Source organism: Acidimicrobiales bacterium, assembly GCA_040219515.1.
Classification (GTDB): Bacteria; Actinomycetota; Acidimicrobiia; order Acidimicrobiales; family Aldehydirespiratoraceae; genus JAJRXC01.
In genome coordinates this window covers 112875-227545 of sequence record JAVJSI010000018.1, presented here as the reverse complement: position 1 = coordinate 227545, position 114671 = coordinate 112875, and the positions used below count along the sequence as shown (strand labels likewise).

The following is a 114671-nucleotide window of genomic DNA, read 5'->3' as shown; positions in this document are numbered from 1 at the left end:
ACCGGCGCCGTGGCAGCCGGCGCACTGGGCGTAGATCTCCTCGCCTTCGAAGGCCAGACCGCCTTCGACCGGCGGACGTTCGAGATAGCCGACGTAGTAGATGGCCCAGATCGGCAGGAAGAGCAGGACGGGCATGACCCACACGGGGATGGTCTTGCGGGCCTTCGCCGCGGCGACCCACTCGGTGTCGGGGATCGGCTCGGGTTCGGGCTCGGGCTCGGCGGGCACGGCGCTGGCCGCAACAGCGGGGGCCGTGGATGCCGGTGCCGCGTCGGTGGCCGGCGCGTCGGACGCGGACGCGTCGTCGCCACCCTCGCCGGTGAGGCGGGCACGGGCTTCTGCGGCCTTCTTGAGCAGGTGCTCGGGTATTTCGGTCACCGTGGTCTCCGGTGCGGGTGAGGACTGTGCGGGTTTCAGGGGTCAGTACGGGTACAGACCGTGTGGAGGATAGATGCAGTGTCGCACGTTCAAGCAACTTGGGCCGGGAATCGCTCCGGGATCAGATTTCTCTGGCGCCGGATTGGGTCCGGCCGACTTTTCCCGTGGTAAACCTTCGGCCAACCCGAGTGGTGCGTCCTCTCGGGTCTACACTTGTGCGTGAATTCACGAACTTCATGGATTCACGACTCCACTAGGAGCCGCTCGTGGTTGCTTTCACCCTGTCTGTCATCATCACCGCCATCATCGTCGGCGGTATCGTCGCGTACTCGAAGCGGCGCCCTGTCGGTCAACCCCACACCTGGGGTGAGGCGATGCTCGGCGCGTTCGTGGTCTTCTTCCTCATGTTCTGGGTCTACGGCGTCGTGCCCCATCAGTGGCTCGTGTGGGCCGAGAACGAGCTCAACTGGCGGACCGACAAGTTCCTCATCGGTTGGGGCGGCTTCCTCAAGCCCCAACCCCAGGGCGGATGGAACCCCATCACCCTCAACTACCAGGTCATCGAGCACCTCATCGCCGTGGGCATCTACGGCGTGATGCTGGGGGGAAACATCTGGCTGTGGGGAGTCTGGCAGAATCGTGGAAAGGGCCAGGAGGAAAAGGCTCCGGCCCGTTCGACCTTCGGCCGCCCACTCGTGAAGGAGGGCTCGGCGACATGACCACCACAGATGCCAACCCACCCATGCCGGTGTTTCGCGACGACTACGTCCTCCAGGAGGTCGACGCGGCCTGGCTCAGCCAGGCGGTCAAGCCCAAGCAGTTCATCCACATCGACCAGGCCGAGTGCATCATGTGCGAGGGCTGTGTCGACATCTGCCCGTGGAAGTGCATCTTCATGGTGCGCCCCGATGCCATCGACGAGGCCATCGGCACCGAACTTCCCGGCACCGACCCCAACGACCACGTGATCTTCACGATCGACGACGACGTCTGCACCCGCTGCGCGCTGTGCGTCGATCGCTGCCCCACCGGTGTGATCATCCTCGGCAAGATCGGCGACCCCGCCGCGGCCGGCGACTCCCACCAACGAACCAACTCACACGGCTACGGATACGGAATGCGCCTCGGCTGAGCCGGGCGACGCAGGAGAAAGACGCATCATGGCGAACGACACCGACGACGAGATCCAAAAGCCGCTCCCGCAGCGGATGCAGGACTCCATGTCGCAGCTCGGCGACGACATCGTCTCGAGCCAGGCGTGGAACTCGATCTTCCGGCCCGGATCGATCTTCCGGAAGGGCTACACCGACAGCCCGCGAAACCGGTCCTACGTCATCATGAACTCGGTGATGTACCACCTCCACCCCGTGAAGGTGAAGCGTCACGCCGTCAAGGTCAGCTACACCCTCTGCCTCGGTGGGCTGAGCTTCTTCCTCTTCATCCTGCTCACCGTCACGGGCATCTTCTTGATGTTCTTCTACCGGCCCACCGCCGCGGCCGCCTGGGACGACATCTACACGCTCCAGACCTCGGTCACCTTCGGCCTGCTGGTGCGCAACATGCACAGATGGGGTGCGCACCTGATGGTGCTCACCGTGTTCCTCCACATGGCGCGCGTCTTCTATCACGGCGCCTACAAGCCGCCGCGCGAGTTCAACTGGGTGATCGGCGTCATCTTGTTGATGCTCACCCTCCTGCTCTCGTTCACCGGCTACCTACTGCCGTGGGATCAGCTCGCGCTCTGGGCGGTGACCGTGGGCACGAACATGATGGGCTACACGCCCGTCTTCGGTGACCAGGTGAGGTTCGTGCTGCTCGGCGGCGTCGAGATCGGCACCGACACCCTGCTTCGTTGGTATGTGTTGCATGTCCTCATGCTCCCGTTCGTGATCGTCATCTTCATGGCGATCCACTTCTGGCGGGTGCGCAAGGACGGCGGCATCTCGGGTCCGCTGTAGGCCAGGGCTGGACGAGAAGGAGGATCGATGACCGAAGTACCAGAGCATCTCCGCAAGCGAGCCGAAGAGGCCCGGGCCAAAGCCGCGGCCGCCAAGGCCGGCGCCGACGATTCTGCCGGCGGCGAGACCGAACTCACGGCCGAGCAACAGGAAGCCGCGTCCAAGATCCCGGCCCACCTTCTCGAACGCTCAAAGGCCGCCAAGTCCAAGGCCGACGGTGGCGACTCCGGCGGTGCCGTGGCCACGGCCACCGCGTCGGCCGCGCCGGCTGCCGCTGCGGCGGCGCCCCTGGCCACCGGGCCCGGCGGCCACACCCAGCGTCTGCTCACCGTGGTCAAGTCCGGTTCGATCCAGGACGTCAAGGCGGTGCCGCAGGACAAGGTCCACGTCTGGCCCCACCTGCTGGTCATCGAGTTCGCCGCCGCGCTGTTCATCACGGCCTTCACGCTGATCTTCTCGATCTTCGTGAACGCACCGCTCCTCGAGCTGGCCAACTTCAACGAGACACCGAACCCGTCGAAGGCCCCCTGGTACTTCCTCGGTCTGCAGGAACTGCTCACGATGTTCCACCCGATGGTGGCCGGTGTGACCATCCCGGGTATGGGTCTGTTCGTGCTGATCCTGGCGCCCTACATCGACAAGAACCCGTCCAACAAGCCCGAAGACCGCAAGTTCGCGGTGTCGCTCATGACGATCCACCTGATGTTCTGGGCGGTTCTCACCATGATCGGTTCGTTCTTCCGCGGTCCCGGCTTCAACTTCGTCTTCCCCTGGGAAGCCGGACTGTTCTTCGAACTCTGACAGGAGGCTCATCATGCTGGTAGCCGGAATCATCCTCATCGCCGTCCTGGCCGTGGTCGCGGTCGTCGCGGCCATGCGCTCGCGCCAGACCGACCAGGCGGTCGGCATGCTCTCGCGAGAGACGCAGAAGCGCGACGCGTCCACGAGCGCGCTCGGCTCGGAGTCCGAGCTCACCGGCAAGCAGGTCGAGCGGGCTGCGGTCATCGAACGCAAGACCGCGTCCAAGGAACTCGTCCGCGCCGGCGCCGGCGCGCCGCCCGCGCCCTATGTCCCGCCGGACCCGGAGATGATCGGCGTCACCCGTCGTCAGTTCTTCAACCGGTCGATCGTGTTGATGTTCACCCTCGGTCTGTCCAGCTTCGGCGCCGCCTGCATCGCCTTCCTCTGGCCGCAGCTCGGCGGTGGCTTCGGTTCGGCCATCAAGGTCGGCCTGGTGAGCGACCTGCTCGGCCAGATCCGCGGCGCCAACGGCTTCCTCTACCGCGCCGAGGGCCGCATGTGGCTCACCGAATACCCCAACAGCGCCGTCGAGAAGGCCAACGCCGTCTACTCGGCCAACGAGCTCAGCGGCATGACGGCCGGCCTCCAGCTCGGGCTCGACGGCGGCATCGTCGCTCTCTACCAGAAGTGTCCCCACCTCGGTTGTCGTGTTCCCGAGTGCGGCACGTCACAGTGGTTCGAGTGCCCCTGCCATGGTTCGCAGTACAACCAGGTCGGCGAGAAGCGTGGTGGACCCGCCCCTCGCGGCATGGATCGTTTCGCCATGACCATCGGCTCCGACGGCTCACTGACCGTCGACACCGGCACCATCATCCAGGGTCCCGCCATCGGGACGAACACAACCGGGCAGGAAGCCGAAGGGCCCAACTGCATCGGTCAGTCCTCGCACTAGTAACCTCCGTCCGTTCCCGTACCGTCTATCTCGAGAACCTTTTCCACGCGCATGCTGCTTGCCGCATCTACTCAACGAACCATCGGCTTCGCCATCCTGGCGATCGTCTTCATCGGTGGCATCGTCTATCTCTTCTTCAACATCCGCTCGGCCAAGCCCGAGGTGGGCTCGGAGCTCGAGCTGGCGGCCAACCGCAGCCCGGCGCTGCTCGACGAGGACCTCGAGGGCCGTCGCCTCGATCTCGCCCTGCTCGGCAATCTCGCGATGCTCACGATCATCGCCATCGCCCTGCCCTTCTACTGGCTGGGCGAGCCCGGACGTGAGGACGGCCGCAACGTCGACACCGATCGCATCTTCACCAACCGCGGCGAGAACATCTACGTCGAGGGCGCGCAGTGCGTGAACTGCCACGGCGCGGCCGGCGCCGGCGGCTCCGTCACCACGTCGATCACCGACGACGACGGCGGCTTCGTCGCTCAGGTCGTCTGGCAGGCCCCGGCGCTCAACACCGTGCTGTCGCGCCATTCCGAGGACGAGATCCTCCACACCCTCAACTTCGGGCGAAACGGCGTCATGCCGGCCTGGGGTGGCGCCGGTGGTGGTCCGCTGACCGACCAGCAACTCGAAGAGGTCGTGTTCTACATGCGATCGATCCAGATCGACGAGGAGCAGATCCGCAGCGAGGTCGCCGGCGGCGTGATGCAGCGAGTCCAGGAGTGGATCGTCGACGACACCGAGGAGTGGGACGCCCCGTACCTCACCGCCATCCGAGACGCCCAAGCGGCGCAGCTCTCCGCCACGATCGCCGTCGAGACCCCCGACATCGATTGCACGGACTTCCCCGAGGCCGCGTCCGAGGCCTCGCCGGAATCAGCGATCCTCGACGTCGAGCAGTTCCTGGCAGCGGCATCCGACGAAGAGATCGAGGGCTTCGAGCTCTGCGACACCCTCAAGGTGAGCAACGACGCCCTGACCCTGGCCACGACCGAGGGCGCCGACCAGCTCGAAGCCGACGCGATCGAATGGCTGGCCAACGCCGAGGGCGTGGCCGAGACCGCCCGCGAAATGGCGTTGGCCGACGACCCGTCGCTCGATGACCCGGCGAACGTCGGGGCCGACGGCCAGAACCTCCCGCTGCGTTGGGCGGCCCTCGACCTCCTGACCGCCGAGGATTCCGACGTGCCCAACGTCGAGGACTACATCCGCTACGGCGAGTTCATCTTCACGAACCCTGCGGTCCAGGGCACCTACAGCTGCGCCCGTTGCCACACCTTCGGGTTCAGCTACGACGCGGCCGAGCGCTTCACCGTGCGGGCCAACGGCACCACCGAATCGATCCTGCCCGATGGCTACGACCAGGGCGGCGGCTACTTCGGCCCGCCGCTGACCGCTGACTCCACCCGCAACCAGTTCGAGACGGCCCGTACCCACGCCCAGTTCATCGAGACCGGTCAGACCATCGGTCAGCCGTACGGACGCGGTGGCTCGGGCGGCAACGGGCAGATGCCCGGTTTCGCCGCCCGGACAGAGTCCGACGCCGTGGGCCCGACCGTGGGCGCCGACGACGAGTTCGACTATCCGGCCCTGCTCACCTCTGATCAGATCGATGCCGTCGTGGCGTTCGAGAGGAACCTCTGATGCAGATGATCCATCTCATCGCCGGTCTCGCCTGGGACCCCGAGATCCGTGGCTTCATGGCCGTGCTCGTCGGCGTCGTCGTCCTCATGGGCTCGGTGTGGCTGATCCTGTCGACCAACAGCGGCACCCGTCTCGGCTCGCTGCTGGCCGGCGCCGGATTCTTCGGCTGGATGGCCATCATGGGATCCGTCTGGTGGATCTACGGCATCGGCTATGCGGGTGACAGCCCGGTCTTCGAGCAGCTCGAGATCGTCGACGCCGACGAGGCCGGGCATCTCGATCTCGCGGCCAACGACACGGCCGAGACCCTGCGGTCCGAGAACCTGCCCGACGCCTATGAGCTGGTGATCGCGGCCCACGATGCCGCCGTCGACCAGTACGGTGAGGACGTCTTCGGCGACAACTGGGAGTCGCTCGTGCCAGCGAGCGATCGTGCCCGGATCGCCGAGGTCCGCACCGCCTGGTTCGACTACGGGCGCGTCACTCCCGACGAGCTCACGGCCGACCAGGTCGAGGGCCTGACCGACGCCGAGATCGAGGCGCTGGCCATCGAGGAAGACGCGAGGAACCAGGACACGACGCTGTCCGAGCTGGCCGCGGTGGCACCTGATCTGGTGCCCGATCCACTGCCCGAGCTGGGCGACTGGCGACTCCTCTCCACCGCCGAGATGGGCGAGGCGCAGGCGTCGGCCATCGCCTTCCTGCTCGAGAGCGGCGAGTACAGCTTCGACTCCCAGGCCGAGTTCAAGATCCTCAACGGCTACGCCTCCGGCGGCAAGGAGGGCCTGCCCGACGACCCGAGCCGCTGGGATCGCATCTACACCCAGTTCAAGTCGGCGCTCACGCTCGGCCACCCCACCGGCTACGCCCTGATCCAGGTCCAGGCGGTCACGGCCGAGTCCCTCGACAACCTGCCCGGCACCGCCCCGCAGCGACCGATCGTCGACACCGACGAACCCGTGGTCTCGGTCATCATGATCCGCAACCTCGGCAACCTCCGCCAGCTGCCGGCCATGGTCACCATCGGCTCGCTGCTGCTGTTCCTCGCCTTCTGCTACATGCTCCACGAACGCGACAAGGTCTCGATGGCACGCCAGGCGGCCGTCGGCGGGGCTTCGTAGTCCGATGCTCGGCCAGTACCTGCCTCTGCTGGCGCTCTTCGTCGTCGCTGCTGCGTTCGCCGCGGGAAGCTTTCTGGCGTCCGGTCTGTTCGCGCCGCGAGACCCGTCGGCCGCGAAGAGGGCGCCCTACGAGTGCGGCATCGTGCCCACGCGAGAGACGCCGGAGCGGTTCCCGGTGCGCTTCTTCCTCGTGGCGATGATCTTCATCGTCTTCGACATCGAGATCATCTTCTTCTACCCGTGGGCCGTTGCCCAGGGCGGACTCGGCATCTTCGGCCTCGTACTCATCATGGTGTTCTCGCTCGCCGTGTTCGAGTCCTTCGTCTATCTCATCGGCAACGGCGCCCTCGAATGGGGCCCCCTCAAGCACTCGGCCGCCACGTCGGAGATGACCTCGCCCGAGCGCACCCTCGAGTCGACGATTCGTCGGGTGGGTCTCGAAGACCGCGATCCTCCGGTCGCCGATGCGAACGAGGCGGCCTGATGTACCTCCCCAAGATCGGCGACACCACCGACATCGCCAACGACGGGCTCGGCGGGCTCGAGCACAACTTCATCACCGGCAATGTCGAGAACCTGATCAACTGGGCCCGCAAGCGATCCACCTGGCCCGCCACGTTCGGTCTCGCCTGCTGCGCCCTCGAGATGATGGCCACCGGCGCCGCGCACTACGACCTCGCCCGCTACGGCATGGAGACCTTCCGGGCTTCGCCCCGTCAGGCCGACCTGATGATCGTCGCCGGTCGGGTGAGCCAGAAGATGGCTCCCGTCCTGCGCCAGGTCTACGACCAGATGATGGAACCCAAGTGGGTCATCTCCATGGGTGTGTGCGCATCGAGTGGCGGCATGTTCAACAACTACGCCATCGTGCAGGGTGTCGATCAGGTCGTCCCCGTGGATGTCTATGCCCCCGGCTGCCCGCCCGGTCCCGAGACGCTGATGCACGCGATCTTCACGCTGCACGAGCAGATCGAGAACCAGGAGATCCTCAAGCGTCGCGACGAGAACGGCGGCGGCGCCGGCATCGTGATCGAGCAGCGCGACGGCCAGAGCGCCGGCCTCACCATCGGGGGCTGACGGTGAGCGACGACGAGCAGACACCGGCGGACGACGCCGACAACGCCGATGTGGCCCGGCCGGAAGCCGAACTTCGTTACCACGCCGTCGTGACCGACTCGCTCGGCGATGTGGTGCTGCACCCCACCGCCGCGGGCTACCTCGAGACCATGACCGCGGCCCGTGACGACGGTTTCGATCAGCTGATCGACCTCACCGCCGTGGATTATCTCGCGTTCTCGGCGCCGCGCGGCCTGCCCACCGGCATCGACCCCGAACGATTCGAGGTCGTCGCCCAGCTCATCAACCACGGGAGTGGCGAGCGCCTGCGTGTGCGGGTGCAGGTGCCGGGTGACGAGGCCGTCGTGTCCTCGCTCTTCGATCTCTGGCCCGGCAGCGAGGCACTCGAACGCGAGGCCTTCGACATGTTCGGCATCGAGTTCGCCGATCATCCCGACATGAGCCGCATCCTCATGCCCGAGGAGTGGGTCGGTCATCCGCTCCGCAAGGACTACGCCGTCGGCGCGATCCCTGTGCAGTTCAAGGCCGCGAGCAATATCCGATGACCGCGGAACGCGTGCTCCGTCGCGGGGATGATTCCGCCGTGCTCCGTCTCTCCGAGGCGGCGGCCGCGGAGATCGGCAACGATCCGACCACCGCGGCCGACGACCAACGGGTGCTGCTCAACATGGGCCCGTCGCATCCGTCGACCCACGGCGTGCTGCGGCTGATGCTCGAGATGGAGGGCGAGACCGTCCTGCGGTCCAAGCCGGTCGTGGGCTACCTCCACACCGGCATGGAGAAGCAGGCCGAGCAGCTCACCTATCTCCAGGGCGCGACGAACGTCACCCGCATGGACTACGCAGCGCCGCTGTTCAGCGAGCTCGCGTTCTCGCTCACCACCGAGAAGCTGTTGGGCATCGAGGTGCCCGAGCGGGCCGTGTGGATCCGCATGCTCATGTGCGAGCTCAACCGCATGTCCTCACACCTGCTCTTCATGGCCACCAACGGGATGGACCTCGGCGCGGTCGGCATGATGATCTACGGCTGGCGTGAACGCGAGGAAGTCCTGCGCTTCTTCGAGATGGTCACCGGGCTGCGCATGAACCACAACTACATCCGCCCCGGCGGTGTGGCCGCCGACCTGCCCGACGGCTGGGAGGAACAGGTCGAGCGCATCCTCGACATCACCGCTCCCCGCCTCGACGAGTACGACATCCTCATGACCGGCCAGCCGATCTGGCGTGAGCGCCTCCAGGGCGTGGGCGTGCTCAACACCGACGAGGCCCTCGCCCTCTCCGCCACCGGCCCGCTGCTGCGGTCCACCGGCTTCGCGTGGGACCTGCGCCGCAGCGAGCCCTACCTGGCCTACGACCAGGTCGACTTCGACGTGCTCGTGGGCAGCTACGGCGACTGCTACGACCGATTCGCGATTCGTCTCAACGAGATCCGCGAGTCGATGCGGATCGTCCGCCAGATCCTCGAGAAGATGCCGAGTGGTGACTATCGCATCCAGGACAAGAAGGTCACGCCGCCGCCCCGCGTGCGGATCGACCAGTCGATGGAAGCGCTCATCCATCACTTCAAGATCTTCACCGAGGGCTTCAAGGTGCCGGTGGGCGAGGCCTATTGCGCCGTCGAATCGCCCCGCGGCGAGCTGGGCGTCTACATCGTGAGCGATGGCAGCGCCACGCCCTACCGCATGCACGTGCGGGGACCGAGCTTCATCAACCTCCAGACCATGCCGCACCTGATGAAGGACGGACTGATCGCCGACGGTGTCGCGATCATCTCCTCCGTCGACCCGATCATGGGCGAGGTGGATCGCTGATGGCCCGTTTCTCCGACACCAACCTGTCGATCGCCCACGACATCATCTCGCGCTACCCGCGCCCGAAGTCGGCCCTGATCCCGTTGTTGCACCTGGCCCAGGAGCAGGACGGTTGGGTCACCGACGACGCCATGCGCCACATCGCCGAGCTCACCGGCACCACGCCGGCCGAGGTCAAGGGCACCGGCTCGTTCTACGAGATGTTCAAGTTCCATCCCGTGGGCAAGTACATGGTCAACGTGTGTACGAACCTGTCGTGTCAACTGCTCGGTGGCGAGGAACTCCTCGACCACGCCGAACAGACCCTCGGCGTGAAGGCCGGCGGTACGACCGCCGACGGCATGTTCACCCTCGAGGACGTCGAGTGCATCGCCGCCTGCACCGAGGCGCCCTGCCTGCAGGTCAACTATCGCTACAAGCTGCGCATCTCCCATGGCGAGTTCGACGCGATGATCGCCGATCTGCGCAGCGGCAAGTCCACCGACATTCCCGAGCACGGCACCCTCGCCCAGACCCGCCAGGCGATTCCCGCCGATCGAGGCGCCGGCATCGTGGCGCCCGAGCTGGCTCGCGACGCGCCGGTGTGGCTCGCCCGCAACGACGTCGCCGACGGCGGCGACAGCAAGGCAGATGCCTGATGCCGACCCACGCCTACGTTCCCCACGCTCCCGGCTACGTCGACAACGACGGCCCCAAGATCGTCACCTCGCGTTTCCCCCACGAGGACTCGTTCACGCTGGCGCGCGCCGAGGCCACCGGGGCCTACGACGGACTGCGGGCCGCGCTCGACAAGAAGCCCGCCGACGTCCACGGCGAGGTGCGCGAAGCGACAGTGCTCGGTCGTGGCGGTGCCGGGTTCCCGGCCGGCGTGAAGTGGGGCTTCATGCCCCCCGGCAAGTTCCCGTACTACCTCGTGGTCAACGGCGACGAGTCCGAGCCGGGCACCTACAAGGACCGTCTCCTCATGGAGCGCGACCCGCATCAGCTCATCGAGGGCTGTCTCATCGCGTGCTACGCGCTCGGTCTGGCCCAGTGCTTCCTCTACGTCCGCGGCGAGATGGCCCTGGCCCAGGAGCGCATCGCCCAGGCCCTCAACGACGCCTACGCCAAGGGCTACGTCGGCAAGAACATCATGGGCACCGAGTTCAGCGTCGACATCACCCTCACCTGGGGCGCGGGCGCCTACATCGTCGGTGAGGAGACCGCCCTCATCGAGTCGCTCGAGGGCAACCGGGGCATGCCCCGGCTGAAGCCGCCCTACTTCCCGGCGGCGATCGGCCTCTACGGCCAGCCCACGATCGTCAACAACGTCGAGACACTGGCCAACCTGCCGTGGCTCATGCTCAACGGCGCGGCGCAATACAAGACCTACGGCTCCGAGGCGTCGCCCGGCACCCGCCTCGTTGCGGTGTCGGGTCACGTGCAGCGGCCCGGCGTCTACGAGATCGAGCAGGGGGTCACCACCTTCCGCGACCTCTTCTACGGCGACAACTTCTGCCAGGGCATCCGCGAGGGCCACGAACTCAAGATGTTCGTGCCCGGTGGCGGTTCGGCGCCGTGGTTCTTTCCCGAGCAGGTCGACCTGCCCCTCGAGGCGAAAGACGTGGGCGCAGCCGGCTCGATGCTCGGCTCCGGCGCCATCATCGTGATGGACGAGACCACCGATGCGGTCAAGGCCGCCCTGCGGCTGGTGCGGTTCTACGCCCGCGAATCGTGTGGCAAGTGCACGCCGTGTCGTGAAGGCACGACCTGGGAAGAGCGTGTGCTCCAGCGCATCCTCGACGGTGAGGGCCGTCCGAGCGACATCGACATGCTCCTCGACATCGCCGACAACATCTCACCCGGTCCGTATCCCAACGCGGCCGATCCGGCCCAGGGGCTCGACGCCGTGCCGTTCCCACCGAAGCAGACCACGATCTGTCCGCTCGGCCCCTCCTCCGTTGCGCCCATCACCTCGACCATCCGCCGCTTCCGACACGAATACGAGGCGAAGATCACCAAGCGCGACAGCATTCCCGTGAGCGCCGCCCCGGTGATGGCCCGAGCGATGGAGGGTGAGTCATGACGGCGACGGATCCGGAAGTCAGCACGGTCTCGGTCACCATCGACGGGGTCGAGATCCAGGCCAACCCCGGCGAGCTGCTCATCGACGCAGCCGAGCGCCACGGCACGTACATCCCTCGGTTCTGTCACCACTCGCGCATGAACCCGGTGGGCATGTGCCGGATGTGTCTCGTCGAGGTCGACACCGGCCGCGGTCCGGCCCTCCAGCCGAGTTGCATGGCCCCGGTGGCCGACGGCATGACGGTCCACACCGAGACCGACACGGTCAAGAAGGCCCAGGACGGCGTTCTCGAGTTCCTGCTCATCAACCATCCGCTCGACTGCCCGGTCTGCGACAAGGGCGGCGAGTGCCCCTTGCAGGACCAGACGATGGCCTACGGCCCCGGCGAGTCGCGCATGATCGAGGAGAAGCGCCACTTCGAGAAGCCGATCGCCATCAGCGACACCGTCTATCTCGACCGTGAGCGCTGCATCCTGTGCGATCGCTGCACCCGTTTCGCCGACGAGGTGGCCGGCGACACGCTGATCCACTTCATGGATCGCGGCAACAACACCCAGGTCAACACGTTCCCCGACGAACCGTTCGCCTCCTACTTCTCGGGCAACACCGTGCAGATCTGCCCGGTCGGCGCCCTCACCGCCAAGCCCTACCGCTTCAAGGCCCGTCCGTGGGACCTCGAGGAGACGATCTCCACGGCCTGGATCGATTCCGTGGGTTCGCGTATCTCTGTGCAGTCCTCGCGCAACCAGGTCCTGCGCCTGCTCGGGGTCGATGCAGATGCCGTGAACTGGGGCTGGCTGTCCGACAAGGAGCGCTTCGCCTTCGAGGCGATCAACTCCGAGGCCCGCTTCGAGACGCCCATGGAGCGCCATGGCGTCACCGGCGATCTCGCGCCGACGGGGTGGGCCGGTGCGCTCGGCAACGTGATCGACGCGCTCCAGGGAGCCGATCCCGCCCGCGTCGCCGTGCTCGGCGGCGCCCGCATGACCAACGAGGCCCAGTACGCCTGGGCCAAGCTGATGAAGGGCGTGATCGGTACCGACCACGTCGATGCGCAGCTCGCCGACGGTCTCCCGCCCGAGGTCGTGCTCGGCCTTCCCCGCGCCACGATCGACGAGGCCTGCCGGGCCGGCGGCACCATCATCCTGGTCGGCCCCGACCCCAAGGAAGAGCTCGGCGCGCTCTACCTCCGTCTCCGCCACGCCGTCGTCGAAGACGGCGCCACGCTGATCGAGCTCATCCCCCACCGGGGTGGGCTGAGCGGTATCGCCGCCCACTCGCTGCACCCCCGCCCCGGCGAGGTCGGCGACGTCGCCGCCGCGCTCGTGGCCGCCACATCCGGTTCCGCCGCTGCCGCGGGCGGCATCGACGCCGACGCCATCGCCGCAGCCGCCGCCTCGATCGAAGGACCTGTCACGGTCGTCCTCGGCCGGGCCTGCCTGGCCGAGTCGTCGGCCGGCACCGTGGCCGCGGCGAATGCGCTCGCCGCGCTTCCCGGCGTGTCGTTCCTCTCGGCGCTGCGTCGTGGCAACGTGCACGGCGCGCTCGACAACGGTCTCGCCCCCGGCCTGCTGCCCGGACGAACCACCCTCGGTGCCGGCGCCGCCCGTTTCGCCGATGCCTGGCCGTCGGTGCCCGCGTCGGCGGGTCTCGACGCGATCGGCATTCTCGAAGCCGCTCGCGACGGCAAGATCGACGTGCTCGTCCTGTTGGGCTGTGACCCACTCAACGACCTCCCGGATCGCGACCTCGCCAAGGCGGGCCTCGAAGGCGCCGGCTACGTCGTCGCGGTCGACATGCTGCCCAACGACTCGACCGACAGCTACGCGAACACGGTGCTCGCGGCCGCGGGCCCCACCGAGTCCAGCGGCACGTTCACCAACCTCGAGGGCCGCGTGAGCGTCTGTGAGCAGAAGGTCACCCCGGCCGGCACGGCGCGTGCCGACTGGATGATCGCGGCCGAGATCGCTCTGCGCCTCGGCGCCGACCTCGGTGTCGATTCGCCGGAGACGATCCGGGCCGAGTTGGCCGCCGTCTCCGCGGTGCACAGCGACCTCACCGAGGCCGCGCTCGACGACGGCCGCGTCGAGGGCGTGTTGATCACCGGCAACGGCGACATCGCGGCGCCGACCGCGTCCGGCACCGCCAGTCCCGCCAACGACGCCTACTCACTGCGCCTCGTCGCCACCCGCAAGATGTACGACGACGGTGTGTTCCTGCGTCACAGCCCGGCCAGCGCCGGGCTCGCCCGCTCGATCCAGGTGCGCCTGAACCCGATCGACTTCGACAAGCTCGGTATCGACCAGGGCACCGTCGTCAAGCTCGAGTCGTCACGCGGTCACCTGCTCGCGCCGGTGGCCGTCGACCCCGGTGTGCCCGCCGGTTCCGCCGCCATTCCCTTCTCCGTCGACGGCTGGGCCGCCAACGCGCTCATCGACAGCGGCGCCGCGGTCACCGACGTCAGGGTGGAGCGGCCATGATCCTCGGTCTCGATCCGCTCTTCACCGACGGTGTCGATCTCGGCGACTTCGGGTTCGTCCTGCTCAAGGTCGTCGTCGCGTTCGCGTTCCTGCTCGTGGCCGTGATGCTCAACATCTGGTTCCTGCGCAAGGTCATCGCCGACTTCCAGAACCGCATCGGCCCGAACATGGCCGGTCCGTGGGGCATCCTCCAGAGTCTGGCCGACGGCATCAAGCTCTTCATGAAGGAAGACCTGATCCCCGACAAGGCCGATCGGTTCGTCTTCAAGCTGGCCCCCTACCTCTCGCTCGTCCCCGCGTTCCTCGTCTTCGCCATCGTGCCATTGGGCGGCAACTTCAACGAGAGCAAGGTGCTCGACGACGGCACCGTCGTGACCGGCGCCTTCGGCTGGGGCGACAATGTCACCTTCCTCCAGGTAGCCGACCCGCCCGTCGGCATCCTGTTCTTCCTCGCCATGTCCTCGCTCGCCATCTACGGCGTCATGCTCGCCGGCTGGTCGTCCGGCTCGAAGTACCCGCTGCTCGGGTCGGTACGGGCGTCGGCCCAGATGGTCTCCTACGAGGCCGCCCTCGGACTCGCCATCGCCGCCGTCGTGCTGATGAGCGGCTCCCTCTCCACCAACGAGATCGTGGCCCAGCAGGCCGGCGAGGGCTATTGGGGTTTCGTGCCCAACTGGAACCTGATCGTCACCGGCTTCGTGCCGTTCGTGATCTTCCTCATCGCCGGCACCGCTGAACTCAACCATCCGCCCTTCGATCTCGTCGAGGCCGAGCAGGAACTCGTCGGTGGCTTCCACACCGAGTACTCGTCGATCCGCTTCGCGCTCTTCTTCCTGGCTGAGTTCATGAACCAGATCACCATGTCGGCGATCGCGGTCACCCTCTTCCTCGGCGGACCGGCCGGCCCAGTGCTGTTCGGTCCCGACTGGATCTGGGGCATGGTCTGGTTCTTCGCCAAGACCATGGTGTTCCTCTGGGCCCTCGTCTGGGTCCGGGCCACGCTGCCCCGCTTCCGCTACGACCAGCTGATGGACCTGGGCTGGAAGCTGCTGATCCCGCTGGCCCTCGCGTGGTTCCTGCTCCTCGCCGGTATCAGGGTCGGCAACGAGAACGACTGGAGCGACGCCCAGACCACGGCGTTCGTACTCGGCTTCATGGCCGTGTGCCTGGTGATGGCGGGCTTGCTGACGGCGGCGATCCGCACTGCTCGTCAAGAACGTCTCGAACGAGAAGGAGTCGATCATGGCTGACATCGCCGACTACTTCCGCGGCTTCGCCGTCACCTTCAAGAAGGCGCTCTTCAAGGGATCCGACACGGGCAAGACCGTCACCGTCGACTATCGCGGCGGCAAGAAGGAGGGCGACAAGCACGACGAGAAGCGGGTCAAGACCGAGCGTCTCCACGGCCGCCACGTGCTCAACCGCTACGAAGACGGCATGGAGAAGTGCATCGGCTGCGAGCTGTGCGCGGGTGTCTGCCCGGCCAAGTGCATCTATGTGCGCGGCGCCGACAACGATCCCGAAGCGCCCACCTCACCCGGCGAACGCTTCGGCTACGTCTACGAGATCAACTACCTGCGCTGCATCCACTGCGACCTGTGTGTCGAGGCGTGTCCCACCGAGGCCATCACCGAATCGAAGCTCTTCGAGTTCTCCTTCACCAACCGCACCGACGCGATCTACACCAAGGACGAACTCGTCGTCGCCGACGACGGCATGCCCCAGAAGATGCCGTGGGAGGACTGGCGCGACGGCGACGACAAGATGACCTCGGGTTGGCTGCGGGCCACGTCGCCGTCGGGCGACCATCGCTACGAAGGCGTCGTGCACTGGGCCGGCGAGCTGGGCTACGGCGTGCGAGACCCCGAGATCGGGCAGTCCGCAGCCGCTGATCGGTCGGAGGGGAGCGACACATGACGGCCGAGACCATCACATTCGTCGTCGGCGCGCTCATCGTGCTCACCGGTGGCATCGGTGTCGTGGCATCGAAGAACCCGGTCCACTCCGCCCTGTTCCTCGTACAGACGCTCATGGGCGTCGCCCTGCTGTTCGTCGTGCAGGAGGCCCACTTCCTCGCGGCCGTGCAGATCATCGTCTACGCGGGCGCCATCGTCATCCTCTTCCTCTTCGTGATCATGCTGCTCGGCGTCGACAAGACCGAGGAATGGCAGCTCAAGGAACCCATCGCCGGCCAACAACCGCTGGCCGCGGTCATCGGTGCGGCCCTGCTGGGCCTCGGCGTCGTGGTCACGATCATCGCCACCGACGGCCTCAGCGGCAAGGTCCGCGGGGTGGGCGACAAGGCCCTCACCAGCGAGTACACCGACGTCGAACGCATCGGCCGCGTGCTCTTCAGCGACTACGCCCTCTCCTTCGAGATCACCGCCGGACTGTTGACCATCGCCGTCATCGCCGCAGTGGTGCTCACCCGCAGCGTGCGACGAGAGGACGAACTCGAGGATCTCGAACCCGCCTCGATGGCCCTGCCCCCCGCCGCCCCCTTCGGCGCCAACGACAGCGACCACCACGAGTTGGGACACCCGGGGTCAGACCCCCGTCCCAACTCGGATGATGTCGAGGCCGCCGACGATGGAGGTGGCGACTGATGGAAGTCACCTCCGAGTGGTACCTGGTGCTGTCGGCCGTCCTGTTCGCCATCGGCGCGGTCGGGCTGCTGATCCGGCGCAACCCGCTGGTCATGTTCATGTGCGTCGAGCTGATGCTCAACGCCGTCAACGTCACGTTCGTGGCGATCGGCACCGAACTCAACGACGTGGGCGGCCAGATCGCCGTGTTCTTCGTGCTCGTGGTCGCTGCGGTCGAAGTGGTCGTGGGTCTCGCCCTCGTGGTGGCCATCAACCGCCGCCGCGAAGGCGCAACCGCCGACGACATCTCGGTGTTGAGGGGCTAGGGCGATGGTCGAAGCAGTCTGGTTGATTCCTGCCTTCCCGCTCGCCGGGTTCCTCTTCCTGCTCCTCGCGGGCCCGAAGCTCGGCGAGCCGCGGGCCGGATGGGTCGCAACGCTCGCGATGGGCGGCTCGTTCGTCTCGGCCGTCGTCGTCTTCTTCGGTCTCGTCGGCAAGGAGGAGGAAGAACGCCAGTTCGTCCAGACGCTCTTCGAGTGGGTGCCGGCCGGCGACTTCCAGGTCGACGTCGGCTTCCTCGTCGACCCGCTGTCGGTCACGATGACGTTGTTCATCACCGGCGTCGGTGCGCTCATCCACCTGTACTCGATCGGGTACATGCACGGTGACCCGAAGTTCTCGAAGTTCTTCCTCTACCTGAACCTGTTCGCCTTCTCGATGCTGATGTTGGTGCTGGGCGACAACATGCTCCTCACCTTCCTCGGGTGGGAGGGCGTGGGGGCGTGCTCGTACTTCCTCATCTCGTTCTGGTTCACCGACGAGGCCAACGCCTCGGCCGGCAAGAAGGCGTTCGTCACCAACCGCATCGGTGACTGGGGCTTCATGGTCGCCATGTTCCTCACGTTCACGACGATCGGTTCGATCCAGTACGTCGACATCTTCGCGGCCGACGCCGGACTCACCGAGACCACCGCGACGGCGATCACCCTGCTGCTCCTCGTCGGCGCCGCCGGCAAGTCGGCCCAGATTCCACTGTTCGTGTGGCTGCCCGACGCCATGGCCGGCCCGACCCCCGTGTCGGCACTCATTCACGCGGCCACCATGGTCACCTCGGGCGTCTACCTGCTCACCCGCATGAACGGCGTGATCGACGTTTCGGCCGCCTGGGCGCCCACCACCATCGCGTGGGTCGGCGCCGCGACGGCATTGTTCGCCGCCACCATCGCCGTCGCCCAGAACGACATCAAGAAGGTGCTGGCCTACTCGACGGTCAGTCAGCTCGGCTACATGTTCCTCGCCATCGGCACGGGTGCCTATGTGGCCGCCATCTTCCACATGATCACCCACGCCTTCTTCAAGGCACTCCTGTTCCTCGGCTCCGGCTCGGTCATCCACGGGATGGACAACGACCAGGACATGCGGCACTACGGCGGGCTCCGCAAGCTGATGCCGATCACCTCGGTCACCTTCATCATCGGCTGGCTGGCCATCGCCGGCGTGCCGCCCTTTGCCGGCTTCTGGTCGAAGGACGAGATCCTCGCCTTTGCGTGGGAAGACAACGTGGCGTTGTGGGCCGTCGGCTTCATCACCGCCATCCTCACCGCGTTCTACATGAGCCGTCAGGTGTTCATGACCTTCTTCGGCCGCTACCGCTTCGCCGATGTGCGAGGCGAAGAGCTCGAGGCCATGGCGGCGATGAAGGTGGAGGCGGCCGAGGCCGCCGCAACCGAGGCCGAAGCAAGCATCGGCGAGGCCGAGGACGCCGTGGTCAAGGCCCAGGAGAAGCTCGACAAGGCCCAAGAGAAGCTGGTCACCCGCGAGACGGAGATGGCCGAGGCCGATCCGACCGACGAGAAGGCGGTCGACAAGGCGACGAAGAACCTCGACAAGGCGAAGGACGGCGTCGAGAAGGCCACCCTCGCGCTCGAGGAAGCGACCACCGCCGTCGAGGCCGCGCGCGACGCCGTGCGCACCGCCCAGGCGCAGGTGGCCACGGTCGCCGCCTCGTCGATGGGCAGCGGCTCGATCGACTTCGATCTGTTCCGTGCGCCCGACGTCGGCAACCTGACCGACGACGAGCTACCCAACGCCGTGCGAGCGCGCCGTGAGTACCACCCCCACGAGTCGCCCTGGCAGATGACCCTGCCGCTCGTCGTGCTGGCCGGCGCGGCGATCGTCGCCGGCGTGATGAACCTGCCGTTCACCAGCGACCTGCACTTCCTCGATCATTGGCTCGAGCCGACGCTCGTGCATCCGGCCCATCTCGAGAGCTCGGCCAGCGTCAAGTGGATCCTCGCGATCGTCGCCGTCATGGGCGGTCTGGTGGGTATCGGCGCGGCGGTGGCCATCTATCTGAGGGGCCGCTTCCCGGCCGCCAAGGTCGAGCTGCCGATCCTGGCCCGAGGCTGGCGCTACGACGAGTCGATCACCAGCTTCATGGGCGGCCCGGGTCGCAAGAGCTTCGATCTGGTCGCCTGGTTCGACGCCACCTTCGTCGACGGCGCGGTCAACGGCGTCGGCCGCGTCGTTCGTGACGGCGGCGGCCAGCTCCGGCGACTCCAGTCCGGTCTCGTCCGGTCCTATGCCGCCATGGTCGCGATCGGGGCGATCGCCCTGCTCGTCTGGTTCCTCTCGAGGGCGAACTTCTGATGTCTGCCGTACTGCTCGCCACCGAAGCGACCGAGGCCGTCGCCGCCGCCTCGTTCCCCGTGCTGTCCGCGCTGGTGCTCCTTCCCGTCATCGGGGCGGTGTTCCTCCTGCTGTTGCCCAACAGTCGTCCCGAACACTTCAAGCAGGTCGCCTTCCTCGTCTCCGCCGCCACCGGTGCGTTGGCGCTCTGGGTGCTCACCGACTTCCAGACCTCCCAGGCGGCCGAGTTCCAGCTCGTCGACACCCACACCTGGATCGAGAGTCTGGGCATCTCGTGGACGCTCGGCGTCGACGGCATCTCCCTCTGGCTCGTCGTGCTCACCGGGTTCATCTTCCCGATCGCCATCGTGGCCATCGACGCCGAACACGACCCCAAGGCCTACTTCGGCTGGCTGCTCGTGCTCGAGGCCGGGTGTATGGGCGTGTTCCTGGCGCTCGATCTGTTCGCCTTCTTCGTGTTCTTCGAGATCGTGCTCGTGCCGATGTACTTCCTCATCGGCAAGTGGGGCCACGGCGAACGGGCCTACGCGGCGACGAAGTTCTTCATCTACACGATGTTCGGCTCGGCCCTCATGCTGGTCGGCATCCTCTCGCTGGCCTTCCTCAACGAGGCCGAGACCGGCGTGCTCACCTTCAACCTGGTCGAGTTGGCCGAGTCACAGGCGATCGCCACCACCACCGCCCGCTGGATCTTCCTCTCGTTCGCGCTGGCGTTCGCGGTGAAGGTGCCGCTCTTCCCGGTCCACACCTGGCTACCCGACGCCCACACCAACGCGCCCACCGCCGGCTCGGTCATCCTCGCGGCGGTCATGCTCAAGCTGGGCACCTACGGATTCCTGCGCTTCGGCATCTATCTGTTCCCCGAAGCCGCCGTCCACTTCGCACCGATGCTGGTCACGCTCGGCACGATCGGGATCATCTACGGCGCCATCGCGGCCACGATGCAACGCGACCTCAAACGTCTCGTCGCCTACTCGTCCGTCGCTCACCTCGGCTTCATCGTGATCGGCATCTTCTCGATCAACACCGAAGGCCTCGAGGGTGGCATCCTCCAGATGGTCAATCACGGACTCTCCACCGGCGCGCTGTTCCTCCTCGTCGGCTGGATCTACGACCGTCGTCACACCCGTCAGATCAGCGAACTCGGCGGTCTCCAGAAGCCGGCCCCGATCTTCGCCGGCGTGTTCATGGTGGTCATGCTCTCCTCGATCGGCCTGCCCGGTCTCAACGGCTTCGTCGGCGAGTTCCTTACGCTCCTCGGCGCATTTGCGGCCCATCGCTGGTGGGCCGTCGTTGCGGCCTCCGGGGTCATCATCGCCGCCCTCTATCTGTTGTGGGCCTACCAGCGTGTCTTCCACGGACCGGCCGAGGGCGAGAACGCCACCATGAAGGACCTCACCTTCCGGGAAGGCCTCATCATGACGCCGTTCCTCGTGGGCATCGTCTTCATGGGCATCTACCCGAAGCCGGTGATCGATCGTATGGAGCCGGCTGTCGATGCGCTCATCGAGCACGTCGAGCGGCACACCGACTTCGTGGAGCCGACCGCCGACATCATCGCGCCGGTGCCCGAGGAGCACGAGGATCACGGCGGCGAGTCCGGCGATGACGAATCCGAGGAGGGGGATCAGTGAGGCTGTTCCAGATCGCTGACCCCGTCGAGACCCCCGAGGTCATCTGGGCCGGCCTCGCCCCGGTGATCGCGCTGGCCGTCGGTGCGGTTCTACTCATCATGTTCCGCTCGATCGTGAAGCGGATGCCGGCCGATTTCGATGTGGCCGCCACTACGGCGATCGGTCCGGTGACGGTGCTCGCCATGTGGATCGTCGGTGGACTCGTGGGCAACGACGTGCCCCTCGCCGGCGTGCGCGACGACATCGGGGAGCCGCTGTTCTACCTGGGCCTGATCGCCGTCCTCGTGCTGTCGTCCGCCTTCGTGCGGTCACTCGACATCGGTTTCGACGCCGCCTTCACCGTCGGCGTCGCGCTCGTGTCGTTCGTGTCGTCGGTCGAGCTGTGGACCGACTCGTTCCGGGTCGCCGGTCAGCCCATCGCGGCGTTCGGTGCCCAGTACGGGGTCGACGGATTCGCGCTCGTCGTCGGTGGCGTGATCGCGTTGTCCGTGGCGCTCACTGCGCTGCTTCTCGACAACTATCTGCGTCGAGAGGGCATCGACGGCGTGGAGATGTACGTCCTGTTGATGTTGTCGGCCGCCGGTGGTCTGCTCATGGCCGGTGCCAACGACCTGATCGTGCTGTTCCTCGGTCTGGAGACCCTGTCGATCGCCGTCTACGTGATGGCCGCCATGCACAGTCGCCGGTCAGAGTCGCTGGAGGCCGGTCTCAAGTACTTCGTCCTCGGCGCCTTCTCTTCGGCCTTCCTGCTCTACGGCATCGCGCTCGTCTACGGTGCAACCGGCTCGCTGAACCTCGTGGAGATCCGCAGCTATCTCGACGCGGTGGTCATCACCAACAACGCGATGCTGCTGGCCGGCTTCGCGCTGATGCTCGTCGGGTTCGGGTTCAAGGTGGCGGCGGTGCCGTTCCACGCGTGGACGCCCGACGTCTACCAGGGCGCGCCCACGCCGGTGGTCGCGTTCATGGCCTCGGCCGTGAAGGCTGCCGGTTTCGCCGCCCTCCTGCGTGTCTTCTACCTCACATTCCTCGACTATCGCGCCGACTGGCAGCCGGCCATCTACGCGCTCGCCGTCGCCACGCTGGTCGTCGGCTCGGTGCTCGCCGTGGTCCAGCGCGACGCGAAGCGCATGCTCGCGTACTCGTCGATCTCCCACGCCGGCTTCATCCTCGTCGGCGTGCAGGCCGCCACCGATCGTGGTGTCGCCGCGGTCGTCTTCTACGCGGCGGCCTACGCGTTCATGGCCATCGGTTCGTTCGGCGTGCTGTCGATCGTGTCCGGCCGCGGCGATCGCGGTACGAGCCTCGACGATCTCAACGGTCTCGGTCGCAGCAACCCGATGCTCGCGTTCGCGCTCACGCTCTTCCTGCTCGGTCAGGCCGGCGTGCCGCTCACGACCGGGTTCGTCGCCAAGTTCGAGGTGATCGGCGCGGCCGTGGACGCTCGTTCCTTCTGGCTGGCGGTGGTGGCCATGATCACCGCGGTCATCTCGGCCTTCCTCTACCTGCGGATCGTGCTGTCGATGTATCTCGGCGCCGATGCCGACGACGATCGGGAGCCGATCGTCGTGCATCCGACCGCCGCATTCGCGGTGGGCGTGGCGCTGGCCCTCACGATCGGTTTCGGTCTCGTTCCCGGGCCCATCGACACGCTCGCGAACGACGCGATCCTCGCGTTGGCCGGCTGAGCGATGTCGCCCGCCGGGCCCGACGACCTCGGATCCGGCCCCGTGGCGTGGGACGAGGCGCGTGAGTTGGTCGCCCTCGTCCTCTCCCTCGCGGCATTGCTCGTCACCGTTGCGCCGATCCTCGGTCGGGTGATCGACGGTCAGCTCGATCGCGCCGGACTCGGGAGCGCGCTGACCGGCGCCACACCGACCACCGGACTCTTCGTGTTGGGGGCGGCCGTGCTCGTGGCGACCACCCCGGCGGTCGATGTCACGCCGCGCCTCCGGTCCACCGTGGTCGGAGTGAGCACGATCGTCTGCCTCGTCGCCCTCTTGGCCGCGCTCGACATCCTGTTCTCGGACTCGAGCGGGGGAGTGCGCCACTTCTTCACCCGCTTTCCGACGATCCTGCGCTTCTCCGGGCCGGCGGCCCTCCTGAGTGGCACCGCGGCCTGGGTGGCCCGTCGCGTCGTCCCGTTCGCCGGCCCCTGACCCCGCGCACTCCGGGTGCGTTACCGTTGCCGTCGTTCGACAGGAAGGTCAACCCATGAGTCACCTGCCGTTGTCGCTGACGGAGCTGTCCCCGACGTTCGTCGCCGAGCGCCTGGCCGCGTCGGGTCACGACGTCGACGTCGCCGGGGTGGCGGTGCGTCCACTCGCCGGTTTCACCGGGCTCATGGGCGAGGTGGCCATCATCGATGTGACCTACGCGTCGGTCACCGACCTGCCGACACAGTTCATCGGCAAGTGCCCGCTCGACGACGACATGGCTCGGATGTACAACGCGGTGATGAACGCCTACCAGCGTGAGAGCGGGTTCTACCGCGACCTCGCCGATCAGGTGCCGATGCGGGTGCCGCGCGCCTACGTCAACGAGTACGACGAGGCGACGGGTCGGAGCGTCCTGCTCATCGAGAAGCTCGACGGTACTCCCGGCGACATCCTGGTGGGTCCCGACATCGAGATGTTCGCCACCCTCGTCGCCCAGCTCGGCACCATGCACGGTCAGTTCTGGGAGAGTTCGAGCTACGGCGACCTCGACTGGGCCATCGACTGGACCCTGCCCTCGTTGCGGCTCGGCATCCCGATCATCCAGGAGCACTGGGCCGCCATTCGCCAGGCCCGCCCCGACCTCGCGCCCGTCGAGATCCTCGACTTCTTCGAACGCACGTGGGTCAACGACACCGAGACGTGGCTCGAGCGAGTGGCCGAGCGTCCGTGGACCTTCATCCATGGTGACTACGAGTTCGACAACATCTATTTCAGCCCGGACGGCCCGGTGGTCTTCGACTGGCAGACGCCGATGATGAGCTTCCCGGGCGGCGACCTCGCCTGGTTCCTGGGCCTGGGCGCGACCGAGGAATCGGTGGCGGAGGAAGGTGCACTGCTCGACACCTACCGGGCTGCGCTCGCGGCGGCCGGTGGACCCGAGTGGTCACGCGACGAGTTGCTCGACGACGCTGCGGCGAGTCTGCAGTTCCACTGCACCTCGGCGGCATCCACGCTCAACGGGGTGATCACCGCCGGCGCGCCCCCCGAGGACCGCTCCCGTCGCCGCTTCGAGAAGATGACCGCGGGCATGTTCGCCTGCGCCTCCCGCTGGAACGTCCTCGACCGAGTCCCCGAATAGCGTCGCATTCGGGCGTTGCATTTGGACGCGGAGGGCAGGAGGCGAAACACTGCCCGCCGACATGACCTCGACCGCCCCCGCCCCGATCGTTGCCCTCGGCTATCGCGACTACCGGATCTTCTGGCTCGCCAGCATCGTGTCGAACGTGGGCTCGCTTGCGTCGCTCACCGCGCTGGGGTGGGTCGTCAAGGAAACGACCGACAGCGCGTGGCGGGTGACGCTCGTTGCCGTCGCCGGCCTGCTTCCCCTGGCGGTCGCCGGTCCGATCGGTGGAGGACTCGCCGATCGCATGCGCCGCCGCGATCTGCTGGCGATGTCGTTGGCCCTCCAAGCGGTGTTCGCGGTGCTCGTGGCCGTCGTGGTGTGGCGGCTCGACGACCCGTACTGGTTGTTGTTCGCCCTCTCCCTCCTCGGCGGCTTCGTGGCGTCGCTGGGCTCACCCGTGCAACAGGCCATCGTCACCGAGCTCGTGCCGCCGCAGCATCTGCGCAACGCGATCTCGCTGAACTCCAGCCAGTGGAACACGTCACGAGCCATCGGACCGCTGTTGGCCGGCGCACTCATCGCCGCGGTAGGAGCAGTCTGGGTGTTCTGGATCAATGCCATCAGCTTCCTTGTGATGGTCGGGGCGCTCTTTCTGATCCCGGCCCGCCCGGTGGCCTCCGGGACCGGCGAGAGCTTCGTGCAGATCATCAGGTCCGGCATGCGCTACGCCTTCAGGTCGCCGGGGATCCGCGCCTGTCTGCTCGCCGGCGGCATCGTCGGCTTGCTGCTGGCGCCGCTGACCTGGCTGATCGCCGTCATCGCCACCGACGGCTTCGACACCGGTGAGGGTGAGTTCGGCGTTCTCGCGTCGTCGTTCGGCTTCGGTGCGTTGATCGGCGCGGTGGTGCTCGTGTTCATCGAACAGCACTTCCCTCATCGCCAGGTCGTCATCACGGCGCTGTTCGTCATGTCGGCGTTCGTCACGCTGCTCGGGATGGTGCCCGCACTCTGGATGGGTGTGGTGGTGCTGTTCCTGACCGGTGTGGCGTTCACTCCTGCCGTCTCGACGGTGGTCGCCGCCATGCAGGCCCACGCCGAGGACGCGTATCGCGGCCGGGTGATGTCGCTCTGGTTGATGTGGTTCGGCATGGTCTCGCCGGTGGCGGTCATCGTGCAGGGCGTCGTCGCCGAGGTCGCCTCTATCGAGATCGCCCTCATGGCGACGGGGGTGATCGCTGCGGCGGTGACGCTCGTCTTCGTTCTGGGCGGTGGCCACCGGGCCATCGACCCGCCCGCCCCTGTGATCGCACACTGATCCCAACCGCAACGGGGGTCTGACCCCAGATGCAACGGTTGGACCGGGGGAGGGGGGAACGGCCAGACTGCGGGCATGCCTCTCAGCCCCGGTGACGACTTCCTCATCCATCAGTTTCCCGAGCCGATCGACACGGTTTTCACGAGCGATCGTCACTTCTACGATCGCTACTACTTCAACATGCACGGGTCGGACGACTCGCTGTTCATGGTGTTCGGCATGGGGCAGTACCCCAACATGGGCGTGACCGACGCGTTCGTCACGGTGTCGCACGGCGACCATCAGGTGACCGTGCGAGCCTCGCGCGAACTCGGTTCGGATCGGATGGACACGAGCGTCGGTCCCTTGAAGATCGAGGTGATCGAAGGGCTGCGTCAGCTGCGGCTGACCTGCGACGAGAACGAGTGGGGCCTCTCGCTCGACGTCACGTTCACCGCGATGACCGAGGCGCTGGCCGAGCCGAAATCGATCACCCATGTCGGGCAACGCCAGACCCAGGACACCTTCCGTCTCGCCCACGTGGGCTCCTACGAGGGCTGGCTCGAGATCGATGGCACTCGCTACGACATCACGCCCGACCGTTGGATGGGAGCCCGCGACCACAGCTGGGGCGTCCGTCACGGCATCGGCGAGCCGGAGCCCAAGGGGATCGGTGCCAAGATCCATCCCGACATGTCGATGGGGTTCTTCCACAACTGGTTGCCCATCCAGTTCGACGACCACATGGTCAAGATCACGATCGACAACGACCATGCCGGCCGGCGACTCCTCGAAGAGGCGGTGAAGCTCTACAACCTCGGCGACGAGCGCGAGCCCGAGCATCTCGGCCGCCCCGAGATCGACATCACCTACTTCCCGGGCACGCGTGAGGTCGAGAAGGCCGAGGTCTGGTTCAGCGGCGACGGCGCCTCTGACCTGCGGATCACGACGACACCACTGCGCACCGTCTATCTCAAGGCCGGGTCGGGCTACATGTACGACGGGTACTGGGGTCACGGGGTCTGGCAGGGAGCCGACCTCAAGGTCGAAGGCGTCGACACGCCGATCGGCGCACCCACCGAACGGCTCGACATCGCCCTGCTCAACGAGACGCTCTGTCGCCACGAGACCAACGACGGCAGGATCGGCTACGGCATGCACGAGAACCTGGCCGCCGGCCTCTACATCCCGTTCGGCTGGACGTCCCCCACCGCCGTCGCCGACTGAGTTGGGACACCGGGGTCAGACCCCCGTCCCAACTCAGGGCGACCGTGGCCGGCACGTTTCGCCGCTGCCAACGAGCTGCCAACCGGCGATGCGAATCTCGCTCGACGCGCGATCGAATACCGAAAATGTCCCGTACCGGGCCCCGATGTCACATCTCACCAACAAGACGGGGAGGAGTGGATCGATGCAGGTTGGCGATCAGTTGGTGGGAGACGGCCGAGGTCCCGGCGTGCGGGTGCTCGGCCCGGCCACGATCGGCGCGCAGTCCGCAACGCAGCGACAGCGAGCGCTGATCGCGGCTCTGGCGCTGGCCGGTCAGCGGGGGGCCGACATCGACGAGTTGGCCGACGGCGTCTGGGGCGGGCGCCCACCGAACAGCGCCCGGTCCTCGCTGCAGAACCAGATGACGCGCCTGCGTCGATTGCACGGTGACGACCTGATCGTGTGTGAGCACGCCCGGTACCTCCTCGGTCGGCCCACTGATGTCGCGCAGTTCGAAGGCACACTGGTCCGGGTCCGGTCGGCGCCGCTGACGCGGGCCTCCGTCGACTCGTTGGCCGGCGCCCTCGATCTCTGGCGGGGGACGCCCTACGTCGACCTCACCGACAGTCACACGGCGGAGATCGAGCGGGCCCGGCTCGCGCAGGAACGAGCACGGGCGGCCGACCTTCTGGCCACCGGACGCATCCAGTTGCGCGACTACGAGCAGTGCATCACCGAACTGCGCGCCGAGGTCGAGGACGACCCGTATCGCGACCGGGCGTGGGAGTTGCTGTTCGTCGCCCTCCAACGGGCCGGACGACCGAGCGAAGCGCTCGCCGCCCATCGAGAGTACGTGGATCGGCTCCGCGGGCAGTTCGGCGTGGAGCCGAGCGCGTCCATGATCGACGTGGGCCGGGCGTTGAAGCTCGGCACACCGATCGACGTCACGGCCGACGGGGGTGTGCCTCGTCTCGTCGCGGCTCCGGCGACGGCCACACCGTCGCGGGGCCGATGCCTCCACGATCCAGTTGTTCGACACTGTCGGGTGCGGGGTCGTCGTCGACGCCGTCGAGTCGATCCCTGACGAGTCAGTCGATCCAGATCACCCGGCGATCGGCCGGCGGGTCGTAGCGGCAGCGGTGCCCCGTGCGCACGGTCGTGTGCAGATGACGGCCCAGCAGCGGGTGGTCGTCCTCGAGCCGTGAGATGGTGCGGGCGATCAGCTTGCCGACCCGCGACCGCACCGATTCGTCGAAGAGCCGATCTCTGATCTCGGCGACGCTCGCGTCGTCGCCGATCGTCTCTCGTCCGAGCGACTCGTCCGGTTCGCCCCCGCGGGCCAATCGGTCGAGTTCGGCGGCGGGAACCGGTTGCCCGGGATGGCTGACGAGGTGACGGATCGATCCGAGGCCCTTCGACGCGCGCAGCGTCACATCACCCATGACCCCGAACCCCACCTGCCACGTCGGGCCCGGCCGGAGGCGCCCGACCATCGGGGCTCCGAGGGGCACGGTGACGCCGCCGTCGGGATGCGTCAGGTCGGCGGTGCGGGCCAGAAGAGCCCGGTAACCGCCTGCTCGAAAGAACAGGCCGGCCGCCGTGATGAGCTGGTCGACGGTTTGACCCGCGCCGGTCGGCGCAGGGTCGCCGACGACCTCGGCGCACAGCATGACCCGCGCGAGTTCCGCCCGGGCCAGCGCGCCCCACAGGGGAGCGCGGGCGTCGCCGGCGACGACCGCTTCGCGCAGGACGTCGGCAGCTGCGTGGAGATCGCCCGTCGAGGCGAGGAGCGGTCCGGTCGCGAGCGCTCGGGGGCCGAGCGGGACGTCACCCTCGACGAGGAACGACGGTTGTGCGCGGAGCGCCTCCAGCAGCGCTTCGGCCATGGGCCGCGACCCGATGCGGGACACGGACCAGGCCGCAGCCGTGAGTTCTTGACCGGTGCAGGCGGTGAGATCCGCCGCCTCGAGCAGCGACGTGGCCGATGCCTCGTCGCCGGCGAGGACACAGGCCCGAGCGCGGACCATCGATTCGCCCTCTTCGATCCACGATGCGTGGCGGCCGGCGAGAAAGTCGACCTCCGCCGCGACCACCGGCCCGAGGCGGGCCGAATCGGTGAGGTCGGGTATGCCGCGCTCGATCAGGTCATGCTCGGCGCTCATCGACGCGAGCGTACGGTCGGCGATGGCCCTACGACGAGTCGCCCGTGCTATTCACTAGGTGTGATGACCGGTGACGTCGGCCGCCCGCCCGGTTCACCCAGGACAACAATGCGCAGTGAGGATGGATGACGCCGGACCGGCTTCCCTGGGAGATCGTCGAGACGCTGCCGTCGGCCGACCGGGCGATGATCGACCGAGCGACTCGTCGAGTGGCATCGGCCAAGGGTGCGGGGGAGCGCGTCGCCGCTCTCGTCGGTCGGGCGCTCGCCCGGTACTGGGCCCCTGCGCTCGGCGAGACGGACGACTCGTGGGCGGTGTCGGCCCGGCATCGCCAGGACGACATCGCCCACGCAATCGAGGTCGCACGCGAGTCCGCGGACGCAGACCTGATCGCCACCGCGGCATTGGGCGGCCTGTACGCGAACTGGGGCCCGCCGGACCCGACCGAGCGGGGGCTGGTCCTCGAGGAGCTGAACGCCGTGCGTCCCTCGGTTCGGGATCAGGAGCTGCGCGTTCGCATCGTCGAATGGCAAGTGCTGGCGTCGTTCGACGCCGGTGACCTCGCCGGTGTGCGACGGGGCATCGATGATTTCCTCGTCGAATCAGCGGGGCTCGACTCGAAGCTGTTCCGTCGTCGAGAGGTGCTGTGGCGTGCGAACCTCGAGATGCTCGAGGGCAATCTCGACGAGGCGGTGCGGCTCAACGAGGACGCGATCGCATCGACCGCCGACCTCGCCGGTTCGCCCTTCTCCTTCCAGAACGTGGCGGTCACGATGGCGATCGCCATGTACCTCCGGCGGAGCCTGGCCGACGTGGTCGATGCCATTCGTTCCATCCGGGCCTCGTCGCCCAGGGTGGAGGCGAACTGGGATGTGGGCCTCGCCTTCGTTCTGTCGGAGATCGGCGAGCTGGACGAGGCCCGCCGGATCTTCGAGACCCTGGCTCGTGACCGGTTCGCACCCGTCCCGCGCGACCTCAACTGGCTCGTGTCCATGCATCTGCTCGGGCTCATTGCGGTGAACCTGGACGATCACGAGCGTGCCGCAGAACTGCTCGAGCAGCTGCGCCCCTACGCGTCGCTCGACAGCACACACGGCTCCGGTTACGCGTCCTACGGGCCGGTGGGCCGGGTGGCCGGCCTCCTCGCCGCGGTGACCGGCGACCTCGACGAGGCCGAGGTGTGGTTCGACTTCGTCCTCTCCACACGCGGGCCGGGGCCCTGGACGGTGCTGGCCCGCCTCGACCGTGCGACCTGCCGTGAACGAGTCGACCCCGTCGGTGCGCTGGCCGACGCGGAGCAGGCCGAACCGGCGCTTCGACGCTTCGGCTTCGGAGTCCGTGCGGACGAGGCCCGGTCGCTGGCCGATCGCGTTCGCCTCGACGGTCACGGCGGACCGGTCGCCCGGCTCGAGGGCGGTGTGTGGACGCTGACGCACTCCAGCGGCCGAACGGACGTGCGCGACGGTGTGGGCATTCGCCACCTCTGCCGGTTGCTGCGCCATCCCGGTGAATCGATCGACGTCCTCGACCTCGACGAGCGAGTCGATCCGGCCCTCCCGCGGGCCTCGGTGGTCGAGTCGGCGATCGACGCCGAAGCGCGAACGGTCTACCGCCGGCGTCTCGATCAGCTCGACGCGATGTCGTCTCGGACCCGTCGGCTCGACGAGGAGCGCGAGTTTCTCCTGAAGGAGTTGGCCGGGGCGACCCACGCCGCATCGACGTCGAGAGAGATCGAGAAGGCGCGGGTGCGCGTGACGACGGCGATTCGCCGTGCAGTCTCGACGATCAGTGAGCAGTCGCCGGGCCTTGGGGCCCACCTCACCGCGAGTCTCGAGACCGGACGCCGGTGCTCGTACCAGCCCGTCGACGGGGTGGCCTGGCGAACCGACGCCTGACGAGCTCCGCGGAAAAGAACTCGCCGTTGTTGTTCCGTTGTTGGTGATTCGTTGGCGCGAGTTCGCTAGTGACAGCCCGTACGCACACGAGCAACTCGAGGATGACGATGAGCAAGCTTCTCGGCCGCGGCTTCGCAGCTGCGGTGGCCATGACGATGGCGGCGACCGCCCTCGCGACGTCACCTGCCGGCGCGGCGGAACCGACACCCGGTTGGACCGCCTCCGTCGGCAGCGGTGGTTCGGTCCGCTACTTCGACTCGGCCACCGGGCCCGACGGTTCGGTCGTCCTGGCCGGCTGGAACCAGTCGGGCAGCGAGACCGATGGTGTCGTGCGCAAGCTCGACGCCAGCGGCAACGAAGTGTGGAAGACCCTCGTCGGCGACGAAGGAGCGGCGGACTACATCAGTGCAGTCGACGTGGCCCCCGACGGCAGCGTCGTCGTGGCCGGACGAACCCGCGGTGACATCGGTGGCCGCACCGGTGGCACCGACTTCGACGCATTCGTGGCCAAGCTCTCCTCGACCGGCGCAGTCCTGTGGGCCGAGCAGATCGGACAGAACGGCACGAACAACGACGACGCCGGCCTCGGCGTGGCGGCGGCCACCGACGGGTCCGTCTTCCTCGGCGCCTTCGTCAGCTTCTCGGACCAACCGGCGCTGTTGCGGTTCGACAGCGCCGGCAACGAACAGTGGCGCTATGCGTACGGCGCGCCGGGGGACATCATCGAGGACATGGCGTACTCCCAGGAGTACGGCGCCGCCTACTTCACGGCGGTCGGACCGACCGGCGGTCTGCTCTCGAGCGCCTCGCTCGCCGGCACGATGAGCTCGGAAACCAGGGTTCCCGGCGTGACCTCGCTGTCAGTGGCGATCGCGCCGACGTCCGGTGACGTGGTCGCGGGCGGTGACGCATACCTGGGCCGGTTCAGCTTCCTCGGCATCAACATGTGGGCCAACACCTCGGTGCCGCTCGACATCGGCGACATCGATGTCGAGAACGACGGCAGCATCGTGGCCTTCACAACCGCGACCAGCGGGGCGAGCCCCGCACTGCGCGGCTTCACGAGCACCGGCTCCCTCGAGAGCTGGTCCAAGCCGTTGGCGTCCGCGGTGGAAGGTCACGTCAGTGCGACCAGCGACGGCGGCGTCGTCACGTCGTCGACCGACAGCGGCTACAACACGGTCAGTCTGGCGCGATTCAACGGTTCGAGCACGGGCGGCGGATCCGGCGGCGGGAGTGGCACGGCGGGCTTCACCGACGTGCCCCCCGGCGCCTTCTACAGCGAGGGCGTCGCGTTCTTGAAGGCCGAGGGCATCACCACGGGAACGTCGCCGACGACCTATTCACCGGACGACGTGGTGACCCGTGGTCAGATGGCGGCGTTCCTGCATCGCCTGGCCGGCACCCCCGGCGGCAGTCCGGCCCATGGCTTCAGCGACGTGCCCGGCGGCACCTTCTACGCCGATGCGGTGGCGTGGCTGAAGGCCGAAGGCATCACCACCGGCACCACCGCCAGCACCTACTCGCCGAACGACGTGGTGACCCGTGGTCAGATGGCGGCGTTCCTGCATCGCCTGGCCGGTTCGCCGGACGACAACCCCGGCCATGGCTTCAGCGACGTGCCCGCGAACGCGTTCTACCGCGATGCGGTGGCATGGCTCAAGGACCAGGGCATCACCACCGGCACCTCGGCGAGTACCTATTCGCCGAACGACGTGGTGACCCGTGGCCAGATGGCGGCGTTCCTCTACCGCATGGCCACCGACTCGGACTGGACCTACCCGGGCTGAGCGTCGGGCCCGAAGATCCGGTCCAGATGGCCACGCTCGATCTCCGCGATCGTGCGGGTCGTCGTGGTCCAGTCGGTGGGGTCGTAGCTGACCGGCCAGTCCGGTTGTCCCTCGGGAACGAAATCCCAGAGCGCATAGAAGTCCTTGCGGGTGGCGGCCGCGCTCAGCGGCCGCTGCTGGGGAGCGTTCCCCCGCATGGGTCCGGCGAACAACTGACCGACACCCACTCCGGTTCCGGCGCCGAGCAGGCCCGGCGGGGGTCGGTCGAAGTTGCGGGCCCACCACTGCTCGGAGAAGAAGAGCGCACAGAAGTCGAGCCGGAGGTATTCGTCGATGAACACCCACCCGCGCGACGTCAGACACGGCCAGAGGTGCAGCACGCAGTCGTGGAGCGAGTCCTGGTAGTCCACGTCGAGGTATGCGAACACGACGGGTTCGCGATGGTGGGGGAGTGTGTCGCTGAACCAGCCCTTGCGGAACTCGCAGACGTCGATCTCACCGTGGGTCTCGATGTTGTCCCGGACCTCTTCGAGCGCGCCGTGGAATGCACCGGTGCCGAGCGCCCCCGCCCATCGGTCGCCCTCGGCCGGTTCCGGCAGTCCCTCGAACGAGTCGTAGACGACGAGCTTGCGGTCGACGATGTGGGCGATGAGCGAGAGGTTCGTGCTGGTGCCGCCCTTCCACGCGCCGCACTCGACCAGGCAACCCTCCACGCGGGGCGGAGTCGCGAGGATCTTCGACGCCATCGCCACGTGGGCCCGGAAGCTGGTGCCGGTCTCGATCCGGCCGGTGTTGCGGTACATCCGCACGACCAGGCGGAACCGTTTCCGCCAGCTCAGCGGGTAGTGGCCTCCGGTGGCGCGGTCGTGCAGGAGAGCGTAGGTGAGCTGGGGAATCGCCAGGAGGTCGTTGACCCGATGGAACCAGCGGATCGAGCGCGCACCCGGCTTCTTGTGCCGGGTCAGACGATTTCGGAGTCGCGCGAACATCGCATGAACCTACTCCGGGTCGAACCGCCGCAGCATTTCCCTGCGGTCCGGCCGATGCATCCGAATCGACTTCGGCCCGATCCCGACGAGGTCCCCCGTTTGACGGTAGGTTCTGGCCGCCGGGAACGGATCTTTCCCCGGCTTTGTTCTGCCCGAAACACGATCGCTAGGCTTTCCCTTCGTGTCGGATTTTCTCCGTAGTTATCTCACTGTCGGGATCTTTGGTCTCGTAGGCGTTGCGCTGGTTGGGGTGTTCCTCGGCCTCGGCGCTGTTCTGCGACCCTCGAATCCCACTGAGCAGAAGCTCGAGACCTACGAGTCGGGTGTCGACCCGACCGGCGACATGTGGTCGCAGTCCAACATCCGCTACTACATCTTCGCCCTGCTCTTCGTCATGTTCGACGTCGAAGCGGTGTTCATCTTCCCGTGGGCCACTCGCCTCGAGGCCTACGGGCTGTTCGGCCTCATCGAAATGGCGATCTTCGTCTACATCTTGCTGCTCGGGCTGGTCTACGCCTGGCGCAAGGGAATGCTCAGGTGGGTCTGATGGGTCTCGTTGAATCCGGCAAGGTCCCGAAGAGCCTCACGACGCTGCTCAACATGAGCCGCAAGTACAGCCTGTGGGTCTACCAGTGGGGCCTGGCCTGCTGCGCCATCGAGATGGGTGCGGCCTTCGCATCGCCCCGCTACGACGTGATGCGCCTCGGGGTGATCCCACTGCCGGCCAGCCCCCGCCAGGCCGACCTGGTGGTCATCTCGGGCACGGTCACCGACAAGATGGCGCCGGCGATCAAGCGTCTCTACGAACAGATGCCCGAACCGAAGTACGTCATCTCGATGGGTTCGTGCGCCAACTGCGGTGGCCCCTACTGGGACTCCTACTCGGTCACCAAGGGCGTCGATCAGATCATTCCCGTCGATGTCTATGTGCCGGGCTGCCCGCCCCGTCCCGAAGCCCTGCTCGAAGGCATCGTGCTGCTCCAGGAGCGCATCCAGAACGAGGACATGGCCGCGCGTTGGAAGGGTGAGGCAATTGTCGTCGACTGACACCCCCACCGAGGAAGCGGTCGAAGAGGTCCCGGCGCCCGACACGACTCGCGAGGCGATGCTCGAGCAGCTCACCGGCGAGCTCGGCGGTGCCCTCGTCGGTAGCCATCTCGAGCCCGGCATCGACCTCACCATCCGGGTGACGGCCGACGCGTGGGCCACCACCGCTGCGTTCCTGAAGACCGGCATGGGCTTCGGCTACTTCAACTTCCTCAGCGCCATCGACTGGAAGCCCTCGCCCTTCGGGCGTGACATGGACTCCCAGGTGGACATTGCTCTCGACGGTACTGAGCCGAAAGAGCCCGAGGAGATGACCTGGGGGCTCGCGGGCGGCGAGACCCGCTTCCAGGTGTTCGCTCGCGTCAACGACGTCGTGAAGCACCGGGGCATCACCATCAAGGCCGACGTGCCCGACGACTCGCTCACCGTGCCAACGTGGGTCGGCACCTACGCCGGCGCCAACTGGCACGAGCGTGAGGCCTGGGAGATGTTCGGCATCACCTTCGCCGAACACCCCGGACTGCGCCACATCTACCTGCCCGGTGAGTTCGAGGGCAATCCGATGCGCAAGGACTATCCGCTGCTCGCCCGCCGCGTGAAGCCCTGGCCCGGCATCGTCGACGTCGAGGCCATGCCCGGCGACGACGACGATGAAGACGACGGCGAAAGCAGCGACTCATGACCGACGTCACCGATCGTCAGCAGCTGAACTACATCGCGGCGCAGGCCGCCGACGCACGTGTCAATCTCGAACTCGAGACCGAGGGGATGACCCTCAACATCGGCCCGCAGCACCCGGCCACCCACGGCACGCTCCGCATCGTCGCCAAGCTCGACGGCGAGCAGGTCATCGCGGCCGATCCGGTCATGGGCTACATGCACCGTGGCTACGAGAAGCTCACGGAGGTGCGCACCTATCCGCAGGTGACCACGCTCATCAACCGCATCGACTGGCTGGGCAGCTTCGCCAACGAAGTGCCGTTCATCCTCGCGGCCGAGCAGTTGATGGAGGTCGAGGCGCCGCCCCGGGCCCAGTGGATCCGCACGATCCTCTTCGAGATGAGCCGCATCGCCAATGTGGTGCTGTTCCTCGGTGATGTCGCGGTGCAGGTCGGTGCCGTCACTCCCGCCTTCTTCGCTTTCCGCGACCGCGAGCACATCCTCAACCAGATCGAGGCCGTCACCGGCGGCCGGTTCCACCCGAACTTCGACCGCATCGGTGGTCTCAAGGACGACCTGCCGGCCGGCTGGGTCGCCGAGACCAAGCTGGTCATGAAGAAGATGCGGCGCTTCTGCGACGAGATCGAGACGCTGGTCTTCGGCAACGAGATCTTCGAGGCCCGCACCCGTGGCATCGGGGTCATCCCGGCCGACATCGGGCTGCAATACGGCCTTTCGGGCGCCAACATCCGGGGTTCGGGCGTCGACTGGGACGTCCGGCGCGACCAGCCCTGCGGCCTCGTCTACGACCAGGTCGACTGGAAGGTCTGGACCCACCCCGACGGCGACTCGTTCAGCCGCTGCTGGGTGCGCCTCCAGGAGACGCGCGAGGCCACCAAGATCGTCGATCAACTCCTCGACACGATTCCGGCGGGTCCGGTCATGGCCAAGGTGCCGCGCATCATCAAGGTGCCCGCCGGCGAGGCCTTCGTCGAGACCGAGAACCCGCTCGGCGTGATGGGCTACTACGTCATCTCCAAGGGCGACCTCGTCCCGTATCGGGTCAAGATCCGCTCGGCGTCGTTCAACAACATGTCGATCACCCCGTGGTTGCTCAAGGGCGTCTACGTGCCCGACATCATCACGATCCTCGCGTCGCTCTACTTCATTCTCGGAGACATCGACCGGTGAGCCTGCTCGCAGAACTGTCCTACTGGCAGCAGACCAGCCTGCGCGTCGTCGGCGGCCTCGCCGGGGTCCTGCTCGTGGCCGGCACGCTCGTGTACCTGCACCTGTTCAAGATGGTGTCGTTCATGCAGAGCCGCCTCGGCCCGATGGAAGCGGGCCCGTTCGGTTCGCTCCAGCTGCTCGCCGAGGTCGGCAAGCACCTCCAGAAGGAAGACATCTTCCCGCGCAAGGCCGACAAGTTCGTCTTCGCGGCCGCGCCGTTCGTCATCCTCTCCAGCACGTTCCTCCTGGTCGTCGTGGTGCCCGCCGGCCCCGACGCCTGGTTCATCTCCAACGACCTCGGCATCTACCTCGCGATGGCCGTCTCGTCGGTGTCGGTCATCGGCATCCTCATGGCCGGTTGGGGTTCGGCCAACAAGTACTCGCTCATGGGTGGCCTACGGGCGACCGGTCAGCTCATCGCCTACGAACTCCCGCTGATCCTCGCCGTGGTCGGCGTGGTCATCCAGGCGGGCACGATGAACATGCAGGGCATCGTCGCCGCCCAGGCCGAGGGTGAGATCTTCGGGTGGGGCGGCATCGGCAACCCCTACATCCTCACCCAGGGCGTCGCCTTCCTGATCTTCATGATCGCCATGCAGGCCGAGCTCACACAGGCGCCGTTCGACATGCCGATCGCCGAGTCCGAGCTCGTATCGGGCTACATGACCGAGTACTCGGGCATGCGCTTCCTGCTCTTCTTCATCGGCGAATTCGCCACCGCCGGCGTCTTCGCCGCAGTTGCTGCAGTGTTGTTCCTCGGCGGCTGGTGGGCCCCCATTCCGGGACTCGAGTTCGACGACAACGTCTGGAACCTGCTGGGCCCGCTGCTGCTCATCGGCAAGATCGTCGTCCTCACGTTCATCGTCTTCTGGGTGCGCTTCACCTTCCCCCGCTTCCGCGAGGATCAGTTGCAGCGCCTCGCCTGGAAGTTCCTCATTCCGCTCGCTCTCGCCAACATCGTGGTGACGGCCATCCTCAAGGTCTGGATCTGACATGGGCCTCGTACCTGGACTCATCAAGGGCCTCGGTGTCACCGGCGGCACCATCCTCCGCACCGTCTTCCCCGACGGGTTGAAGAAGCCGATTCCGGCGCCCTCTCGAGGTGCGGAAACGGTGCAGTACCCGCATGAGAAGGAGCTGCCGCCCACCCGGGCCCGTGGCGTCATCGCGCTTCACGAGGAGAACTGCACCTCGTGCATGCTGTGCGCGCGTGAGTGCCCCGACTGGTGCATCTACATCGAGGGCCACAAGGAGAAGGCGCCGCCGCGTCGCGCCGGCGGCAAGCCTCGTCAGAAGAACAAGCTCGACCGGTTCGACATCGACTTCGCGCTGTGCATGTACTGCGGCATCTGTGTCGAGGTCTGCCCGTTCGAGGCATTGTTCTGGACCCCCGAGTACGAGTACTCCGAGCCCCGCATCGCCGACCTGCTCCACGACAAGTCGCGTCTCTCGGAGTGGATGGAGACCGTCCCGGAGTTCGAGGACTACGAGGCCGGGTCGGAGGCAAAGAAACTCAAGGTGCCGCCGACATGACCGCACTCCTCGCTGCGATCTCCAGCGACACCGACCTCATGGTCGCCCAGAACATCTTCTTCGCGATCATCGCGGTGTCGATGATCGTCGCGGCGCTCAAGGTGGTCACCACCCACAACATCGTCCACGCGGCCCTGTGGCTCGTGATCGTGCTGGCCGGCGTCGCCGCCCAGTTCATCCTGCTCGGCGCCGAGTTCGTCGCCGTCACCCAGGTGCTCGTCTACATCGGCGCCGTCGTCGTGCTGTTCCTCTTCGGTGTGATGCTCACCCGCGCCTCGCTCGGCGAGGACGAGAGCGTGGCCCGCGAGAAGCGCTCGATGGCCGCGTTCGTGGGCGTCCTGCTCTTCTCGGTCATGGCCATCGCCCTCATCGACACGTGGAGCGACGACCGCATCGTGATCGACGAACCCCAGCGCGTCGCCGAGGTCAGCGACTCGATCTTCTCGCAGTACATCGTCCCGTTCGAAGCCATCTCGGTGCTGCTCCTCGCCGCCCTGATCGGCGCCATCGTCGTGGCCCGGAAAGACTGAGAGGGGACCTGATCTCATGCTGCTGAACCAGTTCCTGCTCCTCGCCGCCGCCCTGTTCTGCATCGGTGTCTATGGCGTGCTCGTTCGCAAGAACGGCATGCTCGTGCTCATGTCGATCGAGCTGATCCTCAACTCGGTCAACATCAACCTGGTCGCCTTCGGGGCGCTCACCGACGACGTCGGTGGCGAAGTCTTCGCCCTCTTCACCATCGCCGTGGCCGCCGCCGAGGTCGGTGTCGGTCTCGCCATCGTCTTGCTCATGTACCGCAACCGCCGAAGCATCGACCTCTCCGAGGCCGATCTCATGAAGGGCTGAGGGGAAGCTGATGAGTTCACTCCTTGCCACCGCCCTGCCGCTCTTCATCGAGGGTCCGTCCGAGGTCTCGAGCGTCACCAACGACGCCAACTGGTTCCTCGAGCACGCGTGGATCATTCCGCTGCTGCCAGCCGTCTCGTTCGTCCTGATCCTGTTCTTCGGCAAGCGCATGCCGAAGAAGGGCGCCGAGTTCGGCATCGCCGCCGTGGGCCTGGCCTTCGTGCTCGCCATCCTCACCGGTGTCAGCTGGATCGATCATCGCGACAACTTCGATGGCCCGCTGGCCGAGTCGCCCTCCACCCACGCCGACGACGGCCACCATGACGAGGGCCATCATGACGACGCCGAGCACTCCGACGAGGAGGCGCTGGGGGTCGCAGTGATCGGACCGGACGGCAGTTCGTCGTCCGACGATCTCGTGCTGACCGTCGACGCCGAGGGTGAGGAAGGCGGCGAACACGCCTACGTCGCCGTGCAGAAGTCGACCCAATGGTTCCAGTCCGGCGGCATCGAGTTCAACGCCGGCATCCTCGTCGACGGCCTGTCGGTGATGATGCTCTTCGTCGTCACCCTCATCTCGCTGCTGGTCCACATCTACTCCACCGACTATGTCGGTGGCGACCGGCGCTACACCCACTACTTCGCGTTCCTGTCGTTGTTCACCGCGTCGATGCTCTTCTTCGTGCTCAGCGACAACATCCTGCAGATGATCGTGGGCTGGGAGCTCGTGGGTGTCTGTTCATTCGCGCTGATCGGCCACTGGTGGGAAGAGAAGCCCAACAGCGACGCGGCGCTGAAGGCGTTCCTCACCAACCGTGTGGGCGATGTCGGCCTGCTCGTCGGCATGATCACGCTCTTCTTCGCCGCCGGTGGTGGCCAGACCTTCGACACACTGGCGATCAACAACGCCATCAACCAGGGTGTCGTCAGCCACACCGCACTCGTCGTGGCGGCCGCCGCGCTGATGGCCGCGGTCATGTCGAAGTCGGGTCAGTTCGTGCTCCACACCTGGCTGCCCGACGCCATGGCCGGTCCCACGCCCGTCTCTGCGCTGATCCACGCCGCGACCATGGTCGTCGCCGGCATCTTCATGGTCGCTCGCCTCTACCCGGTCTTCTTCGAGGGCATGTCGATCGGCGGATCGAGCATCAACCTGCTCTCCACCGTGGGCGCCGTCACCCTGGTCTTCGCGGGGCTGCTCGCGTTCGTGCAGACCGACATCAAGAAGGTGCTCGCCTACTCGACGGTCTCCCAGCTCGGTTACATGGCGATGGCGCTCGGGGTCGGCGCCTGGACCGCGGCCGTCTTCCACCTCTTCACCCACGCGTTCTTCAAGGCCAACCTGTTCCTCGGGTCGGGATCGGTGGCCCACGCGGTCCACAGCTTCGACATGAAGAAGTCGATGGGCGGCATGAAGAAGTTCATGCCGCGCACCTATGTGACCTTCATCATCGGCTCGATCGCCCTGGCCGGTCTGCCGCCGCTCGCCGGTTTCTGGTCGAAAGACGAGATCCTCGTGGGCACCGGTGGCTGGGGTCTGTTCGGCGGCACCGGTGGCAATGGCGCCTACACCTTCCATCTGCTGATGGGCATGGTCGGCGCCGCCCTGACGGCGGCCTACATGACCCGCTGCGTCTACCTCACCTTCCACGGCGAATACCGGGGCAACGACCACGCCCACGACGACGCCCACGACCCGCATTCGGTCGCGGATCCGGCGCATGCCGGCGACAGCCATGACCCGCACGAGTCGGGGCCCCGCATCCTCTGGCCGCTCTACATCCTGTCGGGCTTCGCGATCCTCGTGGGATTCCTCAACCTTCCCAAGGGGTTCCAGCTGGTTCCGGAGTCGCTGCAGCTGCGCTTCGAGCACTTCATCGAACCGGCCGGGGCGTCCTACTTCCCGGCCATCGCCCACGGCACGCCCAGCTGGTCGCTCGCCGTCGTGTCCACCGCCATCGCCGTTCTCGGCATCGGTGGCGCCTACTGGTACTACTTCGTGAAGGTCGACGGCCTCGCCAAGGCGACCGGACAGCACCTCACCGAGCTGCCCAACGGTCTCGTCACCACCAACAAGCTGGCCCGCACCGCCCACAAGGTGCTCGTCGAGAAGTACTACCTCGATCACCTCTACACGGGCGTCATCGCCGGCTTCACCAAGGGCCCACTGGCTCGCGCCACCTACTGGGTCAACCAGAACATCATCGACGGCACGGTCGACACCGTCGGCGAGACGTCGGTCAAGATCGGCCGTGGCCTCTACGACAAGGTCGATCAGGGCGTGATCGACGGGTTCGTCAACGGCTCGGGCAAGGTCTCCGACGCCACGGGCCAGGAACTACGCCACATCAACACCGGTCGCGTGCAGAACTACGCGGCGCTCCTCTTCGCCGGCGCAGCGGTACTCGCCGGCGCCTTCATCGTCCTTCTCGCCCTCTAGGAATCCCGGAACAATGGACACACTAGACACCAACAACTGGCTCCTCACCGCTCTGGTCTTCGCTCCGCTCGCCGGCGCGTTGCTCATGGTCCTCATCCCCGAAAAGGAAGAGGACGCACAGAAGCAGTGGGCGATCCTCACCTCGTTCATCACGTTGGGCCTCGGCATCTACCTGCTGATCGACTTCGACTACGACCAGGCCGGTGCGCTCCAGTACTTCGCCGACAAGGACTGGATCGAGGTCATCGGGGCCGGCTACACGATCGGCGTCGACGGGATGTCGCTGCCGCTCATCGCCCTCACGGTGCTGGTGATGCCGCTGGTCTTCATCTACTCGTGGAACCACATTCCGAGCCCGGGGAACCCCAAGGCGTTCCTCATGCTCATGCTCATCCTCGAGACGGGCATGATCGGCACCTTCGTGGCCCAGGACCTGATCCTCTTCTTCGTCTTCTTCGAGGTCGTCCTGCTCCCGATGTTCTTCATGATCGCGGTGTGGGGTGGCGAGGATCGCCGCTACGCCTCGCTGAAGTTCTTCCTCTTCACCCTCTTCGGTTCGGCGCTCATGCTGCTGTCGTTCCTGGCGCTCTTCTTCCTCACCACCGATCCGGCCACGGGCGAGCACACCTTCAACATGCTGGTCCTGTCGGAGAGCGCGGGTGACGGCATCGTCCGCTCGACCCAGCTGATCATCTTCGGCGGTCTGTTCATGGGCTTCGGTGTGAAGGTGCCGATGTTCCCCTTCCACACCTGGCTGCCCGACGCCCACACGCAGGCGCCCACCCAGGGCTCGGTCATCCTGGCCGCCGTCCTGCTCAAGCTCGGCACCTACGGCTTCATCCGCATCGCCATCCCGATGCTGCCCGAGGCCGCCGAGGCGTGGGCCCCGTGGATCGGCCTCCTCGCCGTCATCGGCATCATCTACGGCGCGCTGGGCTGTCTCGCCCAGACCGACATGAAGCGGCTGATCGCCTTCTCATCGGTGGCCCACATGGGCTTCGTGATGCTCGGCATCGCCACGCTGACCGACTTCGGCATCAACGCCGCCATCTTCGGCATGGTCGCCCACGGTCTCATCACCGGCATGCTCTTCTTCGTGGCCGGCTCGGTGAAGGACCGTTACCACACCCTCGAGATCAGCCGGCTCGGCGGCATGCTCGTACAGGCCCCGAAGCTCGGCTGGATCCTCGGCTTCACCGCCATGGCCTCGCTCGGACTGCCCGGTCTCGCCGGTTTCTGGGGCGAGTTCCCGGCCATCCTGTCGGCCTACAACCCGGCCGCCGGACTGTCCGAGGCGACGTTCCGGGCCTACATGGTCGTGGCCGCCGTCGGCACGGTGCTCGCCGCCGGCTACCTCCTGTGGCTGCTCCAGCGCACCGCGATGGGCGAGCCGTCCGAGGAGTTCGCCGACGATCCCGAGATCACCGACGTCTCCACCATCGAGTGGATCTCGTGGACGCCCTTCCTCATCCTGATCGTCGTCTTCGGCGTGGCGCCCGGTCTGATCTTCGAGGTCACCGACCCGGCCGTCGTCGAGTCGCTCAAGGGATGCCTCGAGACCGGTTGTGAAGCCGCTCGCATCGCCGCTGAGGCAGCCGGAGGCTGACCATGCTGGCCCTCCTCGCCCAGGCCGAGTTCGTTCGGCCACCGATCGATTGGCATGCCGCCGCGCCCGAGCTCACGCTGCTCACCGTGGGTGCACTGCTGACGATGATGGACATCGGCTGGCTCGAACGCGGTCGCAAGGCGGCGGCACCGCTGGCATCCCTCGGCCTGCTCGCCACGATGATCCCGATCATCACCCTGGCCGCCGACGGCAACGATCGTTCGATGTTCAACGGCGCGTTCGTGGTCGACAACTACTCCCTGATCATGAAGGCGATGTTCGTCCTCGTGGGCTACGTCGTCGTCCTGCTGTCAGCCAACTACATCGCCGAGGGCGACTACTGGGAGAACGAGTACTACGGCCTCCTGTTGAGCTCGATCCTCGGCATGGTGCTGATGGCCTCGGCTCGCGACCTCATCACCATCTTCGTGGCGCTCGAACTGCTCTCGATTCCGGCCTACATGCTCGCCACCTGGCGGAAGCGCGATCTGAAGAGCAACGAAGCGGGCATGAAGTACTACCTCATGGGTGTCTTCGCGTCGGCCGTGATGCTCTACGGCATGTCGCTGCTCTACGGCAGCACCGGCTCCACGCTGCTGACCGAGATCAACCTGGCCGTGGGCTTCGACGACGCGCCGTCCGCGGTCGTCGTGCTCGGCATCGTCTTCGTGGCCGTCGGCTTCGCCTTCAAGGTGTCCGCGTTCCCGTTCCACACATGGGCGCCCGACACCTACGAGGGTGCACCCACCCCGGTCACCGCGTTCCTGTCGGTGGCGTCGAAGGCCGCCGGCTTCGTGGCCCTGCTCAACATCGTGTTCGTGGGCCTGCTGGGTCGTGACGACGTGGTCGAGCCCCTCATGTGGGTGCTCGCCGCCGCGTCGATGACAGTGGGCAACCTGGTGGCGCTGCGCCAGACCAACATCGTGCGCATGCTCGCCTACTCCGGTGTCGCACAGGCCGGCTACATGCTCGCGCCGCTGGCCGTGATCGGCGAGGTGCCCGACACCGCCCTCGGCGCTGTCGTCACCTATCTCGTGATCTACGCGGCGATGAACCTGGGCGCCTTCGCCGTCGTCATCGCCGTCGCCCGCAAGACCCGATCAGCCGAGATCGACAGCTTCCGGGGCTTGTTCCACTACGCCCCGGGCCTCACCGTCGCCATGACGATGTTCCTGTTCTCGCTCGCCGGTATCCCGCCGCTCGGTGGATGGTTCGCCAAGTTCCGGGTCATCGAGGCGCTGATCGATGCCAACAACGCCTCCGGCGTCATCCTCGGCGTCGTCGTCGCCGTGAACTCGGTGATCGCGCTGTATTACTACGCCCGCATCGGACTCGGCATGTGGGCCGAAGAGGCGCCCGACGGCGACCTCAGCCGGGTCGACGTGCCGGTCACCCTCGTGGCCGCGATCGGCATCACCGCCATCGTCACCGTGCTCTTCGGTCTCGGCCTGGGCGTCGGCGACTTCACCGACGTCAGCCTGCTCGCCGCCGGCAGCTGACGCGGCGGCGTCGGTGTCTCGCGGCCCGGTCGCTGCTCGTCTGGCGGAACTCATCGCGACCGAGGGGCCGATCCCGGTGTCGACGTTCGTCGATCACTCGCTCTACGGGCCCGGCGGCTTCTACATGGACGGCGGTCGGGCCGGTCGTCGCGGCGACTTCCTCACCGCGCCCGAAGTCGGCCCGCTCTTCGGTGCGGTGCTCGCCCGGGCCATCGACGGGTGGTGGGCAGACCTGGGTCGGCCCGAGGTCTACACCGTGCTCGAATGGGGAGCCGGACCGGGCACCCTCGCTCGGGCCGTGCTCGCGGCCGAGCCCGAGGTACTCGCGACGGGCGCCCTGCGCTGGGTCATGGTGGAGCGATCGGAAGCCCAGCGCGAGTGGCATCCTGTCCACGACGCCGTCCGGTCCGCCGGGCCCGGTGACGTCTCGGCGGTCGACGCCGGCCTCGTTCTGGCCAACGAACTGCTCGACAATCTCGCCTTCGACATCGTCGAGCGCACCGTGGACGGATGGGCCGAGATCCGCATCGGGGATGTCGACGGCGCCTTCGTCGAGATTTGGCAACCGGCGTCGGTGCCGGTGGAACTCCCCGCCGATGACATCGCCGTCGGTGTGCGACTGCCGTGGCAGCGAACGGCTCGTGAGTGGCTCGCCGAGGCGCGGGCGCTGGTCGCCCGGGGCCGAGTGGTCGTGTTCGACTATGGCGCGACCACGCGGGAACTGGCCGAACGCAACGGCGGCTGGCTCCGCACCCACGCGGGCCACGAGGGTGGTGCCGATTGGTTGCGCGAGCCCGGCACGTGCGACATCACGAGCGACGTCGACTTCGACCAGCTCCAGGCGGACCATCGGGCCGACGTACACGAGGAGCAGGCGGTCTGGCTCGCTCGTCACGGCATCGACCAGCTGGTCGAGGAGGGCCGCGCCATCTGGGAACGCTCGGCCGGCGTCGGCGATCTCGCCGCACTGACGGCCCGCAGCCGCATTCGGGAGGCCGACGCACTCACCGACGCCGATGGGATGGGTGCCTTCCACGTTCTCGAGTGGCGCATCGACAAATGAGTCGGCTGCCTCAGGCCGATCGCCCGCCGGTGCGATTGCCTGGATGTTCGTGGCCCTCACCGACACCTCCGACACCGTCGCCGACAGTCACTCGCTGCAGGTCGACCACTTCGGCCTGAGTATCGGCCCGCTGTCGGTGGGGCTCCCGCCCGCCCGCACCGCCGACGATCTCTATCGGCGCTACCTCGATCTCGTCGATCTGCTCCGGCGCGGTTCCGTGCCGATGGTGCGCCCGGCGGAGGAAGATGCCGCGGTGCTGGCCATCGCCACGGGCACGGATGTCGCCTTCGTCCTACGGCGGCTTCGCGCCCTCGGTGCCGGATAGTCGCCCTTTCGCGGCTCCCGGTCCGCGCCCCTAGACTCGACGGTCGTGACCTTCACCGACCGCCAACCCCTCAATCGCCGACGCGTGGCGGACGCGGCCCTCGAGGTCATCGACGAGTACGGCCTCGACGGCTTGAGCATGCGAAAGCTGGGGGCCGAGCTCGGCGTCGAGGCGATGTCGCTCTACAACCACGTCACCAACAAGACGGATCTGCTCGACGCGGTGGGCGAGCGCCTCTTCCACGATGTGCTGTCCGCCTACGGCCGGCCGTCGGGTGACTGGAAGGTCCATGCCCGGGCGTTGTGCCATGCCTACGTCGACGTCGCGGCGGCCCACCCCCACGCGGTCACGCTGCTGATCAGCCCACCCACCCGGTCCGCGTCGGCCCAGGCGTTCGACCACCAGATCGTCGCCGCAACCCGGTTGATGAGCGACGACGACCGCATCGGTGCGTTGGCCTTCGCGACCGTGTCCAACTGGGTGATCGGCACCATCGTGCAACGCCACGGCCTCATGCCCATGGCGACGACCGCCGCGAACGAGGACGAGTCCGATGACGAGGGCGTGCGCAAGTTCCAGCACGCATCCGAGTTGCTCACCGACGACGAGCGTTTCGACGAGGGCCTCGAGACGGTCCTGGCCGGGCTCGAGGCGCGCTACTCCACCTGAGTGCCGACCGGTGCCTGGTCCAGCGACCGGCCCCGGGCCCGCGGCCCCCACACGACCCTTCGTCCCAGCCACAGTGCCAGGAGGATGACCGGCACGAAGGGAAGGAGGGCGCCGACCACGATCATCAGGATGCCGACCACTGTCAGCATCGCGCCCCACCCCTTCGAGAAGGCGTCGGCGAAGCCGGGCAGCGGATCGTCGACGTCGGCCGAGATGAAGACGGTGTCGGTCGCGTCGAGCTCGACGGTTTCCGACGTCGCCGGCGTGGCTGTGACGTCGACGCGGAGGTCGACGCCACCGCTCACGTCGACTCGGTTGATGGCACCGTCCTCGGCGTCGAGTTCGACGGTGAGCAACAACTCTTCGCCGGCGGGGATCCGGTCGAGCGACGCGGTGCCGTCCTGCACCACACCGTCCTGCGCGAGGAAATCGTCGACGCGGAGCCGCAGCGTGGGCAGCTGCACGTCGACGGCGGTCAGGTCGTCCTCGCCGGTGTTGCTGATGTTGAGGCAGAGCACCGCGGTGTCGTCGGCCCCGATCGAGAGGTTCGACGCACCGGGGCAGGCATCGTCGGTGTCGTCGCCCAGCCAGGCAATCACATCCATCGCCGGTTCGAGGCGGTCCGGATCGAGTTCGAGAATGGTGAGCGTGATGGTCGAGAGCGCGACCTGGTCGCCGATCGTCTTTCGCTGGCCGAGCAGGCGCTCGAGGTCGGCCTGGCGGGCGGCCAGCTCCTCCTCCAGCTGGAAGATCGTGTTGAGGTCGCTCGCCGCGTCCAACAGCACCTGGACCCGGGCGACACTCGACTGGGCGGCCGTGATGCGAGCATCGAGGTCCACGACGACCTCGGTCACGTCGTCACTCGTCGTGCGTTCGCTGACGAGACCGACACCCGGCACATCGGTGATGGCGCTCAGCAGTCGGTCGAAGTCGGCGGGCGGCACGCGAATGGTGAGCACCGCGCTGGGCGCAGGTTCGGACTCGGTCTCCTGACCCCAGATCGCCCCGCCGTTGTCGAAGACGACGTCGACGAGTTCGTCGGTCGTCGCCGCGACATCGGCTGCCTCGACCACCACCTCACCGGTCTTGATGATCTGACGTCCGACGAACAGTGCCGTCACCTCCGCCGGCATCCGCTCCCCGGGCTCGTCCGCGCTGTCCTGGGTCGGGGCGAACCCGGCGCCGGTGTCGTCACCCTCCCCGGCTTCGCCGTCGGAGCCACTGTCGGCCATGTCCTCGGCCATGGCATTGTCGTCCGTGTCGCTGACGTCGGGCGTCGGCGCCTCGACGTCCGCGGCGCCGCTGGACTCGTCCCCGCCGCTGTCATCGTCCGCGCCCGTGTCGGTGTCGCCGGTGGCGGTGTCGGCGTCACCGTCGCTGCAGCCGGCGAGCAACAGGACGGCGATGGCGAACAGGGCGAGAATTCGTCGAGACATGGATCCCCCAGGAAGTGTGTCGCCGGTTCGGACGGCCACCGACGGCGCCGGGTTCCCGGTCTCGGGGAATGTGATCACTTCGTCACGTCGCCGTAATGTGGTCCATGGCCGACGACACCAGCACTGATCGCCGCATCCACATCCGCACCTGCCATCTCTGCGAGGCGATGTGTGGTCTCGAACTGCACGTTGCCGAGGACGACGAGGGCCACGAGAAGGTCGCCCTGATCCGACCCAACCGTGACGACGTGTGGTCGAAGGGCTACATCTGTCCGAAGGGCACCACGCTCGGTCATCTGCACGAGGACCCCGACCGGCTGCGCGTCCCCATGGTCAAGGATGAGCACGGTGTGCATCGCGAGGCGACCTGGGACGAGGCCTTCGCCCGGGCCGAGGAGCTGATGTCGGCCGTGATCGCCGAGCACGGCAAGGAAGCCGTCACCGTCTACATCGGCAATCCGGCCGCGCACAACTATTCGATCAGCCGCTACACCGGCCTGATGATGGGTCTGGCCGGCCTGCCGGGGCCGATCTACTCAGCCGGCACCGTGGATCAGTGGCCCAAGAACCTCACGTGCTGGACGATGTACGGCAACCAGTGGCGCATCCCCGCCCCGGACCTGCGCAACACCGACTTCATGGTGGTGATGGGCGCCAACCCCCATGCCAGCCAGGGCTCGCTGCTGGCCTGTCCGGACATGCTCGGCGAACTCGACCGCATTCGTGAGCGCGGCAAGGTGGTCGTCATCGACCCGCGGCGCACCGGCACCGTCGACCATGCCGACCAATGGCTGCCCATCATCCCGGGCACCGATGCCGCCCTGATGCTGGCCGTCGCCCACGTGCTCTTCGCCGAGGGCCTGGTCGACCTTGGCCACCTCGGCGACCGGCTGAAGAACGTGGCCGAGGTCGAGCGGGTCGCCGCCGAGTTCCCGCCCGAGCGGGTGGCTGCCACGTGTGGGATCGACGCCGACGACATCCGCACGCTGGCCCGTGAGTTCGCGGCCGCCGACAAGGCGGTGTGGTACGCCCGCATCGGCACCTGCAACCAGGAGTTCGGCACCCTGGCGTCGTGGCTGCCCGACGTGCTCAACGCCCTCACGGCCAACCTGGACACCGAGGGCGGTCTGATGTGGGGCAAGCCCATCGCCTGGTCGGCCACGCTGGCCGACCGCGGCCGGCCGATCGAGTTCGGCCAGTTCCACAGTCGGGTGCGTGGCGCGCCGGAGGTGATGGGCCAGTTCCCCGTGTCGTGCATGGCCGAGGAGATCGCCACGCCCGGTGAGGGCCAGCTGAAGGCGCTCGTCACGGTGGCCGGCAACCCCGTCATCTCCGCGCCCGAGGCCGATCGACTCGACGCGGCCCTGCCGATGCTCGACTGCATGATCTCGATCGACAACGCGCTCAACGAGACGACGCGACACGCCGACGTGATCTTCCCCGGCCTCTCGCCGCTCGAGCAGCCCCACTACGACGAACTCCTGTGGTCCTGGGCGGTGCGATCGGCGGGCAAGTTCTCGCCGGCCCTGTTCCCCCCGACCGACGGCCGCCCCGAGGAGTGGGAGATCCTCCTGCGCCTGGGAGCGATGATGGGTGGCATTCCCCAGGAGCAGGTCGACGTGAAGGCGATCGACGACGGCTACTTCTCGGCGTTCGCGGAGATGGGCGGTGCCGATCCCGAGGTCGCGTTGGCCGCCTGTCCCGAGCCCGGCCCCGAGCGGCTCAACGACAACGCCATCCGGACCGGGCCGTGGGGTGACCGCTACGGGGCGAACCCCGGTGGACTCACCCTCGACTCGTTCCGGTCTGAACCCAACGGCATCGACATGGGCCCGATGGTGCCGCGCATCGACGAGATCGTGGCGCACGCCGACGGCATGGTCGACCTCGCTCCCGCCTACGTGCTCGCCGACATCCCTCGCCTCGAAGCCCGCCTCGAGCGGCCGCCGGGTGGGCTGGTGCTGACCAGTCGTCGCCATGTCCGCTCGAACAACTCGTGGATGCACAACGTGAAGGTGCTGGTCAAGGGCAAGGATCGATGCACGCTCCTGATCCATCCCGACGACGCCGCGGCCACGGGAGTGGTCGACGGCGGCACGGCCCGGGTCTCCTCCGAGGCCGGCGCGCTGGAGGTCCCGGTCGAGGTGTCCGACGAGATGCGCCCCGGCGTCGTCTCGCTGCCCCACGGTTGGGGGCACGACAAGCCGGGCACCCGGATGGCCGTGGCCCGCGAGCACGCAGGGGTGAACAACAACGTGCTCGCCCCGGGCGCCTTCGTCGACGTGCCCTCGGGCAACGCCGCGGTGAATGGCATTCCCGTGGAGGTCGGACCGGCCTGAGCGAGCCGGGTCGTCCTACTCGGTGACGATCACCTTGAAGGACTCGATCGCCCGGCCGGGGAGACCCGCGGCGGTGGCGTTGGCCTTCGCCCACTCGCCCATCATCGTGGGCAGCTGGTCGGCGCGCGCGTCGTTCTGCGAATGGTGGGCGAGGAGCGCCTCGATCTTGCGGTCCATGGCGTCGGTGACGTCGACATGGAGATCGCTGTCGGTGCCGGCCATCAGCCATACCCGCGGCACCGCGTGGGGCTCGTGCCCCTCGGCGAGCAGCTCGGGGAACGAGTGTCCGTTTCGTGCGTCGGGGTAGACGGCGCACACCGCGGCCTCGCCGGCGGCCAGATGATCGGGGTGGGCCGCGTAGATGCGTTCGAGATTGCGCACCGGGGTCTGCGTGAGCACCAGGTCGGGTTTCACCACCCGAATGAGGCGGGCGATCGCCTTGCGCAGTTCGAGGTCGGCCACGAGATGGCCGTCGGGAAAGCCGAGCCAGTGGAGCTCGCTCACCCCCACGATGGCCGCCGCGTCCGTCTGTTCCTTCTGGCGGATCTCGGTGAGTTCGGCGGGGGAGAGGTGGGCGGGTTCGCCGGCCTGCCCGCTGGTGACGAGCCCGTAGACGACCTCGACACCGTGGTCGGTCAGTGTGGCGACGGTGCCCGCGGCACCGAAGTCGATGTCGTCCGGATGGGCGACGATCATCAGCGCTTTCGAGGGAACGAAGTCGTCGACGGAGTGGATGAGGTCGGCCAGTGGCATGGCCTCAGCCTAGGGAGACGGACAGCTCAGAGATCAGCGATCCCCATGTCGAGGTTGGAGCCGGTGATGCCGCCGTCGACACCGAGGAACTGGCCGGTCGTGTAGGCCGACGCGGGCGACGCGAGGTAGAGCGCGGCGGCGGCGATCTCGTCGGGGTCGCCGAGTCGCCCGAGGGGAGTGGCGTCGCTCATCGCCTTCTCGAGCTCGGGGCTCTGGAGCACGATGTCGAGCGCCGAGGTGGCGATCGAGCCGGGACACACCGCATTGACCCGGATCTTCGGGGCGAGGTCCTGGGCGAGGGCCCGGGTCAGGTGGATCAGCGCGGCCTTGGCGGTGCCGTACGCGGCGAAGCCGCGGCTGGCGAAGAGACCGGCGGTCGAAGCGATGTTGACGATGTTGGCGCCGGGTCGCTCGAGCATGTGGGGCACCGCGAGCTGGCTCAGGTTGAACGCGGTGGTCACGTTCCAGCGCATCGCGCCGTCGAACGCCTTCTCGCTCGTGTCCATGAACGCCTGGGGCATCGAACCGCCGACATTGTTGACGATCACGTCGATGCCGCCGAACTGCTCGACCGCGGCGTCGACGAGGGTGGCCAGTCCGTCGCGGGTCGAGAGGTCACCGGCGACGATGGCGGCGCGCTGTCCGTGCCCCTCGATCTCGGCCGCGACGACCGCCAGCTGATCCTCGGTGCGGGCCCCGATCACCACGTCGGCTCCGGCCTCGGCGAACATCGTCGCTGTTGCCGCACCGATGCCGCGACCGGCCCCCGTGACGATCGCTACCTTGCCGTCGAGTCTGAATTGGTCGAGTCCCATGGTTCGCGACCGTAGACTTTCACGGCGATGGACACGACATCTCCGACCGAGACCCATGACGGGGTGGCCGACGGCGCCGACGCGCTCTCGGAGATCCTCATGTCCGACGATGTGTCGGGGTCGTTGTGGTCGGCCGTCGACAGCGGCCGAATCGAGGTTCTCGTGCCCGAACTGCCCGCACTGCGGATGGAACAGGACCCGATCCATCGTCACAAGGACGTCCTGTCACACACCATCGCGGTCGTCGCGAAGACGCCCGACGACATGATCGTGCGGCTGGCCGCGCTCTTCCACGACATCGCCAAGCCGCGCACCCGCAGCTTCGAGCACGGCGGTGTCACCTTCCGTCACCACGAGGTGGTCGGTTCGAGGATGACCCGCAAGCGGATGACCGAGCTCGGCTACGACGACGAGATCGTCGAGGAGGTGAGCGAGCTGGTGCGCCTGAGCGGCCGCTTCAAGGGCTACGCCGAGGGCTGGTCCGACAGCGCGGTGCGTCGCTATGCGCGCGACGCGGGCCCTCTGCTCGGCCGGCTCAACGCCCTCATCCGCTCCGACTGCACCACCCGCAACAAGCAGAAGGCGGCCGATCTCCAGGCCTCGATCGATGATCTCGAACGGCGCATCGCCGACCTCGCCGAGGAAGAACGCCGCGCGGCCGAGCGTCCCCAGATCGACGGGCAAGCGGTCATGACCCACCTGGGTACCGGCGGTGGGCGCCACATCGGCGACATCCTCCGGATGCTGCTCGAGGTGAAGCGGACCGAGGGTGAGCTGCCCGACGACGAGCTCTACGCCCGCATCGACCAGTGGTGGCAGGCGCACGCCGAGTCCTACGGCGACGTCTGACCTCCGGCGAGAGGCAGTAATCGAGTCCGTCCGTCGGATCGCGACCGTTACCCTTGTGGGCATGCACGTAGGAATCGTTGGTGCCACCGGACAGGTCGGCGGTGTCGTGTTGACACTGCTCGCCGAGCGAGATTTCCCCGTCGATGCGCTGCGGTTGTTCGCGTCCGCACGTTCGGCGGGCAAGACCATCGAGTGGCAGGGCCGTGACATCACGGTCGAGGACGCCACCGCCGCCGACTACACCGGTCTCGACATCGTGATCTTCTCGGCCGGCGGTGCGACCAGCAAGGAGCTGGCGCCGAAGGTCGCTGCGCAGGGCTGCATCGTCATCGACAACTCCTCGGCCTGGCGGATGGACACCGAGGTCCCCCTGGTCGTGCCCGAGGTCAACGCCGACGCGCTGCGCGACATCCCCAAGGGCATCGTTGCCAACCCGAACTGCACCACCATGGTCGCCATGGCGCCGCTCAAGGCGCTGGCCGACGAGGCCGGGCTGGAGGCCCTGGTGGTCTCGACCTACCAGGCGGTGTCCGGCGCCGGGTTGTCCGGGGTCGACGAGCTCGACACCCAGCTCCAGAAGCTCGGGGCCAACGGGCCCGAACTCACCTTCGACGGCAGCGCCGTCGGCCTCGAACACGGCCAGAACTTCGTCGAACCGATTGCCTGCAATGTGATCCCCTTCGCCGGCGCGCTCGTCGACGACGGTCTCTTCGAGACCAACGAGGAGCAGAAGCTGCGCGACGAGAGCCGCAAGATCCTCGGTCTGCCCGACCTCGCCGTGTCGGGCACCTGCGTGCGGGTCCCCGTCTTCACCGGTCACTCGCTGTCGATCAACGCCCGCTTCTCGTCGGCGATCAGTGTCGAGCGGGCGCTCGAGCTGCTCGGCCGGACCGAGGGTGTCGTCGTCACCGACGTGCCGACCCCGCTGAAGGCGGCCGGCGCCGACCCGACGTTCGTCGGGCGGGTGCGGGTCGACCCCACCGTCGAACACGGCCTGTCGTTTTTTGTCTCGGGCGACAACCTCCGCAAGGGCGCCGCGCTCAACACCATTCAGATCGCCGAGTCGCTGGTCGCCCAGGACCTGGTCTGACGCTCAGGGTGGATTCTCGACGTAGCGCGCCATTGCGTCGTCGAGGCTGATGTCGAGCTGGTTGGCGAGCGATGCCAACCACGCCAGGACGTCGCCGAACTCGTGCAGCTGCTGTTCCCGGGTGCCCTTGCGCACCGCCTGGGCCAGCTCGCCGAGTTCCTCGCACAGCCACGCCACCGTCGACGGCACCCCGCGTTCTTGGTCGGTCGCCCCGTAGAGCTCGTCCATCAACTGCTGCACCTCGGCGAGTTCCATCCCCCGACCCTAGGCAGGAGCGGGCTCGGCGAGGGCCCAGCCGAGGGTGCGCATGAGCACGGTGGCGGCGGGGCGGATGGCGAAGGGCTCGGCGAGGGGCGCTATCGGGAGGCGGAGCTTCCACCGGGCATCGCGAGGCAGCATCGAGACGGCAGCGGCGAACACGAGTGCATAGGCCGGGCGAGTTGCGAGCGGCAGGGGTGGCCAGGCGAGGAAGCGCACGGTGTCGCGGGCCTGGCTGCCGATGTGGTGCTCGGACCGATAGCCGTCGAGCACGGCCCGCAGCTCGTCACGACTGCGCGGTGCCCGGCGAACGCCGAGCTTCTCGGCGACCACGGCCATCTCCTCGACATAGCGGTCGCCGTCGCCCGACGACAATGCCGTGGCCCCGTAGCGTTGCCGGGCCCGCAGGAAGCTGTCGACCTCGGTGCAGTGCACGAACAACAGCAGGTGGGGGTCGGTCGCCGCGTAGGGCCGGCCGTCGGGTGCGGTGCCGGTGACCCGCTCGTGGACCTTGCGGACCACCCGGATCGCCCGCTCGGCCTCGTCGGTGGTGCCGAAGGTGGTGGTGCCGACGAAGCCGCCGGTGCGGTGCAACCGTCCGAGCGGGTCGTTGCGATAGTCGGAGTGATCGGCCACGCCGGCCATGGCCAGGGGGTGCATGGTCTGCAGCAGCAGGGCCCGGAGACCGCCGATGACCATCGATGCATCGGTGTGCACGAGGAAGGTGGTGCTGTCGGGGCCGAACAGGCCGGGGTCCTCGTCGAAGGTGAGCGCTCGTTCGGGCGGCTCGGCCGTGCCCGCGAGAACCCGCCGGATTCCCTGTCCGAATTGGGTTCGGATCGCTTCGAGAGTTTCAGGGGCGGGGGTCACGCAACCACCAGGGTAGATGCGTGACCCCCGCCGGGCACCGCGGACGCGAAGTGGCCGGTCGGCTACTTGCGCCCGGGTCGCACCCGCCGTGGGGGGTTCGGCCGTGGTGCGGGTCGGGTCGGACGTCCAGCCCGCTGGCGCTCGCGCCAGGGTGGATTCGTCCGTCTGTCGTGGATCATGGCGAGAACGATGAGTTCCTGCATGGTGGGTCCTTCGTGACATCGAAATGCGAATGGGGGACAAACGACGGGCGGGGACGCGGCGGTGTCGTGGCGTCGTCGCAGCGCGCTACGAGAGCGGCGGGTTCAGATGAACCGGGCGGCCTGGGCATCGCCGGGGGCGACGCAGCGGGGCACGGTGATCATCGGTGACACGAGTGCGGTGATCATTTTCGGTGCTCCTTTCCAGGCGGAACGACCCGTCGTCGTTCGCTGTGGGCACCGTACGAAACCTCGTCGGCGACGTCGAACGAATTAACGCGAAGGGTCGCCTGGGTCGGTCAGCGTCCGGCGAAGAAGTGGCGCAGCGGCGCCGACTCGCGCCGACCGGAGGCGGCGGCGACACGTTCGGGGTCGACGAAGACGCGGCAGTCGCACCACATACACGCCTGGTTGCTGAATCCGTGGCAGTGCGAGCCCTCGTGGTGTCCGCACGAGCAGTGGCGTTCCGGCTCGAAGAGGGTGTCGATGAACGAACTCACTCCGATCCATCGACGTCGACGGACCGAAACTGAGCGAACTGCCTACTTCGAGTCGGCGGTGACCCCCTCGACGGCTGAGGCGTCGAGCCCGACGGGTTCGGCGTCGATGCCGAAGACGTAGCGGAAGAAGCCGGTCGTGGCCTGGTGCACGCCCGGCCAGATCTCGGTGACCGGCCGGTTCGGTTCCTCGCACCCATCGGTACCGAGACGACGGATGTTGTCGTCGAGGAAGTCGCCGAGCCCGGCCGCTTCGGCGAGGCCGATCAGCGTGGCATCCCCGGTGCCGACGGCGCAGAGATCGCTGAAGGCGAGGTGGCCCGAGTCGGCGAACTCGAGATACCAGCTCGGGGCGGGCGCCTCGTCGAACGCGTCGATCGTTCGGCTCGGTTCGACGATCGTGTCGATGGCACCGGCCATGAACATCGACGGCATGTCGGGCAGAGGTTCGTCGCCGAACGCGCCGGACGCGTACGAGACATAGCCGGCGAAGTCGCCGGTCGCGGCCACGGCGAGTGTGGTGCCGCCGCCGGCGGAGTGGCCGCTGAGGCCGACGCGGTCGGCGTCGATCGCCGGGCCGAGCTCGGGGTCGGTCGTCACCAACTCGAGGGCGGCGAGGACGTCGTCGGCCGACGACGGACCGCCTTCGGGTCGTTCGAGGAAGTTGGCCAACGAGCGGCTGGGGTGGTCGGCCGACGCGACGACCAATCCCCACGACGCCAGATGGTGTGCGAGGTTCGTCGACTGGAAGCGGAACGAGGTCGAGCCGTGGCTGAACATCACGAGCGGGAACGGCCCGTCCTCGGCGGTGGAGGCATCGCGGCCGGCGGCCACGGTCACCTGGTCGTCGATGTCTGCGGGCACGAGCGCCCGCATCACCTCGGGGGTGAAGTCGCGTACGGCGTAGGTGTCGGTCTGCCCCTCGGCGTCGGGGCCGGCCGGGTACCAGATCTCGACGAGATTGCCGGTCGGCAACTCGCGACTCGTCACGCCCACGGGGTACGGGCCGATCTCCGCGAGATCGGCCGCGGTCACGGTCGGGAGTGCCTCGGTGGTGGTCGTTGCCGTGATGGGTGGCGCCTCGGTGGTGGTGGCATCGGCCGTGGTCGTGGTGTCGCTGTCGTCGGCCGACGTCGACGTCGTGTCGTCGGGCTCCGGGGCCGAGTCGCCGTCGCCGTCGTCGCCGCACGAGCCGGCGAGGAGTGCGAACACGGTAAGGAGGACGAGCGGGATGAGCAGGGTACGACGCATCGGGAAAACCTAGGCCACGTCTCGCAAAGCCGGTAGCCGTGTGCTGCACTCGGGCTCGTCGACATCGGCCCCGAGGAGAACCCGTGGACATCCGAGAAGCGCTCTACACCACCCGTGCCATGCGCCGAGTGAAGCCCGACCCGGTACCCGACGAGGTGCAGGCCCGCATTCTCGACGCCGCCATTCGGGCCCCCAGTGGCGGCAACGCGCAGGGCTGGCGGTTCATGCTCGTCGACGACAAGGCACAGGTCGCGAAGATCGCTGACCTCTACTCCCAGTGCATCGACATGCTGTGGGACACCGTCTACAAGGACCAGGTCGACCACGCGAACTCGTCCGACGATGCCGCGGCGAGGAAGTTCCGCACGATGATGGAGTCGGTCAAATGGGCCCAGGAGAACTTCGCCTCGTACCCGCTGCTCCTGTTCGCCTTCGATCAGTTCGACACGAGCGGTGGGTCGATCTTCCCCGCCGTGTGGAACGCGATGCTGCAGGCCCGCGCCGACGAGGTGGGTTCGTCGCTCACCAGCGTGCTCGTGTTCAAGAACGAGGAGACGCTCGACGTGCTCGGCGTGCCCAAGGACGAGGGCTGGCGCATGGCGTGCTGCGTGCCGTTCGGGTATCCGACCGGCAAGTGGGGTGTCGCCAAACGACGCCCTGCCCACGAAGTGTCCTATCGCAACACCTGGGGCACGCCGGTCGGCTTCGAGATCGACGAGCCGCTCTGGCCCTGAGGGATCAGTCCCACACCCACCTGGTGGCGGCCGCCCCGAAGTCCTCGGGCGACTCGATCATGCCGAAGGCGCGGTCGGGCACGACCTCGAAGGCAGCGTTCTGGCGGAGGAATTCGATCATCTCCGCCGCGTCGCCGATTTCGGGCTCATCGGCGTACTTGGCCGCCCACCGCGCCGCCATGATCTCGAGGCCGTCCTCGCCGAGCGGTTCGGCGATGCCCTCGATGGACACGACGTGCACGGCGTCGTCGTTGGTGACGACCACCTGCGGGTTGGCGGCCAGGTTGCGGACCTTGCGGGCGCTCCGCGCACAGCTGAACCCGAACCGCTCGCGATCGGGCATCCACACGCCCCACACGGGCATGGAGTGTGGGCGTCCGGTGGCGTTCACGGTGACCAGCCAGAAGTTGCGGCTCTCGGCGAGGCGGGCTTCGGCCCATGACCAGGGCAGGGTGCCGTCGAGCGTGTCCGGCACGCCGTAGTCGGCCATGTCAGGACGAGTGATACGGGGCATGACCGCAGAGTAGGGGCACAATGGAACGATGTCCGAGCCCCGCACGGTGTTCGTCGGTGTCGACACCGGCGGCACCTACACCGACGCGGTCGTCTACGACGACGTGCGGGGCAAGGTGCTGGCGAAGGCCAAGGCGCCGACGACCCACGACGATCTGGCGGTCGGTATCGACGCCGCATTGGCGCAGGTGCTCCATGAGGCGAAGGTCGACGTGGCGTCGATCGGACTCGTGTCGCTGTCGACCACTCTGGCCACCAATGCGCTGGTCGAGGGAATGGGACGCCCCGCCTGCCTCGTGATGATCGGGTTCGGCGACGACGCCCTCGATCGGGGTGGTCTGCGCGCCGCGCTCGGCACCGACCCGGTGATCTCCGTGGCGGGTGGCCACACGTCGCACGGCACGCCCGAGGCCGACCTCGACCTCGAGGCACTGGCCGCCGCCCTCGTCGGCCTGCCCGACGACATCGAGGGCTTCGCGGTCACGGGCCAGTTCGGCGTGCGCAACCCCGAACACGAGCTGGCCGCGCGCGACCTCATCCGCGCGACGACCGGGCTCCCGGTCACGTGCAGCCACGAGCTGTCCGACGGGCTCAACGGCCCGAAGCGGTCGGTCACCGCGCTCCTCAACGCCCGACTGATCGGCCTGATCTCGTCGCTGGTGGCGACCACCGAGGACCTCCTCGCCCGTCGCGGCATCCATGCGCCGATCATGGTCGTAAGGGGCAACGGGTCGCTCGTGTCGAGCGCCTTCGTGCGCGACCGGCCGGTGGAAACGATCCTCTCGGGTCCCGCCGCGAGCCTCGTCGGCGCGGCCCACCTGGCCGACGCCGACGACGCGATCATCGCCGACATCGGCGGTACCACCACCGACATCGCCGTGCTGCGCGACGGGCTTCCCGAGTTCGGCGACCAGGGCGCGACCGTGGGCGGTCACCAGACCATGGTCGAGGCGGTGCTGATGCACACCCACGGCATCGGCGGTGACAGCGAGTTGGCGGTGGCCGAGCGAGCGGTCGGTGCCCAGCTCGTGATCGGCCCGCGTCGCGTCGTCCCGATCGTGCTGGTCGCCACGACCGACGGCGAACTCGTCGAGCACACGATCGCCCGACAGCTCCGGGCCGAAACGCCGCCCACCGACTGGACCGGTGCCTTCGTGTGGGTCACCGAGCGGGCGCGGACCGCCTCCGTCGACCGCACCGAGGCCACGGTGCTCGCCGCGATGGGCGACGGACTCATGCCCGCCGATCTGGTCGTGGCGTCGAGTGTGCAGGCGACCGCGCTGCGCCGGCTCGTCTCACGCGGGATGGTTCGCGTCGCCGGTTTCACGCCCACCGACGCCAGCCACGTGCTCGGCACGCAGACGACCCACGACCCGGCACCCGCCCGCGCCGCGGCCGAGCTCTTCGCTCTGCGCCGCGACCGCTACGGCAACCCCATCGCCTCGTCGGGCGAAGAGGTCGCCCGGGCGGTGGTCGTCACGCTCGCCCGCCGCTCGGCCGAGGCACTGCTCGCGGCCGGCTTCGTGCGCGACGGACTCTCACCCGATGCCGTCACCTCGGAATTGGTGGCCGCCGGCTTGGACCAGGCGACCACCACGACCCGCGTCGACATCGGTCTGCGGGTGCCGCTCGTCGGCCTGGGCGCGCCGGCCGCAACGTACTACCCGGCCATCGGCGAGCTGCTCGGCACCCGCGTGGAGGTGCCGACGCACGCCGATGTCGCCAACGCGATCGGTGCGGTGGTCGGCAAGGTGCGCATCCGTCGCCAGGTCACCGTCACCGCGCCGCGACGGGGCATCTTCAGGGTCCACGCCGGACCCGACCCGGAGACGGTCTACGACCTCGACGATGCCCGCCGGCGGGCCACCGATGCGGCAACGCGCGTGGCGGAGGCCGAGATGGCGATCGCCGGCGCGCCGGAGTTCGAGTTGGAGACCCACTGGCACACGAAGTCGGCGATGGTCGAGGGACGCGAGATGTTCGTCGAAGGCACCGCCACCGTCATCGCGAGCGGCCGCCCCAAGCTCGACTGATCTCCCGACTACGGTCCGGGGGCATGGCCCTCGACGACGAACTGACCAACCGTGTCACCTGGAAGATCCCGAACGCGCTCGCGCTCGTGGGGTCGAAGGCGGGCGACGAACGCAACGCGATGACCACCAGCTGGATCACCCAGCTCTCGATGGAGCCGGTGCTGATCGGCATCGGCGTCGACAACACCGCCGTCACCCATCGCCTCATCACCGACGGGGGCTCGTTCACCGTGAACCTGTGGGACAGCGACGACACCCGGGTGTTCGTGAAGTTCTCCAAGCCCGCGGACGACGACGGCGAGACCCTCAACGGCCGAGCAGTACGGGCCGCCACCACCGGCGCGCCGGTGTTCGACGAGGCGATTGCCTGGCTCGACTGCGAGGTGCGACAGGCGATCGACCTCGGCACCCACACGCTGTTCATCGGCGAGCTGGTCGACGCCGGCATCAACGACGACGACAAGCGGCCGGCCTCGATGGACGACACGCGGATGAAGTACGGCGGCGTCAAACGCCACTAGCGGAGGACGGGTCGAATCAGGACGAGCCGAAACCGGGGTCGTCGTCCTGTGGTGGCCGCGGGGGCGTGCGCGGCCACACGAGGTACTCGTCCACGAAAAGACCGAAGGTCGCGCCTGGCCTCGGGTTGCCCACGACCGTGCCGAATCCCTCCGTGCCGAGCCGTTGGTACTCGTTGAAACTGATCTGGGTGACGCAGACCGGCGGCGCGCCCCGGAGCACGCTCGGGGCGTAGACGGCGAGGAGCGGCGTCCATTCGGACGTCGGCTTGGCGTGTGACACGGGCGCGAGCGCGACCATCAGTGCGATACCGCCGGCGGCGCTCGCGGTCAACGCGGCGAGCTCTCGAGGGAGGCCGAGGACGAGGGCGAGGGCGACGATGACGGCGCCGGCGACGACCACGATGATGAGTCGTTCCCATCGGCCGAGATGACGATCGGGAGGGGGCCGCGTCGGTGCACCCACGAAGGTGCGGTAGGGACGGAGCCCGAGTTCGGGATCGGCATCGATCAGGATGCGAGCCTGGAATGCTCGCTGTTCCTCCTGCCAACGCAAGTCCATCGGCAAACGCTATTCGGTGCCGGCGGCGCGAGCTACTGATTCGCGCCCGGCACGCCCGCGAACGGTGTCTCCGGGCGGCCCTGCACGCCGACGTCCAGCGCCAGTAGATCACCGGCGGTGAAGCCGTCGCGGCTCTCGTCGGTCGCGCCGGGCTCGCTCGGCCCGATCGAGGTGACGTAGAGCGTCGACAGGTCGGGCCCACCGAACGCGGGCATGGTCGGCTTCTTCACCGGGAGCTCGATCCGGCGATCGACTCGACCGTCGGGCGTCACCCGGATGATCGACCAGGCATGGATCGACGCCGACCAGTAGCACCCGTCGGCGTCGAGGCAGGCGCCGTCGGGCTTGCCCGGGAGCTGGTCGTAGTCGATGAAGAGGCGCACGTTGTGCCGCTCGCCGGTGTCGGCGTCGTAGTCGGCCACCAGCACGGTGAACCGGGCCGTGTCGGCGTAGTAGACGAGGCCCCGGTCGGCATCGAAGGCCAGCCCGTTGGGCACGCCGAGGTCGGTGAGCAGCGTCTGTGTCGAGCCGTCGGGCGCGATCCGGTAGAGGCTGCCGGTCGCCTTCTTGGCACTGGTGTCGGGCCACATCGTCCCGACGACCATGTGGCCGGTGGGATCGACGCGACCGTCATTGCACCGATTGCCGGTGGCGGGGTCTTCGAGCGCCACCCACGGCTCGACCGCGCCAGAGGCCCAGTCGAGCCACACGAGCTGGTGCTCGGTGGCCACCAGAAGGCGGCCGGCCTCGGTGGTCAGCGCGCAGGCACCCGGTCGAGCCCCGATCGGCCGCAGCTCGTCGACCCCCGACGCAGGATCGAAGCGGTGCACGGAATGGCCGTCGATGTCGACCCAGTAGAGCACCTGCTCGAGCCCGCTCCACACGGGCGATTCGCCGAGGCGAATGTCGCCGTTGACGGCCCGAACGGGAGTGATCTCCATCCCGCGACGCTACGGGCGCGCGATCGTGGCGACAAGGGACAGCGGTGCCTTCGAGATCCCGCTGTTCGTCCGGTCGCTGGCCGAAACCGGCCGCTCCGACGCCATCGTCGCTGCCGGGTTCGTGGTCGACGGTGGCGTCTACCGTCACGAGTTCGTGGCCGACGCCGTGATCAGCGGACTCATGCGGGTGCAGCTCGACACCGCGGTGCCGGTGTTCTCCTGCGTGCTCACACCGCAGCAGTTCCACGAGCACGACGACCACATCCGCTTCTTCACGGACCACATGCGGGGCAAGGGTCGCGAGGTGGCACGCACCGCCTTGGCCACCCTCGATGCCCGGTCCGCGTTGGCCGGCTGAACCCCCTCAGTGCATACACTGACTGGATGACCGAGGTTCAGGAAACGAAGCTTCCCGGCGTTGGCGTGCGCCACGAGTTCCGGGCGGCGGATGGCCGCGACCTCGCGGTGATCGTTCATCATGACGGGCGTCGTGAGCTGATCGCCTACGGGACCGACGATCCCGACGCATGCACTTCGCTCGTGAGCCTGTCAGAGTCCGACACCCACACGCTGGGCGAGATCCTCGGCGTGAGTCACGTCACCGAGAAGGTCACCGAGGTCCTCCAGGACATCGAGGGCATCGCCATCGACTGGACCCAGGTGGCGGAGAAGTCGTCCTTCGCGGGTCGCACGATCGGTGAGGGCCAGTTCCGCTCCACCACCGGCACTTCGATCGTCGCCGTCATTCGAGACCATGTGCCGGTGCCGGCCCCGGATGCCGACTTCGTCCTCGCGGGCGGCGATGTGGTCGTCGCGGTGGGTCCCCACGCCGGTCTGAATCACCTCCATACGCTCCTCGCGGACTGATCGCCTTCATGGCGACGTCCCCGTGAACAGGTCGACATGATCCTCGCCGCCGGTTCCACGGAAACGGCGACCGCGTTCCTCGAAGTCGGCGCGCTCGTGTTCGGCCTCGGCCTGCTGTCGCGGGTCGCCAGCCGTCTCGGCGTCACCGCGGTGCCGCTCTACCTGATCGCCGGACTGGCATTCGGCGACGGCGGTCTCGCCCAGGTCAGCGTGAGCACCGAGTTCGTGGCCCTCGCCGCGGAGATCGGCGTGCTGTTGCTGCTGTTCTCGCTCGGTCTCGAGTACAGCGACGAGGAACTCCGCAACGGTCTGCGTACTGGCGTGCCCCCGGGCCTGGTCGACATGGTTCTCAACGCGGGCGCCGGATTCGCCGTCGGCATGATCCTCGGCTGGGAACCGCTCGCCGCCCTGCTGCTCGGCGGCGTCACCTGGGTCTCGTCATCGGGCGTCATCTCGAAGGTGCTCGACGATCTCGGCCGCCTGGGCAACCGCGAGACACCGGTGGTGCTCAACCTGCTCGTCATCGAGGACCTGGCGATGGCCGTCTACCTGCCGGTCGTCGCCGCGCTGATCGTGGGCGGCACCGTCACCGAAACCCTCATCAGCGTGGGTGTGGCCCTCGCGGTCGTCGCGCTGATCCTCCTCGTTGCCCTCAAGTACGGCGAGCCGCTGAGTCGTCGATTGGGGGACGGGTCCAACGAAGCGGTGCTGCTCGCCATCTTCGGCCTCGTGCTGCTCGTGGCCGGCGCCGCCCAGCTGTTCGACGTGTCCGGTGCCATCGGTGCGTTCCTCGTGGGGCTCGCCATCTCGGGCCGAGCCGAGGAGCGGGCCCTCGAGTTGCTCGCCCCGTTGCGCGATCTCTTCGCGGCCACGTTTTTCGTGTTCTTCTCGTTCCAGATCGATCCGGCGGATCTCATGGACGTGGCCGGCTGGGCCGCGCTGCTCGCCGTGGTCAGCGCCCTCACCAAGACGGCGACCGGCTGGTACGCGGCGCGTCGTCGCGACGTCGGCCCCAAGGGTCGTCTGCGCGCCGGCACCGTGCTCATCGCCCGAGGCGAGTTCTCGATCGTGATCGCCGCGCTCGGCGTCGATCTCGCCGAGGGGCCCCAGCTCGGCGCTCTGGCCGCCGGCTACGTGCTGATCACCGCCGTCCTCGGCCCACTGGCCGCCCGCTTCTCGGACCAGATCCACGACCGGATCTCCCGAGAGAAGCCGTCGCCGGCCGGCGCGGCGTGAGTGCCGCCGGCGGGGTTTCTTGGTCGGGCAGGCGGGATTTGAACCCACGACCTCCTCGTCCCGAACGAGGCGCGCTACCAACCTGCGCCACTGCCCGTGTGCAGAAACACGAGGGTAGCGGGGCCCGCCGCTGAATGGTCGCGAAATCCTCGCCGGGATCAGCTGGCGACGGGATTGCCGGCGAGGGCCGATTCGACCGCTCGCAGCGTGCCGAAGGCGTCGAGCGGCTTGACGAGCCAGCCGTCGGCGTCGGCTTCCCTGGCGAGGAACACGTCGACGTCGCGATCGAGCAGCAGGAGCACCGGTCGGTCCTCGATATCACCCATCGTCACCCGCTGTTTCACGGCGATACAGGCGGCCACGCCACCCATGTTGCCGATCTGGAGATCAAGCAGCACAAGGGCCGGATCGATCTCGTTGATCGCCGGCACCACGTCGACTCCGGCCCGCACCCGATGGATGAGGTGGACGCCACCGAGGGCGGCCTCGATGTCGTCGACGAGCCAATCGGCGTCGGTCGCGAGAAGGATGTCCGTCACGAGGCGAAATCGTACACGGGTGGCGGGTCGGCGCCCATGTTGGGCCGGCCCGCGTGTGGGCGGCGAACGGTTGGGGTTACGATGCGCCGGTGCTGGAGATCAACGCCAACCGATCCGACGACGGAACCCAGGTCGATCTGTGCCCTGCCGGCGAACTGGATGCCTATTCCGTCGCCCAGTTCCGCGAGGCGTTCGCCGAACTCGCCGACGAACCGCGGGTGATCGTCAACCTCTCCGGCGTGCAGTTCATGGACTCCGCCGGCCTCGGTGCACTCATCGGCGGCATCCGTCGTATTCGCGAGTCCGAGGGCCGGGTCGTGATCTTCAGTGATCGCGAAGCCATCACCAAGCTGCTCCACACCACCGGCTTCGATCGCATCGTGCCGGTCAAGGACGACTACAAGGGCGCCATCGCCGCCCTCGACGAAGACCCCGACGCCTGAGTCTCACGCCTGCGTGAGGATCTCGGCGATGTGGCGCAGCGTGTCGACGTCGTGGACGTCGCTCGGCAACAACGGCACGCGGGCCACCGTTGCGTCGGGCGCAGCGGACAGCAGGTCGGCGATGCGGTCGTCGTCGCCTGCGGCTGCGGCCGCGTGGTCGACCAGCGCCTGCGCCGGACCGCTCGGGTGGGCCTCCTTGATGGCCTCGGCCCGAGCGAGATCCACGGTGAGCGCCGGGAGCACCCGGTTGACGATGATCGCGGCGGCGTCGAGATCGGCCTTGCCGAGTCGGTCGAGGAAGTACTTCGCCTCGACGATGGTGTCAGCTCGCGGCGAGGCGACGAGCACGAACGCGGTCGAGTCCGCTCCCAGCAGCGCAAGGGTGGCGTCGGCCCGTTCGCGGAACCCGTCCTCCATGCCCTGGAAGGCCTGGAAGAACTCGATGGCGTCGTCGACCACCTCGGCCCCCACGACCCGCGAGAGCTGTCGGACGACGGCGCCGGCGGCGCGGTTGACGGCCCGCAGTACGCCCTGGCTCGGTGAGATCAGCAGCTTGTAGATGGCGTTGTCGAGCAGCCGGGTGAGCAGCTTCGGGGCTTCCAGGAAGGCGAGAGCGTCCCGCGTCGGCGGCGTGTCGACGACGACCAGGTCCCAATCGCCCGACGAATGCAGCTCGGCCAGCTTCTCGACGGCCATGTAGTCCTGCGTGCCCGAGAGGCTCGTGGAGATGTTGCGATAGAAGCGGTTGGCCAGGATCGTGTCGGCCTGCTCGTCGTTGCCGGCGTGTCGACGGACGACGTCGTCGAACGTGGCTTTGGTGTCGAGCATGAGCGCGGCCAGCGTGCCCGACCACGGTCCTTCGATCACGGTGGGGTCGTTGCCCAGCTCCCCGATGCCGAGCGCGTCGGCGAGGCGTTTGGCCGGGTCGATCGTGACCACCGCGGCGCGGCGTCCCATCGAGGCCGCCGCCATCGCCGTGGCCGCCGCGGTGGTGGTCTTGCCGACGCCGCCGGTGCCGCAACAGACGATGACCTCACACTCGGCCGCGAGCTCGCGATAGGTCATGCCCACTCCTCGAGCGCCTCGATCGAGGCGAGGGCTGCGTCGGCCAACTCGTGGAGCTGGGCCGGACCGATCTCGGTGGTGAAGAGCTGGGGTAGCCGTATCTGGGCGAGCGGGAGCTGGGTTTCGAGCCGTTCGAGCTGTTCGGCCTGCAACGACAACCGATCACGACGAAGGTCGGCCGCGAGCCGCACGTCGGCGACCTCGGTGTCGGCGAGATCGCTGAAACCGTCGACATCGCCGAGCCCGGCGATCGTCGGCAGGATGCCGTTGATCACGACCGGTCCGAGCGCCAGGCCGACCTCGTCCTCGACCGCGAACGCCGTGTCGACCAGTTCGTTGATCGGCGTCTCCTCGGGGATGCTCACGAGCACCGCCCGGCACCGACTCGGGTCGTCGAGCATCTCGAGCACCTCCACGGCCTGACGGTTGAGCACGCCGGTACGGGCCGCTTCGCGGACCCCCACCGGGGCCTGCAGGAACTGGATGGCGTGGCCGGCGGCGGGGGCGTCGACGATGATCAGGTCGGCGACGCCCTCGGCCTCGAGCGCCTTGATCCGGCCCAGGACCAGCAGGTCCTTGATGCCGGGCGTGGCCGTCGCCACGATCTCGAGCAGGCCGCTCTTGGCCATGCGTTTGGCGATACGGGCGAAGCCGTGTTTCTTCAGCCATTCGACCAGCGCATCGTCGGGCGTGATGGACCGGGCACGGACCGAGCCGGCGGCCGCCTCGTCATAGACGGTCGACTCCTCGTAGCCTGGTGCGTCGGCACCGAACATGGGTGCCGTCGCCGACCGACCGGCCACCTCCACCAGGAGGACCGAGAGGCCGGTGCGCGCTGCGGCCAAGGCCAGGGTGGCCGAGGCTGTGGTCTTCCCGACTCCGCCCTTCCCTGCCACGATGAGGACCCGCGACGATGCGAAGAACTGACCGGGATCCATTCCCCTCCTCGAGACGGGTACGCGACGTGCGCCGCCGCATCACGCTAGCGCTCACGATGATCGGCATGGCGTTCGGCATCCTCGCCTTGGCGCCGGCCGCCAACGCCCAGGATGTACCGGCCCAGGAAACGGACGACCCCGCGCCCGGGTCGGCGGTGTTCGACATCGTGCAGGTCTCCGGCTTCATCGATGTGATCGTGGCCGACTTCATCGAGCAGTCGATCACCGAGGCCGAGGAAGCCGATTCGGGTGGCGTCATCCTCCAGGTCAACAGCTCGGCCACCGTCGTCGACGACGCCCGGCTGATCGAGCTGGCCCGCCGCATCCACGAATCCACCGTGCCGATCTACGGTTGGGTCGGCCCCAGCGGTGCCACCGCCGAGGGCGGCATCGCGCAGCTCATGGCCGTCACCGACGAGATGGGCATCGCGTCGTTCGCGAAGTTCGGCAACACCGGTCAGCTGGTCGTCGGCGAGTTTCTCGACGACGACGTGGCCGAGCTGCTCGTCGGTCTCGAGAACACCACGATCGACGACCTGGAGGCCATCGACCTCGGCCTGATCGACCACGAATCGCCCACGCTCGCCCTGTTCGCGTTGGGTCCGCAGGTCGGCGACGAGCTCCCGGGCTTCGACAGCGTGGTCGACACGACCAGCGGCGAAGAAGCCGTGCGCGAGATCGCGTCGCCGGTGCGGCTTCGCAAGCTGTCGCTCTTCAAGGGCTGGATGCACAGCGTGGCCAGCCCGGCGATGGCCTACCTCTTGTTCCTCATCGGGGCCGCCCTGCTGATCTTCGAGTTCTACACCGCGGGCATCGGCATCGCCGGTGTGGTCGGTGCCGTGTGTTTCATCCTCGGCTGCTACGGCCTCGATGTGCTGCCCGTACGCACGTGGGCCCTCGCCCTGCTGGTCATCGCGATGCTCGGCTACGCGGTCGACGTCCAGACGGGGGTGCCCCGGGCGTGGTCGGCGATCGCCACGTTGTGTCTCGTCGTGGGATCGCTGTTCCTCTACGACGGGTTTTCCATCTCGTGGATCACGCTGCTCGTCGGCATCATCGGGGTCGGTCTGTCGATGATGAACGGGATGCCGGCCATGGTGCGCACTCGTTTCGGTACGCCGACGATCGGTCGTGAGTGGATGATCGGGATGATGGGTGAGGCCGTCACCGAGGTGAAGAAGGACGGCATCGTGATGATCGACGGCGCTCCCTGGCGGGCGATGGTCAATCGCACGACGCCGATCCTGGCCGGCGACCCCGTGCGCGTCGTGGCGATCGAGGGCCTGTGGCTCGAGATCGAGCCCGAGGAAGGTGGCGCCCGCGACTATCGCGAGATGCGCCCCGGCGACGTCGATTCCCCGACCTGAGCGGTGCCGCCCTGAATCTGCCCCCGGGCGTCAAGGTGCCGAATTCAGCGGCCGATACAAGGAAAATCGGGCGAATCCCACGCTCGGCGTTCGGTTTCGGCAAACAACCGCGCAGCGCGGTTGTGACATCCGTCTCATCTCTACTAAGCCATCGGTTGGAGAAGGGAAGTGGACATGGCAGTACAGAGCATCGAGGTTCAGTGGCAGTTGAAGGCGGCGTGCCGCGGACCTCAGGCGGCGGTTTTCTTTCCGCCCCCCAGCCCCGAGCGACGAGACGAGAAGCGCTACCGCGAACGCAACGCGAAGGCCATCTGCGAGACCTGCTCGGTGCGCAACGACTGCCTCTCCTACGCGCTCACCATCCGTGAGCAGCACGGTATCTGGGGCGGTCTCAGCGAGAGTGAGCGCCGCGAGCTGTTGACTGTTTGACCTACCCGAGGTCGGGGAGTCGGGGTCCTGCGATGCGCAGATCGTCGCGTCGGCGGGTGATGCCGTTCTCGTCGAGATGGGTGACCAGCGGGATCGCGAACTTCCGAGAGGTGCCCCATGCGTCGCGGATGGCGGCGACGGTCACCCCGTCCGGTTCGGCCGCGAGCAACTCGGCAACCACCCGCGCCGCGGCGTCGATGGCCGCAGCGGCGAAGTAGACACCGTCCGCGTCGACCACGTCGCCGCGACGGACGAGCTCCCGTAGCTCGGCCCGGTCCACCCCGTCGGGACCCGGCGGTGCGAAGGGTTCGGCCTCCAGCCGGGCGACGAACGGATGGTCGGCGAGCGGATCGACGGCGTCGGCCTCACGCACATGACCCCCGTCGAACTCGATGCCATCGAGCGTGTCGAGTACGGCCCGGTCGAAGTCGTCGAGACCGGCCACGTCGAGGCCGAGCGGGCCCGCGCCGGCGACGGCATCGGCCAGACGGGCCCGGGTGTCGGCCAGCGCGGCCGGGGCGACCGCCCACCGACCCACGTCGGGTTCGCGCCGTTCGCCGGTGAGGCGGAGGAGCTGCTCGACCTCGACCCGGCCCCGCTCGGCGATCACCCGATCGACCGATCGGTCGGGCACCGCTTTCGCGGCGACCACTCGGGGATCGACGTCGAGGATCTCGCCGCCGCCGAGCGTGACGCCCCGGCCGGATTCGCGCAGGATGAACCGGTCGCCGGGGAGCAGCGGAAGGCCGACGGGGAGGTGCACGCGCACGGCCCCGGTGGTGCCGGGTGCGATCTCCGTCGGACCGAGCACCCGCACCCGGGCCGGATACTCGCCCGAGCCGATGTAGGCCACGTGCGCACCCCGCCGGGTGACCGGCTGGGTCAGTGCCTCGAGCACGTCGAGGCGGCCGTCGAAGCGTTCGGTGACGTGCCACTGCCCGGCCTTGACGAGGACGTCGCCGCGTCGCAGGTCGTCATGGCTCACGCCACCGAGGTTGACCGCCACCCGATTGCCGGGGCCGACCTTGGTGCGTTCGGCGTGGAGACTCTGGAGCGCTCGGACCCTGACCGCGGCCCCGGACGGCAAGACCCGAAGTTCGTCGTCGACCCGGATCACCCCGCCGGTGAGGGTGCCGGTGACGACGGTGCCCGACCCCTTGGCCGCGAACACCCGGTCGATCCACAACCGGGGCCGCTTGTGGTCGGTGGCCGTGGGGGTGGCGTCGAGCAGATCGTCGAGCGCCACTCGGAGTGCGTCGATGCCGACCCCGTCGAGTGCGTCGACCTCCACGACGGGCGCACCCTCGAGGAACGTGCCGGCCACGCGGTCCTCGATCTCGAGCGCAGCCAGCTCGCGGAGCTCGTCGTCGGCCAACCCGACCTTGGTGAGCGCGACCAGGCCGTGGGTGATACCGAGCAGCGACAGGATGCGCAGATGCTCTTCGGACTGGGGCTTCCATCCCTCGGTGGCCGCCACGACGAAGACACAGGCATCGACGCTGCCCACGCCGGCGAGCATGTTCTTCAGGAAACGAACGTGGCCGGGCACGTCGATGAAGGCCACACCGCGTCCGGACGGGAGCGTGGCCGACGCGAACCCGAGATCGATGGTGAGGCCCCGCTCCTTCTCCTCGGCGAGGCGGTCGGGATCGGTGCCGGTGAGCGCCTTGACCAGGGTCGACTTGCCGTGGTCGACGTGGCCGGCAGTGGCGACGACGTGCATCAGGGCTCGCGCGGGGTCTCGCGGAAGGTCTCGCGCAGGGCGGCTGCGACCTCGGCATCGTCGTCGGGTTCGACGGTCCGCAGATCGATGATCGTTCGACCGTCGGCCACGCGACCGATCAGCGGCCGGGCCCGCCGGCGCAGCGTGGCGCGATGGTCACCGTCGACCGCGACACCGGCCGACGGGATGGCGACCTCGGGCAGCGTGCCGCCGCCGGGCGTGGACTCGGTGTCGATCGGATCCCCGACGCCGAGCGCCGTCGCCCGCATCCGCAGTTCGTCGACGGAGAGGGCAGCCATGCGCCAGAACGGGATCGCGTCGCCGTCGCCGCGCAGATAGGCCAGCGCGGTGGCCTGTAGCGCGCCGAGGACGAGCGATCCGGGCCGCAGTGCCCGGGCCAGTGGATGCCGCGAGATGGTGGCAACCAGATCGGCCCGGCCGGCGATGACCCCGGCCTGGGGGCCGCCGAACAACTTGTCGCCGGAGAACGTGACCAGGTCGGCGCCCGCTTCGAGGGTCTGACGGGCCGCCGGCTCCTCGGCCAGCCAGCCCGGGGGTCCCGACCGGAGCCAGCCGCAGCGCGAGTCGAGCAGGCCCGACCCGATGTCGGCCACCAAGGGCCGATCGATCGTGGCGAGCTCGGCGATGCGCGGTGCCTCGGTGAAGCCGATGATCTTGTAGTTGGACTGGTGGACCTGGAGCAGCATCCGCGCGTCGTCGCCGTGTTCGGCGACGGCCCGCTCGAAATCGGCGAGCCGGGTGCGATTGGTGGTGCCGACCTCGATCAGGCGGGCGCCGGAGCGCTCCATCACCTCGGGCACGCGGAAGCCACCGCCGATCTCGACGAGTTCGCCGCGCGACACCACCACACCCTTGCCGTCGGCCAGGGCGGCGAGCACGAGCATGACGGCCGCCGCACAGTTGTTGACCACGATGGCCGCCTCGGCCCCGCAGGCGCGGGCGATGAGCGCCGGCGCGGTGCCCATGCGCGAGCCGCGTTCGCCGGTGGTCAGGTCGAGTTCGAGATTGGAGTAGGTGGCGTCCTGGCTCCACGCCAAGGGGGCGCGGCCGAGGTTGGTGTGCAGCAGCGTGCCGGTGCCGTTGATGACCGGCATGAGCATCTTCCGCTGCATCGCCACGGCGCGACGGCGAGCGTCGGCGTGGGGATCCGGCGCCTCGTCGGCGATCGTCGCTCGGGCCGCGTCGACCAGCAACGGGTGGGGGAGGCCGACGTCGGCGATCGAGCGGGCCAGTGCGTCGACCGAGGGTGGACGATTCGAAACGGGATCGGAAGCAGCAGACACGGTCGGCTCAGCCTAGGAGGGCGACGTGATCGGCGACGGCCGCGAGCCCCCGCTGTGCGTTGCGGCGGAGGAACTCGGCGCCGCGTTCGTCGGCCGGGGTGACCACGGCCAGCGCGCTGACCGGGTTCGGCAGGTTCATCATGTGACCGAGCCGGTAGTCACGCCACAAGGCTTCGGCTTCGAGGTCGATGCCGAGTCCGGCGAGGGTCGAGCGATAGTGGTCGATCAGGGCGGGTTCGAGTCGGCGGCGGTCCTCGGTGCGCAACGAGCCGGCGCAGAAGAACGCGACGTCGTAGATCCCGCGCCCGTGGGCGGCGAGTTGGAAGTCGAGCAACACGGCCCGGTCGGGTCCGAAGCGCAGGTTGTCCAGACGGGCATCGCCGTGCACGAGGGTGCGATCGCCGGTCGAGAACTCGTGCACGGCCCGGTCGAAGTAGCCACGACCGAGCCGGGCCGCGGTGTCGATCTCGGCGTCGACGCCGCCGAGGCGGTCGACGCACATGCCCCAGGTCATGTCGAAGATCTGCCCGTAGCCGGCCACGACCGGGTCGGTGCTGGCCGGCAGCCATTCGAGCGTCGCGAGGCTGGCGTCGTTCCAGAACGCGGCGTGCCATTGCGCCAGGGCCGTGATGGCCGCGAACGCCTGGTCGTCGGTCGCCCCGGCCACGCCGTCGCCGGCGTCGTGGTCGTGAAGATCCTCGAGCAGCAGCCATCCCCGACCTGCGTCGTCGTCCCAATGCTGGGCGAGGACACGGGGCGACGGTGCGCGCTCCCATGGTCGGAGGTCGCGGTAGACGCCGGCCTCGCGACGGTCGTAACCGAACTGGTCGACGATCTCCTGGTTGGCCGGGATCGTCGTGGGGAGCTTGGCGACGACCGACGCGGGACCGTCACCGTCGACCCAGGTGAGGTGGACACGGGCGAGCGTGCCGAGGAATCCGGCGCCGTCGTCGATCGACTCGACTCGCGCCGCGGTGACCCGGCCGGTGGCGGCACCGGCGTCGACCAGGACCGTGCCGAGGGGTTCGGCCTGGAGATCGCCGAGGTCGCTGAACATGGGGGTCAGCCTAGGATGACGGGGTGTTCCGCTTCCTCGTGATCGCATTCATCATCGTGCCGATCATCGAGATCTACCTGATCGTGCAGGTCGATGCGGCCATCGGTGGATGGGAAACACTGGGTCTGCTCGTGTTCGACAGCGTCGTCGGCGCGTGGCTCGTGCGCCGCGAAGGATTCTCGATTCTGGCCAACGTCCGGGGCTCGCTCTCGAGAGGCGAGGCCCCCACAAATGACCTGATCGACGGCATGCTCGTGCTGTTCGCGGGCGCGCTGATGCTCACGCCCGGCTTCCTCACCGACGGCCTCGGCTTCCTGCTGCTGTTGCCCCCGACTCGAGCGGTGGTCCGCAACACCCTGAAGTCCCGCTTCACCGGTTCGATCAAGGTGGCCGGTTTCGGACCGGCCGGCTTCGGCCGCCGACCGTGGACCACTGTCGACAGCGACATCGTCGACGGCAGCCCGGTCGATGGCAGCACTGTGGATGATGACGACGACGACCCGCCGGGCTCGATCGAACTCGGCCCGATCTCGGACTGAGTTGGCCGTCAGGCGTCGGCGGCGTCGGTGAGCAGCGCCTCGAGTTGCGCGGCATCGATGGGTGGCGAGAAGAGGTAGCCCTGGGCGTAGCGGCAGCCGAGCTCCACCACGGCCGTCAGGTCCTGCTCGGTTTCCACACCGACCGCGCAGGCGTCGAGTGACCGGTCGAGGATGCCGCTGATGACCAGCTCGGCCCGCGCCCGACCCCGGTCGCCGTGCACACCGTGCACCAGCCGCTTGTCGAGCTTCACGAGATCGACACCGTCGGGCACCACGAGATCGGTATCGCTGGCGCCGATGAACTCGTCGATCGCCACGACCACACCGAGGGCGCGGAGCTGGGTGACGAGCCGGACGGCCGCACCCTTGCGATCGAGAACGGCGCGGTTGATCTCGAGGTGGAGACGCTCGGCCGGGAAGTCGGCTGCGTTGAGGGTGCGAGCGAGGGCCAGCGGGAACCGGCTGTCGCCGAGCTGTCGGTCCGACACGTTCACCGACAGGAAGATCGGGTCGTCGGTCTCGGGAAGATCGCGGATCGCCGCGGCGGCTCGTTCGAGCACCGTTTCCTCGATGCGGCGGATGAGGCCACCGTCCTCGGCCGCCTCGACCAGCTCACGCGGGTTGAGGTGCTCACCGTCGCCACCGATGATGCGGAGGAGCGCTTCCACGCCGACGATCCTTCGTGTCGATGTGTCGACGATCGGCTGGTAGTGGACCAGGATCGCGTCGTCGTCGAGCGCCCGGCGCAGCTGCTGGTCGACGGTGATGCGCCGCTCGACCTTGGTGCGGAGGTCCTCGTCGAAGACCTCGCAGCGGTCGCGGCCGAGCCCCTTGGCCTGGTACAGGGCAGTCTCTGCCTCGCGCATCAGGTCCTCGGCGCCTCGCTCGGCTCGACCGATCGCGATGCCGACCGACACGGTGAGTCCCGACAGCGGGGTGTCGATCTCCGCCTCGGCGCAGGCGAGGCGGAGGCGCTCGGCCACCGACATGGCCTCCGCGATCCCGAAGATCTCCGGGCAGACGACGACGAACTCGTCACCGCCGAGCCGGCAGATGGTGTCATCGGGCCGAAGGGTTCCGCCGAGATTGGCGGCGAGGTCCCGCAGGGCCTGGTCGCCGGCGCTGAAGCCGCGTGAGTCGTTGACGGTCTTGAACCGGTCGACGTCGAGAAAGAACACACCGACGCTGTGTTCGGCGTTGAGGCATCCCTGGAGGGCGCGGTCGAGCGTCTCCATCGCGTAGCGGCGTCCGGGCAGGCCGGTGAGCTCGTCGACGGTGATCTCGGGGTCGTAGTCGCCCACGAGCGTGGTGGCGCCACCGTCGTTGCCGAGGATGACGATGCGGACGTCGCGGGTGGACCCGTCGGTCTCGGCGACGCGGGCGAGGATCGTGGTGCCGAAGCCGGTGCCGCGGGACTCGGCCACCCGCAGCATCGTCGCAACGGTCACGATGTCATCGGGATGCATGCCGGTGGGCAGACCCATCGACCGCAGCTTCTCTTCGATCGCCTCGGGGTCGCCGACCTCCCGCACGCGGGTGGCGGCGGCGACGCGACGGTTCCAGGCTGTCATCTGCGACTACTCAGAACTGATTCCACAACGGTCCAATCGGCCCACCGGGTGGAGAGTTGAGGCCGACGTCTAGGCCAGATCCAGCTCGTCGAGGGCGGCCACTGCGGCGTCGAGCATGCGGGCGCTGCACCCGGCCATCTCGACCGGCGGCACGTGTTCCTCGGCGAGCGCCCGGGCGATCGAACGGAGGACGTCGGCCGCCGCTCCTTCGCCCAGCGCAGCCGGTTCGCCGATGTCGCCGCCCTCGCTCACGCCGGGCTCGATGGGCACGGCGCCCAGCAACGGCACGCCGATGTCGTCGGCCAGCGCCTGGCCGCCGCCGCTGCCGAAGAGGGTGTGGCGCGAGCCGTCGGGGGCGACGAACTCGCTCATGTTCTCGATCACGCCGACGATGCGGAGGTAGTTCTTTCGGCCCATGTCGGCGACCCTCGCCGCCACCTTCTGCGCGTTGCCGGCCGGGGTGGTGACGATGATCATCTCGGCCCGGGGCAGCATCTTGGCGAGGCCCATCTGCACGTCGCCCGTGCCGGGCGGCATGTCGATCAGGAGATAGTCGAGGTCGTCCGACCAGGCGACGTCCTGGCAGAAGTGCTGGACGGCCCGATTGAGCATGAGGCCGCGCCACATCAGGGCGGAGTCCTGTTGGGCGACGAGAAAGCCCATGGAGACGATCTCCAGACGTCCCTCGCCGATGTGGCGGATGAGCGGCGTGATCTTGCCTTCCTTGGCGAGCAGGTCGCCCTCGACCCCCAGCATGCGCGGGACCGAGAAGCCCCAGATGTCGGCGTCCATGACGCCGACGGCGAAGCCGGATTCGGCGAGTGCGGCGGCCAGGTTGGTGGTCATCGACGACTTGCCGACCCCGCCCTTTCCCGACGCGATCATGATCACCTTGGTCGTGGGTGGGACGGCGGTGTCGGGCGCGTCCTTGCTCACGTTGAAGCGGGCCTTCGACATCGCCTCGGACCGCTCTTCCTGGGTGAGTTCGCCCCAGCTGATCGTTACCCGGGTGACGCCGGGCAGGCTCGTGAGCCGGCTACGGATGTCCTTCTGGATCTGGGCACGGAGAGGACAGCCGCTGGTGGTCAGCGCGATGTCGAGATGGATGTGACCCGCGTCGTCGACCTTGGCGCTCTTGGCCATGCCGAGTTCGACGATGTCGCTGCCCAGTTCGGGATCGATCACTCCGCGCAGGAGTCCCATCACGTACTCGGGGGTCGGGGGTGCGGTGGGGGCCACGGTTCAAGGATACCGGCGGGTTCGGCCCGGCCACGGCGGGCGCGTAGGGGCCTGAGGAATAACGCCAGCTACACTCAGGTTCACCCATTCGAGCCGTTCGAATAGTTGGAGTAGCCAGATGATCACCCTCACCGAACAAGCAGTTTCCAAGGTCGACGAACTGATCAGCGCCGAAGGCGACGAAGGTCTCGCACTGCGAGTGGCCGTGCGTCCCGGTGGCTGCTCGGGCTTCTCCTACGAGATGTACTTCGACACCGATCGCGCGGCCGACGACATGGTCACCGCGTTCGGCAAGGTCGAGGTCGTCGTCGATCCCTCGTCGGCGCAGCTGCTCGAGGGCGCCACCCTCGACTACAAGGACGGCCTCCAGGACGCCGGCTTCGCGATCGACAACCCCAACGCGCAGAAGACCTGCGGTTGCGGTCAGAGCTTCAGCTGATCGACCTGACTGACTAGGTTGCGGTCCATGACGGATCGCAACTTCGACCCAGAGCTCGCGGAGATCGTCGAGCTGCTCCCGACCACGATCGACTGGGGTCCGGCCGAGTCGATGGCGGAGGCCCGCGCCTCGATGGCCTCGTGGGGCGTTCGGCCCGAACCGCGTCCCGACGTGACGCGTGAGGATCGGATGATCCCGGGCCGCGACGGCGACCCCGACGTGGTCGTGCGCGTCTACCGGCCCGTCACGTCACCGGCCGGACCGATGCCCGCGCTGGTCGAGATCCACGGCGGCGGATTCATCATGGGCGATCTGTCGATGATGGACGGTTTCTGCGATGTCGTGGCGGCCGAGTTCCCGGCGGTCGTCGTGAGCGTGAACTATCGACTCGCCCCGGAGGACCCGTACCCCGCCGGCGTCGAGGACTGCTACGCGGCGCTCCGGTGGCTGGCCGACAACGCGGCCGAGCTCGGCGTCGATCCGGCGCGGATCGCGGTGTCGGGTCAGAGCGCGGGTGGTGGCCTGGCGGCGGCCACGGCCCTTCTGGCTCGTGATCGCGGCGGACCGGACCTCTGCTTCCAACTGCTCGACATTCCCGAGCTCGACGACCGATTGGCCACACCGTCGATGCAACAGTTCACCGACACGCCGCTGTGGAATCGTCCCAACGCGATCCGGAGTTGGAGCTGGTACCTGGGCGACGACGAGGCGCCTGGTTCCGACGACGTGTCGTACTACGCCGCACCGGCCCGGTGCGAGAACCTGCACGGACTCCCGCCGGCGTTCGTGGCCGTGATGGAGTTCGACCCGCTGCGAGACGAGGGGCTCGTCTATGCGATGCGCCTGCTCGAGGCCGGGGTGTCGACCGAGATTCACGCGTATCCCGGCACGTTCCACGGCTCTGCCCTGGTGACGACGGCGGACGTGTCGAAGCGGCACGCCCGCGACAGCATGGGCGCACTTCGGCGAGCGCTGGTGCCTCAGACGAGCGCGAGCGCCTCGGCGAGCTCCGACCCGTCGTAGATCGCATCGAGGCGGCGGCGAATGATGCCGTCGGCACCGACCACGAAGAGCACGGGCTCGTACGTCAGCTCGTAGGCGTCGACGATCTCGGTGGTGTCGCCGCCGGTCCCGCTGGCCAGGCCCTCGTCGTTGTGTGGATCGACATAGACCTCGGCGTGGATCACCTCGAGATCGGTCCGGTCGGCCACGGTGTCGATGAGCAGCTCGATCACCGGGCCGCAGATCTCCGTCTGGCAGAAGCCGGGTGTGGCGATGCTCACCACGGCGGGCCGATCACCGGCCGCCAGGACGTCGACGAGATCGGCCTCGTGGAACGGGCATGGTTCGACTCGGGTGCAGAGCGGGTCGACCCCTCGGGCATCGGCCACGGTGGCGGTGTTGACCGCCGGGAGCCGGTCGCCGGGTTGCGGGACAGCCGTCTCGCCCGGCTCGAGCACCAGGAACGGGTGCTCGTAGGTGCCGGCGTCGTTGGTGAACACGGTCTGGTAGGTGCCGGCCGCGGGGGCCGTGAAGAAGATCGAGTAGTAGGGCGTGATCACGCCGGTGTCGCGGCGAATCGAGTCACCGCCGGCGATGAGGGCGCCGGACTCGTCGAAGATCTCGAGCTGAATGGTTTCGGGTGCGTTGGCCCGCATGATGTCGTTGCCGTCGTGGAGGACGTAGGCGAGGCGCTGCTCGACCGAGTGGACGAAGGGCGATGGCCCCCGCAGCCCATCGGAGAAGGACGGCACCAGTGCGGGAGTGCCGAGCGGCTCGAGCGTCGTCAACGTCGGTGCGGGGGAGCCGCTCTCGTCGTCGCCGCAGGCCGCGAGCAGACGGCCGGCGCCGGCCACTCCGACTGCGCCGAGAATGAAGGACCGTCGATCGAGTGGGCTCATGGTCCAAAACGCTAACCCGTCGCCATCCTCAACCTCCCCTCGGAGGCCGGGTTGCGGGCGCTAGCGTTCGCTCGATGTCGGAACCGATGCAGCTCTCCGTCGACGGCTCGACCGTCGAGGTGGTCGATGACACGGCCACCCTGCTCGACGTCCTGCGCGAGGTCGCCGGGGTCACGGCGGTGAAGGACGGGTGCAGCCCGCAGGGTCAGTGCGGCTGCTGCACCGTGCTCGTCGACGGCCACCCGCGGGTCTCCTGTGTCACCCCGGTGCGTCGGGTCCGCGGTCGCGAGATCACGACCACCGAGGGACTCCCCGACGACGTTTCCGCCGCGTGGGCCGCGTCGTTCTCGGCCACGGGCGGGAGCCAGTGCGGCTTCTGCACGCCGGGCATCATCTGCCGGTTCGAGGGGCTCCGGGCCAAGGGGGTCGATCACGACGATCGCGACGCCGCGGCCAAGGCGCTGCAGGCGCACCTGTGTCGTTGCACGGGATGGCAACCGGTGGTCGACGCGTGGGTCGCCTTCGGTTGTGCGTCACCCACGATCAGCGAGGGTGCGGCGGTGCGCGCCGCGCTCGAAGGTGGCACCCGCCAGGATGTGGGCCCGCATGTCGCCCTGGGTCGCGGCGGGTTCGCCGACGACACCGCGCCGGCTGACGCGTTGGTCGCCGTGCCGACCGACGACGGTTGGGAAGTGGCCGAGACCCACGCCGAGGCGCTCCGCCGGGCGGGCAAGGTGCAGGGCCGCCGCACCACTGCCGACTTCGCGCCGCCCATCGAGCTCCCGGCGGGGGAGTGGGTGCGGACGCTGCGCACCTCGTGGGTCGAGCCGGGCTATCTGGAGACCGACGCCGCGTGGTGTGAACCGGGTGGTGAGCCGGCGTCACCGCTGGAGAACGGTGGTGCGTTCGGTGGAAAGACCGCCAGCGAGGTGGGAGTGGTCGCGCGCCGCCTCGCCGACGAGCACGGCCGCGCCGTGCGGGTGCGCTATTCGCGAGAGGACGCGGTTCGCCGAGGTCCGAAGCGGCCGCCGATCGCGGCAGGGCTCGCGGCCGACGGATCGGGCATCGTCCGCGTCGCTCGCACCGCCGGCGTCGCCGCGGCCATCGCGTCCGTGGCCCCCGAGTTGCAGGTCGAGGAGGTCGACGTCGTCGGCCCGCCGACCAGCGCCGCCATTCGCGGCGCGGGTTGGGTCGAGGCGGCCGTGCTACTCGCCTCGCAGCGCGACGAGCCGGGTTGGATCTCGGCTCCCGCCGGGGGGTCGGCTCGGGCCTCGATCGCCGACGACGGCGCGATCACCGTCACCGTGCGACCGGGCGAGGTGCTCGACGAGACCGTGCTGCGGTCGTACTGCGTCGGCGCCGCGCACATGGGCCTGTCGTGGGTCACGAGCGAGTCGCTCGGCGTGGACGAGGCCGGTCGGATCCATGACCTGACCATCCGCAGCTTCGGCATCCTCCGCGCCGTCGACACGCCGCGCATCGAGATCATCATCGACGCCGCCGGTGCGCGCGGGCCGGCCGTGGCGGTCAGCGACGCCGTCTTCGCTGCTGTCGCCGCCGCCACGTGGCGCCACATCGGCTTTCCGCCTGTCTGGCCCACGCCGCACCCGCGATTGTCGGACACCACCCCGGCCTCGTCGTTAGGGTGAGGGCATGAGCACCCCCGTCGGTCCCTACACACCCATCGTTCGTGGTGGCGATCTTCTGTTCACGGCCGGTCAGGTCGGCATCACCGCCGACGGACTCGTCGAGGGTGGCGTCGAGGCCGAACTTCGTCAGGTGTTCGTGAACCTGCGCTCGGTGTTGTCCTCTGCGGGAGCGTCGCTCGCCGACGTGGTGAAGACCACCGTGTTCCTGGCCGACATGGGCGACTACGCCCGGATGAACGAGATCTACGTCGAGGAGTTCGGCGATCACCGTCCGGCGCGGTCGGCCGTCGCAGTAGCGGCGCTGCCGCTCGGCGCTCGCATCGAGATCGAGGCGATCGCCACGGTCTGAGTCGGAACGGTCCGGTGTGTGGCTGGCGGCCCGACGGGTCTGGCAGACTGCACCCCATGGACGTCGGAGCGATCATCATGGTTGTCGTGCTCGTCATCGTCATGCCGGTCGGCATCCTGTTGAGCATGATGGGGCTGGCCGGTGTGGTCGGGGGCCTGGTCGGGCGCAACAGCGACCTCGACAACGTCACCGACGACGGTGAGCCCAACGAGTACCTGCGGCTCTCCGACTCGAACCCCTACCGCGGCTGACTCGGCGGCCGCCGCCTGTCGGTCCGGCCCCGAACTGCAACGGGGGTCTGACCCCGAATGCAACGGTAGGACGTGACGGGGGTGCGCTGTGGAGGCCACCCCCGTCACGAACGGTGGGTCAGGCGGGCGTCGATTCCGCTTCGATGGCTGTGGTTCCGCCGGTACTCACGCTGATCTTGCGGGGCTTCGCCCGTTCGGCGACGGGAATGCGAAGGGTGAGCACGCCGTCGTCGAGGTTGGCTTCGATGGCCTCGCCGTCGAGACCGTCGCCGAGATGGACCTGGCGACGGAACTTCCCTCGGGTGCGTTCGGCGAGGTAGGTCCGGTCACCCTCGTGATCGGGCCAATTGCGCTCGGCGCTGATCGTCAGCACGTTGCGTTCGACATTGATGTCGAGGCTGTCGGGCGAGACGCCGGGGACGTCGATGTGCACCCACAGGTCCTGATCTCGACGGTAGGCGTCCATCGCCATCACGTTGCTGCCACCGGACCGGCCGGTCACGCGACCGGTGAGGGCATCGAGTTCGCGGAAGGGATCGTTCTGGAACAACATGTCAACTCCTTGTCTGGATCGATGGGTCTGGATCGATGGCCTTCTCAACAACTGAATACCTTTCAGTTATTCCGAAAGATAGCAATCCGGAATGAAAGGCACAACCTATTTTGCTATGGTCGCCACATGACACGCATCCGCCTCGACACGGCCGGTCTCACCGCCGCAGCGATCGATCTCGTCGACCGTCGAGGGTTCGACGAACTGAGTCTCTCGGCCGTCGCCAGCGGTCTGGGTGTCGGGCCCTCGGCCCTCTACACACATGTGGACGGTTTGTCGGGACTCCGAGAACTCGTGGCGTCCGAGGCCACTCGTGGTCTGACCCACGCGGTGCGCAACGCAGCCATCGGTACCAGCGGCGACGACGCCTTGCGCGCCGTCGGCCACGCCTACCGAGACTTCGCCGAGATGTTTCCCGGACGGTTCCTCGCCATGGTGAACGTCGCCGGAACCGGCGCCGCCATCAGTGAGGCGCGCGCCGAACTCGACGAGGTGTTCCAGCTCATCTATCTCGCCCGCGGTGTGGCCGATGCCGCGCCCACCTCGCGCAACGCGCGCGGTGCACTCCATGGGTTCCTCGTGCTGCACCACACCGGGGGTGGCCCGCACACCGACGACGACTTCACCGCGCTGCTCGACATGCTGTGCGCAGCGCGCTGAAGAAGACCGCGCTGATCAGGCCCAGCGCGAACGACCGAAGGAGTAGCCGACGGAGCGGATCGTCTGGATCAGGTTGGCGTGTTCTTCGCCGAGCTTGGCCCGGAGACGGCGGACGTGGACATCGACGGTTCGGGCGCCGCCGTAGTAGTCGTAGCCCCAGACTCGGTTGAGCAGCGTCTCGCGGGTGAAGACCTTGCCGGGGTGCGCGGCCAGGAACTTCAGCAGCTCGTACTCCATGTAGGTCAGGTCGAGTGGCTTGCCCTCGATGATCGCCTGGTAGGTCTCGAGGTTCATCGCCAGCGGGCCGTACTCGATGACCTCGACGTCGTCGCTGCGACCGGACCGACGGAACACGTGCTTGAGCCGCGTCTCGAACTCGACCGGATGGAACGGATGGACGCAGAAGTCGTCGAACAGGTCCTCGCGGGGATCGAGCTCCATGAGCTGGCCGCCGTTGACGAGCAGCAGCACCGAATCGACGTTGACGTCACCGTTGCGGATCGCCCGGCAGAAGCGAATGGCCGACTCGAGATCGGACCCGCCGGTGGCCATCACGATCGCGCCGATCCAGCCGTCGGCCGGTTCGTCGCGTCGCGCCGCGTCGATGTCGGACGCGGCCTTCCAGGCCCAGCCCCCGATGTCGAGGGCCTGGGCGAGCTCCGGTGGCACCGGCTCGGGGTGGACGAGAAGCGGTTCCATCACGTGCTCGGAAGGTAGCGCTCCAGCTCGAAGGGTGTGACTTGTGACTGGTAGTCGTTCCACTCGCGGCGTTTGTTGCGGAGAAACCATTCGAAGATGTGGTCGCCGAGCGCGGTGCGGACCAGGTCGGATCCCTCCATCACGTCGAGCGCTTCGTCGAGTGAGCGCGGCAGCGGTTCGATGCCGTGTTCGCGACGTTCCTCGTCGGACAGATCGAACAGGTTGAGCTTGGTTTCCTCGGGCAGCTGGTAGTCCTCGGTGATGCCCCGCATGCCGGCGGCGAGCAGGAGCGAGAGGGCCAGGTACGGATTGCAGGCAGGATCGGGCGCCCGGTACTCGATACGGGCCGACTCGGCCTTTCCCTTCTTGCGCACCGGGACCCGGACCAGCGCCGAGCGGTTGTTGCGGGCCCATGCGACGTAGGGCGGGGCCTCGGAGGTCTCGGCGATGCGCTTGTAGCTGTTGACCAGCTGGTTGGTGACGGCCGTGATCTCGCGAGCATGGCGCAGGATGCCGGCGGTGAACTGGCGAGCGGTCGGCGACCAGCCGTAGGGATCGTCGCCGTCGTGGAAGGCGTTGGCGCCGTCCTTGAACAGCGAGAGGTGCGTGTGCATGCCCGACCCCTGCACACCGTTGAGCGGCTTCGGCATGAAGGTGGCGTAACAGTCTCGCTCGAGGGCGATCTTCTTCACCACGAGACGCAGCGTCATCAGATTGTCGGCCACGTCGAGCGCCTCGGTGTAGCGGAGGTCGATCTCGTGCTGGCTCGGCGAATCCTCGTGGAAGGAGTACTCGACGGGAATGCCCATCGCCTCGAGCATGTGGATCGTTCGCTTGCGGAGGTCGCTCGAGACGTCGGCCGTGGTCAGGTCGAAGTAGGACGCACGGTCGAGGGGTTGGGGCTTGCCGTCGGCCGGGTCGCCGGAGGCGAAGTAGAAGAACTCGACCTCGGGAGCGGCGAACATCGAGTAGCCGTGGGTGCGGGCCTCCTCGAGATTGCGGCGCAGGACCTGGCGTGGATCGCCGACGAAGGGCGACTCGTCGAGGTTCTGGATGTCGCAGAACATGCGGGCCGACGGTTCGTCCTCCTTGGCCCACGGCAGCAGCTCGAACGAGCGGGCGTCGGGCCGGGCGAGCACATCGGATTCGTGCACCCGCGAGAATCCGTCGATCGCGGTGCCGTCGAACTGCACGCCGTCGGCCAGCGCGGTGTCGAGTTCGGCCGGGGTGATCGCCACCGACTTGAGTTGACCGACGACATCGGTGAACCAGAGGCGGATCAACCGCACCCCGCGTTCTTCGACAGTGCGAAGTACGTATTCCTGCTCGCGTTCCATCTTCTCTCCCGGCGACGGGTCGCTCGTAGCTTGCCGCAATTCGGCGACGACCATGACTGTGACATCCTCGCCGGCGTTCGTCGCTCGCGAACCGGGGTCGTTCACACGGCGTTCACAATTGCGAAATGGTCGGGAAATCCGGTCTTGGAATCGTGATGCCCGGCTCATGAGAACGAGCCGCTTCCTACGACTTCCTCAAAGAGGGGACACCAATGGCCTATCAGGCTGAATACCTGTGGATCGACGGCACCGAGCCGACACGTGAGATCCGCGGCAAGACCAAGATCCTCGCCGACGGCGACACGCCCGGCACCTGGGGCTACGACGGCTCCAGCACGAATCAGGCGACGGGCGACAATTCCGACGTCGTCCTGAACCCCGTCTTTCAATGTCCTGACCCGATTCGCGGCGGTAACAACATCCTCGTCTTGTGCGAGACACTGCTCACGGGCGACATGTCGCCCCACCCGACCAACACCCGGGCGAAGGCCCGCGAGGCGCTCGACAAGTACGGCGATCAGGAGCCGTGGTTCGGCCTCGAACAGGAGTACACCCTGATCAACCCGGGCACCGGTTGGCCGGCCGGCTTCCCGCCGAACGGCTTCCCTGCTCCGCAGGGCCCGTACTACTGCGGTGTCGGCGCGCTGAAGATCCATGGCCGTGACCTGATCGAAGAGCACACGCAGGCGTGCATCGACGCCGGCCTTGCCATCTCCGGCACCAACGCCGAGGTCATGCCCGGCCAGTGGGAGTTCCAGATCGGCCCCGCCGACACCGTCACCGTGGGCGATCACCTGTGGGTCGCGCGTTACCTCCTCTACCGTCTGGCCGAGGACTACGAAGTCGAGGTGAGCATCGAAGCCAAGCCGATGAAGGGCGACTGGAACGGCGCCGGCATGCACACCAACTTCTCGACCAAGGCGATGCGCGAGAGCTACGACCCGATCGTTGCGGCGTGCGAGGCGATGGGTGCCGAGGGAGTTCCCGCCAGGCACCTCGAGGGCTACGGCATCGGTATCGAGGACCGCCTGACCGGCGCCCACGAAACCCAGCGCTTCGACCAGTTCAGCTACGGCGTGTCCGACCGCGGTGCGTCGATTCGCATCCCGTGGCAGGTCGCCAAGGAAGGCAAGGGCTACATCGAGGATCGTCGCCCCAACGCCAACGCCGACCCCTACGTCGTCGCCACGCTGCTGACCAACACCATCTGCAGCGCCCTCGCCTGACCCGCGACACCTCCCAACCCCCCATCAAATTGAGGCGGGTTTGCCACCGCAGCGGTGGTGAACTCGCCTCAATTTGCGGGTTTTGGGGGGATTGTGGGTTTTGGGGGGACTTGGACCTGTCAGTAGGGGCCGGGGCCGGGGTCTTCGCAGAGCTGAACCATGGCCTTGCCGGTGTTGGCGCCGGTGAACAGGGAGTTGAGTTGTCCGACGCAGCTCTCGAGCCCGTACTTCAGGTCGGTCTTGTAGTCCATGCGTCCCTCGGCCGCCCACTCCCACATCTGGTCCCAGGCCTCGGGGTAGCGCTCGACATAGGCGAGCCCCTGGAAGCCGGCCATCTTGGCCCGCTTGTTGATGAGGTTCAGATAGTTCGACGGCCCGGGCGGTCGGCCCTTCTCGTTGTACATCGAGATCGCGCCGATGATCACGACGCGAGCGCCGATGGCGAGACGGCGCAGCGCGACGTCGAGGATCGGCCCGCCGACATTGTCGAAGTAGATGTCGAACCCCTTCGGTCGGATCTCCTTCAGCCGCGCCGCGAGATCGTCGGTGCGGCGGTTGAGGCACACCTCGGCGCCGAGCGACTCGACCCAGCGGCACTTCTCGTCGGATCCGGCGATGCCGACGACCGTTGCGCCGAGATTGCGGGCGACCTGCACGGCGACCGACCCGGTCGAGCCGGCGGCCGCCGAGATGAGGACCGAGTCGCCCTCCTCGATCTCGCCGAGGTCGGTGAGCCCGAAGTAGGCCGTGGCCGCGGGCGACGAGATGACGGCCATCTGGAACACCGCGTCGTGCTCGGGCGGGAAGGCGTTGACCAGCGGACTGTCACCATCGGCGACCACCCAACTGCTCCATCCCGGCAGACCGCCGCCGCACCACGAGCCCACCTCGATGTCGGGATGGTTGCTCTCGATCACGCGTCCCATGCCGCCGCCCCGCACGGCTTCGCCGATCTTCACCGCCGGCAGGTAGCCCTCGCCCTCGTCGAGCCACGACCGCACCGCCGCGTCCATCTGGAGATACACCATGCGCAGCAGGATCTGACGATCGCCGAGCTCGGGCATCTCACCCTCGACGATCTCGACATCGTCGTTGGTCAACATCCCGTCGGGGCGTTGCCGGAGGACGACCTGGCGGTTGACCCGCGCGAGCGGTTCGGGGAGATCTGACAGGGCTGGTTCGGTCATGGCGCGAGCTTCGCGCGGCGAGGCCCCCGGCCGCCCGTCCGTCGGCCGGTCGATCAGTGCAACGACTCGATGAGGTCGGCGATGTCGGCGGTGGTGGTGAGCGGGTTGACGATGCAGATGCGCAGCACGGTCTCGCCCTGCCATGCGGTGGGCACCACGAATGCCTGTCCGCGGTCGAGCAGCGCTGCGCTCCACGTCGCGTAGTCGGCGACCCCCCATCCGAGTCGACGGAACACGACGACCGAGAGTTGTGGCTCGAGTACGAGCTCGCACGACGGGTCGTCGCGGATGAGGTCGGCCGCGGCGTGGGCGGTGGCGAGGGTCTGTTCGATCGCGGCGACGTAGGCGTCGGTGCCGTAGGTCGCCAGGCTGAACCACAGTGGCAGGCCACGAGCGCGTCGCGACAGGTGGTGCGCGTAGTCGCTGGCGTTCCAGACATCGTCGTCGTGCAACACGTCGAGGTACTCGGCGTGCTGGGTGTGGGCGGCCTTCGCGATCTCTGGATCCCGGTAGAGCAGCGCGCACGAGTCGAACGGGGCGAAGAGCCACTTGTGGGGATCGACGATGAGGCTGTCGGCCCGTTCCACCCCATCGAACCGGGCCCGCACGCTGGGGGCGGCCAGCGCGGCGCCGCCGTAGGCCGCATCGACGTGGAACCAGAGATCGTGGGCCTCGCTCACCGCGGCGATCCCGGCGAGGTCGTCGACGATGCCCGCGTTGGTCGTGCCCGCGGTGGCGACGACCGCGCAGACCCGGTCACGGTCGGGGCCGTCGAGCGCCTCGAGGGCCGCGGCCAGTGCGTCACCGCCGAGGCGACCGTCGTCTTCGGCGGCCACGGCCAGCACGTCGGCGTCCATGACCATGCCCGCCTGAGCGATCGACGAGTGGGCGCCCGACGAGGTGACGATCAGCGCACGGGTGGAGTCGACGCGGCCGCCGGCACGAGCACGCCAGCGCCACCGGGCCGCCATCAGCGCACTCAGGTTCCCGGCCGTGCCGCCGCTGACGAACACGCCGCCGGCCGACATGGGCATGCCGGCGAGGTCGGCGATCCAGCGCAGCGCGGCGTTCTCGGCCGCGATGGCGCCGCCGCCCTCCATCCACGAACCCGCGTAGATGCTCGACGCGCCGACCACGAGGTCGAACAGCACGGAGGCCTCGGTGGGTGCGGCGGGCACGAACGACAGGAAACGCGGATGGTCCGTCGAGATGCAGGCCGGCGCGAGGTCGACGGCGAACCGTTCGAGCGCGTTCAGGCCACCGATACCGGAGGCCGTGATGGTGCCGTCGACGACGGTGCGCAGCTCGGACTGATCCCGGGGCGCGTCGAGCGGTGGTGGGTTCATCGCAATGCGTTCGACGGCGTAGCGGACGATCGCGTCGGTCAGCGCCTCGAGTGAGGGATCGTGACCGTGCATGACAGAAGTCTTGCACTGTCGGCCGAGAAGGTCCGGTGATCCCGTCTGGTCTTACGATGGTGTGATGAGTCCCGCAACAGCCAGAAGCGCACCCACGCACCTGCGGGTCGCCGTCTGTCAGATCAACACGACGGTCGGCGATCTCGACGGCAATGTTGCGCTCGCGCTCGACGCGCTCGCCGAGGCCGGAGAGGCCGGCGCCGACGTTGCGGTGATGCCGGAGATGACCATCACCGGCTACCCGCCCGAGGATCTCCTGCTCAAGCCGGGGTTCGTGGCCGACTGCCGGGCTGCGCTCGAGAAGTTCGCCGCGCAGACCGGTCGCTGCGCCGTCGTGATCGGTTTCGCCGACGGTGACGACGAGCCGGGACGGTCGGTGCAGGACGTCGCCGGGGTCACGCACTTCAACGGCGTGTGGAACGCCGTGGCGATCTGCGCCGAAGGCCGCGTCTTCGGCACGTACCACAAGCGTCATCTGCCGAACTACGACGTCTTCGACGAGCTGCGCCACTTCCGCCCCGGCGATGAAGCGCTCGCCCTTTTCGACCTCGCCGGCGTTCCCGTGGGGGTCACCCTGTGCGAGGACTCGTGGATCCCCGACGGCCCCGTCAGCCAGCTCGCCCGCGGCGGCGCCCGCCTCGTGCTCAACATCAACGGTTCGCCGTTTCGCGAAGGCAAGCAGGCGGTGCGAGAGCAGGTCATCACCGACCGGGTGCTCGAAGCGGGCGTGCCCGTCGTCTACGCCAACCTGGTCGGTGCCCAGGACGAGCTGATCTTCGACGGCGGATCGTTCGTGGTCGCCGAGGACCGCGACGGTGCCCATGTCGTCGCCCGCTGCAACTCCTTCGTCGAGGGCGTCGATGTGTTCGACATCGAGCTGCCGCCGGCCCGCACCACCATGGACACCTATCACGTGGTGCCGGTCACCCCGCCGCACGCGACCCTCCGTCCGCTCATCCCGGCACCGATGGTGCCGCGCCTCGATCCGTTGGCCGAGCGCTGGGAGGCGCTGGTGCTCGCCACGCGCGACTATGTCCACAAGGCCGGCTTCGAGAAGGTCTGTCTCGGTATCTCCGGCGGCGTCGACTCGTCGCTCACGGCGGCGATCGCGGTCGACGCCCTCGGTCCCGACAACGTCCACGGCATCCTGTTGCCGTCGCGTCACTCGAGCGATCACTCCCTCGCGGATGCTGCAGCGCTGGCGGCCAACCTCGGTATCGCCACCACGACCGTGCCGATCGAGCCGGCCCACGCCGCCCTCACCGAGATGCTCGTCGGCCATGTCAGCGACGGCGCGATCGAGGTCGGCGACCTGACCGACCAGAACCTCCAGGCCCGCATCCGCGGTGTCGTCTGGATGGCGATGGCGAACGAGCACGGCTGGCTGGCGCTCACCGCGGGCAACAAGTCCGAGGCCGCGGTCGGCTACTCCACGCTCTACGGCGACACCGCCGGCGCGTTCGCGGTGATCAAGGACGTGTGGAAGCTGATGGTCTACGAACTGGGTCGGTGGCGCAACCAGGTGGCCATCGCCGAGACCGGCGCACCCGTCATCCCCGAGTCGGTGCTCACCAAGGCGCCCTCGGCCGAGCTTCGGCCCGGCCAGACCGACGACCAGTCGCTGCCGCCCTACGAGGTGCTCGACCCGATTCTGCGGGCCTACGTCGAGGACGACCGCACGGTGACCGAGATCGTCGCGATGCAGCTCGCCGATCGAGAGGTCGTCGAACGTGTCTGCCGGCTCGTCGACATGGCCGAATTCAAGCGTCGCCAGACCCCGCTGGGGGCCCGCCTGACCAAGAAGGCGTTCGGCCGCGATCGACGCATGCCCATCATCAATCGATACCGCGGCTAATTTCGCCGGGTGGCCGTGGGTTGGACGGCCGATCGACGACCGTTCCGGGAGGATGGGTGCATCAGGGCTTGACGGCGGTGGAGACCGCGCAGCTCGCGGGCGAACTCCACTGGGTCGCGGCGCGACTCTTCGAGGTGCTCGGACTCTGGGCCGGCGAGGCCGACCGGCCCGACATCGCCGTGTCGCTGGCGACCTCGTCGAGACACCTCGGATGGCACGCCGACGACCTGCTCGAACTCATGCCCGAGTCCGTGCTGCTCGAGGACGACGCGCAGAGCCGTCCGCATGCGCCCGAGGTGGCCGACGCGGTCGAGGCGATCCGGGCCATTCCCGGTTCGATCGAGCGTCTCGCGGTCGCCAATCGGGTGCTGTTGCCTCGCGTGGCCGCCCGGTGTGTGGCCGTCGAGCGCGCCGCCGCCAATCACAGCGACGCGCCGTTCGCGCGGGTGCTGGCGTTTCTTCTCGCCGATCTTCGCCGCGACCGCGACGACGGTGAAGCTCTGCTCGGTCAGCTGCTCCTCGATGTCGACGCAGTCGAGCAGATCAATGTGCGGGTGCTCGAGGCAGAGTCACGTCTCGTCGCCGTGGGCGGGCTGCTGCCGGCGCGCATCCAGCGGTGAGGCCGGCGGACATGGGTCGTGCGGCCCAACTGTCACGATGACGAGAGTCTTGCTCATGATCGGTGCCGCTCGCGCCGACCACTGAGAGGCACAGCGTCGACGACGATGCCAACGCGGGTTCGTTCCCAACGCGAGCTCATCGGTGGTGGATTCACGTTCGCTGGGTATCGTGCATCAACTAGCCGGTAGCGACGAGAGGGCAACTCTGTGGCGAAGGAACGTGTCGAGCGGGACGAAGAAGACCTGGTTCGGCTGTACCTCACCGATATCGGTCAATACCCCCTTCTCACGAAGGAGGACGAAGTCCGCCTCGCACAAGAGATCGAGGGCGGCACCGAAGCACGGACCGAGATGGAGACCACCGAGGGTGAGCTCACACCGGCCAAGAAGCGCGAACTGCGCCGTGCCATCCAGAAGGGTGAAGCCGCCGAGCGCACCTTCGTGCAGTCCAACCTGCGACTCGTCGTCTCGATCGCCAAGAAGTATCAGGCCTCCGGTCTGCCGCTGCTGGATCTCATCCAGGAGGGCAACCTCGGGCTCATGCACGCCGTCGAGAAGTTCGACTGGCGCAAGGGCTTCAAGTTCTCGACGTATGCCACCTGGTGGATCCGTCAGGCGATCACCCGTGGCATCGCCAACACCGGCCGCACCATCCGCCTCCCGGTCCACGCCGGCGACACCCTCGCCCGACTCCAGAAGGCCCGTGCTCGCCTCGAGCTGAAGTACGGCCGCCCGGCCACGCTCTCCGAGCTGGCCATCGAAGTCGAGATGCCCGAGGAAAAGGTCACCGAGGCCCTGCGCTTCGCGGCCGAGCCGCTCTCGCTGTCCGAGCCGTTGCGTGAAGACGGCGACGCCGAACTCGGCGATGTCGTCGAGGACAAGGGCGCCGACTCTCCGTTCGAGAGCGCGGCCACCTCGCTGCTGCCCGACGAGATCTCCCGCCTGCTGGCACCGCTCGACGAGCGCGAACGCGAGATCCTGAAGCTGCGCTTCGGTCTCGACCGTGGCGAGCCCCGCACCCTCGAAGAGGTCGGCGAGCACTTCAACCTCACCCGCGAGCGCATCCGTCAGATCGAAGCTCGCGCCATGTCGAAGCTGCGCCACCCGTCGAGCGACACCGGCGCCCGCGACCTCCTCAGCGTCTGAGCGATCTTCTCAAATCTCGGTACCCGCGGACTGCGTCAGTGAGCGGTTACGTCGCTACGCTGCGCGGTCATGGTCCACCCTGACGCTGTCGCCTCCATTCCGTCGAAGAAAAAGGTGTGGCCGCTGGCCCTCGGGGTCGGCGTCGTGCTGTTCCTCGTCGGTGCCGTTGGCGCCTGGGCCTTGAGTTCCTCCGACGACGACGAGACCGCGTTCGAAGGCGAAGTCTTCGTGCAGGAAGCGGGCGAGATCTTCCTGGAACCGGCCGACGAAGTGGGGCCCGAACCCTTCGCGTCCACGGCGTTCGCGTCGGCGCCGCTGCCCGAACACACCGCCCAGGATGCTCCGGCGGAGGAGTCGACCACCGAGATCACGACGTCGGACGGGCGCACGCCGGGGCTCTACGGCGGCAGCACCGACAACACGGTGTGTGATCCGGCGGCGATGATCGAGTTCCTCGTTGCCAATCCGGACAAGGCCGCCGCCTGGGTCGCGGCGCTCAACACGGATCCCGATGTGACATCGCTCAACGGTGGGCTGCTGACCGTCGACGACCTGCCGACCTACATCGGCGGGCTGACACCGGTCGTCCTCAGCCACGACACCCGGGTGACCAACAACGGCTTTCGCGACGGCAAGCCCACCCCACGACAGGCGGTGTTGGAGAAGGGCTCAGCGGTTCTCGTCGACGCCAACGGAATCCCACGGGCGCGCTGCTACTGCGGCAACCCGCTGACGGCCCCGGTGCCCTCGCCGGTCTCCCCGACCTACACGGGCGGTTCCCCCGACTGGAACATCCCCACCGATCTCCAGGTGATCAGTCCGCCCGCCACTCCGTCGAACGATCCGCTCCAGGTCACGCCGCCCGGCAATCCCAACGGCCCGCTGTCCCCGTTGTCGCCGCCGGTTTACACGACGTGCCCCTTCAGTGATGCGGCCCTGTGTACGGAGTTCATGCGCGTCTTCGGCGAAGCCACGACCACGACGACCAGTACCACCTCCTCGTCGACCACCAGCACGAGCACGACCACCAGCACGACCACCACGACGACGACCTCCACGGCTCCTTCAGGAGGCGCGTCGGACCCGGTGTTGTCGGATGTCGCTGTCCGCGCGAACCCGAGCGACGACGGAAACTGTTCGGGCCAGGTCCCGGAGTGGCGCGGCTACATCGTCACCGGTTCGTACTCCGATCCTGATGGCGATGCCGGTGTCGTCCTCACCGCCGACTACGGCGACGGCTACGAGGATGCGAGCTCGTACACGACGTTCACCGGCGACGGTGGAAGCGGATCCTTCGAGATGACCATCTGCACGGTGCCGGGCAACACGGTGGCGCTGATCCTCGGTGACATGCTCGGGAACGGGAGCAACGAGATCCGAATCGCGATGCCGTAGCAGCGCGCGCCTCCCGTCCCCCCACTCACCGAACGACCGATAGAGGATCCACGATGGAACCGCAATCTCCCCCGAACCAGCCGCCCACATCGACGCCGGTTCCCACCGAGTCGAAGCGATGGCCGATCGTCGTGGCGACCGGGCTCGTCGGCCTCCTCGCCGGCGCTGCCGTCGGCTGGTTCGTCCCCGACCTGATCGACGACGACACTGCTGACGACGTGGCGGCGGAGACGGAGATCACTGCGCCGCCCGAGACGGTCGCTCCGGTCGAGACCACGCTCCCCGCCGGCACGCCACCGCCGGGGACGGTGCTGGTCGCACACCACGACGGGACCTTCCAGGTGGCGGTCCCCGAGGGCTGGGAAGCGACGAGCACGTACTTCATGGTGCAGGAGAACCCGACCCTCTCGGCGATTGCCGACCCGACGTCGGATGACGGCTACTATGCCGCGGGCGGTCTCGGAGTGAATCACCTCGCCACGTCGGGGACCACCCCGGAGTCCGCTCTCGATGCGCTCCCCGCGTCGTCTCGTTGTCCTGACATCGAGCCGCGGGAGGACTACGCGCACGGCTCGTTCGTCGGGCGGATCGAGCGCGCCTCGGGCTGCGCCAACGGCTACGAGCTGTGGCGCATCGCCGTGCCGCTGGAGGACGGTTCGGTCCTGGTGGTCGCCGGTGCGGTACTGAGCGACGACCCGAAGGTGCTGAACGACGCACTCGACACCTTCGCGCCGGTCGTCGAGGAATCGGCCGAGGTCGTGCGGTACGCCGATTGCATGGAGATCGAGGAGTCCGACGATCCGAGCTTTCCGTACACGATGAAGGCATTCAACTATTCGGGAGCCGACATCACATACGGGTATGTCGATCCGGGAACCGGTCAGCCGACCGAGGATCTGGAACTCCTCGCCGGGTTCAACATCTTCAGATTCTCGAGAGAAGGCGACACCTACCGGTTCAACCTCCCGGCGGGACCCGCGGACTACGTGGTCACCAGCGAGCCGACACAGTGTGTGTTGGTGACGCCCGACGGAGTGTCGACACGTCCGTCCTCCGACGGCTGAACTCGCCGGGCCCGAGTTCTGACACCGTTCTTACCCGGCCGGTGTACAACGGTCACATGGTCAGTCGTCGGAGCTTCCTGGTCGGTGCCGCCGCCCTCGGCGGGTCGCTCCTCACCCCAGGGTGCACCCGAGATGAGGTTGGCGAGTCGTCCCCGGTGACGACGACCACGACGCCCACGCCCACCACCACGACGACCGTGCCCGAACTCTGGGCGGCGGCCGACTTCGGCGAGTTGGACGCCTTGCTCGACGAGACCGACACGGCGTCCTTCGTCGTCGTCGACGGGGACCGGACGATCCACGAGTGGTACCGCGACGACACGTCGCACACCCAGGACATCGCCTCGGCGCAGAAGAGCGTCCTCTCGTTGCTCGTCGGTCGGGCGATCGCCGATGGTCTCTTCTCGCTCGACACGCGGATCGACGACGTGCTCGGGACCGACTGGACGCCCGGTGGTCAGAGCGCGTCCATCACGGTCGAGCATCTCCTCACGATGACGAGCGGGCTCGACGACGCCCTCGCCGTCGTACGCGAGCCGGGCGTCGCATGGTTGTACTCCGGCGCATTCGCCCGACTCTTCGACGTGGTGACGCGAACCTCGGGGCGAGCGTCGACGGCGAAGGACCTGAACGACCTCGCCTCGGAGTGGCTCTTCGCGCTGGTCGGCGCCGACGGTGCCGGTTTCTACGAGCGCCCGTTCGGTGGGCCGTATGCCCGGTTCGGGCTGCGCTGCACGGCCGGCGACCTGATCGAGATCGGTCGCGGTGTCCGCGATCGATCGATTCCCGGCGTGCCGGCCGAGTGGTACACGGCATCGTTCGCAGCCACTGCGTTGAACCAGTCCTACGGCTATCTGTGGTGGTTGAACGGCCAGGCGACCTTCCGGCTGCCGGGTCGGGAGCGCCGGGAACGGCCCGGACCGTTGGTCCCCAGCGCGCCGTCCGACGCCGTCGCCGCGCTCGGCAAGGACGATCAGAAGCTCTACATCTCGTCCGCCACGGGACTCGTCGTCGCTCGCCAGGGCGGCCGAGCCGATGCCGGGACACGGGCGTCGCTCTCGGGATTCGACGAACGGCTGTGGGCGCTGCTCGCGGAACTGCGCGGCTGACCGCCCGAGCAGTGATGGCGGAGGTGGACGGGAATCGAACCCGCCGGACAGGGATCACCCATCCCACCCGCTTTGAAGGCGGGGGAGCCCACCAGGCGCTCGGACACCTCCGCTCGGCAAGCTATCGGCTGCGTCGGCGTTCCGGCCGCGAGGACATTCCTCGTTCCGGTCGCTAGCGTCGACGTCATGTCGAAGAACCGCATCATCCTCATCGTCGTGCTGCTCGCCCTGCTGGGCGTGCTCGCCAAGAAGGTGCAGGACGACTAACCCCGTTCAGAACGGCCAGCGCCGCTTCGGCTTCTGACGGCGGGTCCGCCACAACAGCGCCGCACCCGATGCCAGGCCGATGCCGAGCGCGCCGGCGCCGATCACGGCGGGTTTCGGTGTCGGAATCGACCCCTCGCGCAACGGTCGGGGATTCTCGAACGTACGGATCTCCCATCCGCGGGTCTCGGCTTCCTTGAGCAGCCCCCGGTCGGGATTGACGGCCACCGGATGGCCGACCGCCTCGAGCATCGGCAGATCGGTGATCGAGTCCGAATAGGCGAACGAGCGCGAGAGGTCGAGGTGATGGAGATCGGCCTCGCGGTCGATGGCCTCGACCTTGTGCACCCCGGCGGAATAGAACTCGACCTCACCCGTGTAGCGACCGTCGGCATCGACGCGGGCCCGGGTGGCGATCGCGTCGTCGACCCCGAGGTGGCGAGCGAGCGGCAACACGATCTCCTCGGGTGATGCCGACACGAGATAGACCCGCCGGCCGGCATCACGATGTGACTCCATGAGTTCGAGTGCCTCGGCGTAGACGAGCGGATCGATCACCTCGGTCAGGGCGTTGTCGACCAGGGCGGAGATCTTGTCCTTCTCCCAACCCACGGCGATGCGCAGCGCGGTCTCGCGCATCTTCTGCATGCGGCCCTCGTCGGCGCCGAGGTAGCGGAACACGATCTGCCCCCAGAGCCCGCGCACCACCAGCCAACGGTTCAGCAGGCCTTCCTGTTGCAGGCGCGGCCCGAAAGCGAGCATCGCCGCCTTGGCGATGACCGTCTTGTCCAGATCGAAGAAGGCGGCTTCGACCGGCTCGGCTGTGGGGGTCGCCATGACGTCAGCCTACGGACCGGGCGACGAGGGGGTTGGCCGGAGGGGGTTGGCAGTGTCAGTGGGTGCCCGTATGTTCTGGGTCAGCGACTTCCCCCGTCGAGCTGCTTCGTTCTGAAGCACTGTTCCGGGAGTCGTCATGTTGCAGGTTTGTTGGTCGCCCAAGGGCGGGTCGGGCACGTCGGTCGTCGCCGCCGCGATCGCCGCCCAGTCCGCCGCGGCGGGGAACGAGACGTTGTTGGTCGACCTGGCCGGCGACCAGAGCGCCATCTTCGCGGTGGCGGAGGGAGAGGGCATCGGCGACTGGTTCGCCGCGGCCGACGAGGTCGGTCTCGATTCCTTGCGCTCGCTCGAGGTCGAGGTCGTGCCGGGGTTGCGCCTGCTCCGTCGCGGCGCGGCTCCTGCGGGGCAGTGGTCGGCCGAGCGGATGGCCGTGGCGATGACGCTCTTCGCCGGTCGGTCCGACGTGGTCGTGGTCGACTGTGGCCGCGAGCCGTTGGGATCGCTCCCGGCCGGTGCGGCCACCACCATGGTCACCCGGGCCTGCTACCTCGCGCTCCGGCGGGTCCGCGACGAGCGTGATCCCTCGGCCCACGTGGTGCTGATCGAGGAACCGGGGCGGGCGTTGTCGCGTCGCGACATCGCCGCGGCAGTGGGAGAGATCGACGTCGTGATCCCGTGGGATCCGGCGGTCGCCCGAGCGGTCGATGCCGGCATGCTCGCCACCCGGGTGCCCCGATCACTGCGGCCGTTGCGACGGCTCGCCGAATCGAGCGGCCGGGTCCGTTCGTGATCGACGCCGATCTGGTCACCCGCATCCATCGCCGCCTCGTCGAGGACGGTGGCGATCTGCGTCTGGCCGGCGAGATGCTCGACGCCGAGGCGCCGTTGCTGACGCCGGATCAGCGGGCCGAGTTCGCTCGCCAGATCGCGGCCCGGTTCTCCGGGTTCGGCGCGATCGACCATCTCCTGCACGACCCCGAGGTGAGCGAGGTGATGCTCAACGGTGTCGGCCCGGTGTGGGTCGAACGCGATGGCGAGGTCGAACTCACCGAGGTGCGGATCGACGCCGACGAGTTGCAGCTCCTCGTCGAGCGGATCCTCGCGCCGATCGGGCGGCGGCTCGACCCCCTGCGTCCGTGGGTCGACGGACGTCTGGTCGACGGCAGCCGGGTCAACATCGTGGGTCCGCCCATCGCCCCCGACGGACCCTGCGTCACGATCCGGCGCTTCGTCGTGCGGCGGCCGACGTTGGCCGAGTTCGCGTCCCCGGGGGTGGTCGAGGTGTTGCGCCACCACGTGAGCGACGGCGCGACGATCCTGGTGAGCGGCGGCACCGGTGCCGGCAAGACCACGCTGCTCAACGCGTTGGCCGGCGAGCTCCCCGACGAGACCCGGGTGGTCACCGTCGAGGACGCGGCCGAGCTGGCCCTGCCGCTCGCCAACGTCGTGCGGCTCGAGTGCCGTCCGCCGGGGCTCGAGGGCACCGGGCAGGTCGAGACCCGCGACCTCGTCAGGGTTGCTCTGCGGCTCCGGCCCGACCGACTCCTGGTCGGCGAGGTGCGCGGGGCCGAGGCGTTCGACCTGATGCAGGCCCTCAACACCGGCCATCGCGGTGGCATGTCCACCATCCACGCCAACTCGCCGGTCGATGCGCTCGATCGTCTGCTCGGTCTCGTGCTCTCGGCCGACGCCGGGGTGCCCGCCTCGGTGGTCGAGTCGCAGCTGGCGAGGGCGATCGACCTCGTGGTGCAGGTGGCGCGGGCAACCGGCGGGAGTCGACGGATCACCGACGTGGCCCGCGTGACCGGCCCGGGCACGGTCGAGTCCCTGGGCGTGATGGCGTGATGCGTTGGTTCGACGCCCGGGCTCGGGCCCGACAGTGGCAGATCGAACAGTTGCCGACGATGCTGCACGCGCTGGCCCGCGCCGTACGGGCCGGGAAGACCCTGCCCACCGCCCTCCAGTCGGTGGCTGCCGATGCCACGGTGTCCGGCCCGGAGCTGCAACGGGCCGCCCAGCGAGTGCGGGATGGCGCTCGCGTGCACGACGAGATCGATCGTTGGGCCGCGTCGCTCGCGCACCGCGACGCCGATCTCGTGCGGGCGGTGGTCAACACCGGTGCGGCCACCGGCAGCGCACTGGCCGCCTCGCTCGATCGGGCGGCCGGCAGCCTCCAGGAACGAGCCGATCTGCAGCGCGAGATCGCCGCACTCACCAGTCAGGCCCGCACCTCGGCCCTCCTGCTCACCGTCGCCCCCTTCGCGTTCCTGATGGTGATCGCGATGGTCGACCCCTCGGTGGTCGCGGCCACGCTGGCCACCGCGCCCGGTCGGATCGCCTTGGTCATCGGCGTCGTGCTCGATGCCGCAGGGTGGGCCTGGATGCGTCACCAGGTCCAGGGGGTGGACCGATGATCCTCGTCGCCTACGTCACCGCAGCAATGGCGTGTCTCGTGCTCGTTGCGCCCTGGCGGCAGCCGTCTCGCTCCCTCCGGCCGACGGCGACCGTCGTCGCTCGACCGGCCCGCTTCGCCGCCGCGGGACCGTGGTGGGGCGCCGGGGTCGCCGGGAGCGCGCTCCTCGTCCATCCGCTGGTCGCCCTCGTGGTGTTGGCGTGGCCGTCGTGGCGACGCTGGTCGACCTCGCGGTCCCGTCACACCGCCCGCCACGATCAGGCGTTGCGGTCGCTGCCCGAGACGGCCGACCTGGTCGGACTCGGCATCGGCGCCGGCCTGTCGGTGCGAGACTCGGTGAGCCACGCGGCCCGTTGGGCCGACGACCCCTACGCCGGGGTTTTCGCCGAGGCGCTGCGGCGGGCCGAGGCCGGTGAGACGTTCGCCCGGGCGCTCGACGCCGCCGCGGGCGATCTCGACCCGGTGGCGCAGCCGCTCGTAGCCCTGTTGGCCGCCGCCGACACCGACGGTGGCGCCGTCGGTACGGCGCTCACCCGGCTGGGCGACGACGCCCGCCGCCGCCGACGCAGCGGGGCGGCGGCCCGGGCCCGCCGGCTGCCGGTCACGATGCTCCTGCCGCTGGTGTTGTGCGTGCTGCCCGCCTTCGGATTGGTCGCCGTCGCACCCTTGGTTCTGAGCGCGCTCGGCAGTCTCGAGATCGGGTTCTGACCGCCCGCCCGGATGTCCGAACTTCCCCCACATGAGACAACGAGAGGGAGAATCCAGTGAGAACCGAAGAACGTCTGCGCCATCTGGCGCTGACCATGTGGGTCACGATGGAGGCGGCCGCCCGTACCAGCGGCCGGGGCCGTGGCGACCGGGGCCAGGCCACTGCCGAGTACGCGCTCGTCGTGCTCGGCGCGGCCGCGGTGGCGATGTTGTTGATCGCCTGGGCCACCAGCACCGGGAAGATGTCAACCCTGCTGAACAAGGTGGTCGACAGCGTCGCCGGTCGGATCACGTGAACCGGCATGGCCGGCTCGTCCGGCGCGATCGACGTCGGGCGGGCCGGTCATGCAGTGGTCAGGCGACCGTCGAGGCCGCCTTCATGCTGCCGGTGGTGGTGTTGCTCGCGCTTGCCGTCGGCCAGGTCGCTGTGGTCGCCAGCGCCCGGGTGATCGTCACCCACTCCGCCCGGGAAGGCGCACGGGTCGCCGCGGTGGGCGAGAGCGACGGCGCCGTCCGCGAGGCCGTACTCGCCGGCGGATCGCTACGGGCCGATCGCGTCGCCGTCACCATCGATCGCCGCGCCGACACCGTGGTGGTCACCGTGCGCTACCGCGACCCTACCGACGTCGCGATGGTCGGCTCGATGATCGGCGACGTCGAACTGGTCGGCGTGGCCGTCATGCAGCGCGAGTAGCGAAACCGCCCATCTCGACCACACCGAAGTGGAACTCGGAGATAGGCGCAGGCGCCGTCAACGCGTTACTGATTGCCTGAAATGCGGTGCCGGACTTGCTTCGGCGGATCGTGGCTCGGCACGTACTGTGTTTGAGTTCTGACCACGCTGCGCGCTCACCGCGCGACGGTACGCGCTGCACGTGGCATTCCCTCGGATCCGGCAGAAATCTGCAAAGCGATTCATGGAATCGGTCGTCTTCGCTTGACGCGGACGTAGTTACGCGGCTGTAATTACGTGTGCGCAACCCACACACGCATCCGGCGTGTCGGGTTGGGCCGGACGAATCGAACCGTTTGGGAGGCGCAGCCAGCGTCTCGGCGGGGGAGCCGGCCTTGGTACCTCAACTCTGTGCCAGCAGGGAGAGGGTGTCCGGGGTCGGCTTTGTTCGTTTTTCGACGCGTCCAACAAGGTTCTTTGGGCGCTCGGGGCTTGGCGCTTGGAGACGGTTCAAGAGATGCAAAGTCAGGCCGTGTGGCCCGCTTGACATCGTTCAAATTACATCGGTGAGATCCAATGCGTCAACCGGGGATCCGAGTGGACCCTGTGGGGACAGCCTGTGGATAACGATGTCTACTGCTAAACCTGCTGGTCAGAGCCTTGCGGTTGGGTGTGGGTCGTAGCTGTCAAGAAATTTGGCAAAACCGCCGAAACTCGGCGAAAGCTCCTTCTCGTAGTTCGAACAGGTCCGCATGTCCCCCCCCGGGGGGCCGTCTCTCGGATAGAGGGCTCCAAGGGTGATCGAATCTGAGACGGTCGCCCTTAAATCTCGGAGACGCGCGCCGGGAGGAAACCTGAAGTGGAACAAGGTCGACAACGAGCATGTCGGGTGCTAATTCAAGATCACCAAGGAGGGACGCCGCTGGTCCTGACGATGGCGGAGCGCTCGGAGGAGGAGTTCGCCTACTTGGCCGCTGCCGAGGAAGCGTCCAAGGGTTGGGACGCGCGGCGTGCCGGCAGCAAGGACGCCAAGGTCGCTGACCTCATCGAGGGCGGCGAGACGAGCCGGGGTGCGCGAGTAGATAACTGCCAAGGCGATGCTGTCCGCCAAGGGCGAGGTCGTGCCGCTGTGAAGGCCAGCGACCGCAAGTTTTCTATCTGCATGCGTCGCTCGACGACTGAGGAGGTGAGCACCAGCGGTGCGAACACCGCGGTCGATCGACAGCAGGCGGTGTGCGAGAAGCTCATCAACGAGCGGACGGAGGAGGGCGATCGGTCGTCGCGACGACGAAGACGGACCCAGCAGTCAGTGGCTGCGACCGTGATGCGTTTCGGCCGGATCGGGACCAACTCCTCGAAGACATCGACCAGAAGAAGATCGACACCGTTGTGGCATGGCGAACCGATCAGGCTGGTTCTGGCGACACCCGCATCACGACCCCGGCGGTAGTGTCGCCGGCATCGAGGTCAGCGACCCCGTCTCGGACTCCACCCGCTGTGGAGGACCCCGAGACGGGAAAGTGGTACGTGCGCCCTGCCCGCGAGCGTGACGAGGATGTCGCTGGCTTTGACGCTCGGGCTTCCGTGCCTTGATCGATGCGGACTTGGAGCGGACCCCGGTCAACTGGTGACTGCTTCGGCTACCGTCGTCAGCCGTGAGAGTCGTGACTGCGATCGGAGTCGGTTTGGTCTATCTGGCTCCCGCCTGTGCGGATGAGTCGGATGATAGAGGAGCATCCCTCCCGCCGGTCGAGGTCTACATCTACCGCGAGGATGCTGGAGAGAGGTCCCAGCAGAACTTAGTTTCGTATCTGCGGGTGGACTCCCTCTGTGCGGATACGCCTTTGCGTCTTGTGAACGTCACTGCTCAAGGCGATCTGGTCCAGTCGAGAGTGCGTCCAGAGTCGAATGACAACAACGACGGGGGATACACGGCTCCTTACTGGAACGAATACTCGGATGGCCCGGACATCACCACTTCGTTCACATGTGAGACGTTCGACAGTTTCTGGAGCGGTACGGCCTCAGTGGGGGAGTAAGGACGCGACGACCCCCTGGCGTGAGCGAGGCCGTCCAGCGCAGGCGGCCGATCGCTAGATCAGCAGGCTCCTCGGTTCGAGCGGGTTCAGAGCAGCGTCGAGATCGAAGCCGTGCGCCCAGCCGTCCACGCTGGCGGTGGCTGCGGCTGATCGGGTCGCCGTCACCATCGATCGCCGCGCCGACACCGTGGTGGTCACCGTGCGCTACCGCGACCCCACCGACGTGGCCATGGTCGGCTCGATGATCGGTGACGTCGAACTGGTCGGTGTGGCCGTCATGCAGCGCGAGTAGCCGCTCATGTGAGACGGAACTGCGAGGGGTGGTCGGCGGTGCCGAACGCGAGCCAGGTGTCGTTGGCCATCGCCTGGGGCACCGTCATGCTCACGACCAAGCTGTGTCCCGCGGGGACCGTGTAGTCGATCGCGCCGAAGTTCACCGTTGCGACGCCGAAGTCGGCGCCGAACGAGTCCTGGGTGAAGATCACCTGGCCACTTGCGATTGTGGTGCACGAGCTGAGGCCTGATGCGCAGTCGGAGATGCCGGCGGCGAGACCGCCGGGCGGACCGGTGGCGAAGTCAGGGGTGGCCACGTGAAGCCGCAGTGATCCGGTGCCGACCAGGCGCGTGTCGGCCGCGATCGGCAGCGACCAGGCGGCGACGTGCGCGGCGTCGAGCTCGGCGAGTCCCGACGGGCCCGATGTCAGGGTGATCCCGGGGTCGGTGTTGGCGGCACTGTCCCAGTTGGTCGCCCCGGACCCGGACACCGAACCGACGAGCGCTCGTGGCGACCCGCTGCCGCCGCCGAGGAAGCCGCCGGCAAAGGTCGACGGCGCCAGCGTCGTGGTGGTCGTGGTCGTCGACTCGATGGGGGCCTCGGTCGTGGTCGGCGGCGCGGCCGTCGTCGACGGGGGAGGGGCCGCAGTGGTTGGGGTCACCGGGATCGTGGGTACCGCTGCGATTGCCGGGGTCGCCGGTCGCACGGTGGTCCGGGGAGGGCTCGTGGTGGTGGTCACGGTGACCGTCGTCGAGGTGGTGTCGGCCGTGGTCGTCGTCGGGGTCGTGGGCACGACCGTCGTCGTGACGACGTCGTCGACGGACGTGGTCGTCGTGGTGACCTCTTCGACCACTCGCTCGGCTGCAGCCTGATCGGGTTGCGTGTCCATCGCCGGCAGCATCACGCTCGTGGCGGCGAAGAGGGCGGCGACGGCGGAGGTTGCCGCGGCCGGCACGCTGGCTGCGCCACTGGCCTGCACGGCGACAGGCGAGTTGGCCAGCCAAGCGCCGATTCGACCTCGGTTCTTGGGGACCAGCGAGGCGGAGAGAAACGCACGGACCACGTCGGGGTCGAACTGCGTGCCGGCGCAGGCGGCGAGTTCGGCCCGGGCGTCGTCGTGGTCCATCGCGGTCTTGTAGGCCCGAACGCTCGTCATCACGTCGAAGGCGTCGGCGACGCTGATGATGCGGCCGGCCCGGGAGATCTCGGTTCCGTTCGTGCCCCTCGGGTAGCCGGTGCCGTCCCAGCGTTCGTGATGATCGCGCGCCCCGCGCGCCCACTCACCCAACCAGCCGCGCATCGGCTGGACCATTTTCCAACCCTCCGCCGGATGGGTCTGGAGTCGTTTCCACTCGCGGTCGCTGAGCTTCGCGCGCTTGTTCAGGACGTCGGAGGGAACGGTGAGCTTGCCGATGTCGTGGAGCAGCGCCGCCCACTGGAGCTTGAGTCGTTCCTCAGGGAGGAGTTCCATCTCGGCCGCGATGAGGTCGGTGTAGGCGCGGACCCGCTCGGTGTGGCCGCGGGTCAGTCGGTCGTGGGCGGTGAGCCGGCTGACGATCTGCATCATGCACTCGGCCGCTTCCTGGGCCGAGTCGTTGTCCAGCGACGCGACTTCCTGGGCGAGCTGTTTCGTCGTGCCGCGTCGCAGCGCCATCTTGAACCGTGACGGGGCGTGGTCGGGAAAGACGATCGAGAGTTGCAGGAGAGTCGAGAGCGGGAGGTGCCGTCGGGCGGCCCGGTCGATCGCGATCAGCACCATCGTCGAGATGACGGAGAGCACCGCCCAGCGGGCGGTCGCCTCGATCAGCGACGCCGGTAGCCCCAGCTGCCGGTTCAGTCGCCAGGCCCCGGCGGTGACGGCGACGAAAGGAACGGCGAGAACGAGGACGCGCACCACGCGCGCGAGAACCGGTCGGCCCGTCCACTCGCGCTCGGCCGTCTCGTTCTCGGTCTTCACCTCTCTCCCGTCGGTGTGGCGGGAAGGGAAATGAGGTTTGTCATTGCACGGGTGGGCCGAACGGCCTACCCGTGAGACTCTATTCAGTCTCGATGGTGCGAAGAATCGAGTCCAGAAGGGTGGAAGCGCCGTGCTTGTCGAGTGGTTCGTTGCCGTTGCCGCACTTGGGCGACTGCACGCACGACGGACAGCCATCTCGACACGGGCACGCGTTGATCACGTCGCGGGTGGCGCGAAGGTGGTCGGCGCCCGCCTCCCACCCCAGCTCGGCGATGCCGGCGCCGCCGGGGTAGCCGTCGTAGACGAAGATGGTGGGGCTGGCGGTGTCGGCGTGGCCGGCGGTGGACACGCCGCCCACATCCCAACGGTCACAGATCGTGAAGAGGGGAAGGAGCCCGATCGCCGCGTGCTCCGCCGCGTGGAGCGTGCCGGGCACGTCGTGGCCGGCCGCCGCGACCAGGTCGGCGTCGATCGTGTACCAGAACGCGCGGGTGATCAGCCGCTGCTCGGGGAGGTCGAGCGTCTCGTTGGACAGGATCTTGCGGGAGCGGGAATCGCGCAGCTGGTAGCCGGTCACCTGCGTGAGGACCTCGACCGAGCCGAGGTGGAGCGTGGCCGCGCCGACGGGTCGCGACGACTCGGTGGACAGCACCCGGATGTCGGTGCCGCTGCGGGCCTGGGTGTACTCGCCGCCGTCGGCCTCGACCACGCGGGCCTCGAGCGCATCGAGGTCGAGGCGCACCACCTCGAACGCGTTGCCGCGGTGGAGATAGATGGCGCCGTCGTGGACGGAGCTGTGGGCCCGACTCTCGTCGACGGTGCCGATCAATCGGTTGGTGGCGTGGTCGACGATGCGGACCTCGCCGGCCGAACCCGATCGCAGGCTGATGCCCCGCGACGGATAGCCGGTACCGCACCAGTGGGCGAACGGCTCCTCGGTGCCGTTGCGCCACCGCCGTCGCAGCCGGAGTTCGTCGGCCCGGACGAGGTCGCGGACCCCGTTGTGGAGTTCTTCCTCGGTCCACCACCGCCGGTCGTCGTAGCTGATCGGCAGTTCGTAGGCCGCGCACGCCAGGTGAGGGTCGAGGATGAACGGGTTGGCGGTGTTGACCACCGATGGCTCGGGCGGGCGCTGGAACACCTCGTCGGGGTGGGCCATCAGGTAGCGGTCGAGTTGGTCGTCGCCGCCCACCAGCACCGTGACCGACGGGGCGCTGCGCCGCCCGGCCCGGCCGGCCTGCTGCCACATCGAGGCGATGGTGCCGGGGAACCCGTTCATCACACATGCGTCGAGCCCGCCGATGTCGACACCCAGCTCGAGGGCGGAGGTGGACACCACCCCGCGGAGGTCGCCGCCGAACAATTCGTGTTCGATCGCTCGGCGTTCGTCGGCCAGGTAGCCGGCACGATACGCCACCACCGACTCGCGGAGTTCGGCCGGCAGCCGGCCCCGGACATCACCGGCAACGAGTTCGGTTCCCTTGCGCGAGCGGCAGAAGGTGATGGTGCGGTGACCCGAGGCGACGAGGGCGGCGGTGACCGACGCGCACTCGGAGTTGGCCGCTGAACGCACGCCCGTCGATTCGTCGACGACGGGCGGGTCGAGGAGGGCGAAGCGGCGCGGGCCGGCCGGCGACCCGTCGTCGGTGACGGCGGTGACCGGTGCGGCGCACAACGCCGACGCGAGACGAGCGGGATCACCGATGGTGGCCGAACAGAAGATGAACGTGGGGTCGCTCCCGTAGTGGCGACAGATCCGCCGCAACCGCCGGAGGATGTGCGCGACATGGGTGCCGAAGATGCCCCGCAGCACGTGGAGTTCGTCGACCACCACATAGCGAAGCCGCATCAGGAACCCGTCCCATTTGCCATGACGGGGAAGGAGCCCGCCGTGGAGCATCTCGGGATTGGTGAGCACGACGTTGGCGTGGTCGCGGATCCACGTCTTCTCCTCGGGGGTGGCGTCGCCGTCGTAGGCGCCGGCCAGCAGCTCGGGGAAACCCATGGCGCTGAGGGCCCGCAGCTGATCGTGGGCCAGTGCCTTGGTGGGATAGAGGACCATCGCCGTGCCCGGCTTGATGGGATCGATGACCGCCTCGGCGATCGGCAGCTGGAAACAGCGCGACTTGCCCGACGCCGTCCCGGTGGCGATGACGACGTTCTCGCCCCGCCGAGCCAGATCAATGGCCTCGGCCTGGTGGCTCCACAACGGCTCGTCGCCGACCGCGGCGAGCAGTGCCGGCGGCAGGGGTCGCTCGAGAGCGGCGAAGCGTTCGGCGCGCTCGGGGAGATGTTCGACATGCACGAGACGGCCGTCGTCGGCGAGTTCGGTGAGCAGCTGTTCGAAGGCGGGCGTGCGCGGCAGCGGCGGAGCGGCGATGCGCAGGCCGGCCGCGTCGCGCTCCGGGGCGACATCCGCGGGATGCGGAAGCGGCTCGGGAGCGAGGGCCATGCCCGCAGACTACGGGTCGGGTGTGGCCGAATCACAACGATGGGGTTTGGTCGGGGGTTCGGTGTCTCCGCCGGCTGGCCGTATTACCGTCACCTCTGTGCAGATCGTGACGCACTCGCATCGTGAGGGTTCGTGGACCGTCATCACGATCGCGGGCGAACTCGACGTGGTCGGCGGTCCCGAACTCCGTCAGGTCGTGATGGGAGAAGTGCGGGCCGGACACCACCATCTGGTGCTCGATCTCACCGGTGTCGACTTCATCGATTCGTTCGGGCTCGGCGTGGTCGTGGGGGCGCTCAAACGCTCCCGGCTTCTCGACGGCGACGTGCGGCTGGTGGTGCCCGAACCCCGGGTCCGCCGCGTCTTCGAGGTGTGCGACCTCGACCGCGTCTTCGTGCTGCACCCGACCGTCGACGATGCGGTGGCCGGCACGGTGGCATCAGCGTGAACGGCGACGGGCCGTCGGGCGACGAGATGGCGGTGGCGGACTTCCGTCCCGGTGAGATCGTGCTCGAGATCCCGGCCCGCACAGAGTACGTCTCGCTCGTTCGCGTGGTGGTTGCCGCCGCCGCCGAGATCGAACCCGACATCGAGTCGTCGCGCATCGACGACCTTCGCGTCGCAGTGAGCGAAGCGACCACCAACGCGATCGAGTCGCACGACCTTCACGGCGTCACCGATCGGATCCGCATCCAGTGCAATCTCGCCGACGAGGAGATCGCCGTCGTCGTCCACGACATGGGGATGGGCTTCGAGCCCGACGCCGTTCCCGAGTTGCCCGAGCCCGACGCGCCCGAGCGCCTGCTCCACGAATCGGGCCTGGGCGTCCACCTGATACGGATGCTCGCCGACGAGTCGGAATTCTCGGCCACCGACGATGGCACCGACGTCCGTCTGGTCGTCTATTCGTCGAAGCGTCGGCGACGCGATTCCCACGGATAGCGTCTCGTCTCGTCTATGGCTGGCAACGACCTCCCACTCTCCACGCTGACCTGGCTCGGCGGCGACCGCACGCTCGCCCGCCGAGTGGGCCGACCCGTGCGCAACTTTCTCCGCGTCGAAGCGGCCGGCGGCATCCTGCTGCTGATCGCGACGTTGGTCGCGATCGTCTGGGCGAACTCGCCGTGGAGCGAGTCGTACCACACCATCCTCGAGACGCACATCAGCTTCCAGGTCGGCGATCTCCTCGAGCTCGACGAGTCGATCCTCGACTGGGTCAACGACGCGTTGATGGCGATCTTCTTCTTCGTGGTGGGCCTCGAGATCAAACGCGAACTCGTCACCGGCGAACTCCGTGACCCACGAGCGGCGGCGCTCCCGGCAATTGCTGCGGTGGGTGGCATGGCCGTGCCCGCGCTCATCTATCTCCTCATCAATGCGGGCGGCGACGGCGCCCAGGGCTGGGGCATTCCCATGGCCACCGACATCGCCTTTGCCGTCGGCGTCGTGTCGCTGCTCGGCGATCGCGTACCGAGCGCCATGAAGGTGTTCCTTCTCACCCTGGCGATCGTCGACGACATCGGCGCGATCGCGGTGATCGCGTTCTTCTACACCGATGACTTCTCTTCGATCTGGTTCCTGCTCGCCATCGCCGGAATCCTCGTCGTGGTGGCCATGCGCATCGTGAAGATCTGGTGGATCCCGGCCTACGTGGTTGCGGGTACCTTCATCTGGCTGGCCGTGTTCGAGTCCGGCATCCACGCCACGATCGCCGGCGTGATCCTCGGACTCATCACCCCCGCCGTGCCGCTGAAATCGTCCATCGAGGACGGAGCCGACGAGTTGGTGCGCCAAGTCGCAGCCGGCACCGCCTCGGCACCGGTGGTGCGGCGGGTCAACTTCGAACTCAAGGAGCAGGTCTCCGTGGCCTCCCGGCTCGATGATGTCCTGCACCCCTTCTCGAGCTACATCATCATCCCGGTCTTCGCCCTGGCCAATGCCGGCGTGATGCTCTCGACCGACACGCTCTCCGGGGCGGTGACGTCGCCGGTCACCCTCGGCATCGTCATCGGCCTCGTGTTCGGCAAGCTGATCGGCATCTCGTTCTTCACCTGGGTCGCCATCAGGAGCGGTCTCGCGTCGCTCCCGAGGGGCGCCTCGTGGGTCGACGTGATCGGCCTGGCCGCGATGGCCGGTATCGGGTTCACGGTGTCGCTGTTCGTCACCGGTTTGGCGTTCGACGAGCCGCTGTTGGCGGACGAGGCACGCATCGGCATCCTGGCGGCCTCGGCCATCGCGGCGGTGTTCGGCGCAGCCATTCTCTCTCGCTCGAAGGTGGTCCCCGAGGTCGAGATGGACGAGCTGGTCCCGACCCCCTCATGACGGTTTTCGTTCAACTGCGGCCAGTATGGGTCGACAGCTTCAGTTGACAGCCCTCCAAAGAACAGGTTTGGTTCCCCTCCGTGGCCAATGCTCTCGTCATCGTCGAATCCCCGGCGAAAGCCAAGAAGATCGCCGAGTACCTCGGCGACGGCTACACCGTTGAGTCGTCGATCGGGCACGTCCGCGACCTTCCGCGCAACGCGGCCGACGTGCCCAAGGCCTTCAAGGGCGAGAAGTGGGCGCGCACCGGCATCGACGTGGACAACGGCTTCAAGCCGCTCTACGTCGAGAACGCCGACAAGAAGGAGCACATCCGGCTGCTGAAGTCGTTGCTCGAGGACGCCGACGAGCTCTATCTCGCAACGGATGAGGATCGCGAGGGCGAGGCGATCGCCTGGCACCTGATCGAGGTGCTCAATCCGCAGGTGCCGGTCAAGCGCATGGTGTTCCACGAGATCACCGAGAAGGCCATCCAGTCCGCCATCGACTCCCCCCGTGAACTCGACCGCAAGATGGTCGACGCCCAGGAAGCCCGCCGCATCCTCGACCGCCTCTATGGCTACGAGGTCTCGCCGGTGCTGTGGAAGAAGATCATGCCGCAGCTGTCGGCAGGCCGAGTCCAGAGCGTCGGCACCCGTCTGGTGGTCGAGCGCGAGCGTGAACGCATGGCGTTCGTGTCGGCCGGCTACTGGGACGTCAAGGGACAGTTCGCCGCGGTTGAGGCTGACACCGGGAACGGTTCGCGTTCCTCCGAGTTCTCGGCCGCGCTCGTCCAGATCGACGGTGTCCGCCTCGCCAGCGGCCGTGACTTCGGCGACGACGGACGGCTCTCGCGCGACGACGTGGTCGTGCTCGACGAGGCCGGCGCCACCGAACTGGTCGGCGATCTCGACGGGGTGCCCTACGAAGTGCGGTCCCGCGAGTCGAAGCCCTACCGGCGCCGTCCGGCTGCCCCGTTCATCACCTCGACGTTCCAGCAGGAGGCGGGCAACAAGCTCGGCCTGTCGTCGGCGATGGCGATGCGCGCGGCCCAGGGGCTCTACGAAAAGGGCTACATCACCTACATGCGAACCGACAGCACCACGCTGTCCGACACCGCATTGCAAGCCGCCCGCACGATGATCACCGAGCGTTACGGCAAGGAGTTCCTGCCCGACGGGCCCCGCCTCTACACGAAGAAGTCGAAGAACGCCCAGGAGGCCCACGAGGCCATCCGGCCGGCGGGCGACGCGTTCCGGCTGCCCGACGACGTGGCCAACGAGGTGCCCGTCTCCGAAGCGCGGGTCTACGAACTCATCTGGAAGCGCACCGTCGCCTCACAGATGACCGACTGCACGGGCGAGACCGTGCAGCTCCGACTGGGCGCCACGAGCGCTCGCGGCAAGGACGTCGAGTTCAGCGCCAGCGGCACCGTCATCACGCACCGAGGCTTTCGCGAGGTCTACGAAGAAACCGCTGCGGCGCCGGCCCGGGACAGCGCGGAAGAGGAGTCCGCCGACGAACGCCGCCTGCCGCCGCTCGACAAGGGCGACGCGGCCCGCGCCGCCGGTCCGCTCGAGTTCGAGGGTCACGAGACCCAGCCACCGTCCCGCTTCACCGAGGCATCGCTCGTGAAGCGGCTCGAGGAGCTCGGCGTGGGTCGTCCGTCGACCTACGCGTCGATCATCGAGACCATTCAGAACCGCGGCTACGTGTGGAAGAAGGGTTCGGCCCTCGTGCCGTCGTTCACCGCGTTCTCGGTGGTCAACGTGATGGAGGGCCATTTCCCCAACCTCGTCGACTACGCGTTCACCGCCAAGATGGAGGACGACCTCGACAAGATCGCCAGCGGCACCGAGTTCACCGAGCCGTGGCTCACCCGCTTCTACTTCGGAGAGGGCGGCGAGGACGGCGAGCCCGGACTCAAGGAGAAGGTGTCGAACCGTCTGCCCGACATCGACGCTCGCCTGGTCAACACCATCCCGTTGGGGATGACCGACGACGGTCAACCCGTGGTGGCGCGTGTCGGCAAGTTCGGGCCCTACGTGCAGAAGGGCGACAGCGAGAACAAGGACGAGAACGACACCGCTTCGATTCCCGACGACATCCCGCCCGACGAGCTCACCCTCGACAAGGCGATGGAGTACCTGTCGCAGCCCAAGGAGGGTCGCGTTCTCGGCCAGGACCCCGAGACGGGCATGGACATCTACGCCAAGGCCGGACGATTCGGGCCCTACGTGCAGGTGGGCAACTTCGAGGACTTCGACGGCACCGACGAGAAGCCGAAGACGGCATCGCTCTTCCAGACGATGACCCTCGAGGGGGTCACCTACGAGGACGCACTGAAGCTCCTGTCCCTGCCCCGCACGGTGGGCGCCGACCCCGCCGACGGCGAGGTCATCACCGTGCAGAACGGCCGCTACGGCCCCTATCTCAAGAAGGGGAAGGACAGCCGCAGCCTCCAGACCGAGGAGCAGATGCTCACGATCACGCTCGAGGAATGCCTGAAGATCCTGGCCGAGCCGAAGCGCGGGCGGGGGCAGACGGCGAAGCCGCCGTTGCGCGAAATGGGACCCGACCCCGAGTCGGGCAACGAGATGGTCGTCAAGGACGGACGCTTCGGCCCCTACGTCACCGATGGTGAGTACAACGCGTCGTTGCGCAAGGGCGACACGGTCGAGGAGCTGACGGTGGATCGTGCCGCCGAGCTGTTGGCCGACCGTCGGGCCAAGGGTCCGGCCAAGAAGGCCAAGAAGAAGTCGGCGAGGAAGAGCACCAAGAAGAAGGCTGCGAAGAAGAAGTCGGCCAAGAAGAAGGCCACGAAGAAGAAGTCGGCCGAATAAGCCATCGCATTGGCGGGGTTGGTTCCGCCTAGGGTGATCCTGGTGGGGAACCGGCCGTCGAACAGCGCGTCCCGTATGGACCAGGCGATGTCGCAGACGCGACCGAGTGGGCGCATCGAGTCATGGTTCGGCTCGCAGCAATTCTTTCGTCTCTGGATCGCTCAGGTCATCTCCGCGACAGGTGACTGGCTCGGCCTGATCGCCACGATCTCGCTGGCCAGCCGCTTGAGCGAGGGCACGGAGGGCACCGCCATCGCGCTGGTGTTGGCCACCCGTATCGCACCGGGGTTCTTCCTCGCCACCGCGGCGGGCGTGATCGTCGATCGGTTCAACCGCAAACGCCTGCTGCTCGTGTGCGACATCGGTCGGGCGCTGGTGCTCTTCACCCTGCCGTTCGTCGACTCACTGCTCGGGCTGGTCATCGCGTCGTTCCTCCTCGAGCTGTTCACGATGTTGTGGTCGCCGGCGAAGGAGGCGATCGTCCCGAACCTCGTGCCGAACGAGAAGCTCACCACCGCCAATTCGCTCAACGTCGCGGCCGCTTACGGCATGTTCCCGGTGGCCGCCGGTCTCGCCGCACTACTCGCCAAGGCGGCCGACTCGCTCGCCGACGAGGGCTGGGTCGACACCTGGCGGCTCAACGAGGAAGGCCTGGCGTTCTACGTCGACGGCATCTCGTTCCTGATCACCGCGCTCATCATCTGGCGCATCTCGTTTCCCGTGCGTTCCCGAGCAGAACGCAGCGGTCGCGAAAATGGCAGCTTCGATCTCGGCGGCGCCTGGCGCGAGCTGCGCGAGGGCTGGCGGTTCATCGCCGTGAACCCGATCGTGAGGGCGGTGAACGTGGGCCTCGGCGTGGGGGTGATCGGCGGCGGCATGCTCGTCCCGCTCGGTGCGCTCTACGTCGACGAGCTGATCGTGGGCAACGACGCCGACTTCAACCTCGTGCTGTTCGCGCTCGGCCTCGGCATGGCGCTGGGCGTCATCACCGCGTCACTGCTGCAGAACCGCATCAACCGCGCCGCCGTTTTCCCGGCGGTCCTCGTGCTGGCCGGCGGCGCATTGCTGGTGGCGTCCTCGTCGCCCTATCTCTCGGTCGTCGTGCCGGTCATCGGCGTCGTCGGCTTCGCGGCCGGCCCGATCTACGTGCTCGGCTTCACCCTGCTGCACGAGAACGTCGACGACGAGCTCCGGGGCCGCATCTTCTCGGCCCTGCTGGTGCTGGTGCGTTTCAGCATGCTCCTGTCGTTGGCGGTGGCGCCCCTCGTCTCCGAGGGCCTCGACACCCTGTCCAACCGTTGGTGGGACGGCGACATCCACATCTTCGGTCTCACCGTCCTGGCCCCGGGCGTGCGGCTCACCCTCTGGTTGTCGTCGCTGACGATCATCGGTGCGGGGCTTCTCGCGTCGTGGAGCCTTCGAGCCGGCAGCGGTGCCTACCTCGCGCCGGAGCCCGCCGATCCGGTCGACGCGCCGCCATTGGTCGAGGATCGCTCGTGAGCGGACGGCTCATCGTCTTCGAGGGCGCCGATGCATCGGGGAAGTCCACCCAGGCCCGCCGGCTCGGACAGCGGCTCGACGTCGAGGTCACCTTCCAGCACGGTGCGACCGATGTGGGCGCGGCGATCCGGACCGTCGTTCTCGATCCGACCAACGACCATCTCGACGACCGGGCCGAGGCGCTGCTGATCATCGCCGACAAGGCCCAGCACGTCGCCGAGATCGTCGGTCCGGCGCTGGCTGCCGGTCGCACCATCATCTCCGACCGGTTCACCGCGTCGGCGCTCGCCTATCAGGGCTACGGCCGCGGCCTCGACCTCGACTTCCTGCGGACGGCGATGGAGTTCGCCACCCACGGCACCGAGCCCGATGTCACGGTGCTGCTCGATGTCGAACTCGACGTCGCCCGCGCCCGGCTCGGCGACCGTATGGACCGCATCGAGGGCGCCGGCGCGGCGTTCCATCAGCGGGTGCGCAACGGCTATCTGGAGATGGCGGCCGCCGACCCGGACCGGTGGCTCGTGGTCGACGCCGATGGCACCGTCGAGGAGGTCGAGGCCCGGGTCGACGACGCGTTCGACGGCTGGTTGGCTCGATCGACATGAGCGACCAGATCACCACCGATCCCTGGGCCACCGTCGTCGGCCAGCCCGACGCGGTCCGACGACTGGCGGCGGCCGCCGCGTCGCCGGTCCATGCGTATCTGTTCGTCGGCCCGACGGGTGCCGGGAAGCGTCAGGCGGCAGGGGTTTTCGGCGGCGAGGTGCTCGCCGCGGCCGATCCGGCGGGCGCCGAGCGCCATCGCCGTCTGGCCGCCGGTCTGATCCACCCCGACATCGTCGTCTTCGCACCCAGCGGCAACGCGCTGCGGATCGGGTCGTCGACCGACCCCGGGGAGATCCCCGCGATCATCAAGGAAGCGAGCCGTTCGCCCACCGAAGGCACCCGA

Annotated in this window: 113 protein-coding genes and 2 tRNA genes (2 of these 115 cut by a window edge); 83 read left to right on the top strand and 32 right to left on the bottom strand. The window is 68.0% G+C overall.

What is annotated here, in order from left to right; genetic code table 11:
• A protein-coding gene (locus RIB98_19340) for a hypothetical protein (GenBank protein MEQ8843137.1) crosses the window boundary here: on the bottom strand, positions 1-378 show its 5' portion. It extends 444 nt beyond the left edge of the window; only the first 378 of its 822 coding nucleotides appear in the window; the start codon lies at positions 376-378; its stop codon lies off the left edge, out of view.
• A 266-nt stretch (positions 379-644) separates the two neighbouring features.
• Between RIB98_19340 and RIB98_19335 the strand changes: the two genes are divergently transcribed.
• The 26 genes from RIB98_19335 (at position 645) to RIB98_19210 (ending at position 27957) form a co-directional block, all read left to right on the top strand.
• Positions 645-1097, top strand: a complete 453-nt coding sequence (locus tag RIB98_19335; GenBank protein ID MEQ8843136.1) for a hypothetical protein — start codon at positions 645-647, stop codon at positions 1095-1097.
• Positions 1094-1510, top strand: a complete 417-nt coding sequence (locus tag RIB98_19330) for a 4Fe-4S dicluster domain-containing protein (GenBank protein MEQ8843135.1) — start codon at positions 1094-1096, stop codon at positions 1508-1510. The genes RIB98_19335 and RIB98_19330 overlap by 4 nt, the downstream gene beginning before the upstream one ends.
• 28 nt (positions 1511-1538) lie before the next feature.
• Positions 1539-2336 carry a selenite/tellurite reduction operon b-type cytochrome ExtP gene (extP, locus tag RIB98_19325; GenBank protein ID MEQ8843134.1) on the top strand — a complete coding sequence of 266 codons (798 nt, stop codon included), beginning with the start codon at positions 1539-1541 and terminating at the stop codon, positions 2334-2336.
• Between the two features lie 27 nt (positions 2337-2363).
• A complete protein-coding gene (locus RIB98_19320) occupies positions 2364-3137 on the top strand; it encodes a menaquinol-cytochrome c reductase cytochrome b subunit (GenBank protein MEQ8843133.1) in 774 nt (257 codons plus the stop codon).
• Between the two features lie 13 nt (positions 3138-3150).
• Positions 3151-4029 (top strand): ubiquinol-cytochrome c reductase iron-sulfur subunit, encoded by an 879-nt coding sequence (locus RIB98_19315; GenBank protein MEQ8843132.1) that lies wholly within the window; start codon positions 3151-3153, stop codon positions 4027-4029.
• Positions 4030-4080: 51 nt separating this feature from the next.
• The gene (locus tag RIB98_19310) at positions 4081-5667 is read left to right on the top strand and encodes a cytochrome c (protein ID MEQ8843131.1); all 1587 of its coding nucleotides are present in this window, start codon (positions 4081-4083) and stop codon (positions 5665-5667) included.
• On the top strand, positions 5667-6788 hold the full coding sequence (locus RIB98_19305; protein MEQ8843130.1) for a hypothetical protein: 1122 nt from the start codon (positions 5667-5669) through the stop codon (positions 6786-6788). Before RIB98_19310 ends, RIB98_19305 begins: the two co-directional genes overlap by 1 nt.
• Positions 6789-6792: 4 nt before the next feature.
• Positions 6793-7272: an NADH-quinone oxidoreductase subunit A gene (locus RIB98_19300; GenBank protein MEQ8843129.1), complete on the top strand. Its 480-nt coding sequence runs from the start codon at positions 6793-6795 to the stop codon at positions 7270-7272.
• Entirely contained in the window at positions 7272-7865 is a 594-nt protein-coding gene (locus tag RIB98_19295) for an NADH-quinone oxidoreductase subunit B family protein (protein MEQ8843128.1), read from the top strand. Before RIB98_19300 ends, RIB98_19295 begins: the two co-directional genes overlap by 1 nt.
• 2 nt (positions 7866-7867) lie before the next feature.
• The gene (locus RIB98_19290) at positions 7868-8410 is read left to right on the top strand and encodes an NADH-quinone oxidoreductase subunit C (protein MEQ8843127.1); all 543 of its coding nucleotides are present in this window, start codon (positions 7868-7870) and stop codon (positions 8408-8410) included.
• Complete coding sequence (locus tag RIB98_19285) at positions 8407-9675, top strand: NADH-quinone oxidoreductase subunit D (GenBank protein MEQ8843126.1); 1269 nt, start codon at positions 8407-8409, stop codon at positions 9673-9675. The genes RIB98_19290 and RIB98_19285 overlap by 4 nt, the downstream gene beginning before the upstream one ends.
• Complete coding sequence (locus RIB98_19280) at positions 9675-10313, top strand: NAD(P)H-dependent oxidoreductase subunit E (protein MEQ8843125.1); 639 nt, start codon at positions 9675-9677, stop codon at positions 10311-10313. Before RIB98_19285 ends, RIB98_19280 begins: the two co-directional genes overlap by 1 nt.
• Entirely contained in the window at positions 10313-11740 is a 1428-nt protein-coding gene (gene nuoF / locus RIB98_19275) for an NADH-quinone oxidoreductase subunit NuoF (GenBank protein MEQ8843124.1), read from the top strand. Before RIB98_19280 ends, nuoF begins: the two co-directional genes overlap by 1 nt.
• Entirely contained in the window at positions 11737-14220 is a 2484-nt protein-coding gene (nuoG, locus tag RIB98_19270) for an NADH-quinone oxidoreductase subunit NuoG (protein MEQ8843123.1), read from the top strand. Before nuoF ends, nuoG begins: the two co-directional genes overlap by 4 nt.
• Positions 14217-15470: an NADH-quinone oxidoreductase subunit NuoH gene (gene nuoH, locus RIB98_19265; GenBank protein ID MEQ8843122.1), complete on the top strand. Its 1254-nt coding sequence runs from the start codon at positions 14217-14219 to the stop codon at positions 15468-15470. The genes nuoG and nuoH overlap by 4 nt, the downstream gene beginning before the upstream one ends.
• Positions 15463-16137, top strand: a complete 675-nt coding sequence (gene nuoI / locus RIB98_19260) for an NADH-quinone oxidoreductase subunit NuoI (protein MEQ8843121.1) — start codon at positions 15463-15465, stop codon at positions 16135-16137. The genes nuoH and nuoI overlap by 8 nt, the downstream gene beginning before the upstream one ends.
• Positions 16134-16826, top strand: a complete 693-nt coding sequence (locus RIB98_19255; protein ID MEQ8843120.1) for an NADH-quinone oxidoreductase subunit J — start codon at positions 16134-16136, stop codon at positions 16824-16826. The genes nuoI and RIB98_19255 overlap by 4 nt, the downstream gene beginning before the upstream one ends.
• Positions 16826-17131, top strand: a complete 306-nt coding sequence (nuoK, locus tag RIB98_19250) for an NADH-quinone oxidoreductase subunit NuoK (protein MEQ8843119.1) — start codon at positions 16826-16828, stop codon at positions 17129-17131. The genes RIB98_19255 and nuoK (RIB98_19250) overlap by 1 nt, the downstream gene beginning before the upstream one ends.
• A 4-nt stretch (positions 17132-17135) precedes the next feature.
• Complete coding sequence (nuoL, locus tag RIB98_19245; protein ID MEQ8843118.1) at positions 17136-19454, top strand: NADH-quinone oxidoreductase subunit L; 2319 nt, start codon at positions 17136-17138, stop codon at positions 19452-19454.
• A complete protein-coding gene (locus tag RIB98_19240) occupies positions 19454-21088 on the top strand; it encodes an NADH-quinone oxidoreductase subunit M (GenBank protein ID MEQ8843117.1) in 1635 nt (544 codons plus the stop codon). The genes nuoL and RIB98_19240 overlap by 1 nt, the downstream gene beginning before the upstream one ends.
• The gene (locus RIB98_19235; GenBank protein MEQ8843116.1) at positions 21085-22776 is read left to right on the top strand and encodes an NADH-quinone oxidoreductase subunit N; all 1692 of its coding nucleotides are present in this window, start codon (positions 21085-21087) and stop codon (positions 22774-22776) included. The genes RIB98_19240 and RIB98_19235 overlap by 4 nt, the downstream gene beginning before the upstream one ends.
• Before the next feature lie 3 nt (positions 22777-22779).
• Positions 22780-23247: a hypothetical protein gene (locus RIB98_19230; GenBank protein ID MEQ8843115.1), complete on the top strand. Its 468-nt coding sequence runs from the start codon at positions 22780-22782 to the stop codon at positions 23245-23247.
• A gap of 55 nt (positions 23248-23302) precedes the next feature.
• Positions 23303-24385, top strand: coding sequence for an aminoglycoside phosphotransferase family protein (locus RIB98_19225; GenBank protein ID MEQ8843114.1), 1083 nt, complete (start codon positions 23303-23305; stop codon positions 24383-24385).
• Positions 24386-24446: 61 nt separating this feature from the next.
• Positions 24447-25685: an MFS transporter gene (locus RIB98_19220; GenBank protein ID MEQ8843113.1), complete on the top strand. Its 1239-nt coding sequence runs from the start codon at positions 24447-24449 to the stop codon at positions 25683-25685.
• Between the two features lie 75 nt (positions 25686-25760).
• Positions 25761-26891, top strand: coding sequence for a hypothetical protein (locus RIB98_19215; GenBank protein MEQ8843112.1), 1131 nt, complete (start codon positions 25761-25763; stop codon positions 26889-26891).
• Between the two features lie 184 nt (positions 26892-27075).
• A complete protein-coding gene (locus RIB98_19210) occupies positions 27076-27957 on the top strand; it encodes a bacterial transcriptional activator domain-containing protein (protein ID MEQ8843111.1) in 882 nt (293 codons plus the stop codon).
• 4 nt (positions 27958-27961) lie between these two features.
• Here the strand turns inward: RIB98_19210 and RIB98_19205 are convergent, their stop codons facing one another.
• Complete coding sequence (locus RIB98_19205; protein MEQ8843110.1) at positions 27962-29035, bottom strand: hypothetical protein; 1074 nt, start codon at positions 29033-29035, stop codon at positions 27962-27964.
• A gap of 125 nt (positions 29036-29160) precedes the next feature.
• Here RIB98_19205 and RIB98_19200 point away from each other — a divergent pair, with 125 nt between their 5' ends.
• Both RIB98_19200 and RIB98_19195 read left to right on the top strand, forming a co-directional pair.
• Complete coding sequence (locus tag RIB98_19200) at positions 29161-30930, top strand: tetratricopeptide repeat protein (protein ID MEQ8843109.1); 1770 nt, start codon at positions 29161-29163, stop codon at positions 30928-30930.
• A 107-nt stretch (positions 30931-31037) separates the two neighbouring features.
• Positions 31038-32720, top strand: a complete 1683-nt coding sequence (locus RIB98_19195) for an S-layer homology domain-containing protein (GenBank protein ID MEQ8843108.1) — start codon at positions 31038-31040, stop codon at positions 32718-32720.
• On the opposite strand, the gene RIB98_19190 is transcribed toward RIB98_19195, so the two are convergent.
• Positions 32708-33709: a TylF/MycF/NovP-related O-methyltransferase gene (locus RIB98_19190; protein ID MEQ8843107.1), complete on the bottom strand. Its 1002-nt coding sequence runs from the start codon at positions 33707-33709 to the stop codon at positions 32708-32710. The genes RIB98_19195 and RIB98_19190 overlap by 13 nt on opposite strands.
• A 181-nt stretch (positions 33710-33890) precedes the next feature.
• On the opposite strand from RIB98_19190, the gene ndhC reads away from it, so the two are divergent.
• The 14 genes from ndhC to RIB98_19120 are packed head-to-tail and all read left to right on the top strand — an operon-like array spanning position 33891 to position 46627.
• Positions 33891-34256: an NADH-quinone oxidoreductase subunit A gene (gene ndhC / locus RIB98_19185; protein ID MEQ8843106.1), complete on the top strand. Its 366-nt coding sequence runs from the start codon at positions 33891-33893 to the stop codon at positions 34254-34256.
• Positions 34256-34756 (top strand): NADH-quinone oxidoreductase subunit B family protein, encoded by a 501-nt coding sequence (locus tag RIB98_19180; GenBank protein MEQ8843105.1) that lies wholly within the window; start codon positions 34256-34258, stop codon positions 34754-34756. Before ndhC ends, RIB98_19180 begins: the two co-directional genes overlap by 1 nt.
• Positions 34743-35438 (top strand): NADH-quinone oxidoreductase subunit C, encoded by a 696-nt coding sequence (locus RIB98_19175; protein ID MEQ8843104.1) that lies wholly within the window; start codon positions 34743-34745, stop codon positions 35436-35438. Before RIB98_19180 ends, RIB98_19175 begins: the two co-directional genes overlap by 14 nt.
• The gene (locus RIB98_19170; protein ID MEQ8843103.1) at positions 35435-36607 is read left to right on the top strand and encodes an NADH-quinone oxidoreductase subunit D 1; all 1173 of its coding nucleotides are present in this window, start codon (positions 35435-35437) and stop codon (positions 36605-36607) included. The genes RIB98_19175 and RIB98_19170 overlap by 4 nt, the downstream gene beginning before the upstream one ends.
• A complete protein-coding gene (locus tag RIB98_19165) occupies positions 36604-37638 on the top strand; it encodes a complex I subunit 1 family protein (GenBank protein ID MEQ8843102.1) in 1035 nt (344 codons plus the stop codon). Before RIB98_19170 ends, RIB98_19165 begins: the two co-directional genes overlap by 4 nt.
• Position 37639: 1 nt before the next feature.
• Entirely contained in the window at positions 37640-38179 is a 540-nt protein-coding gene (locus RIB98_19160) for a 4Fe-4S binding protein (GenBank protein ID MEQ8843101.1), read from the top strand.
• Positions 38176-38709 carry an NADH-quinone oxidoreductase subunit J gene (locus RIB98_19155; protein ID MEQ8843100.1) on the top strand — a complete coding sequence of 178 codons (534 nt, stop codon included), beginning with the start codon at positions 38176-38178 and terminating at the stop codon, positions 38707-38709. The genes RIB98_19160 and RIB98_19155 overlap by 4 nt, the downstream gene beginning before the upstream one ends.
• Before the next feature lie 16 nt (positions 38710-38725).
• Positions 38726-39025, top strand: a complete 300-nt coding sequence (gene nuoK / locus RIB98_19150) for an NADH-quinone oxidoreductase subunit NuoK (GenBank protein MEQ8843099.1) — start codon at positions 38726-38728, stop codon at positions 39023-39025.
• 10 nt (positions 39026-39035) lie between these two features.
• Positions 39036-41465, top strand: coding sequence for an NADH-quinone oxidoreductase subunit L (locus RIB98_19145; protein ID MEQ8843098.1), 2430 nt, complete (start codon positions 39036-39038; stop codon positions 41463-41465).
• Between the two features lie 13 nt (positions 41466-41478).
• On the top strand, positions 41479-43071 hold the full coding sequence (locus RIB98_19140) for an NADH-quinone oxidoreductase subunit M (protein MEQ8843097.1): 1593 nt from the start codon (positions 41479-41481) through the stop codon (positions 43069-43071).
• Positions 43072-43073: 2 nt separating this feature from the next.
• Entirely contained in the window at positions 43074-44570 is a 1497-nt protein-coding gene (locus RIB98_19135) for an NADH-quinone oxidoreductase subunit N (protein ID MEQ8843096.1), read from the top strand.
• A gap of 13 nt (positions 44571-44583) precedes the next feature.
• A complete protein-coding gene (locus RIB98_19130) occupies positions 44584-45633 on the top strand; it encodes an SAM-dependent methyltransferase (protein MEQ8843095.1) in 1050 nt (349 codons plus the stop codon).
• Between the two features lie 49 nt (positions 45634-45682).
• The gene (locus tag RIB98_19125; protein ID MEQ8843094.1) at positions 45683-45958 is read left to right on the top strand and encodes a hypothetical protein; all 276 of its coding nucleotides are present in this window, start codon (positions 45683-45685) and stop codon (positions 45956-45958) included.
• 45 nt (positions 45959-46003) lie between these two features.
• On the top strand, positions 46004-46627 hold the full coding sequence (locus RIB98_19120) for a TetR family transcriptional regulator (protein ID MEQ8843093.1): 624 nt from the start codon (positions 46004-46006) through the stop codon (positions 46625-46627).
• Here the strand turns inward: RIB98_19120 and RIB98_19115 are convergent.
• Complete coding sequence (locus tag RIB98_19115; GenBank protein MEQ8843092.1) at positions 46615-48063, bottom strand: DUF4349 domain-containing protein; 1449 nt, start codon at positions 48061-48063, stop codon at positions 46615-46617. The two genes, RIB98_19120 and RIB98_19115, sit on opposite strands and share 13 nt — an antisense overlap.
• A 104-nt stretch (positions 48064-48167) precedes the next feature.
• Here RIB98_19115 and RIB98_19110 point away from each other — a divergent pair, with 104 nt between their 5' ends.
• A complete protein-coding gene (locus RIB98_19110; protein MEQ8843091.1) occupies positions 48168-50402 on the top strand; it encodes a molybdopterin-dependent oxidoreductase in 2235 nt (744 codons plus the stop codon).
• A gap of 15 nt (positions 50403-50417) precedes the next feature.
• Here RIB98_19110 and RIB98_19105 read toward each other — a convergent pair whose 3' ends face one another.
• Positions 50418-51155, bottom strand: a complete 738-nt coding sequence (locus RIB98_19105; GenBank protein MEQ8843090.1) for a PIG-L deacetylase family protein — start codon at positions 51153-51155, stop codon at positions 50418-50420.
• Between the two features lie 26 nt (positions 51156-51181).
• Positions 51182-51970 carry an SDR family oxidoreductase gene (locus RIB98_19100; GenBank protein ID MEQ8843089.1) on the bottom strand — a complete coding sequence of 263 codons (789 nt, stop codon included), beginning with the start codon at positions 51968-51970 and terminating at the stop codon, positions 51182-51184.
• Positions 51971-51997: 27 nt separating this feature from the next.
• On the opposite strand from RIB98_19100, the gene RIB98_19095 reads away from it, so the two are divergent.
• Positions 51998-52819 carry an HDIG domain-containing protein gene (locus RIB98_19095; protein MEQ8843088.1) on the top strand — a complete coding sequence of 274 codons (822 nt, stop codon included), beginning with the start codon at positions 51998-52000 and terminating at the stop codon, positions 52817-52819.
• Between the two features lie 61 nt (positions 52820-52880).
• Complete coding sequence (locus RIB98_19090) at positions 52881-53909, top strand: aspartate-semialdehyde dehydrogenase (protein MEQ8843087.1); 1029 nt, start codon at positions 52881-52883, stop codon at positions 53907-53909.
• Between the two features lie 3 nt (positions 53910-53912).
• Here the strand turns inward: RIB98_19090 and RIB98_19085 are convergent, their stop codons facing one another.
• The 4 genes from RIB98_19085 to RIB98_19070 form a co-directional block, all read right to left on the bottom strand.
• On the bottom strand, positions 53913-54164 hold the full coding sequence (locus RIB98_19085) for a MazG nucleotide pyrophosphohydrolase domain-containing protein (GenBank protein MEQ8843086.1): 252 nt from the start codon (positions 54162-54164) through the stop codon (positions 53913-53915).
• 9 nt (positions 54165-54173) lie between these two features.
• Positions 54174-55037, bottom strand: a complete 864-nt coding sequence (locus RIB98_19080) for an oxygenase MpaB family protein (protein ID MEQ8843085.1) — start codon at positions 55035-55037, stop codon at positions 54174-54176.
• A 499-nt stretch (positions 55038-55536) separates the two neighbouring features.
• On the bottom strand, positions 55537-55737 hold the full coding sequence (locus RIB98_19075; GenBank protein ID MEQ8843084.1) for a hypothetical protein: 201 nt from the start codon (positions 55735-55737) through the stop codon (positions 55537-55539).
• A 42-nt stretch (positions 55738-55779) separates the two neighbouring features.
• A complete protein-coding gene (locus tag RIB98_19070; protein MEQ8843083.1) occupies positions 55780-56985 on the bottom strand; it encodes a hypothetical protein in 1206 nt (401 codons plus the stop codon).
• A gap of 83 nt (positions 56986-57068) precedes the next feature.
• On the opposite strand from RIB98_19070, the gene RIB98_19065 reads away from it, so the two are divergent.
• The gene (locus RIB98_19065; protein MEQ8843082.1) at positions 57069-57719 is read left to right on the top strand and encodes a nitroreductase family protein; all 651 of its coding nucleotides are present in this window, start codon (positions 57069-57071) and stop codon (positions 57717-57719) included.
• A 4-nt stretch (positions 57720-57723) separates the two neighbouring features.
• On the opposite strand, the gene RIB98_19060 is transcribed toward RIB98_19065, so the two are convergent.
• Positions 57724-58233: a pyridoxamine 5'-phosphate oxidase family protein gene (locus RIB98_19060; GenBank protein ID MEQ8843081.1), complete on the bottom strand. Its 510-nt coding sequence runs from the start codon at positions 58231-58233 to the stop codon at positions 57724-57726.
• A gap of 28 nt (positions 58234-58261) precedes the next feature.
• Here RIB98_19060 and RIB98_19055 point away from each other — a divergent pair, with 28 nt between their 5' ends.
• Complete coding sequence (locus RIB98_19055; protein ID MEQ8843080.1) at positions 58262-60265, top strand: hydantoinase/oxoprolinase family protein; 2004 nt, start codon at positions 58262-58264, stop codon at positions 60263-60265.
• 23 nt (positions 60266-60288) lie between these two features.
• Positions 60289-60786, top strand: coding sequence for a flavin reductase family protein (locus RIB98_19050; protein ID MEQ8843079.1), 498 nt, complete (start codon positions 60289-60291; stop codon positions 60784-60786).
• A gap of 16 nt (positions 60787-60802) precedes the next feature.
• On the opposite strand, the gene RIB98_19045 is transcribed toward RIB98_19050, so the two are convergent.
• Positions 60803-61345, bottom strand: a complete 543-nt coding sequence (locus RIB98_19045) for a hypothetical protein (protein ID MEQ8843078.1) — start codon at positions 61343-61345, stop codon at positions 60803-60805.
• A gap of 32 nt (positions 61346-61377) precedes the next feature.
• On the bottom strand, positions 61378-62286 hold the full coding sequence (locus RIB98_19040) for an SMP-30/gluconolactonase/LRE family protein (GenBank protein ID MEQ8843077.1): 909 nt from the start codon (positions 62284-62286) through the stop codon (positions 61378-61380).
• A 25-nt stretch (positions 62287-62311) separates the two neighbouring features.
• Between RIB98_19040 and RIB98_19035 the strand changes: the two genes are divergently transcribed.
• Genes RIB98_19035 through RIB98_19025 form a run of 3 tightly spaced genes read left to right on the top strand, consistent with a single transcriptional unit; the run spans position 62312 to position 64389 of the window.
• Entirely contained in the window at positions 62312-62644 is a 333-nt protein-coding gene (locus RIB98_19035) for a 6,7-dimethyl-8-ribityllumazine synthase (protein MEQ8843076.1), read from the top strand.
• Positions 62645-62670: 26 nt separating this feature from the next.
• Positions 62671-63153 (top strand): TrkA C-terminal domain-containing protein, encoded by a 483-nt coding sequence (locus RIB98_19030; protein ID MEQ8843075.1) that lies wholly within the window; start codon positions 62671-62673, stop codon positions 63151-63153.
• A gap of 36 nt (positions 63154-63189) precedes the next feature.
• The gene (locus tag RIB98_19025) at positions 63190-64389 is read left to right on the top strand and encodes a cation:proton antiporter (GenBank protein MEQ8843074.1); all 1200 of its coding nucleotides are present in this window, start codon (positions 63190-63192) and stop codon (positions 64387-64389) included.
• Between the two features lie 20 nt (positions 64390-64409).
• Here RIB98_19025 and RIB98_19020 read toward each other — a convergent pair.
• Together RIB98_19020 and RIB98_19015 are read right to left on the bottom strand one after the other, a co-directional pair.
• Positions 64410-64486: transfer RNA gene (locus tag RIB98_19020), tRNA-Pro, on the bottom strand.
• Positions 64487-64547: 61 nt separating this feature from the next.
• Complete coding sequence (locus RIB98_19015) at positions 64548-64928, bottom strand: hypothetical protein (GenBank protein MEQ8843073.1); 381 nt, start codon at positions 64926-64928, stop codon at positions 64548-64550.
• An 89-nt stretch (positions 64929-65017) separates the two neighbouring features.
• Between RIB98_19015 and RIB98_19010 the strand changes: the two genes are divergently transcribed.
• Positions 65018-65371, top strand: coding sequence for an STAS domain-containing protein (locus tag RIB98_19010; GenBank protein MEQ8843072.1), 354 nt, complete (start codon positions 65018-65020; stop codon positions 65369-65371).
• A 3-nt stretch (positions 65372-65374) separates the two neighbouring features.
• Here RIB98_19010 and RIB98_19005 read toward each other — a convergent pair whose 3' ends face one another.
• Together RIB98_19005 and RIB98_19000 are read right to left on the bottom strand one after the other, a co-directional pair.
• Complete coding sequence (locus tag RIB98_19005) at positions 65375-66436, bottom strand: ArsA-related P-loop ATPase (protein ID MEQ8843071.1); 1062 nt, start codon at positions 66434-66436, stop codon at positions 65375-65377.
• Positions 66433-67374 carry an ArsA-related P-loop ATPase gene (locus RIB98_19000; GenBank protein ID MEQ8843070.1) on the bottom strand — a complete coding sequence of 314 codons (942 nt, stop codon included), beginning with the start codon at positions 67372-67374 and terminating at the stop codon, positions 66433-66435. Before RIB98_19000 ends, RIB98_19005 begins: the two co-directional genes overlap by 4 nt.
• Before the next feature lie 26 nt (positions 67375-67400).
• On the opposite strand from RIB98_19000, the gene RIB98_18995 reads away from it, so the two are divergent.
• Both RIB98_18995 and RIB98_18990 read left to right on the top strand, forming a co-directional pair.
• Positions 67401-68741: an NfeD family protein gene (locus RIB98_18995; GenBank protein MEQ8843069.1), complete on the top strand. Its 1341-nt coding sequence runs from the start codon at positions 67401-67403 to the stop codon at positions 68739-68741.
• A 174-nt stretch (positions 68742-68915) separates the two neighbouring features.
• Positions 68916-69170, top strand: a complete 255-nt coding sequence (locus tag RIB98_18990) for a WhiB family transcriptional regulator (GenBank protein MEQ8843068.1) — start codon at positions 68916-68918, stop codon at positions 69168-69170.
• A 1-nt stretch (position 69171) separates the two neighbouring features.
• On the opposite strand, the gene selB is transcribed toward RIB98_18990, so the two are convergent.
• Genes selB through RIB98_18975 form a run of 3 tightly spaced genes read right to left on the bottom strand, consistent with a single transcriptional unit; the run spans position 69172 to position 73254 of the window.
• Entirely contained in the window at positions 69172-70893 is a 1722-nt protein-coding gene (gene selB, locus RIB98_18985; GenBank protein ID MEQ8843067.1) for a selenocysteine-specific translation elongation factor, read from the bottom strand.
• Complete coding sequence (selA, locus tag RIB98_18980; GenBank protein ID MEQ8843066.1) at positions 70893-72197, bottom strand: L-seryl-tRNA(Sec) selenium transferase; 1305 nt, start codon at positions 72195-72197, stop codon at positions 70893-70895. Before selA ends, selB begins: the two co-directional genes overlap by 1 nt.
• A gap of 7 nt (positions 72198-72204) precedes the next feature.
• Positions 72205-73254 (bottom strand): hypothetical protein, encoded by a 1050-nt coding sequence (locus RIB98_18975; GenBank protein ID MEQ8843065.1) that lies wholly within the window; start codon positions 73252-73254, stop codon positions 72205-72207.
• Between the two features lie 23 nt (positions 73255-73277).
• Between RIB98_18975 and RIB98_18970 the strand changes: the two genes are divergently transcribed.
• Entirely contained in the window at positions 73278-73793 is a 516-nt protein-coding gene (locus RIB98_18970; GenBank protein MEQ8843064.1) for an FxsA family protein, read from the top strand.
• Between the two features lie 8 nt (positions 73794-73801).
• Here RIB98_18970 and RIB98_18965 read toward each other — a convergent pair whose 3' ends face one another.
• Entirely contained in the window at positions 73802-75364 is a 1563-nt protein-coding gene (locus RIB98_18965) for a bifunctional diguanylate cyclase/phosphodiesterase (protein MEQ8843063.1), read from the bottom strand.
• A 69-nt stretch (positions 75365-75433) separates the two neighbouring features.
• Positions 75434-76603, bottom strand: a complete 1170-nt coding sequence (locus RIB98_18960) for a P-loop NTPase (protein MEQ8843062.1) — start codon at positions 76601-76603, stop codon at positions 75434-75436.
• Positions 76604-76721: 118 nt separating this feature from the next.
• Here RIB98_18960 and erpA point away from each other — a divergent pair, with 118 nt between their 5' ends.
• Together erpA and RIB98_18950 are read left to right on the top strand one after the other, a co-directional pair.
• A complete protein-coding gene (gene erpA / locus RIB98_18955; protein MEQ8843061.1) occupies positions 76722-77042 on the top strand; it encodes an iron-sulfur cluster insertion protein ErpA in 321 nt (106 codons plus the stop codon).
• Between the two features lie 27 nt (positions 77043-77069).
• A complete protein-coding gene (locus tag RIB98_18950; GenBank protein ID MEQ8843060.1) occupies positions 77070-78065 on the top strand; it encodes an alpha/beta hydrolase in 996 nt (331 codons plus the stop codon).
• On the opposite strand, the gene RIB98_18945 is transcribed toward RIB98_18950, so the two are convergent.
• A complete protein-coding gene (locus RIB98_18945) occupies positions 78023-78943 on the bottom strand; it encodes a hypothetical protein (protein ID MEQ8843059.1) in 921 nt (306 codons plus the stop codon). The genes RIB98_18950 and RIB98_18945 overlap by 43 nt on opposite strands.
• A 74-nt stretch (positions 78944-79017) precedes the next feature.
• On the opposite strand from RIB98_18945, the gene RIB98_18940 reads away from it, so the two are divergent.
• The 3 genes from RIB98_18940 to RIB98_18930 are packed head-to-tail and all read left to right on the top strand — an operon-like array spanning position 79018 to position 81192.
• A complete protein-coding gene (locus tag RIB98_18940; protein ID MEQ8843058.1) occupies positions 79018-80592 on the top strand; it encodes a 2Fe-2S iron-sulfur cluster-binding protein in 1575 nt (524 codons plus the stop codon).
• Between the two features lie 4 nt (positions 80593-80596).
• Positions 80597-80941 carry a Rid family detoxifying hydrolase gene (locus tag RIB98_18935; GenBank protein MEQ8843057.1) on the top strand — a complete coding sequence of 115 codons (345 nt, stop codon included), beginning with the start codon at positions 80597-80599 and terminating at the stop codon, positions 80939-80941.
• Between the two features lie 56 nt (positions 80942-80997).
• Positions 80998-81192 carry a hypothetical protein gene (locus tag RIB98_18930; protein ID MEQ8843056.1) on the top strand — a complete coding sequence of 65 codons (195 nt, stop codon included), beginning with the start codon at positions 80998-81000 and terminating at the stop codon, positions 81190-81192.
• 118 nt (positions 81193-81310) lie between these two features.
• Here the strand turns inward: RIB98_18930 and RIB98_18925 are convergent, their stop codons facing one another.
• Positions 81311-81745, bottom strand: a complete 435-nt coding sequence (locus RIB98_18925; protein MEQ8843055.1) for an Hsp20/alpha crystallin family protein — start codon at positions 81743-81745, stop codon at positions 81311-81313.
• 126 nt (positions 81746-81871) lie between these two features.
• Between RIB98_18925 and RIB98_18920 the strand changes: the two genes are divergently transcribed.
• A complete protein-coding gene (locus RIB98_18920) occupies positions 81872-82405 on the top strand; it encodes a TetR-like C-terminal domain-containing protein (GenBank protein ID MEQ8843054.1) in 534 nt (177 codons plus the stop codon).
• Positions 82406-82420: 15 nt separating this feature from the next.
• On the opposite strand, the gene RIB98_18915 is transcribed toward RIB98_18920, so the two are convergent.
• Entirely contained in the window at positions 82421-83104 is a 684-nt protein-coding gene (locus RIB98_18915; protein ID MEQ8843053.1) for a response regulator transcription factor, read from the bottom strand.
• Positions 83104-84495: a glutamine synthetase family protein gene (locus RIB98_18910; protein ID MEQ8843052.1), complete on the bottom strand. Its 1392-nt coding sequence runs from the start codon at positions 84493-84495 to the stop codon at positions 83104-83106. The genes RIB98_18915 and RIB98_18910 overlap by 1 nt, the downstream gene beginning before the upstream one ends.
• Before the next feature lie 158 nt (positions 84496-84653).
• Here RIB98_18910 and glnII point away from each other — a divergent pair, with 158 nt between their 5' ends.
• Entirely contained in the window at positions 84654-85667 is a 1014-nt protein-coding gene (glnII, locus tag RIB98_18905; GenBank protein MEQ8843051.1) for a glutamine synthetase GlnII, read from the top strand.
• A gap of 119 nt (positions 85668-85786) precedes the next feature.
• On the opposite strand, the gene RIB98_18900 is transcribed toward glnII, so the two are convergent.
• Positions 85787-86854 carry an NADP-dependent oxidoreductase gene (locus RIB98_18900; protein MEQ8843050.1) on the bottom strand — a complete coding sequence of 356 codons (1068 nt, stop codon included), beginning with the start codon at positions 86852-86854 and terminating at the stop codon, positions 85787-85789.
• Between the two features lie 53 nt (positions 86855-86907).
• Positions 86908-88272 carry an aminotransferase class V-fold PLP-dependent enzyme gene (locus RIB98_18895; GenBank protein MEQ8843049.1) on the bottom strand — a complete coding sequence of 455 codons (1365 nt, stop codon included), beginning with the start codon at positions 88270-88272 and terminating at the stop codon, positions 86908-86910.
• A gap of 64 nt (positions 88273-88336) precedes the next feature.
• On the opposite strand from RIB98_18895, the gene RIB98_18890 reads away from it, so the two are divergent.
• The 6 genes from RIB98_18890 to RIB98_18865 all read left to right on the top strand — a co-directional run bounded on the left by RIB98_18890 (position 88337) and on the right by RIB98_18865 (position 95461).
• Complete coding sequence (locus RIB98_18890; GenBank protein ID MEQ8843048.1) at positions 88337-90127, top strand: NAD+ synthase; 1791 nt, start codon at positions 88337-88339, stop codon at positions 90125-90127.
• A 56-nt stretch (positions 90128-90183) separates the two neighbouring features.
• Positions 90184-90747 carry a hypothetical protein gene (locus RIB98_18885; GenBank protein MEQ8843047.1) on the top strand — a complete coding sequence of 188 codons (564 nt, stop codon included), beginning with the start codon at positions 90184-90186 and terminating at the stop codon, positions 90745-90747.
• Between the two features lie 207 nt (positions 90748-90954).
• Positions 90955-91893, top strand: a complete 939-nt coding sequence (locus tag RIB98_18880; protein MEQ8843046.1) for a sigma-70 family RNA polymerase sigma factor — start codon at positions 90955-90957, stop codon at positions 91891-91893.
• Positions 91894-91962: 69 nt separating this feature from the next.
• Positions 91963-93288, top strand: a complete 1326-nt coding sequence (locus RIB98_18875) for a DUF6777-containing protein (protein MEQ8843045.1) — start codon at positions 91963-91965, stop codon at positions 93286-93288.
• A 53-nt stretch (positions 93289-93341) separates the two neighbouring features.
• Complete coding sequence (locus RIB98_18870) at positions 93342-94352, top strand: hypothetical protein (GenBank protein MEQ8843044.1); 1011 nt, start codon at positions 93342-93344, stop codon at positions 94350-94352.
• 56 nt (positions 94353-94408) lie between these two features.
• A complete protein-coding gene (locus RIB98_18865; protein MEQ8843043.1) occupies positions 94409-95461 on the top strand; it encodes a serine hydrolase in 1053 nt (350 codons plus the stop codon).
• Positions 95462-95476: 15 nt separating this feature from the next.
• Here the strand turns inward: RIB98_18865 and RIB98_18860 are convergent.
• Both RIB98_18860 and RIB98_18855 read right to left on the bottom strand, forming a co-directional pair.
• Positions 95477-95572 (bottom strand) — tRNA-Sec (locus RIB98_18860).
• 162 nt (positions 95573-95734) lie between these two features.
• The gene (locus RIB98_18855; GenBank protein MEQ8843042.1) at positions 95735-96562 is read right to left on the bottom strand and encodes an HAD-IB family hydrolase; all 828 of its coding nucleotides are present in this window, start codon (positions 96560-96562) and stop codon (positions 95735-95737) included.
• Positions 96563-96698: 136 nt separating this feature from the next.
• On the opposite strand from RIB98_18855, the gene RIB98_18850 reads away from it, so the two are divergent.
• The 8 genes from RIB98_18850 to RIB98_18815 all read left to right on the top strand — a co-directional run bounded on the left by RIB98_18850 (position 96699) and on the right by RIB98_18815 (position 102687).
• Entirely contained in the window at positions 96699-97352 is a 654-nt protein-coding gene (locus RIB98_18850; GenBank protein MEQ8843041.1) for a hypothetical protein, read from the top strand.
• Positions 97349-98407 carry an ATPase, T2SS/T4P/T4SS family gene (locus RIB98_18845; GenBank protein MEQ8843040.1) on the top strand — a complete coding sequence of 353 codons (1059 nt, stop codon included), beginning with the start codon at positions 97349-97351 and terminating at the stop codon, positions 98405-98407. The genes RIB98_18850 and RIB98_18845 overlap by 4 nt, the downstream gene beginning before the upstream one ends.
• Positions 98407-98976 (top strand): type II secretion system F family protein, encoded by a 570-nt coding sequence (locus RIB98_18840; protein ID MEQ8843039.1) that lies wholly within the window; start codon positions 98407-98409, stop codon positions 98974-98976. Before RIB98_18845 ends, RIB98_18840 begins: the two co-directional genes overlap by 1 nt.
• Entirely contained in the window at positions 98973-99683 is a 711-nt protein-coding gene (locus RIB98_18835) for a type II secretion system F family protein (GenBank protein MEQ8843038.1), read from the top strand. Before RIB98_18840 ends, RIB98_18835 begins: the two co-directional genes overlap by 4 nt.
• 56 nt (positions 99684-99739) lie before the next feature.
• Complete coding sequence (locus RIB98_18830) at positions 99740-99979, top strand: DUF4244 domain-containing protein (GenBank protein MEQ8843037.1); 240 nt, start codon at positions 99740-99742, stop codon at positions 99977-99979.
• Complete coding sequence (locus RIB98_18825) at positions 99976-100377, top strand: pilus assembly protein (protein MEQ8843036.1); 402 nt, start codon at positions 99976-99978, stop codon at positions 100375-100377. The genes RIB98_18830 and RIB98_18825 overlap by 4 nt, the downstream gene beginning before the upstream one ends.
• 913 nt (positions 100378-101290) lie before the next feature.
• The gene (locus RIB98_18820) at positions 101291-101806 is read left to right on the top strand and encodes a hypothetical protein (protein ID MEQ8843035.1); all 516 of its coding nucleotides are present in this window, start codon (positions 101291-101293) and stop codon (positions 101804-101806) included.
• 725 nt (positions 101807-102531) lie between these two features.
• Complete coding sequence (locus RIB98_18815) at positions 102532-102687, top strand: hypothetical protein (GenBank protein ID MEQ8843034.1); 156 nt, start codon at positions 102532-102534, stop codon at positions 102685-102687.
• A gap of 4 nt (positions 102688-102691) precedes the next feature.
• Here RIB98_18815 and RIB98_18810 read toward each other — a convergent pair whose 3' ends face one another.
• Entirely contained in the window at positions 102692-104626 is a 1935-nt protein-coding gene (locus RIB98_18810) for an HD-GYP domain-containing protein (protein MEQ8843033.1), read from the bottom strand.
• 79 nt (positions 104627-104705) lie between these two features.
• Positions 104706-107078, bottom strand: coding sequence for a DEAD/DEAH box helicase (locus RIB98_18805; protein ID MEQ8843032.1), 2373 nt, complete (start codon positions 107076-107078; stop codon positions 104706-104708).
• A 97-nt stretch (positions 107079-107175) separates the two neighbouring features.
• Between RIB98_18805 and RIB98_18800 the strand changes: the two genes are divergently transcribed.
• The 7 genes from RIB98_18800 to RIB98_18770 form a co-directional block, all read left to right on the top strand.
• Positions 107176-107526, top strand: a complete 351-nt coding sequence (locus RIB98_18800; protein MEQ8843031.1) for an STAS domain-containing protein — start codon at positions 107176-107178, stop codon at positions 107524-107526.
• Entirely contained in the window at positions 107523-108020 is a 498-nt protein-coding gene (locus RIB98_18795; GenBank protein MEQ8843030.1) for an ATP-binding protein, read from the top strand. Before RIB98_18800 ends, RIB98_18795 begins: the two co-directional genes overlap by 4 nt.
• A 15-nt stretch (positions 108021-108035) precedes the next feature.
• Positions 108036-109400: a Na+/H+ antiporter NhaA gene (nhaA, locus tag RIB98_18790; protein ID MEQ8843029.1), complete on the top strand. Its 1365-nt coding sequence runs from the start codon at positions 108036-108038 to the stop codon at positions 109398-109400.
• 80 nt (positions 109401-109480) lie between these two features.
• Positions 109481-112222 (top strand): type I DNA topoisomerase, encoded by a 2742-nt coding sequence (gene topA, locus RIB98_18785; GenBank protein MEQ8843028.1) that lies wholly within the window; start codon positions 109481-109483, stop codon positions 112220-112222.
• A gap of 42 nt (positions 112223-112264) precedes the next feature.
• The gene (locus tag RIB98_18780; GenBank protein MEQ8843027.1) at positions 112265-113722 is read left to right on the top strand and encodes an MFS transporter; all 1458 of its coding nucleotides are present in this window, start codon (positions 112265-112267) and stop codon (positions 113720-113722) included.
• Entirely contained in the window at positions 113719-114327 is a 609-nt protein-coding gene (gene tmk / locus RIB98_18775; protein ID MEQ8843026.1) for a dTMP kinase, read from the top strand. The genes RIB98_18780 and tmk overlap by 4 nt, the downstream gene beginning before the upstream one ends.
• A protein-coding gene (locus RIB98_18770) for a hypothetical protein (protein MEQ8843025.1) crosses the window boundary here: on the top strand, positions 114324-114671 show its 5' end (the start). 732 nt of this gene lie beyond the right edge of the window; only the first 348 of its 1080 coding nucleotides appear in the window; it begins with the start codon at positions 114324-114326; the stop codon falls past the right edge of the window. Before tmk ends, RIB98_18770 begins: the two co-directional genes overlap by 4 nt.

Coding starts and splice junctions, on each gene's coding strand:
- RIB98_19105 (MEQ8843090.1), bottom strand. CDS start 51,155: ATGCCACTGGCCGACCTCATCCACTCCGTCGACGACTTCGTTCCCTCG.
- extP (MEQ8843134.1), top strand. CDS start 1,539: ATGGCGAACGACACCGACGACGAGATCCAAAAGCCGCTCCCGCAGCGG.
- RIB98_19170 (MEQ8843103.1), top strand. CDS start 35,435: ATGACCGACGTCACCGATCGTCAGCAGCTGAACTACATCGCGGCGCAG.
- RIB98_19295 (MEQ8843128.1), top strand. CDS start 7,272: ATGTACCTCCCCAAGATCGGCGACACCACCGACATCGCCAACGACGGG.
- RIB98_19055 (MEQ8843080.1), top strand. CDS start 58,262: ATGTCCGAGCCCCGCACGGTGTTCGTCGGTGTCGACACCGGCGGCACC.
- RIB98_19140 (MEQ8843097.1), top strand. CDS start 41,479: ATGGACACACTAGACACCAACAACTGGCTCCTCACCGCTCTGGTCTTC.
- RIB98_19210 (MEQ8843111.1), top strand. CDS start 27,076: ATGCAGGTTGGCGATCAGTTGGTGGGAGACGGCCGAGGTCCCGGCGTG.
- nuoG (MEQ8843123.1), top strand. CDS start 11,737: ATGACGGCGACGGATCCGGAAGTCAGCACGGTCTCGGTCACCATCGAC.
- RIB98_19045 (MEQ8843078.1), bottom strand. CDS start 61,345: ATGGACTTGCGTTGGCAGGAGGAACAGCGAGCATTCCAGGCTCGCATC.
- nhaA (MEQ8843029.1), top strand. CDS start 108,036: ATGGCTGGCAACGACCTCCCACTCTCCACGCTGACCTGGCTCGGCGGC.
- RIB98_19160 (MEQ8843101.1), top strand. CDS start 37,640: ATGGGCCTCGTACCTGGACTCATCAAGGGCCTCGGTGTCACCGGCGGC.
- RIB98_19320 (MEQ8843133.1), top strand. CDS start 2,364: ATGACCGAAGTACCAGAGCATCTCCGCAAGCGAGCCGAAGAGGCCCGG.
- RIB98_18835 (MEQ8843038.1), top strand. CDS start 98,973: ATGATCCTCGTCGCCTACGTCACCGCAGCAATGGCGTGTCTCGTGCTC.
- nuoL (MEQ8843118.1), top strand. CDS start 17,136: ATGGTCGAAGCAGTCTGGTTGATTCCTGCCTTCCCGCTCGCCGGGTTC.
- RIB98_18910 (MEQ8843052.1), bottom strand. CDS start 84,495: ATGGTCGTCGCCGAATTGCGGCAAGCTACGAGCGACCCGTCGCCGGGA.
- RIB98_18890 (MEQ8843048.1), top strand. CDS start 88,337: ATGAGTCCCGCAACAGCCAGAAGCGCACCCACGCACCTGCGGGTCGCC.
- RIB98_19025 (MEQ8843074.1), top strand. CDS start 63,190: ATGATCCTCGCCGCCGGTTCCACGGAAACGGCGACCGCGTTCCTCGAA.
- RIB98_19285 (MEQ8843126.1), top strand. CDS start 8,407: ATGACCGCGGAACGCGTGCTCCGTCGCGGGGATGATTCCGCCGTGCTC.
- RIB98_18895 (MEQ8843049.1), bottom strand. CDS start 88,272: ATGCACGGTCACGATCCCTCACTCGAGGCGCTGACCGACGCGATCGTC.
- RIB98_18950 (MEQ8843060.1), top strand. CDS start 77,070: ATGACGGATCGCAACTTCGACCCAGAGCTCGCGGAGATCGTCGAGCTG.
- RIB98_19005 (MEQ8843071.1), bottom strand. CDS start 66,436: ATGACCTATCGCGAGCTCGCGGCCGAGTGTGAGGTCATCGTCTGTTGC.
- RIB98_18900 (MEQ8843050.1), bottom strand. CDS start 86,854: ATGACCGAACCAGCCCTGTCAGATCTCCCCGAACCGCTCGCGCGGGTC.
- RIB98_18850 (MEQ8843041.1), top strand. CDS start 96,699: ATGTTGCAGGTTTGTTGGTCGCCCAAGGGCGGGTCGGGCACGTCGGTC.
- RIB98_19190 (MEQ8843107.1), bottom strand. CDS start 33,709: ATGTTCGCGCGACTCCGAAATCGTCTGACCCGGCACAAGAAGCCGGGT.
- RIB98_19135 (MEQ8843096.1), top strand. CDS start 43,074: ATGCTGGCCCTCCTCGCCCAGGCCGAGTTCGTTCGGCCACCGATCGAT.
- RIB98_18975 (MEQ8843065.1), bottom strand. CDS start 73,254: ATGTTCAGCGACCTCGGCGATCTCCAGGCCGAACCCCTCGGCACGGTC.
- RIB98_19280 (MEQ8843125.1), top strand. CDS start 9,675: ATGGCCCGTTTCTCCGACACCAACCTGTCGATCGCCCACGACATCATC.
- RIB98_19200 (MEQ8843109.1), top strand. CDS start 29,161: ATGACGCCGGACCGGCTTCCCTGGGAGATCGTCGAGACGCTGCCGTCG.
- nuoI (MEQ8843121.1), top strand. CDS start 15,463: ATGGCTGACATCGCCGACTACTTCCGCGGCTTCGCCGTCACCTTCAAG.
- RIB98_19050 (MEQ8843079.1), top strand. CDS start 60,289: ATGGCCCTCGACGACGAACTGACCAACCGTGTCACCTGGAAGATCCCG.
- RIB98_19310 (MEQ8843131.1), top strand. CDS start 4,081: ATGCTGCTTGCCGCATCTACTCAACGAACCATCGGCTTCGCCATCCTG.
- RIB98_19220 (MEQ8843113.1), top strand. CDS start 24,447: ATGACCTCGACCGCCCCCGCCCCGATCGTTGCCCTCGGCTATCGCGAC.
- nuoH (MEQ8843122.1), top strand. CDS start 14,217: ATGATCCTCGGTCTCGATCCGCTCTTCACCGACGGTGTCGATCTCGGC.
- RIB98_19305 (MEQ8843130.1), top strand. CDS start 5,667: ATGCAGATGATCCATCTCATCGCCGGTCTCGCCTGGGACCCCGAGATC.
- RIB98_18925 (MEQ8843055.1), bottom strand. CDS start 81,745: ATGTTGTTCCAGAACGATCCCTTCCGCGAACTCGATGCCCTCACCGGT.
- RIB98_19030 (MEQ8843075.1), top strand. CDS start 62,671: ATGACCGAGGTTCAGGAAACGAAGCTTCCCGGCGTTGGCGTGCGCCAC.
- nuoF (MEQ8843124.1), top strand. CDS start 10,313: ATGCCGACCCACGCCTACGTTCCCCACGCTCCCGGCTACGTCGACAAC.
- RIB98_18940 (MEQ8843058.1), top strand. CDS start 79,018: ATGTCGGAACCGATGCAGCTCTCCGTCGACGGCTCGACCGTCGAGGTG.
- RIB98_19040 (MEQ8843077.1), bottom strand. CDS start 62,286: ATGGAGATCACTCCCGTTCGGGCCGTCAACGGCGACATTCGCCTCGGC.
- RIB98_18875 (MEQ8843045.1), top strand. CDS start 91,963: ATGGTCCACCCTGACGCTGTCGCCTCCATTCCGTCGAAGAAAAAGGTG.
- RIB98_18915 (MEQ8843053.1), bottom strand. CDS start 83,104: ATGGAACCGCTTCTCGTCCACCCCGAGCCGGTGCCACCGGAGCTCGCC.
- RIB98_18920 (MEQ8843054.1), top strand. CDS start 81,872: ATGACACGCATCCGCCTCGACACGGCCGGTCTCACCGCCGCAGCGATC.
- RIB98_19090 (MEQ8843087.1), top strand. CDS start 52,881: ATGCACGTAGGAATCGTTGGTGCCACCGGACAGGTCGGCGGTGTCGTG.
- RIB98_19145 (MEQ8843098.1), top strand. CDS start 39,036: ATGAGTTCACTCCTTGCCACCGCCCTGCCGCTCTTCATCGAGGGTCCG.
- RIB98_18820 (MEQ8843035.1), top strand. CDS start 101,291: ATGGCGGAGCGCTCGGAGGAGGAGTTCGCCTACTTGGCCGCTGCCGAG.
- RIB98_19225 (MEQ8843114.1), top strand. CDS start 23,303: ATGAGTCACCTGCCGTTGTCGCTGACGGAGCTGTCCCCGACGTTCGTC.
- RIB98_19255 (MEQ8843120.1), top strand. CDS start 16,134: ATGACGGCCGAGACCATCACATTCGTCGTCGGCGCGCTCATCGTGCTC.
- RIB98_19205 (MEQ8843110.1), bottom strand. CDS start 29,035: ATGAGCGCCGAGCATGACCTGATCGAGCGCGGCATACCCGACCTCACC.
- nuoK (MEQ8843099.1), top strand. CDS start 38,726: ATGCTGCTGAACCAGTTCCTGCTCCTCGCCGCCGCCCTGTTCTGCATC.
- RIB98_18930 (MEQ8843056.1), top strand. CDS start 80,998: ATGGACGTCGGAGCGATCATCATGGTTGTCGTGCTCGTCATCGTCATG.
- RIB98_19070 (MEQ8843083.1), bottom strand. CDS start 56,985: ATGCGTCGTACCCTGCTCATCCCGCTCGTCCTCCTTACCGTGTTCGCA.
- RIB98_19155 (MEQ8843100.1), top strand. CDS start 38,176: ATGACCGCACTCCTCGCTGCGATCTCCAGCGACACCGACCTCATGGTC.
- RIB98_19110 (MEQ8843091.1), top strand. CDS start 48,168: ATGGCCGACGACACCAGCACTGATCGCCGCATCCACATCCGCACCTGC.
- RIB98_19195 (MEQ8843108.1), top strand. CDS start 31,038: ATGAGCAAGCTTCTCGGCCGCGGCTTCGCAGCTGCGGTGGCCATGACG.
- RIB98_19230 (MEQ8843115.1), top strand. CDS start 22,780: ATGTCGCCCGCCGGGCCCGACGACCTCGGATCCGGCCCCGTGGCGTGG.
- RIB98_19085 (MEQ8843086.1), bottom strand. CDS start 54,164: ATGGAACTCGCCGAGGTGCAGCAGTTGATGGACGAGCTCTACGGGGCG.
- RIB98_18965 (MEQ8843063.1), bottom strand. CDS start 75,364: ATGACAGCCTGGAACCGTCGCGTCGCCGCCGCCACCCGCGTGCGGGAG.
- RIB98_19330 (MEQ8843135.1), top strand. CDS start 1,094: ATGACCACCACAGATGCCAACCCACCCATGCCGGTGTTTCGCGACGAC.
- RIB98_18935 (MEQ8843057.1), top strand. CDS start 80,597: ATGAGCACCCCCGTCGGTCCCTACACACCCATCGTTCGTGGTGGCGAT.
- RIB98_19300 (MEQ8843129.1), top strand. CDS start 6,793: ATGCTCGGCCAGTACCTGCCTCTGCTGGCGCTCTTCGTCGTCGCTGCT.
- RIB98_19095 (MEQ8843088.1), top strand. CDS start 51,998: ATGGACACGACATCTCCGACCGAGACCCATGACGGGGTGGCCGACGGC.
- RIB98_19100 (MEQ8843089.1), bottom strand. CDS start 51,970: ATGGGACTCGACCAATTCAGACTCGACGGCAAGGTAGCGATCGTCACG.
- RIB98_18945 (MEQ8843059.1), bottom strand. CDS start 78,943: ATGAGCCCACTCGATCGACGGTCCTTCATTCTCGGCGCAGTCGGAGTG.
- RIB98_18865 (MEQ8843043.1), top strand. CDS start 94,409: ATGGTCAGTCGTCGGAGCTTCCTGGTCGGTGCCGCCGCCCTCGGCGGG.
- RIB98_18855 (MEQ8843042.1), bottom strand. CDS start 96,562: ATGGCGACCCCCACAGCCGAGCCGGTCGAAGCCGCCTTCTTCGATCTG.
- RIB98_19060 (MEQ8843081.1), bottom strand. CDS start 58,233: ATGCCCCGTATCACTCGTCCTGACATGGCCGACTACGGCGTGCCGGAC.
- RIB98_19240 (MEQ8843117.1), top strand. CDS start 19,454: ATGTCTGCCGTACTGCTCGCCACCGAAGCGACCGAGGCCGTCGCCGCC.
- selB (MEQ8843067.1), bottom strand. CDS start 70,893: ATGCACGTCGTCGCCACTGCCGGCCACGTCGACCACGGCAAGTCGACC.
- RIB98_19315 (MEQ8843132.1), top strand. CDS start 3,151: ATGCTGGTAGCCGGAATCATCCTCATCGCCGTCCTGGCCGTGGTCGCG.
- erpA (MEQ8843061.1), top strand. CDS start 76,722: ATGATCACCCTCACCGAACAAGCAGTTTCCAAGGTCGACGAACTGATC.
- RIB98_19115 (MEQ8843092.1), bottom strand. CDS start 48,063: ATGTCTCGACGAATTCTCGCCCTGTTCGCCATCGCCGTCCTGTTGCTC.
- nuoK (MEQ8843119.1), top strand. CDS start 16,826: ATGGAAGTCACCTCCGAGTGGTACCTGGTGCTGTCGGCCGTCCTGTTC.
- RIB98_19000 (MEQ8843070.1), bottom strand. CDS start 67,374: ATGGATCCCGGTCAGTTCTTCGCATCGTCGCGGGTCCTCATCGTGGCA.
- RIB98_19180 (MEQ8843105.1), top strand. CDS start 34,256: ATGGGTCTCGTTGAATCCGGCAAGGTCCCGAAGAGCCTCACGACGCTG.
- RIB98_18840 (MEQ8843039.1), top strand. CDS start 98,407: ATGCGTTGGTTCGACGCCCGGGCTCGGGCCCGACAGTGGCAGATCGAA.
- RIB98_19215 (MEQ8843112.1), top strand. CDS start 25,761: ATGCCTCTCAGCCCCGGTGACGACTTCCTCATCCATCAGTTTCCCGAG.
- RIB98_18870 (MEQ8843044.1), top strand. CDS start 93,342: ATGGAACCGCAATCTCCCCCGAACCAGCCGCCCACATCGACGCCGGTT.
- RIB98_18990 (MEQ8843068.1), top strand. CDS start 68,916: ATGGCAGTACAGAGCATCGAGGTTCAGTGGCAGTTGAAGGCGGCGTGC.
- RIB98_18805 (MEQ8843032.1), bottom strand. CDS start 107,078: ATGGCCCTCGCTCCCGAGCCGCTTCCGCATCCCGCGGATGTCGCCCCG.
- glnII (MEQ8843051.1), top strand. CDS start 84,654: ATGGCCTATCAGGCTGAATACCTGTGGATCGACGGCACCGAGCCGACA.